Raw genomic sequence first — 112,976 nt, 5'->3', positions numbered from 1 at the left:
CCCCGTTAGAGTCGCTCACCGCCCGCCCGCGGGCCCCGCCCCCCCCCCCCCACGGCTCGCTCCCGTCCTCTCCGTCCTTCGTCCCCCGTCCCCACCCTTCCTTCAGGAGAACCGACGTGACCCGCAGCCAGCTCGCACCCGGTGTCGAGATCGTCGCCGTGCCCGGGCGGGGGCTCGCCGTCCGGACGGCCGACGGGGAGTTCCTCGGCGTGCGGACCGGCGAGGCGGACGAGGCCGCGCTGCTCGCCCGGCTCTCCGGCACGGCGGCAAACGCCTGCGGCCCCGGCCTCGACCGGCTGGTCCGGGCCTTCGAGGACGCCGGATACGCGGCACCGGCGCCCCGCGCGGCCCCGTGGCCCGCCGAGCGCCGGGACGTGCTGCTGATGGGCGACCCCGTCCTGACCGAGCCGCTGGCCGGGTACCTGCGGGCGGCCGGTGCCGAACCCCGGACCGCCGCCTCACCGGCATGTCCGGAGACCGCGGCCGCGGTCGTGTGGTGCCTCGACGGGCCCGTGCCCCCGGGACTGTGGGACGCCGCCGACCGGCTGCCCGAGCGGGGTGTCGCGTGGCTGCGCTGCCACCGGGAGGGTGCGCAGGCGTACGTCGAGCCCCTCGCGGTGACGGCCGGGGACGTCACCTCCGCCCACGTCCGGGCCCGCCGCCTGGCCGCCACGCCCGCCCACCGGGAGCTGAACGCCTACTGGACCGGGCCCCGTACGGCCGGAGCGCCCTTCCGGCTGACGGTCGCCGCCGCCGGGCTGATCGCCGCGCTGCTCGCCGACGACCTCACCCGGTGGGCCACCGGCGCCCCCGCCGCCGGCACCCTGCCCGCCCGGCGCCGGCTCCGCCGCGTCGACCTGCGCACGCTGACCGTCACCGAACATCCCGTCCTGCCGGTTCCTTCGGTCGCCTCGATGCCGGGGGACGCGAGGCTCCTCTCGGTCGCCCCGGTGCCGGGAGACACAAAGCACCCCTCGGCCACCCCGGTACCGGGAGACACAAAGCACCCCTCGGCCACCCCGATACCGGGGGACACAAAGCACCCCTCGGCCACCCCGGTACCGGGAGACACAAAGCACCCCTCGGCCACCCCGATACCGGGAGACACAAAGCACCCCTCGGCCACCCCGGTACCGGGAGACACGAAGCTCCCCGGAGCCGCCCTCACACCGGCGAACCCCAACTCACGCCTCACACCGGCGGACTCAGGCTCCCGCCTCACACCGGCGAACCCGGACTCCCCCGGGGCCGCCCCCTCGCCAAGGGTGGCAGGGGCCCCCGCCGCCCCCGCGCCGGAGAACGCCGGATGACCCCGTCCACCGTGACCGTCGAGGGCCTCGCCACCGACGTCCGGCTCCCCGACGGCGGCGGTCCCTTCCCGGCCGTCCTCGTCCGTACGCCCTACGACCGCCGCCGGCACCGTGCCGAGCTGGACGCCTGGGCCCGGCGCGGGTTCGCCGCGCTCGCCCAGGACGTGCGAGGCCGGTACGGCTCCCCGGGGCGGTGGCGGCCGTACAGCGGTGAGGGCGCCGACGGCGCGGCGACCGCCCGCTGGATCCGCCGTCAGCCGTGGAGCGACGGCCGGCTGGTGGCCGTCGGCGGTTCCTACGCCGCCCACTGCGCCCTCGCCCTGGCGCTCGACGCGCCCGAAGACACCCGGCCCGGCACCCGGCCCGAAACCCTGCCCGACGCCGTGATCGCCGCCGTACCCGCGCTGGGCCCGGCCGAGACCGCCCGCGAACCCTCCGGTGTGGAACGGCTGGCCGCCCGGGCCGGGTGGTGGGCCGCCCACGGCGACCGGCGGGACTCCGAGGAGGACGCCCTGGCGAAGGCGCTCGCCGCCGACCCGGAGGCGCTCGCCCATCTGCCGCTGACCGGCCTGCCCGCGCGACTGGGCCGGAACCTGCCCTCCTGGCCGCACCTGTGGCGGGCCCGCAAGCGTGGCCGGCTCCTCGCGCGGGCGGGCGGTGCCCGGATGCCGTTGCTGGCGGTGGGCGGTCACCACGACCCCTTCGCCGAGGACACCGTCGCGCTCTGGCGCCGCTGGGGCGGCCCCTCGGCACGGCTGCTGCTGGGCCCGTGGGGGCACGGCCTCGTCGCGGAGCCCGGCCCCGGTGCCGACCCCGCGCACCGGGTGCTCCTCGGCGACCTCTACGCGAACTGGGCGCGCCGCGCCCTCGCCGGGGACCTCCGGCCCGGGCACCGCGGCGCGGTCGCGCTGGGCGGCAGCCCGCTGTGGCTGCCCGCGGACACGGAGGGCGAGCCGTACCGTCCGCGCCTGCGTCCGCTGTGCGGCATCTCCTTCACCGCCGATCCCGAACGCCCCGTGCGCTCCGACGACCTGAGCGTTCCGCAGGGCGGCCCGCCCGACCGCTGCCTGCTCGTCACCCCGCCGCTGCCGCGCCCCCTGGACGTCGTCGGCACCGCCGAGGTGCGGCTGCGGGCCGCCGCCAGCACCCCGTCCGCCGACTGGGCCGCCCGGCTCGTCGCGCTCACTCCCGGCGGCCGGGCCGAGCGACTCGCCGTCGGCGTCGTACGGCGGACGGACCCGGCGGGCCGGGCGGCCGGGTTCACCGTGGGACTCGGCCGGCTCGCGCGGCGGCTGCCCACGGGCACCCGGCTGCGCCTGGAGATCGCCGGGCACCACTTCCCGGCCCACGCCCGCAACCCCCACACCGGCGACGACCCGGTCACGGCCACCCGGCTGCTCCCCTCCCGGCGCGACGTCGTCCCCGGGAGCGTGGCGCTCCGGCTGCCCGTGCTCCGGACCCGTCCCCGCCCCACCGACCCCCTACAGGAGATCCCGCGATGACGGCGCTGCCGCTGGAAGCCCTCGTCGACCCGGTCTGCGGCATCGTCCGCAAGGTCAAGCCGGTCGAGCACCCGGCGGGCGCACCGCCCCGCTACACCGCGCTCACCGCCGAGATATCCGACGCCCGCAGGCTCGGGCTGTGGCCCGCCGACCGGGTCTCCCTCGGCACCACCTTCGGCGACCCCGGAACCGCCCGGACCGCCGCCATAGCGGAAGGCGTGGAACGGTACTGCGGCAACCGCGTGCCGCCACCCGGCCACCCCGGGGCGCCGCTGCGCGCCACCGCCGACGAACTGGCCGGCCAGGGCCTGCGGTTGTACGGACCGGACGAGGTGCCGGCGTACGCCGACTGGCAGTACACCCGCGAGAAGTTCCCGTACCGCCGCCTCACCCCCGGCACGCCCGCCCTGTGGACGCGCGGCGAGGAGCGGCTGCCGGGCGGGGAACGCGCCGAGGTGTGGGCACCCGTCGCGCTCACCCACCTCAACTGGCGCCAGGGCGAACTGCGTTCGCTGCCCCGCACCCATCACCTCAACTACGCGGGCATCGCCACCGGGCAGGGATTCGATGACGCGGTCGAGCGCGGCCTGCTGGAGATCGTCGAGCGGGACGCCCTGGAACTGTGGTGGCACCTCGACGGCCCCGCCCGCGGCATCGACCCGGCGAGCGTGCCCGGCCTCGCCGACGACCTCGCCGGCTGCGCGCTCGACGTGTGGCTCGCCGAGATGCCCTCGGAGTTCGCCCCCTGCGTGGCCGCGCTCGTGCACGATCCCCGCCTCGGCCTGTACGCCGCCGGCTTCGCCTGCAAGTACGACCCGGCCGAGGCCGCCCGCAAGGCCGTCCTCGAAGCCGTCCACACCTGGGTGTTCACGCAGGGCCTGACCGGCCCCGACGGCTGGGTCTTCCAGGCCGTCGAGGCCGGGCTGCTCGCCCGCGGGCTCTACCTGGACCACCGCGCGGACCGCCGTTACCTGGACGCGTGCGGCGAACACTTCGCGCGCGTACGGGACCTGGGGGCGCATGTGCAGGTGTGGCTGGACGAGCGGATGGCGCCCGAGGCCCGGCGGTTCACCGAACCGTCCCTCGGGGTCGTGCCCGTCGACGCGGTCGAGCCCGGCAGCCGGGAGCGGCTGGAACGCGCGCTGCACGACGGCGGCCACCGCCTCATGACGTTCGACCTCACCACCGAGGACGTCGCCGAGACACCGCTGCGCGTCGCCCGCGTCCTCGTCTCCGGACTGATCCCCAACGCCCCGGCCGCCTTCGGCTACTTCGGTTGCCCTCGTCTGGCCGACGCCGCCGTCGCGCGGGGCTGGCGCACGACGCCGCCGAGCGCGCCGGAGGACTTCACGCTGGCTCCCCCGCCGCACATGTGAGGACGGCCCTCGTGGAGATCGATCTCGTCACCGCCCTCGCCCGGGCCCGTTCCCCCGAGCCGCCCGGACCGGACACGCCCGCCGGGCCCGCCGTACGCCCGTGGCCCGGACCGCCGCGTCCCCTGCCGGCGGCCCGCCCCGGCGAACTGGACCTCGACCGGCTGCTCCGCCTCTCCCTGGCGGCCGAGGACCGCGGCGGGCGGCTGCGGCCTGCCGCGTCCGCGGGGGCGCTGCACCCGGTGGACGCCCGGCTCGTGGTGGGCCCGGGCTGCTCCCTGCCGCCCGGCCGCCACGGCTACGACCCGCTGCGCCACCGCGTGCACCCCCTCGGTTCCGGTTCCGGTTCCGGGTCCGTGTCCGGCTCCGTATCCGAATCCGGGTCCGGGTCCGAAGCCGTATCCGTATCCGTATCCGAAGCCGAATCCGGGTCCGGGTCCGGGTCCGAAGCCGTATCCGAAGCCGGGTCCGGGTCCGGGTCCGGCGAAGCGTCACCCCCCGGCGTGACCATCGAGCTGTCCGTCACCCCGCAGCGGACCGTCTCCCATTACGGCCACCGCGCCTGGCCGCTGCTCCTGCTGGACACCGGGCACGCCGCCGCCGCGCTGTGGCTGGCCGCCCGGGCGGTGGGCGCGGGCTCGATCGCCCTGGACCTCGGCGGGCTCGGCGCGGACCCGCTCGCGGCACTGCGGGTTTCCCCACCCCCATCAGCGAGGGCATCGATGAGGCCACCGGTGAGGGACACACCCGCGCCCCACGAGCCCGCGCCCCACGAGCCCGCGCCCCACGAGCCGGCGGCCCGCCGCAGCGCGCCGCCGCCCCTGCGCGGCGCCCCGTCCCGTGACGACCTGCGGGCGGTTCTCGCCACCGCCGTCGCGGCGAGCGCCGGGGAACTCGCCTGGTGCGCGGCCGTCGGCGAACCGCACGCCGGACTCGTGGAGCCGGCCGCCGACGGCTCGCTGCGGCGGCTGGCCGCCGGGGAGGCCCGGCCCACGCTCGCCGCCTGGGCCGCGGGCCAGGCGTGGCTCGCACAGGCGGGCGCGGTCCTGCTCGGGTACGGCTGCCCCACGGACGCCGACGCCCCGCGCATCCGCCGGGTGCATCTGCGCGCCGGTTTCGCCGTCCACCTGGCCCATGTGACCGCCGTCCGGCGAGGACTCGCCGGACGGCCCGTCGGTTCCTGGCAGCAGGCCGACCTGGGCGCCGCCCTCGGCGGCGCGCCGGGCCGCGACTGGATCGTCCACGGCCTGGCCCTCGGCAGCACCCATCCCGAGGAGGGGACCTCATGATCGTCCACCCCGAACTGCGCCGCGCCGCCCGGTACGCCCGGCGCCCTCTGCTCGCGGCCACCCTCCTCCAGGGCGCCGTCACCCTCACCCACCTCGCGCAGGCCGTCCTGCTCGCCGTGGCCCTCGCCGATCTGGCGCGGGGCGCCACGGACCGGCTCCCCGCCCTCCTCGGGACGGTGCTCGGCGTGGTCGCCGCGCGGGCCGGGCTCACCGTCTGCCAGCGGCGCACCGCCACCCGCGCCGGGGCACGGGTCCGGGTGGCCCTGCGCAACAAACTCCTAGTCCACCTGGGGCGGCTCGGTCCCGCCCACCTGACCACCGCCCGGGCCGGTGCCGTCCGCACCACCCTGGTCGACGGAGTGGAGGGCGTCGACGCCTACGTCTCCCGCTACCTCCCCCAGCTCCTGGTCACCCTCTGCCTGCCGCCGCTGCTGCTCGCCGCCCTGGCCGCCGTCGAACCGCTCGCCCTGGCCGGTCTCGTCCCGGCCCTGCTGCTGGCCCTGGCCGGGCCGCGCGCCTGGGACCGGCTCCTGGCCCGGCGCGGCCGGGAGCACTGGGACACCTACGAAGCGCTCGGCGCCGACTACCTGGAGGCCCTCCAGGGCATGCCCGCGCTGCGGGCCGCGGGCGCGGTCGGGCGCACCCGCAAGCGGCTGGAGGAACGCTCGGCGGCGCTGCACCGGGCCACCGTCGCCAAGCTGCGCGTCTCCCTCGTGGACACCGGCATCACCGACCTGGCCGTCCAGGGCGGCACGGTGGCCGCCGCGCTGCTCGCCTGCCGGTCGTCGGTGACCGGGGCCGCCACGGCGACGGGCACCTACCTGGTGCTGCTCCTGGCGTCGGAGTGCTTCCGTCCCGTACGCGACCTGGCGCGCGAGTGGCACGCCGGGTACCTGGGCGTGTCGGCGGCGGACGGACTCGCGGCCCTGCGGACGGCACGGCCCCTGGTGGCCGGGGAGGGAACGGCGCGGGCGGACTGGCCGTCCCCGCCCGAACTGCGCTTCGAGGACGTGGAGTTCGCCTACGACGAGCACGGCGGTGCCGGAGCGCCCGCCCTGCGCGGGGTCACCTTCACCGCCGAGGCGGGACGCACCACGGCGATCGTGGGCCCGTCCGGCGCGGGCAAGTCCACGCTGCTGGCGCTGCTCCTGCGCCATCGCGACCCGCGGCGGGGCCGGATCACCGCCGGCGGGCGCGACGTGACGGCGTACGCGCTCGACTCGCTGCGGCGGAACATCGCCGTCGTCTCCCAGGAGACGTACCTCTTCCACGCCACCATCGCCGAGAACCTGCGCCTGGCCCGCCCGGACGCCACCGACGACGAGCTGGTGCGGGCCGCGCGCGCCGCCGGCGTCCACGACGAGATCGCCGCCCTCCCCGACGGGTACGCCACCGTCCTCGGCGAGCGCGGCGCGACCCTCTCCGGCGGCCAGCGGCAACGTCTCGCCCTGGCCCGGGCGCTGCTGGCGGACGCCCCGGTGCTCGTCCTGGACGAGGCCACGAGCGCGGTCGACGAGCGCCGCGAGGCGGACATCGTCCGTGAGCTCGTGGCCGCCGCGGGCGACCGGACCGTCCTGGTGGTCGCCCACCGGCTCGCCGCCGTCCGGCACGCCGACCGCATCGTGGTGCTCGACGGGGGGCGCGTGGACGCCGTCGGGGACCACGCCGCCCTCGTCGCGGCGGGCGGCCTCTACGCCCGGCTCGTCAGGGCGGGACAGGCATACGAAGGAGAACTCGCCGCATGAGCAGCACCACGACCACCGGCCCGGCGGCCCCCGCCGTTCCCGCGCGCGGCTCGCTGCGCGCCCTGCTGCCCGCCCTCGCCGGGCACCGGGGCATGGTGGCCCGTACGTGCGCCGCCGCGCTGCTCGAACAGGGCTCGCTGGTCACCTTGCTGACGCTGGCCGCGCACACCGTCGGCGCCGCCGTCACCGAGGGCCGCGTCCCCGCACCCGGCACGGTCGCCGCCCTGGTCGCCCTGGTCGTCGTACGCGCCGTCATGACGTGGCGGGAGATGGACCTCTCGCACGACCTGGCCTACCGGGTGCTGGCGGAGCTGCGCGTGCGGATCTTCGACGGGCTGGCCCGCAGCGCGCCCGCCCGCGTGGCCGGCCGGCGCAGCGGGGACCTGGCCGCCACCGCGATGGCCGACGTGGAGGCGCTGGAGTTCTTCTACGCCCACACCACGGCCCAGCTCCTGGCGTCCGGTGCGGTGTTCGCCGGCGGGACCGCGGTCCTGGCGGGGGTGGAGCCGTGGCTGGCGGCGGCGGTGCTCCCGGTGGCCGCGCTGCTGGCCGTGGCGCCCTTCGCCGACGCGCGGGGGCGGGCGGAGCGCGGGGCCCGGACCAGGGCGGCCGCGGCGAGGCTGTCGGCCGACACCGTGGAGACGGTCGACGGGCTGCGCGACCTGCTGGCCTTCGGCGCGCTGCCCGCGCGGCGGGACCGGCTCGCCGGGCGGGGCCGGGCGGTGGGCGAGGCGCAGCGGGCCGAGGCGGGCGGGGAGGCCCTGGCCGCCGCCGTCCGCGACCTGCTCATCGTGGCCGCGGTCCTCGGCGTGGTGGCCGCCGCGGCGCAGTCCGTGACCTCCGGGCGGCTGCACGGTGCGTGGGCGCCGGCGGCGATGACGCTGGCCCTGTCGGTGCTGGGCCCGGTCGCCGAGTCGGCCCGGTCGCTGAGCCAGGCGGTGGGCCTGCGCGCGGCGGCCGCCCGGGTCGACGCGGCCCTGAAGGCCCCCGCTCTCGCCCCGCCGCCCGCCGCGCCCCGCCCGCTCCCCGCGGGCCCGCTGGGCGTACGGCTGCACCGGGTGGGCTTCGGCTACGGGGGCCGCCCGGTGCTGGACGGGGTCGACCTGACGGTCCCGGCGGGGCAGACCCTCGCCCTGGTCGGCGTCTCGGGAGCCGGCAAGTCGACCTGTGCCCATCTGCTGGCGCGTTTCTGGGACCCGTCCGCGGGCTCCGTTCAGCTGCTGCCGGCCGGCGGCGGACCCGTCGACGTCCGCGACCTCGACGACGCGGACCTGCGCGCCGCCGTGGCCGTGGTGGGCCAGGACACCCCCCTGTTCCACGGCACCCTCGCCGAGAACCTGCGGCTGGCGGCGCCGGACGCGGACGAGGAGGCCCTCGCCGCGACGGCCCGGCTGTGCGGTATCGACCGGTTCGCCGCCCCGGACACCGTCGTCGGCGAGCGCGGCGCGACCCTCTCCGGGGGCCAGCGCGCCCGGATCGCCCTGGCCCGCGCCCTGCTGGCCGAGCCGCGGGTGCTCGTCCTGGACGAGACCACCGCCCATCTGGACAACGCCGGCGACGCCCAGCTCGCCGCCGCGCTGGCCCACGGCGACCGCACCACGATCGTCATCGCCCACCGCCCGGCGACCATCCGCCGCGCCGACCGCATAGCGGTCCTCGCAGGGGGCCGGGTCGTGGAGGAGGGCACCTGGCAGGAACTGACCTCCCGTCCCGACGGCGCGCTCGGCCGGGTACTGGCCGTCACACCGTCCTGAGGCGGCGTGGGGCCCGTCCCCATCACGCGAGGGTTCCGGTCAGGTGGCCGGGCCCTCGCGCGTGTCGTTCCGTGGGTGTCCGAGGAGGACACGGCGACCGGGAAAGACCCTCACAAAGACCCTCACGACGGACGCCGGCCGTCTTCCGGACCTTCCCGGCCGGCACGGTGCCTCCGCCCGTTCGGGGCCGCACTCCACGGGGATGATCGGGGTGTTCCGGATCGGAACAGGCCCGGATGCCCTCGGGAGACGGCGCCCGCCATGCCGGCCGTCCCCTCGGGCCACGACCTCACGCAGCGGCCGCAAGAGGGCTGCCCCCGGCGCCGAGCGAGCGCAGGATCCGCGCCTCCTCCTTGCGCGCCGCGGAGGCGGGGATGCGGCCGGTGGCGCGGCGGAGGGCGAGGCGGGCGAAGGCGTCGGCGGTCTCGTTGAGGTCGTGGCCGATGTGCCCCTTGAGCCAGCGGACCTGGACGCGGTGGCGGTGGCGCAGCAGGCGGTCCATCAGCTGCCGGCTCTCCGGGAAGAGGAGGGTGCGGTGGACGGTTGCCGGATCGGCGGAGCGCAGGGCCGTGTTGACCGCGTCGACCGCCTCGATGCTGTCGCACAGCAGGACCACGGGTGCGTCCTCGTACTGCTCGAGGAGGCTGAGGGCGGCCACGCAGACACCGATGACTTCGGCTTCGCCGCTGCTCGAGGCGAGGGAGTCGCCGTATCCGGTCGTCCCGTCCTCGGCGGCCCAGCCGTAGCCGCACAGTGCGGACTCGTCACCGACGGCGGCGTCGGCGACGGCCACGACGGCGGTGTCGGGGAGGTCGGCGAGCACGGCGTAGCGGTCCCCGTCGGCCGGGACCGCTGCCGTCGGCTGTTCACCGTCCCCGCCCTCGCCCGTCTCGGCGGAGCGGACGTTGGCGAGGGCGGCGGCGAGGTCGCGCTGGTCCATGGACATGGCCAGGTTCTTGGCGACGTCGACGCCCTTGACGTTGCGGTCGTAGAAGATCTGCCGCGCGTCCGCCGGGGAGATCCCCAGGTAGAGCTCGAAGGGGATGCGGACCCGCCGGCCGAGTTCGGCGTAGGTGAGGCCGAAGGATTCCGGGTCCTGGTAGATGTCGTGCCAGGCGGTGGTCTGGGTCTCGCCGTCGATGGCGATCACCATGGCGTCCGGGGCGACGGTCAGCGTCCGCAGGCCCGGGCCGGGGAGCAGCTCGTCGCTCATCGCGGCGATCTCGCCCGCGTGCCAGAGCGTGATCGGGGGCGTGGACCAGGCGGAGCCGTGCTTGCCGAGGATGCCGGCGGCGATGTACTCGGCGTAGTCCGGGATGTTCCTGCCCTTCTGGGACTTCAGCGTCCGCTGCACGGTCGCGCGCAGCTCGGCGCGGCGACGGTCGTGCCCGGACGCGGTCTTGAGGGCGCGCGGGTCCTCCTCCTGGCGCGGCGACGGCACGAGGCGTACCAGCGTCGCGAGCGACATGGTGCCGATGACCGCGTCCTCGCGGACCGGCATGACGGTGAGCGGGATTCCTTCCGGGGTGCCGCTCGGCAGGGTCAGGCGCATGGGTTCCCCCTGGGTGGTGGTCGATCGGCCGTCGTCGGCCCCGAGGTGTCGCACGTCCCCCGGCGTCCCGTCGGAAGGGAACGGAGCAGCACGGGGCTGGGTGCTCAAGGACATGACTGCGGTAAGGGAAGCGACGCTTCACGCCGGGAGCACCGCCCACCGTCGGAAGCAACTACATGAAAGCACGCGCTTGAAAGCACTGTCCAACAGTTTCCATGAGTTGACTCGCGCTGTAGGGTGTGACCACGCCGACCATCGGAGCCAGGACCACACCCATGCCGCAGCCACCCGCACCATCCGCCCAGGTGACAGCCGCCGAGATCTCCCGCATCGCGGGGGTCACGCGCGCCACCGTCAGCAACTGGCGCCGCCGGCACGACGACTTCCCCGCCCCCTCGGGCGGCACGGACAGCAGCCCGCTGTACGACCTGGAGGAGGTCCGCGCCTGGCTCGCCTCACGCGGACAGCGCACGGCGGCCACGCCCAGTGGCGAACTCCGCACCACCCTGCGTCTGCGCGAGCCGGCCGGCGTCGGCACGTCCGACCTGCTCCTGCTGGTCCTGGCAGCCGCCCGCCGCCCCGCCGACGGCCTCACCGACCTGCTCGCACTGTCCGACGACGATCTGCTGAAGCGGGCGAGCGACGCGGCGGCCGAGGTCGCGGACGTGGTACCGGACACGGCACCCGTCCGGTTCACCGCCACCGACACCGCGGTCCTGCGCGCCCTGCTGCTCTGCGTCCGCGACGAGGGCGCGCAGACGGCGCTGGGCGTCCTGGCGGAGCGGGAGCTGGAGGACAGCGCCGCCAGCGGCGCCTACCGCACCCCGGCCCCGCTCGCCGGCCTGCTGGCCCGCCTCGTCCCGGGCTCCCCCGCCCGCGTCCTCGACCCCGCCTGCGGCAGCGGCACCCTGCTGGCGGCCGCCGCGGCGCGCGGCGCGCGCGAGCTGTACGGGCAGGACAGCCTCCCCGTCCAGGCCCGGCGCACCGCGGTCGGCCTGACCCTGACGGCGAAGGAGGGCACGGACGTCACCGTGCGCACGGGCGACAGCCTGCGCGCCGACGCCTTCCCGGACCTCACCGTCGACGCCGTACTGTGCAACCCGCCCTACGGCGACCGGGACTGGGGCCACGACGAACTGGCCTACGACTCGCGCTGGGCGTACGGTTTCCCGCCCCGCGCCGAGTCCGAACTGGCCTGGGTCCAGCACGCGCTGGCCCACCTCGAACCGGGCGGCCACGCCGTGCTGCTCCTCCCGCCGGCCACGGCGTCCCGCTCGTCCGGCCGCCGCATCCGCGCCGAGCTGATCCGCAGCGGCGCGCTGCGCGCGGTGGCGGCCCTGCCGCCGGGGGCGGCGATCCCGCTCCACATCGGCTTGCAGGTGTGGGTACTGCAACGGCCGGAGCCGACCCGGCCCGCGTACCAGACGGTGCTCTTCGTCGACACCGCGGGCGAGCCGTCGGCGCCGGAACGCGGCGGAACCCGTTCGGGTTCGGTGGACTGGGCGCGGGTGACGGAGCAGATCGTCTCCGCATGGACGGCGTACGCCGAGGAGCCGGACGGCTTCGAGGTGCAGGCCGGGGTGGCGCGGGCGGTGAGCGTGGTCGACCTGCTCGACGAGGTCGTCGACGTGACCCCGGCCCGGCAGGTCCGGGCCTCCCAGGCGGACGTCGACCCGCAGGAACTGGCCCGCAAGGCCGCGGCGGCCCGCGAGGAACTGGCGGCGGCGGTGCGGACGGTGGCCGAGCTGGCCGGCGCGGCGCCGTGGGGCACCGCGGGCGCTTCGGCCCGCGCGTGGCGCACGGCCACGGTGTCGGACCTGGCCCGGGGCGGGGCGCTGAAGGTACTGCGCGCGGTTCCGGTCTCGCCGCGGGCGGTGGCCGCCGAGGCGGAGGACGCGGAGGCGGGCGCCGACGGCGGGGAACGCCGCCCCGTCCTGACGGGCGGCGACATCGCCCGCGGGACCGGGCCGACGGGGCGGGCCCTGGACGTGCAGGCCGGGCAGATGCCGGAGATCGCCGTGGGCGACGTCCTGGTCCGCAACCTGGTCGGCGGCACCGGCCCCGTGGCCCGGATCGCGGGCGAGGCGGAGGCCGGCACCCTGCTGGGGGTCGGCGTCCACCTGTTCCGGCCGGACCCGGCGCGGCTGGACCCCTGGTTCCTCCTCGGTTTCCTCAGCTCCGAGGCCAACCTGGCCGGCGCCTCCACCGGCAGCTCCACGCTCCACCTCAGCCCGGGACGACTGCGCGTACCGCTGCTGCCGCTGGCGGAGCAGCGACGGTACGGCGAGGCCTTCCGCCACGTCGAGGCGCTGCGCGAACAGGCGCGGCGCACACAGGACTTGGCCGAGGAGACGGCACGGCTCGTGAGCGGGGGGCTCACGGGCGGACAGCTGGTGCCGGAGCCCACCTAGGCTTTGGAGCCCTCCACACTCTTGACGCGGACGGACGAGGAACGTTCCCTCCCGCCGCGCCCACAGTCATCCGTACCGGCCCCGGAAGGGAAGCGGAAGAAGTCTTGAACAGCAGCAAGCACACGGAGTTGGCGAACCACGCGTGGTCCGTCGCCGACCTCCTGCGGGGGGACTACAGGCAGTCCGACTACGGCAAGGTCATCCTGCCGTTCACGGTGCTGCGGCGGCTGGAGTGCGTGCTGGAGCCGACCCGCGAGAAGGTCGCCGAGATCGCGGAGCAGTACAAGGACGGCGACATCGACCCGGACCGCTTCCTGCGCCGGGCCGCGGGCCACGCCTTCTACAACCGGTCCACGCTGACCCTGAGGAAGATCGCGGCGGACCCGCAGAACGCGGCGAAGAACCTCACCGTGTACATCGGGGCGTTCTCCGACAACGCCCGCGGCGTCCTGGACCGCTTCGAGTTCGCCCAGCAGATCAAGCGGCTGGACGGCGCGGGGCTGCTCTACCAGGTCATCGGCAAGTTCACCGACCTGGATCTGCGTCCCGAGGTCGTACCCAACCACAACATGGGTTACATCTTCGAGGAGCTGATTCGCCGCTTCTCCGAGCAGTCCAACGAGACGGCCGGTGAGCACTTCACCCCGCGTGAGGTCATCCAGCTCATGGTGCGGCTGCTGGTCGCCCCGGACGGCGACGCGCTCCAGCTCCCGGGCGCGGTGCGCACGGTCCTCGACCCCGCCTGCGGCACGGGCGGCATGCTCTCCGCGATGGACGACCTGATCACGGAGCTGAACCCGGACGCCACGGTGGAGGTGTACGGGCAGGAGCTCAACCCCGAGTCCTGGGCGATCTGCCGGTCCGACCTCATGATCAAGGGCCAGGACCCGGAGAACATCGCCTTCGGCAACTCCTTCTCCGACGACGGCCACAAACGCAAGACCTTCGACTACATGCTGGCCAACCCGCCGTTCGGCGTGGAGTGGAAGAAGGTCAAGGACGAGGTCGAGGCCGAGCACAGGCAGCTCGGCGACGCCGGCCGCTTCGGCGCGGGCCTGCCGCGCATCAACGACGGCTCGCTGCTGTTCCTCCAGCACATGATCGACAAGATGAAGCCGGTCGACGTGGACGGCGGGGGCGGCTCGCGCATCGCGATCGTCTTCAACGGCTCGCCCCTCTTCACCGGCGCGGCCGGCTCGGGCGAGTCGGAGATCCGCCGCTGGATCCTGGAGAACGACTGGCTGGAGGGCATCGTCGCCCTGCCGGACCAGCTCTTCTACAACACCGGCATCTCGACGTACTTCTGGATCCTGACCAACCGCAAGAGCCCGGACCACAAGGGCAAGGTCGTCCTGCTGGACGCCCGCGACCAGTGGCAGAAGATGCGCAAGTCGCTGGGCGACAAGCGCAAGGAACTGGGCAAGGAGCACATCGCCACGATCGTCAAGCTGTACGGCGAGGCGCTGGCCGTCGCGGACGACGCGGAGCACCCGCTGCACGGCAAGGTGAAGGTCTTCCGCAACGAGGACTTCGGCTACCAGCGGATCACGGTCGAGCGCCCGCTGAAGCTGCGGTTCGAGATCACGGAGGAGACGCTGGCGGCCCTGGAGGCGTCCAAGCCAATCCAGAAGCTGCCGCAGGCTCCGGCCCTGGCGGACGCCTTCAAGTCCCTGATGGGGTCGAGCTGGGGCACCAAGCAGGAGGCGTGGCTCGCGTTGAAGGATGCGGTGGTCCAGGCCGGCGGGACGTGGCCGACGGGTGCGCCGTTCAACAAGGCGCTGCGCGAGGTCGTCGGGGTGCGGGACCCGGAGGGCGAGGTACAGCGCGTCAAGGGGCAGCCCGAGCCGGATGCGGAGCTGCGGGACTACGAGAACGTTCCGCTGGGCGAGGACGTCGAGGAGTACCTGGCGCGGGAGGTCCACCCGCACGTGCCGGATGCGTGGATCGACTACAGCAAGACGAAGATCGGCTACGAGATTCCGTTCACGCGGAACTTCTACGTGTACGAGCCGCCGCGGCCGTTGGCGGAGATCGACGCCGAGTTGAAGGCGCTGGAGGCGGAGATTCAGGAGCTGCTGGGGGAGGTAACGGAATGAAGACCACCAACTGGCAAACCGTGCCGCTCTGGTCCGTCGTTACCGAAACTCGTGTAACGGTTGATCCCTCCAACCTCGGCGGCCAGGTGGTGCATTACAGCATCCCAGCTGTTGACGCGACAGGAACAGGTCGGGTCGAGGCAACTAGCTCCATCAAGTCCGCGAAGCTCCGACTGCAAGGTGGGGAGGTGTTGGTCAGCAAGTTGAACCCGCGAAAGAGCCGGGCCCTGATCGTCACTGAATCGCCGCTGCCAATCGTCTCCTCGACCGAATTCGTTGGCCTCCTCCCCGGGACCAGGATCGAACCTCGGTTCCTCGCTTATTTCCTTCAGTCCGAGACAACGCGCCAGGCCTTGGACTCTCAAGTTCAATCTGTAACCCGCAGCCACCAGCGAGTGGCGCCGGAGGACGTTACGCACCTTCCGATACGGTTGCCATCGGTGAACGAGCAGCGTTGCATCGCCGACTTCCTCGACGCCGAAACCGCGCTGATCGACCGGGTCTTGGAAAAGCGTACCGCCATGGCGAACCTCGTCGGCGAGCGGCGCCGGGCCGTCATCCGCGAGCGTCTGAGCCGTGGACGCCAGGGTTCCATTGGTCAGGCGAGGGTTCCATGGCTGCCGGGTGTTCCCGACAGCTGGGACACGGCCCCGCTCCGGTACATCGCGCACATTCAGCGCGGGGCTTCGCCTCGTCCCATCGACGACCCCGTTTACTTCGACGACGAGGGAACGCATGCGTGGGTGCGCATCGCCGATGTCACGGCCAGCAAAAAGTATCTGACCCGTACCACTCAGCGGCTTTCCCGGCTCGGCGTCTCGTTCTCCGTCCCGCTACGGCCGGGTGAACTGTTCGTCAGTATCGCGGCAACCGTCGGAAAACCCATCATCACGCGCATTCCCTGTTGCATCCATGACGGATTCGTGGCCGTTCGGAATCCCTCCATAGATCCGGAGTTGCTGTACTACGTCTTCCTCTTGGGTGACGCCTTCAAGGGACTGGGTAAACTCGGAACCCAGCTGAACCTCAACTCCGAGACGGTCGGTTCCATCAAGATTCCCATCCCTCCACAGGCTGAACAGGCCGCGCTCGTCAGGGAGCTTAACGCGGACATGGAGGTGATGGACCGCCTGGAAGGCTCACTCCACCGCCAGTCCGCGCTGCTAGCGGAACGCCGCCAAGCCCTCATCACCGCCGCCGTAACCGGCCAGTTCGACGCATCCACCGCCAGCGGCCGCAACGTAACCGAAGGAGTCACCGCATGAGCCCCGCGCACGACGAGACCTCCTTCGGTTCCGCCATCGTCGCCGCCCTCTGCGAGCGCGGCTGGCGGGAAGCAAACCCGGAGGACTACCAGCCCGACCTCGGTCTGGACACCAACGAGCTGTTCACCTTCATCGGCGCGACCCAGCCCGACGAGTGGGACGAACTCCTCACCGTCTACGGCGGCAACCCCAACGAAGCCCAGCGCGGCTTCGCGCAGCGGCTCGACCGGGCCATCGCCGACGACGGACTGCTCCACGTCCTCCGCAACGGCGTGAAGGACCGCGGAGTCCGGCTCCGCGTCGCCTACTTCAAGCCCAACCTCATCTCCGACGACTCCGTCCTCGATGGCTACCGGGCCAACCGCCTCACCGTCGTCCGCGAGTTGTCCTACGCCACCAAGCAGGCCGACTGGGGCCACCGCCTGGACCTGACCCTGTTCCTCAACGGCATTCCCGTCGCCACCGCCGAGCTGAAGAACCCGCTCACCGGTCAGGGTGTCGAGCAAGCCAAGGGGCAGTACCGCACGGACCGCGACCCGACCGAGCTGATCTTCACGCGCCGCGTGATCGCCAACTTCGCGGTCGACCCGGACCTGGTCTTCGTCACCACCCAGCTCCGCGGCAAGAGCACCCGGTTCCTGCCGTTCAACACCGGCTCGAACGGCCCCGGCCAGCCCGGCGGCGCCGGCAACCCGGCGCCCACCGTCCACGGCAAGTACGCCACCTCCTACCTCTGGGAAGAGGTCTGGCAGCGGGACAACTGGCTCGACCTCCTCCAGCGTTTCGTGCACCAGCAGAAGCACAGGACGCCCGGCGGCGGCACCACCAAGTCGACGATCTTCCCCCGCTTCCACCAGTGGGACGTGGTCCGCAAGCTCACCGCGCACGCCTCCGTGCACGGCGCGGGTCAGAACTACCTGGTCATGGCCTCCGCCGGCTCCGGCAAGTCGAACACCATCGGCTGGCTGGCCCACCGTCTCAGCGACCTGCACGCCGACGCCGACCCGGCCGCCCTCGACCCCGAGGCCGTCGCCGCCGACCGCATCAAGCCCGGCGAGCCCCTCTTCGACAAGGTCATCGTCATCACCGACCGCCGCAACCTGGACGCCCAGCTCCGGGAGACGGTCGGCGGCTTCTCGCAGACCGACGGCCTGGTCGTGAAGATCGACGAGAAGCACGGGGCGAAGAGCGAGCAGCTCGCCCGTGCCCTCTCCCGGGACACCGGAAAGATCGTCACGGTCACCCTGCACTCGTTCCCGGCGCTGCTGAACTACATCAAGGACAACCCGACCGAGATCAAGGGCACCCGCTTCGCGATCATCGTGGACGAGGCGCACTCCTCCCAGTCCGGCGACGCGGCCACCGCCGTGAAGTCCGCCCTGCGCGACCTCGGCTTGGACGCCGACTCGGACGACGAGGGCGCGACCAAGGTCACCGTCGAGGACAAGCTGAAGGCGAAGGCGGTCGAGCGCTCCCGGGCCGCCAACCTCTCCTACTTCGCCTTCACGGCCACCCCCAAGGCCAAGACGCTCGAACTCTTCGGCACGGAAGCGGTGGAGAACGGCAAGACCGTCTACCGCCCCTTCCACACCTACTCCATGCGCCAGGCCATCGAGGAGGGCTTCATCCTCGACCCCCTGCGCAACTACGTCACCTACAAGACGTACTGGAAGCTCGCGAACCTCAACCACGACGAGAAGGAGGTCGATCCCTCCAAGGCGAACAGCCTCCTCGCCCGGTTCGCACTCCTGCACGAGCACACCGTGTCCCAGCACGCCCAGGTGATCGTGGAGCACTTCGTCGCCCACACCCGCGGCCGGCTCGGCGGACGGGCCAAGGCCATGGTGGTCACGGCGTCCCGCCAGTCCGCCGTGCAGATGGCCCGCGCCATCAAGAGCTACATCGCCGACCGCGAGTACGACACGAAGTACCCGGACCTCGGCGTCCTGGTCGCCTTCTCCGGTTCCCTCACCATCGACGGCGAGGAGACCACCGAGAGCAAGGAGAACGGCGGTCTGCCGGAGAGCGCTCTGCCCAAGGCGTTCGCCTACACCCGCGCCGACGACAAGGCCGCGAAGGCCGGCGGCAGGGGCCGGCAGGAGTACCGGATCCTCGTCGTCGCCGAGAAGTACCAGACCGGCTTCGACCAGCCGCTCCTGACGACGATGTACGTCAACAAGACGCTGACCGGCATCGCCGCGGTGCAGACGCTTTCGCGCCTCAACCGCACCGCCGACCGCAAGTCGCAGGCCGACCTGGCCGTCCTGGACTTCGTCAACGAGGCCGAGGACATCCAGGACGCGTTCCGCCCGTACTTCGAGGAGGCGCACACCCTGCCCTCCGACCCGAACCTCCTCTACACGGCCCAGAGCCGCGTCATGTCCGCGCCGATCATCTCGGAGCAGGACATGGGCGAGTTCGTCGCCGCGTACTTCGAGGCCCAGGAGAAGGCCGGCGGCTCCCAGGCCAAGTGGGAGAAGCTGCATGCCGAGCTGTACCGGATCCTCTCCCCCGCCGTCACCCGCTTCAGCGCCCTCCTGGAGAGCGAGGAGGAGGACGACGTCGGGGCCGCCGAGGAGTTCCGGGCCCACCTCAACGACTACGTCCGCAAGTACGGCTTCCTCGCGCAGATCGTCCCCTACCAGGACGCCGACCTGGAGCGGCTGTACCTGTACGGGCGCTACCTGCTCAACCGGCTGCCCCGCCTCGCGGACGGCGGCGTCGACATAGGGGAAGTCGACCTCAGCCACCTGCGCGTCGAGAAGACCGGCGAGCACGACAAGTCCCTCACGTCCGAGGGCCCGGCCGAACTCAAGGGGTTCGGCGACGGGGTCGGCGGCGGGAAGGACGCCGAGAAGTCGCTGCTGTCCGAGCTGATCGAGAAGTTCAACGCCAAGTTCGGCACGGAGTTCACCGAGGAGGACGTCCTCCCGGCCTTCAACGCGACGAAGAAGGACCCGAAGGTCCGGGCAGCCGCCCTCGTCAACGACGAGGAGAACTTCGGCGTCGTCTTCGACAAGAAGTTCGAGGAGAACATGATGGACCATGTCTCCACGATCGACACCCTCGGCAAGCGGTACTTCGGAACGGACCGCGACTTCAAGTCCAACCTCGACCGCAGCGCCCGCCGCGCGGCCTGGCGGATGATCCGCCGGGAGGAAGGGCTGGACGACTTCTGACAGTGGCTGTGGTCCGGCACCCAGTCGGTTCCGGACCGCAGCCGCACCTGTCTGGAGCTGCCCCGGCCTGATGGACATGGACGGGCTTGCAAGCTATACCGCGTTTTATGATCGACGGATTCACCACCCCTTCGACAGCATCTCAAGGCCCGAAGCAGTGAGACCCGGCGTTACCCCCGAGGCGACACTCGAGCCATGGAGCTGTCCACGCCCCAACCGACAGCGCGAGAAGCATCCGCCGACTCCGTCGGCAGACCGTCATGAAAGATCAGGGCTAGACTGCGTCAGGGCGACGCAGCACATGGTACCGGGGACAGAGTTGGAAGAGACAGAACGCAGGGCTGCAACAGCCCCCATCCATATCCACCAGATCCGCACTGCGCTTTTGCAGCAGTACCAGGGCCTCATCTACGACGAGGACCTCAAGGGGTACGACCAGCAGGGCTACGAACAGCGGTTCCTCTCCCGCGCGTTAACGGCGGCCGCTATCCGCGAAGTGACCGGCTGCGATCACAAGACCGCCGGCGCCTCCGTCATTGACGGTGAAGATGATCAAGGCATCGACGGCGTAGCAGTCACCGAGGGCACGCAAGAAGTCTGGCTCGTTCAAGCCAAGTGGAGCGACGAAGGCAAGGGCAAGCTCGACACCAACGCGGCCCACAAGCTCATCGCTGGTCTCCGCCTCATCGAACAGCGAAGTTTCGACCGTTTCAACGACCGCCTGGAGCCAATCGCCGCTCGTGTCAACGCAGCGATGCACGACGCCCGGCTGAAGGTGACTCTGGTGATCGCTGTCATGGGAGTGGGAACCCTCAGCAAGGAAGCCACCAACGTTCTGGAAGACGCCCGAAACGAGTTCAACGGCCTCGGGCCGGTCCTTGAGTACCGCGTAGTCCACGCTGCGGACATCCTCCGGCAGATCCGTGGGGATCTCGCGCCGGAGCCCGTACGGGTGACCGTGCGGATGACGAACTGGCTCCGGCGGAACACTCCACTCACCGCTTACCAGGGCACGGTTCCGGCCAGCAATGTCGCCGAGTGGTATCAGACACATGAAAGCCGGTTGTACGAGCAGAACTTGCGCCAGTCCCTCGGCACCACCCCAGTTAATTCGGGCATGCTGAGCACTCTGGTGAATGAGCCTGAGAACTTCTGGCTTTTCAACAACGGGGTGACGATGCTGTGCGATCAACTCGAGGAGGAATGGCCAGGACGCCGCCGTCCAGACGAGCCCGTGCACTTGCATGTCTCAGGAGTCAGCGTCGTAAACGGCGCACAAACCGTCGCGGCGGCATATCGCGCTATGGAGGCGTCACCCGAAGCGGTGGAGGACGCCGAGGTCACGGTCAAGGTGATCGTTGTCGACAAGGGCATGCCGGATCTCGCGCAGCGCATCACCGAGACAACCAATACACAAAACCACGTAGAGCAGCGCGACTTCATTGCCTTGGACGAGGTGCAGGCGATGATCCGCGAAGACTTCATGCTGTCTCTTCAAAAGTCCTACGTGTTCAAGCGTGGGGAGCCCGACCCGGCGCCGGACGAAGGTTGCTCCGTTGTGCACGCCGCCATTGCCCTGGCTTGTGCGCACCGCAACACCGAATTCGCGGTACGGGCAAAACGGGACACAGACCTCCTCTGGGAGCGTGGCAACAGAGGCGCCTACCCTCGCCTCTTCGGAGAGCGTCCCAGTGCTTTCCAAATCTGGCGTTCGGTGCTTGTGCACCGTGCTGTGGGCACCGCTCTCAACGAAGAACGCAAGCGGTTCCAGAAGCGCGCCGCCGACGTGAGCCAGCGGGGTGACCTGCTCATCACCCATCTGGTCTTTCAGCTTCTCGACCAGGATCGCATCGATGATCCGGAGTACGACTGGGACGCGACACTGCAAGAGGTGCCTGCACTCACCAATCGGGTTCTGTCCTGGTTGATCCACCACATCGACACGGAGTACGGACCTACCTCCTTCCTCAGCGGAACACTCACTGACGCCGGGCGCTGCAAGCGGCTTGCTGAGCTGGTATTGCGTGACGCTCAACGCGAAGGAGTCATCCCCACCCTGCCAGCGATCTACAAGGCCACCAAGGGGAGTAAGCGCAAGCCACGTCGCCCCAACGCTGTGCCCACTCTTGTAGACAGCGGAAGGATCAAGAACGGCACACCAGTCCGGCTACGTTTGTGGAACAAACCCGAGATCGAAGCGCTCACCCCTTGGCTCGCGGAGGATCCCCGGCGCGGTGAAGCCACCTGGGTGAACGACCGGACGCGGTGCCTTGTATGGGCGGTCGACGGGAAGGCCTACTCGCCGACTCGTCTGGTCCTGAACCTTTACGAACTCGCCGGCTGGCAGGAGGCACCCGTGGCAGTGCAAGGGCCCGCGCGGTGGACGTTGGACGGTACCGCCACTCTCTCCGATCTCGCACGAGCACTGCACGATGAACAGGCCGAACAAGAGTAAGTACGGGTTGTAAGGGCTGGACGACTTCTGGCAGCGCCTGGGGCCCGGCACCGCTCGGTGCCGGGCCCCAGGTCGCGTGCTCGCCTCACTCGTGTGCGGCCAGCCCGACGAAGTCGGCCCAGGCCTGTCGCCCGAGCGTCAGGACAGGTCCCGCGGACTGTTTCGAGTCCCGAACCAGAACGGCGTTGGAAGCAGCAGCAACCTCGATGCACTCACCGCCGTTACCCGTGCTGTAGCTGCTCTTGAACCATGCGATATCGCCTACAGACGGCTCGGTCCGCTGGGCGCTCATGTCTCTCCCATCAGTTGCACGATGAACGCTGCCGACTCGCTCGGGGTCAGCGCCTGTGACCGGAGGATGCCATAACGCGCTTCAAGCGTGCGTACATACTTGGTGTCCGTATGAAGACGGCTGTGGTCCTGCACTTCGGCGTACGCGATCCGCTGGTCGTCATCAGTGTCGATCAAGGTGAAGGGGCCTCCGAGTGCTCCGTGGTCGGCACGCCCGGTCGGCATGACCTGGATCTCCACGTTCCGGGACTGACCGAGAAGCAGGATGTGCTCCAGCACCTCCCGTAGAACGTGCGTCCCGCCCAGCGGCCTCCTGAGGACCGCCTCCTCGATGACAAAGCTCATCAGGGGAGCCGGTCGGCGGTTGAAGATTTCTTGTCGCTGCAGGCGTGCCTCAAGTCCTTCCTCGATCACCTCGTCGCTCAGCAGAGGGCGTTCCATGTGGAAGACGGCCCGGGCGTAAGCCTCGGTCTGCAGCAAGCCTGGTACGGCGTAGACGGCGTACACATTCAGTGCTGACGCCTTCGCCTCAAGCCGGGCGGCGTTCTGGAAGAAGACGGGATAACGTGCCCGGCCGACCTCCTCCTTCATGGCCACCAACACCCCACCCGCGTCCAGCACGTCGTCCGCCCGCTCGATGAACCGAGGCTGCGGAACCCGCCGTCCCTGCTCGTACGAGGCGATCGTGTCGGCCGAGTACCCGACCCGTTTGCCGAACTCGGCCCGGTCCAGCCCCGCCCGCGTCCGCAGCAGCTTCAACTGCCGTCCGAACGCGCCGATCAGGCCCCTGGCCGGCTCCTCCTCGGTGTGCCGTTGCCCCGGCACCTCGGCACCGGCGCCGTTCTCCCTGTCGTCCACCACCGCACACCCCACTTCCCGCTCACGCGGCCGTACCGTCCCGTACACGGTGCGCGCCCCCGGGTACTCCCCACCGCGTCGGCGCGTCACCACTGGTCACGCTAGGCCACACCCGGCGACGCTGCGTGCATGAACCGAACGGAACAACCCGCACCGGCGACCCCCGCCCACACCTGCTTCACCCTCCGCTTCAGCTCCACGCCCCGGGGCGCGCGCCTGGCCCGTCGGCTCTGCGCGGAACGGCTCGACTCCTGGGGCGTGCCGTACGGCAGCGACGACCACGACGTGCTGAGCCTGCTCGTCTCCGAGCTCACCGCCAACGCCGTCACCCACGGCCACGTGACCGGCCGCGACTTCCGCGTCCACCTCCTTGCTCACGCCGCGCCCGGCACCCCCTCCCTCACCGTCCGCGTGGAGGTCACCGACACACGGGGTGACGCGCTTCCCGAGCCCGCCGCCGCCCCTGCCGCCGGCCCCGTCCGTACCAGCGGACGCGGTCTGCTCCTGGTCGAGGCCCTCGCCGATCGCTGGGGCTGCGCACCGCGCCCGGACGGCCCCGGCAAGACGGTCCGGGCCGAGTACACGGTGGCCGCGGTGGCGCGATACGGGCCGTCCGCCGCGCCCTCGTAGGGCCGGGCTGGACGCAGTGATCCCTTTCCGGGGAAACTGGCCGCGATCGACGGGGCTCGGGGGGAACGGGCGAGCGCCAGTGAGGACGCGGGGCGGGGACAGGTGCCGGACAAACCGATCGCGGGCCGCTACGAGCTGCTGGAGCGGCTCGGCAACGGCGGTATGGGCGACGTGTGGCGGGGTTACGACGCGGTGCTGGACCGGCCGGTCGCCGTGAAGCGGATCCGGCCGCAGGCCGTCGCCGCCACGCCGCAGTTGGCCGAGGAGCTGGAGCGGCGCTTCCGCCGCGAGGCGCGGATCACCGCCCGCATCCAGCACCCGGGCGTCCCGCAGGTGTACGACGCCGTCCTCGACAGCACCCACGAGCACCTGTTCCTCGTCATGGAGCTGGTGGAGGGCGTCCCCCTCACCCGGTACGTGCACGAGGAGCGGCCCCTCCCCGTCAGTTGGGCGGTGGCGGTCGCCGCGCAGGTCGCCACCGTGCTGTCGTACGCGCACGACGTGCCCGTGGTGCACCGCGACCTCAAGCCGTCCAACATCCTGGTCGCGCGGGACGGCACGGTGAAGGTTCTCGACTTCGGCGTCGCGGCGATCCTGCAGACCGACGTCACCAGGCTGACGGCCTCCGGCCGGCCCATCGGCACGCACCAGTACATGTCGCCCGAGCAGGTGCGCGGCACCCGGGTCACCCCGCGCACCGACCTCTACGCCCTCGGCTGCGTGCTCCACGAACTCCTCTGCGGCAAGCCGCTGTTCAGCGCGCGCAGCGACTTCGAGCTGATGGACCGGCACGTCCGGGCCGCGCCCACCCCGCTGCGGCGGCTGCGCGCGGACGTGCCGGAGGAGCTGGAGGCGCTGGTCCTGCACCTGCTCCGCAAGACCCCGGAGAGCCGGCCGGCGGACGTGCAGGAGGTGTACGAGCGGCTGATGCCCTTCCTGCCCGCGCCCGGGGAGTCCTCCGCACTCGGGGAGGCCGGGCCGCCCGGAGCGCCGGACCCGACCGGGCTCTACCGCCGCCCCTACGCGCCCCGCGCCCGGGCCGAGAGCCACCCCCGCGTCGCCCCGGACACGGCGGCGCCCGGCCCGGGCGCCGCGTACGTGGTCTCGCCGCCCGAACGGGAGCTGCTGCGGGCCCGGCTGCGAGAGGTCGACGAGCACTACATCGCCCTCATGGAGGAGGAGCGCTACACGCAGGCCGCCGAGGTCGCGGGCGAGATGATCGAGCCGCTGGCGCGGGCCCTGGGCGCCGAGAACAAGGCCGTCCTGAGGCTGCGGCAGCGCCGGGCGGTCAGCCGGCAGCTGGCGGGCGACCACCGGGCAGCCCTGCCCGAGTTCGAGGCGCTGGCCGAGGCGTTCGCCCGCATCAACGGGTCGACCAGTGAAGCCGCCCGCGACTGCCGCGCCCAGGCCGCCCGCTGCCGCGGCGAACTCGGCCAGGTGACCGAGGCACTGGCGGAGCTGCGGGCGGTCCTCGAGGTGGAGCGGGCCGTCGAGAGCGACGTCAGCGACGCGGCGGTGGAACTGCGCCGCGACATCGGCATGCTGCTGCTCGGCCAGGGCGCCCCGGAGGAGGCCCTGGCTTGGCTGGAAGCCCTGTACGAGGACGTGGTGCTCGTCCACGGCCCGTGCCACGACGTGGCCGTCGAGGCCGCGGAGGTCCTGGCCATGCTCCGCCGGGAACTCGGCGGCGGCGCGTGACCAGCGCGGCCCAGCCGGAAAGCTGGTGCGCGAACGCCCGGACGGCCTGCGGCCCCGCCGCGGCGGCCTAAAATCCCATCATATCGCACCTCGCCCTCGACAAGGCCTTCTGTCAGCAGCTGAAGAAACTCGAAAAGCACGTCAGGAACGGCGTGTTCGACGCCTGGGAGAAGTTCGAGCGGCTTACCCTCGACCAGCTCTTCAAGGACCCGGGCCTGAAGCTGGAATCCCTCAAGGGCGCCAAGAACCGGCAGATCCGGACCATACGGATCACCCAGGGATACCGCGGCGTGGTCCTCGCGCCCGAGACGGGCGACACTTTCGTGCTGCTCCGAGTCGGCCCGCACGACGAGGCCACCGAGTGGGCGGTGAAGCAGAAGGCGACCATCAACGCCGTCACCGGCGCCGTGGAGCTCCGCGAGATCGCCACCCTGGAGGAGCTGACCCCCGCCTACGAGCGCATCGCGCCCGCAGAGGAGCAGCGGCTCTTCGCGAAGATCTCCGGCGGGGAGATGGCCGCGCTCGGCATCGACGCCACCACCCTCGCGCAGGCACGCGTGCTGACCAGCCTGGAACAGCTCGACGTCTTCGGGCGGTTCTTCCCGCCGGACCAGTACAAAGTGCTGGAGCACCTGGCCCTCGGCGCGAGCGTCGAGCAGACGTGGCAGGAGGTCGTCGTGCCGGCGCTGGCCGACGCGGCCTCCCGGGAGCCCGTCGACACCACCGACTACGCGACCGCCATCGCGCACACCCGCTCCCGGATCGCCGTCGTCACGGACGCCGAGGAACTGCGCGACATCCTCGACAAGCCGTTCGCCGCCTGGCGGGTCTTCCTGCACCCCGCCCAGCACAAGGTCGCCTACCGTCCGTCGTACTCCGGCCCCGCGCAGGTGTCCGGCGGGCCCGGCACCGGAAAGTCCGTCGTCGCCCTCCACCGGGTGCGGCACCTGCTGCGGCACCTGCGCGACGGCGACCGCATCCTCCTCACCACCTTCACCAACGCCCTCGTGGACTCCCTCACCGAAGGGCTCTGCCTGCTCGTCGACGACCCGGACCTGCGCGACCGGGTACGAGGAGACCGCACGGTGGGAACAGGCCGCGCAGGCCACCGGCTTCACCGGCACCCCGCAGTTCCTCGCCCAGGAGTACAAGCACGCCGTCCTCGCCCAGGACCTCCGCAGCCGGGAGCAGTACGAGCGCTGCGAGCGCCGGGGCCGCGGCAGCGCGCTGCCCGCCTCCGCCCGGCCGCTGGTGTGGCGGACCGTGGAGGAGTTCACCCGGCGGCTGGCCGAGGACGGGCTGCGCACCTACCTCGGCACCTGCGTGGCGGCCACCGACCTGCTGACCGAGCAGGGGCCGTGCTACCGGCACGTCGTCGTCGACGAGGCCCAGGACCCCCCCCCGGCCCGGTGGCGGATGCTCCGCGCGGCCGCTCCGCGCCGCCCCGACGGCCTGTTCATCGCGGGCGACCCGCACCAGCGGATCTACGACAACCGGGGGTCGCTGAAGTCCCTCGGCATCAACGTCGCCGGCCGTTCGACCAAGCTGCGCAGGAACTACCGCTCCACCCACGAGATCCTCAGCTGGGCGACGGCACTCCTGCTCGGCCGCCCCTACGCCGAACTGGCCGACAGCGGACGGCACGACACCCTGATCGGATACAGCTCCGCCCTGCACGGCTCCGGGCCGCGCGTCCACGCGGCGAAGACGGAGGAGGCCGAACCCGACGCCCTGGTCGAGCAGGTGCGCGCGTGGGTGGACGGTGGCGCCGCGTACGGGGAGACCGGGAGCTGCGCGCGGTTCAACAAGACCTGCGAGAAGGTCAAGGACCGCCTGATCGGGGCCGGGGTCCCCGCCAGCCGGGTCCGCGCAGGGGCCGCCCGCGCCGACGACGCGGTCAACGTGGGCACGATGCACACCTCAAGGGGCTCGAGTACCGCTCCACCGCCGTCGTCGGCGTCGACGACCGTGCCCTGCCGAACCCTTCGGCCATCACCCCGGAGGAGGTCGACCGGCTCCGGCACGAGGCCGATCTCGTCGCGGAGCGCTGCCTGCTGTTCGTCGCCTGCAGCCGGGCCCGGGACGGCCTGTACGTGTCGTGGACCGGGCAGCCGAGCCCGTTCCTGGTGGAGGCCGGTTGCGGAGAGGGACAGCCCGCGCGCTCCGCCGGCCATCCCTGATCCAAGCGCACACAAGCAAACCAGAGTTGTTTGACGACGCTTTCAAGCGCGTGAAAGGATGTGGCCGCTTCGGCTCGTAGAGGCGGCACGGCGAAGGACGTCGTGGCGCGAGGGGTGGACGGGCGGTGGCGAGGGGGGTGCGGCTTCAGCCGCCCGCGGCCTTGCCGGGGGTGCCCGGGACCGGAATCCTCCTCCTGCCCGCAGCAGTGCGGGACGTCCCTCGGTGGGGCGCTCGCGGAAGGGGTGTGCAATGGCCGACGAGAAGACTCCTGACGAGGGAGCGGTCGAGAAGGCCGGGCGGTGGGTCGCCGATCTCGCGGAGAAGGTCATGGTGAACGGCGTGGGGCCGGTCACGGGATCGGTGGCCTGGGCTGAGGACCGTCTTTCACGCCGGCAGGGTGACGCTTACCGGGCACCCGGCGACGAGGAGCGCCGTTCTCCCGAGGACATGAAGGACGTCATCGACGCGGTCGTCGCCCGCCTCATCAAGGAGTCCGTGGCCGCGGCCGGGACCCAGGGGTTCGTCACCGGGCTCGGAGGTCTGATCACCGCAGGCGTGACGATCCCCGCGAACGTGGCCGCTTCCCTCGCCATCAACATGCGGATGGCCGGTTCCATCGCGCACCTGCGGGGATGGGACATCGGTGATCCGCACGTGCGGACCGTCGCGATGATGCTCGCGATCGGGATGAGCGCGCAGAACGTCCTGGCCGCCTTCGGCGTGAAGATGGGTCAGAAGCTCGGCGAGCAGATGATCAAAAAGATCCCGATCACGGTGATCCGGGCGATCAACAAGAAGGCCGGAACCCATCTCGTCGCGAAGTACGGAACCAAGCGCGCCGCGATCACGCTCGCCAAGGGGATCCCGATCCTGGGAGGCATCGTCGGAGGCGCCGTGGACGCGGGAGCCACCGCTGTCATCGGACGGGCCACGGACAAGGCCCTGCGCGGCGACACCCTGCGGGCAGAGGAGCCGGAGTGACGGAGAAGCGAACCAAGCGGACGAGGTGCGCCGCACGGGTTCCAGGATCTCCTGCGCCGTCAGCCCGGTCCTCGTCGTGCTGACGGTCGGCAAGGAGACGAAGGACGCCGTGCTCGACGAGGGTGACGTGCCGACCGCACCCGGCCGGGGCGAGACCCCCGCCGCCATCGCGGTCCCCTGACCTACCGTCACCGTGCTCCCCCCGTATCAGGCGCAGGGGAGCACGGTGTTCTCGCCCGCACACGGGCGAGCCCTCCCCGTCGGCCCTGTCCGGCGGCGAGCATGTCCCCATCACCGGCCCCCGATGGGTGCCCGCGCCAAACCGCAGCTCACACCCATTGTCAGTGCCCCTCCATAAGGTGGAGCCATCATCTGGACGGACCAGAAGTCCATGCCGGGGTGTGCAGCCCGGAAGGAGACGTCTGCCGACGGAGGAGGGTGTTCCGGGGGTTCCCTGACGTCCTTTCACCGCCGGTGCTCACGACGCTCGAAGGCATGGGCGGCCGCACGGCGGCTGGCGAGTCCTCGTCGGGAAGCCGTGTCTCCGCAGGACGCTGCCGCGGTCCGGGAGAACGATCGGAAGGGGATGGACACGATGAGCGCTACGGTGAGGGACCGGCTCAAGAAGCACTTTGTGAACCACGTCGCTCTCGTCATCGACAAGTCCGGTTCGATGAAGGGCCACTCGGAGCAGCTCATCCGAGTGGTGGACGAGTTCGTGAAAGGGCTGAAGGAGGAGTCCGACAGGCTCGGCCACGAGACCCGGATCAGCCTCTACGCCTTCGACCACCTGGTTGAGAACCTGGTGTGGGACATGGACGTCAAGCACCTGCCGTCCATGCGGGGCCTGTACACCGTCGAGAACGGCGCGACGGCGCTGATCCAGGCGTCGGTGAAGGCGCTCGACGACCTCGGCCACATATGGGAGGAGTACGGCGAGCACAGTTTCCTCCAGGTCGTCGTCACCGACGGCGAGGAGAACGCCTCCGGTGCCGACAGGACGGGCGCGCGCCACGACCTTCTTCCCGACGGCCGCGCCGTCCTGGACGAGTGGCTGGGCCGGATCTCGGACAAGATGAACAGCCTGCCGGACCACTGGACCTCGGCCATCATGGTGCCGAACTCCCTGGCCAAGCGCACCGCCCAGCAGTACGGCTTCCCGACGGGCAACATCTCGATCTGGGACGCGGACTCGGACCAGGGCGTCGAGGAGGCGATCGGCACCGTCAAGACGGCCGCGACGAAGTTCCTGCGGGACCGCGAGCAGGGCGTGCGCGGCACCAGGAACCTCTTCGCGATGGGGCAGGACCTCAGCGCGGCGGACGTGAAGTCCAACCTCCGGGCCCTGGACGCCGGCAAGTACGTCCTGATCCCGGTGGACCAGCGGACGTCGATCCGCGACTTCGTCACCAGCGCCGGGCACCCGTACAAGACCGGCTGCGCCTTCTACGAGCTGTCCAAGCGCGAGAAGATCCAGGCCAACAAGCAGATCGCCGTGGCGGAGAAGGACCCGGCCACCGGCCGGATGACCGGGAAGGTGTTCACCGGTCCCGCCGCCCGTCAGCTCCTGGGCCTGCCGTCGACGGAGGTCACGGTGACGCCGGGGAGCAACGAGGCCTACACCGTGTTCGTCCAGTCGACCTCGGTCAACAGGAAGCTGGTCCCGGGGACCAGGCTGCTCGTCCTGCTGTAGCCGGAAGCGCCGGTCCGGCGGCCGAGCCGGCGTTCCGGCCGGCGCCGACGCCCCGAACCGCCGCGTACGCCGGGCGGCTCCGTGGGAGGAACAGTCCCGCACGGGTCCTCGTCGCACAGTCGTGCGCCGTGCGTTGTCGCTGCCGATGAAGCCGCCGGGCCGCCCGCCCGTCGACGAACGGGCGGTCCGGGCATGGAATTCCAGGTCAAGACCCGTCGGTGACGGCGCCGAACCGCAGGCCGAAGGCAGGCCTCCTTCCCCCGGGCCGTTTCCGCCCCCGGGAGCGCCTCGTGCCGTCGGCGCCCCGCCCATGATCCGAAATCAGCGAGCACACCTTCAGGAGGTCTTCTCGTGCCCTCGCTCCATGACTTCGCCACCTGGCAACCCCTGCTGCGCCTCTTGCACGTCGCCCACGCGGAGACGCTCTCCACGCCCGGCCGGCACGTGGCGGGGCAGATCAGTCCCGGGGCATGGAGTGTTCCGCTGCCGTTCCGGCCGCCGCAGCCGGGGCGCGCCTCACAGATCTCCGACAACCAGGAGCAGTTCGACGCCGTGGGCCGGATCGTCGAAGCGCTCGAGGAGGACGGGAGCGACGGTGTCTCCTTCGTCGTGGAGGCCTCTTCCGCTCCCGGTGATGTCCGGCTGCATCTGATCGGCCCGGGCTCCTCCGTGGAGCCGGGTGTCGCGACCGCGCACCCGGGCACACTCCTTCTCGCGGACGGAGCACTGCCCGAGCCGGTGCGCCGCCTGCCCGATCCGGTGCCGGACGCGGTACCGGCTCCGTCCGCGGACGTGGAACTGCTGCAGCGCACTCTTCGCGAACGGCTCCCGGACGCGGTGGGCGCCTCCGAGGGGGAGATCGCAGCGGCCGAGGCGCGCCTGGGCATGCCTCTGCCCGCCGAGCTGAGGGCCCTGTACCAGGTCGTCCGGGGCCGGTACGAGGACTGGGACGACTACCGGGAGCCGTACGACACCATCGGCTGCGAACTCCTTCCCCTCGGCGAGGTGTACGTCGCCGACGCGGCTTCCCGGCGTGTGCTGTGGCGGTTCGGCGCCATGGCGGCGGTCGAGACGGGGCCGGAGGACGCCGTGCAGGGGCTTGTCGGCTCGCCGGGCTGGATCGTCTTCGGTGACAACGGCGGCGGGGACCGTATCGCCGTCGACCTCACACCGGGTCCGGACGGGCACGTCGGACAGGTGATCGTCATCGGTCACGAGGGGAACATCGGCGCCGGGCTGGTCGCCGACTCCCTCACCGACATGGTCGTCCACCGCCACTTCGACGGCCGGCCGGTCCAAAGAGCCGAACGGCTGCCACTCGTCGCCCACGTCAATCGCGTCTCCCTCCCCGGCATCGAGGCCGCCGCCCACCCCGGCCTGGAGGTCCTCAGCATCGGGGTGTGGGAGAAGGAGCCCCTCAGTCTCGCCCCCGCCTTCGGCCTGCCGCGCCTGCGGACCCTCTCCGCCCATCCCGGTTCTCTCGCCGATCCCTGTGAGATCTCCCGGCTCACCCACCTCGAGTATCTGGAACTCCCGCCCGCGGAGTGGCGCGTCCTCCTCGATGCGGGGGCCGTGCCCACCGGGCTTCTCGCCGCGGGCATCGAGGCCCACCGGCAGCGGGACAACCCGTTGCAGACCATCGCCCTCGCCAACGAGATCCTCGCCCTCTGCGGTCGGCCGCCGATCACCGACATCACGGTGCTGGAGGGAACGGCCTCATGAGTCACCTCGCCGATGAGGGAGGCCGCCGTCCCACGGCCCTCTCGGTCACGTCGAGCCAGTGGAGCGACGCGACCGGTCGATCAAGGTCCTGGACCGGAGCAGGCGTGTCCCCGTCGGCCCGGCACTCGTCGACTCCGGCCAGGGCTTGCGGACGAGTACCGGAAGCCGCAGCCGTGTCCGAGTCCCGTGTACCGGCTCCGCCTGCCGACCCCGGTCTGTCAAACGAACGGGTCTGTTCCGTAGTCGGTGGTGACGGTGAGTGCCCGCCTGTGGTCATTGAGCGTGCATGATGCGAACGCGCTTGCAGGAACGGTGTTTTCGGGGTTGTTGGCGTTGGCCATCGAGGATGTGGCGGACGGTGGCGAGACAGTCCGGGTTACGGCTCGGGCCCGGGATGTTCCCGTTCCCTGTCCTGCGTGCGGGGTCGTGACGGGGAGGGTCCACGGGCATCACGGCCGGATGGTGCGGGATGTACCGGTCGACGGCCGGCAGGCCGTGGTCCGGGTGCGGAATACGGCGGCTGGTCTGTCCGGTCCTGGGCTGCAGGCGGCAGACCTTCCGAGAGCAGGTTCCCGGGCTTCCGGAGCGCCATCAGCGCCGCACCCCACGTCTGACCGGTCGGCTCTCCGAGCTGGTCAAGGAGTTGTGCGGCCGGGCGTCCGCCCGACTCGCCCGATCGCCGGCCGTACCCGTGTCGTACGTCTCCGCCCTGCGGCGGCCGCGGCGGGTGCCCGTGCCGACGGTGCGGATCCCGCGGGTGATCGGAGTCGACGGCTTCGCCCTGCGGCGCCGGCAAAGCTACGCCACGATCATCATCAACGCCGAGACCGGCCAGCGGATTGAGGTACCGCCCGGCCGCGAAGCCGCCCCTCTGGAAGCCTGGCTGCGCGGACATCCGGGCATCGAGACCGTGTGTCGGGACGGATCGGCCACCTATGCCGAGGCGGTCCGCCGAGCCCTGCCCGACGCGGTCCAGATCAGCGACCGCCGGCACCTGTGGCACAACCTCACCGAGGCCGTCCGCAAAGAAGTCGCCGTGCACAGCACCTGCTGGGCGAAAGCGGACCCGCCCCCGGCCGAGGGGAGACAGGCCGCCACCACACGCGAGCGCCGGCAGCAGGGCCACGCCCTGCGCGAGCGCGGAGTCGGCCTGCCGGAATGCGCACGGCGCCTGAACCCCGCCTTGAACACCGTCAAGCGCCATGGCCGCGTCACCGAGCCCGAGCGCCTCATCCGCGTCCCCAAGTACCGGCCCACCCTCGTGGACCCCTACCGCGATCACCTATGCAAGCGCCGACCGGAGAACCCGGCCGTCCCCGTCGCCCATCTCCTCCAGGAGATCAGGGAGCTGGGCTGCACCGGCAGCTCGAACCTTCTGGTCCGCTACATCAACCAGGATCAATCAGGGCCGTGCCGAGGGCGACCGGCCCGCCCTCTCGTCCCGGCGCCGAGACGTCACTCTGCGAAGCCTCGGGGATCACCATCGACCGCTGAAACGCCACGAGGGCCGCGACCCTCAGGTCGAGGCCCTCAAGAACGTATCGTTCGGCTATGTGTCCGAGGGGGGACTTGAACCCCCACGCCCGATAAAGGGCACTAGCACCTCAAGCTAGCGCGTCTGCCATTCCGCCACCCGGACCAGGTGTCTGTCGTGCGGGGTGTTCCCCGCGGCGACATGGACAACAATACCAAGGTTTCGGAGTGCCTTTCACCTGCCCTTCCGCCCGGCGGGCGCGGCGGCCGTCGCCGCGGCACCCCCCTCACCAGCGGTTTCACGGCGCGTGATCTTCCGGTCACCGGTCGGGGCCGCCGGTCGCGCGAGTCCGTGGCACACCGGCCGGCGGGAGAGGGGACCGCCCCGGCCGTCCGGGGCCGGAGCACGCGATCGAGGCGGAGCACCCGACCAGGCCGGGGCGTATGACTGGGCCGGTGCGTGGGATCGGGCCAAGGCGTGCAGCCGGAGCGGGCGATCGGAGGCGGCCCCGTCGCTTACGGCGCGAGCCGGCACTCGGGGAAGCTCCCGGGCAGCCGCTCCCCCCGCCGGCCCCCGCGTCACCGCGCGCACGAGCAGGTCGCCGACGGCGAAGGCGCCGCGCCGACGGACGCGATCGCGCCTGCGCGCCCCATGGCGCGGCCCTCGGCACCACGACGCCGTGTCCCCCGAAGAGCGCCCCTGCCCGCTGTCCGTACAGGCCCCTTCCGGCTCCTGTCCGAAAGTGCCCCACGCCCCCTGGACACCACCCACCGAATGCGGGATAACAAGCTTCATACAGTATTCGTCGACTGTATGCAATGTACGACGTGCGAGACGAGTTTCCGCGCGTATGCGAGACGTTCCCCCTCGAGAAGGGACAGGACTTCGCCATGCCCGACGACACCCAGGACGTGATCTCCGGCGGCCACCTGGTGGCCAAGGCCCTCAAGGCCGAAGGGGTCGACCGCATCTACACCCTGTGCGGCGGCCACATCATCGACATCTACGACGGCTGCGTCGACGAAGGCATCGAGGTCGTCGACGTCCGTCACGAGCAGGTCGCCGCCCACGCGGCCGACGGGTACGCGCGCCTCACCGGCAAGCCGGGCTGTGCGGTCGTCACCGCGGGGCCGGGCACGACCGACGCCGTCACCGGTGTCGCCAACGCCTTCCGCGCGGAGTCCCCCATGCTGCTGATCGGCGGGCAGGGGGCGCTGACCCAGCACAAGATGGGGTCGCTGCAGGACCTGCCGCACGTCGACATGATGAACCCCATCACCAAGTTCGCGGCGACCGTGCCGGACACGGCCCGGGCGGCGGACATGGTGTCGATGGCGTTCCGCGAGTGCTACCACGGCGCGCCCGGCCCCTCCTTCCTGGAGATCCCGCGCGACGTGCTGGATGCCAAGGTGCCGGTCTCCACGGCGCGGGTGCCGAAGGCGGGCGCCTACCGGGCCTCGACCCGCTCGGCCGGCGACCCGGAGGCGGTCGAGAAGCTCGCCGACCTGCTGGTGCACGCCCGCAAGCCGGCCATCCTGCTGGGCAGCCAGGTGTGGACGACCCGGGGTACCGAGGCCGCCGTCGAGCTGGTACGCACCCTGAACATCCCCGCATACATGAACGGCGCCGGACGCGGCACCCTGCCGCCCGGCGACCCGCACCACTTCCAGCTCTCCCGCCGGTACGCGTTCTCCCACGCCGACGTCATCGTCGTCGTCGGCACGCCCTTCGACTTCCGCATGGGCTACGGCAAGCGGCTGTCGCCCGAGGCGACGGTGGTGCAGATCGACCTCGACTACCGCACCGTCGGCAAGAACCGCGACATCGGCCTCGGCATCGTCGGCGACGCCGGCCTGGTGCTGAAGTCGGTGACCGAGGCGGCCTCGGGGCGGGTGAACGGCGGCGCCTCGCGGCGCAAGGAGTGGCTGGACGAGCTGCGGGCCGTCGAGCAGGCGGCGCTGGACAAGCGGCTGCCGCAGCTCAGGTCCGACGCCTCCCCCATCCACCCCTACCGTCTGGTCGGCGAGATCAACGACTTCCTCACCGAGGACTCGGTCTACATCGGCGACGGCGGCGACATCGTCACCTTCTCCGGCCAGGTCGTGCAGCCCAAGTCGCCGGGCCACTGGATGGATCCGGGACCGCTCGGCACGCTCGGCGTCGGGGTGCCGTTCGTGCTGGCCGCCAAGCAGGCGCGGCCCGACAAGGAGGTCGTCGCCCTCTTCGGCGACGGCGCCTTCTCCCTCACCGGCTGGGACTTCGAGACCCTGGTCCGCTACGACCTCCCCTTCGTCGGCATCGTCGGCAACAACTCCTCCATGAACCAGATCCGTTACGGCCAGGCCGCCAAGTACGGCAAGGAGCGCGAGCGGGTCGGCAACACCCTCGGCGACGTCCCCTACGACCGGTTCGCGCGGATGCTGGGCGGTTACGGCGAGGAGGTGCGCGATCCCGCCGACATCGGCCCCGCGCTGCGCCGGGCCCGCGAGTCCGGCAAGCCGTCCCTGATCAACGTCTGGATCGACCCGGACGCGTACGCCCCCGGAACCATGAACCAGACCATGTACAAGTGAGGTGGGACCTCATGACCGGAACTCCTGCCAAGGCCCTCGACGGCATCCGCATCCTGGACATGACGCACGTCCAGTCCGGGCCCTCCGCCACCCAGCTGCTGGCCTGGCTCGGCGCGGACGTCGTCAAACTGGAGGCGCCGGCCGGTGACATCACGCGCAGGCAGCTGCGCGACCTCCCGGACGTCGACTCCCTCTACTTCACGATGCTCAACTGCAACAAACGGAGCATCACCCTCAACACCAAGACCGAGCGCGGCAAGGAACTCCTCACCGAGCTGATCCGGCGTTCCGACGTCATGGTCGAGAACTTCGGGCCGGGCGCGGTGGACCGGATGGGCTTCACCTGGGACCGCGTCAGGGAGATCAATCCACGGATCGTCTACGCCTCCATCAAGGGGTTCGGCGAGGGCCCGTACACCGATTTCAAGGCGTACGAGGTCGTCGCGCAGGCCATGGGCGGGTCGATGGCGACCACCGGCTTCGAGGACGGGCCGCCGCTGGCGACGGGGGCCCAGATCGGGGACTCGGGCACGGGCGTCCACGCCGTGGCGGGCATCCTCGCGGCGCTGTACCAGCGAGAGCGCACCGGGCGCGGGCAGCGGGTGAACGTGGCCATGCAGCACGCGGTGCTCAACCTCTGCCGGGTGAAGCTGCGCGACCAGCAGCGCCTGGCCCATGGTCCACTCGCCGAATATCCCAACGAGGACTTCGGCGACGAGGTTCCCCGCTCCGGCAACGCCTCCGGCGGCGGCCAGCCCGGCTGGGCGGTGAAGTGCGCGCCGGGCGGCCCGAACGACTACGTGTACGTCATCGTGCAGCCCGTCGGCTGGAAGCCGATCACCGAGCTCATCGGCCGGCCGGAGCTGGCGGACGACCCCGAGTGGGCGACGCCCGAGGCCCGGCTGCCGAAGCTGAACAAGATGTTCCAGCTGATCGAGGAGTGGTCCGCCACGCTGCCGAAGTGGGAGGTGCTGGAACGGCTGAACGCGCACGGCATCCCGTGCGGGCCGATCCTGTCCACCAAGGAGATCATCGAGGACGCCTCGCTCGCCGCCAACGAGATGGTCGTGCGCGTACCGCATCCCGAGCGGGGCGAGTTCGTGACCGTCGGCAGCCCGCTCAAGCTCTCCGACTCCCCCGTGGAGGTGACGAGTTCGCCGCTGCTGGGCGAGCACAACGAGGAGATCTACGTCGGTGAGCTCGGCCTCGGCGCCGAGGAGCTGCGCCTGCTGAAGTCGGACGGGGTGATCTGAGGTGAGGGCAGAGGACCCGGCACTGCGGGTGCGCGCGCTGCTCGACTCCGTGCGGGCCGAGGGGCGCACGGCGCTGACCGCGCCCGAGGGCAAGGTGATCGCGGACGCGTACGGGATCGCCGTACCCGGCGAGGAGCTCGCGCGGGACGTCGAGGAGGCCGTGGCGTGCGCGGCGCGCTTCGGCGGACCGGTGGTGCTGAAGATCGTCTCCCCGGACATCCCGCACAAGACCGACGCCGGCGGCGTGGTCGTCGGGGTGGAGGGCGCGGCCGAGGTGCGGGCGGCGTTCCGCCGGATCGTCGACAACGCGCGCGCGTACGACGCGAACGCCCGTATCGACGGCGTCCAGGTGCAGGAACTGCTGCCCCAGGGGCAGGAGGTCATCGTCGGGGCGGTGACGGACCCGACGTTCGGGAAGGTGGTGGCGTTCGGGCTCGGCGGGGTGCTCGTCGAGGTGCTGAAGGACGTCACGTTCCGGCTGGCGCCCGTGGACGCCGACGAGGCGCTGTCGATGCTGGACTCGATCCGGGCGGCCGAGGTGCTGCGCGGGGTGCGCGGGCGGGCGGCGGTGGACCGGTGGGCGGTGGCCGAGCAGATCCGCCGGGTGTCCCGGCTGGTCACGGACTTCCCGGAGATCGCGGAGGTCGACCTCAACCCCGTGATCGCCACGGACCGGGGCGCCGTGGCGGCCGACATCCGCGTCGTTCTCGCATCCGAGGCGCCCAGGGAACGCCGGCGGTACACGCGCGAGGAGATCCTCGTCTCGATGCGCCGCCTGATGCAGCCGTCGTCGGTGGCCGTGATCGGCGCGTCCAGCGAGCCCGGGAAGATCGGCAACTCGGTGATGCGCAACCTCGTCGACGGGGGCTTCTCCGGGGAGATCCATCCGGTGAACCCCAAGGCCGACGACATCCTGGGCCGCAAGGCGTACAAGAGCGTCACCGACGTCCCCGGCGAGGTGGACGTGGCGGTCTTCGCGATTCCCGCGCGGTTCGTGGCCGCGGCGCTGGAGGAGGTGGGCCGCAAGAGGATCCCCAACGCCGTGCTGATCCCGTCGGGGTTCGCGGAGACCGGCGAACACGCGCTCCAGGAGGAGATCGTGGCGATCGCCGAGCGGTACGGCGTCCGGCTGCTGGGGCCGAACATCTACGGCTACTACTCCACCTGGCAGGACCTGTGCGCCACCTTCTGCACCCCGTACGACGTCAAGGGCGGCGTGGCGCTGACCTCCCAGTCGGGCGGCATCGGCATGGCCGTCCTGGGCTTCGCCCGCACCACGAAGACGGGCGTGTCGGCGATCGTGGGGCTCGGCAACAAGGCGGACGTGGACGAGGACGACCTGCTGACCTGGTTCGGCGAGGATCCGCACACCGAGTGCGTCGCGATGCACCTGGAGGACCTCAAGGACGGGCGCGCCTTCGTGGAGGCCGCGCGGGCGACCGTGCCGAAGAAGCCGGTCGTCGTCCTGAAGGCGGGGCGTACGGCGGCGGGCGCGCGGGCTGCCGGTTCGCACACCGGGGCGCTGGCCGGGGACGACGCCGTGTACGACGACATCCTGAAGCAGGCCGGGGTCGTCCGGGCGTACGGGCTGCACGAGATGCTGGAGTACGCGCGCGCGTTGCCGGTGCTTCCCGCTCCCCGCGGCGACAACGTCGTCATCATCACCGGGGCCGGCGGCAGCGGGGTGCTGCTGTCGGACGCGGTGACCGACAACGGGCTGTCGCTGATGGAGATTCCGCCGGATCTGGACGCGTCGTTCAGGGCGTTCATCCCGCCGTTCGGGGCGGCGGGCAACCCGGTGGACATCACCGGGGGCGAGCCGCCGTCGACGTACGAGGCGACGATCCGGCTGGGGCTGGAGGATCCGCGCATCCACGCGCTGGTCCTCGGCTACTGGCACACCATCGTCACTCCCCCCATGGTGTTCGCCGAGCTCACCGCGCGCGTGGTGGAGGAGTTCCGGGCGCGCGGCGTCGAGAAGCCGGTGGTGGCCTCTCTGGCCGGCGACGTCGAGGTGGAGGCGGCCTGCCGGTACCTGTTCGAGCGGGGGGTCGTGGCGTATCCGTACACGACGGAGAGGCCGGTGGCCGTGCTCGGCGCGAAGTACCGCTGGGCGCGGGCGGCCGGGCTGCTGGGTGGTGGTTCATGAGCTGAGGGAGCACGGGGCCGGCCGGCGGTGCGCGTCGGCCGGCCCCGGGACCCGTGCGCACACGAAAGGTACGTGGGCAGGGGGCGCTGGCCAGATCTTTCGACGCAAGGGGCGCTGAGTCATATGACAACCACCAAATTCTCGACGTCCGTCCCCTTCAGAGAGGTGACGGACCGCAACGGCCGCGTGTACCGGATCGGCGAGTCCGATCTCGACATCATGGGGCGGCCACGCAAGTGGATGGTCATCCTGCCGTGGATCGGCATGATGGGCATCAGCTCCGCCGAGTACGCGTTCACGTCGGCGGAGGACACGCTCCACGAGGCCCACCTGTGGAGCAGCGGGCACATCTTCTGGCTGATGGGCGTCTGGGTGTTCTTCCAGGCCGCCGTGGCCTTCCCCGCCGGGCAGTTACGGGAGAGCGGCAGGCTGCCCGCCCGCTCGGCGATGCTGCTCGGCGCGGTCGGGACCCTGCTGGGCTACGTGTCGCTGGCGTACGCGCCGCACGTCGTCGTCGCCTACCTCGGCTTCGGCATGTGCAGCGGCATCGGCGCCGGCCTCGTCTACGCGACCTGCGTGAACATGGTCGGCAAGTGGTATCCGGAGCGCAAGGGCGGCAAGACGGGCTTCGTCAACGGCGGCTTCGCCTACGGCTCCGTGCCGTTCGTGTTCCTGTTCACCTCGTACATGGACCTGGGCAACTACCAGACGGTGCTGGTCTCGGCCGGTGTCGGTCTGTGCCTGGTCGTGGCCTCGGCCGGCTGGTTCTTCAGGGACCCGCCGAAGAACTGGTGGCCCGCGCACGTCGACCCGCTCCGGCAGACCGACGACCCGAAGATCCGCCGGGCGCTGGAGAAGAACCCGCCGGCCGTCCGGCAGTACACCCCCAGGGAGGCCGCCCGTACCCCGGTCCTGTGGAAGATGTGGTTCTGCCTGCTGTGCACGGCCGGCATCAACATCTTCGGCATCGCCTTCCTCGTGCCGTTCGGCAAGGACATGGGCTTCGCGGGCGGGATCGTGGCCACCGCGATGTCCCTGAAGGCCATCGTCAACGGCACCGGGCGCGGGGTGATCGGCTGGATCTCCGACCGCTACGGCCGCCGTACCACGCTCGTCGTCGTGTGCGTGGTGCTCGGCCTCGCCCAGTTCGGCGTGCTGGTCTCCGGCCGGATGGGCGTCATGCCGTTCTTCCTGCTGTGCTCCATGGTCTCCGGCTTCGGCGGCGGGGCGATCTTCCCGCTGTTCGCGGCCATGACCGCGGACTACTTCGGCGAGAACCACAACGCCGCCAACTACGGCATGGTCTACAGCTCGAAGCTGGTCTCCGGGCTCGTCGGCTCCGGGATGGGCGCGGTCGTGGTCGGTGCCTGGGACTACGAGGGGGCGTTCGTCCTGGCGGGTTCGATCGGGCTGGCCTCGGCGGTGCTGGCACTGTTCCTGAAGGCGCCGGACAGGCCGCGGGCCAAGCGCGTCGTGCCCAATCCTCGGCCGCTGGGCGACGAGACGGCGTGACACGGCGGCCCTTCCCGCGCGGTGCGGGAAGGGCCGCCCGGCGTATCCGGTGTATCCGGTGCGTCCGGTGTGTACGGGGATCAGCGGCGGCGCCTGCGCAGGGCCGCAAGGTTGTCGTAGCTGATCTTCGCCTCGCGCAGCGACTGCGCGGGGTCGGCGGCGCTCGGCGAGTTGTCGTCCTCGACCATCGGGTTGTGGTAGTTGCGGTGCCCGACGCGGGAGAAGAACGTCGTGTAGTCGATGACGCCGGTGCCGAACGGCACCATCTCGTAGCCCATGCCGTTGGTGGTGCTGACGACGCCGTCCTTGGCGTGGAACAGCGGGTAGCGCTTGCCGTGGCGGGCGACCAGGCCGGCCGGGTCGAAGACGTCCTCGCGGGTGGAACCGTCGTGGGCGGTGTAGGTGTGGAACTTGTACTGGGCCACGTGCGCCCAGAAGATGTCCATCTCCAGCCACACCAGCTTGGGGTCGGTGACCTTCAGGAAGTACTCCAGCTTGCGGATGCCGGAGCTGCGGGTGGGCCGGCCCTGCGCGTCCAGCGGGCCACCGTCCAGCAGGAAGCCGTAGGCGGCGTCGTGGTTGTGGGTGTAGAGCTTGATGCCCTCGCGGCGGGCGATCTCGCCGAGGGCGTTCCACTTGTCGGCGGCCACGTCCCAGTCGGCCCGGTAGGAGCTGCCGGTGGGGTCGCCGCCGGTGCCCATGTGGTCCATGCCGATGATGTTGGCGATCTCCAGATGCTTCTTGAAGGTGTCCAGGTCGGCGGTGGTCAGCGGCCAGGACGGCGGGATGAAGCCGTGGCTGCCCTGGGCGCGCAGGCCGTACTCGTCGAGCCAGGAGCGCAGCAGCTTCGCGCCCGCGACCGACTCCAGGTCGGCGCCGCCGGGCGCGTTGGCGTGCTGGCGGTAGCCGGCGAACTCGACCTGGCGGTAGCCGTGGCGGGCGAGCTGCTTGAAGACCTCGCGGAAGCCGGAGGGCAGGTCGGTGGCGAGGGGGTCGCGGCCGGTCGCGTCGCGGACGGTGTAGAGGATGATGCCACGCTTGTGGGCGGGGACCAGGACGTCGCCGTGGCCGTGTCCGTGGCCGGGGGCTCTGTCCGCGTCCTGGGCGGCGAGGGCGGGCGAGGCACCGAAGACGGGGGCCGCGATCGCGGCGCCGGCGACGGCGGTGCAGGTGCTGAGGAAGCGGCGGCGGCCTACGCCGAGGCTGCGGCGCAGGGCCTCGTCGGGGCCGGCGGCCGCGTCGGTCGCGGTGACCGCGTCGGTGCCGGTGGTGCCGGTGGTGCGGGGAGACCGGGGAAACAGTGTCACGGGTGCCTGCCTTCTCTGTCGTGACCTGCGCCGATGTGCTCGGGGCGGGTCGTTGTCAGTGGTGCGTGCTTCACTGAATGCAGCTGGATCCCGGCGGCCGTGCGTCAGCCGAGTCCGGCGAGATGGAGCAGGAGTTGCTTGACGTCGGTGGCCGCGACACGGTCGCCGACGGCGTGGGGGGTGGAGCAGATGAGGAGCGGACCGTCGTCGTCGCTCGCGGGGAGGCGGCCGTGGCTGCCGCGAATAGGTGAGGCGTCCAGCGGCACGACCGCCATGCGGTAGCGCATGCCGAGTTTCTTGCGGGCCAGGGCGGTGGCCGCCTTGACCTTGACGTAGGGGTCGAGCGGGTCCATGAACAGCTCGACCGGGTCGTAGCCGGGTTTGCGGTGGATCTCGACGAGTCGTGCGAAGTCGGGCGCGCGGGCGTCGTCGAGCCAGTAGTAGTACGTGAACCAGGCGTCCGGCTCGGCGACGGCGACGAGGTCGCCGGCGCGCGGATGGTCGAGATGGTGGGCCTTCTTGCCCTCGTCGTCGAGGAGCTGGTCGATGCCGGGCAGGCCGTCGAGGGCGGCGCGGGCCGCGTCCAGGTCCTCGGGGCGGCGGACGTAGACGTGGGCGATCTGGTGGTCGGCGACCGCGAAGGCGCGGGAGGCCATCGGGTCGAGGTACTCCATGCCGTCCTGCGTGTGCACCTCCAGCAGCCCGGCGCGGCGCAGGGCGCGGTTGATGTCGACGGACCGGTTCACACGGGTGATGCCGTACTCGGACAGCGCGACGACGGTGCGGCCCTCGGCGCGGGCGTCGTCCAGGAGGGGTGCCATCGCCGCGTCCAGGTCGGTGGCGGCTTTCAGGGAGCGCGGGTCGTCGGGGCCGAAGCGCTGCAGGTCGTAGTCGAGGTGAGGGAGGTAGCAGAGCGTCAGGTCGGGGCGGCGGGTGCGCATGATGTGCCGGGTGGCGTCGATGATCCACCGGCTGGAGACCAGGTCGGCGCCGGGTCCCCAGAAGTGGAAGAGGGGGAAGGTGCCGAACTTCTCGGTGAGTTCGTTGTGCAGGGCGGGGGGCCGGGTGTAGCAGTCGGGTTCCTTGCGGCCGTCGGCGTAGTAGACGGGGCGGGGGGTGACGGTGATGTCGGTGTCGGCGCCCATGGCGTACCACCAGCAGATGTTGGCGACGGTGTAGCCGGGGTGGGCGCGGCGGGCGGCGTCCCAGAGTCTGTCGCCGGCGACGAGTCCGTTGTGCTGGCGCCACAGCAGGACGTCGCCGAGTTCGCGGAAGTACCAGCCGTTGCCGACGATGCCGTGCTCGGAGGGGAGGGTGCCGGTGAGGAAGGTGGACTGGGCGGCGCAGGTGACGGCGGGCAGGACGGTGCCGAGGGGGGCGTGGGAGCCGGACTGCGCGAGGGTCTTCAGGTGGGGCATGTGGTCGAGGAGACGGGGGGTGAGGCCGACGACGTCCAGGACGAGGAGCGGGGTGGGGCCGGTGCCGTCGGTGCGGGCGGGTCCGGTCATGGCAGCTCCTTCAGGCCGAGGTCGGTGAGCAGTTCGCGGGCGAGGGTGAGCTCGGCGGCGATGCCGTCGGTGAGCTGGGCGCGGGCGCGGGGGCGCAGCTCGGGCGGGAGGGCCTGCCAGGTGTAGGTCTCGACCTCCAGGTGGCGGGTGAGCGGGTGCGGGCCGCCGACCAGCCGGGTCAGGGCGGCCTCGAGGACGGGGAGGGTGGAGGTGAGGGGTGCTGCGGGGTCGGCGTGCAGCGGGACGTGGAAGTGGGAGCGCCAGGGCACCGTGCCGGGCAGGGCGTCGCCGGCGAGGGCCTCGTCGAGGTCGTCGGTGGCGTGCAGTCCGGCGGTGGTGACGGCGCGGGTCTGGTGCAGGAAGCGGGGTTCGGCGAAGGCGGCGAGGGCCTGGCGGACCTCGGGGAGACGGGGGTGTTCGGCGTGCAGGGCGGCGGAGAGCTGGGACTTGACGACGGGGACGCGGGCGGCGGCCAGGGCGTCCAGGGCGGTGTGCGGGTCTTCGAAGGAGGTGGCGAGGTGGCAGGTGTCGACGCAGATGCCGATGCGGGGGTGGGCGATCGCGGTGAGCGGCGCGAGGGCGTCCTGGGTGGTCTCCACGACGCAGCCGGGTTCGGGTTCCAGGCCGACGCGGATGGAGCGGCCGGTCAGCTCCTGAAGGGCGTCCAGGCGTTCGGCGAGGGTGACCAGGGCGGCGCGGGCCTTGTCGGCGCGGGTGTCGTCGTAGGCGGTGCGCCAGGCCAGCGGCAGGGTGGAGATGCTGCCCTCGGTGACGTCGTCGGGCAGCAGGCCGGCGAGGACGCGGGCGAGGGAGGTGGTGTGGTCCAGGCGTTCGGGGTCGGCCCAGTCCGGCTTGTAGACGCGGTACTTGACCTCTTCGGCGCCGAAGCCCTCGTAGGGGAAGCCGTTGAGGGTGACGACCTCCAGGCCGCGCCGGTCGAGTTCGGCGCGCAGGCCGCGCAGCGCGGAGGGGTCGGTGACCAGGGCGTGGGCGGCGTCGCGGGCCAGCCACAGGCCGATGCCGAGGCGGTCGCGGCCCAGGCGGCGGCGGACCGGTTCGCAGTGGTCGCGCAGCTGGGCGAGGACGCCGTCGAGGGTCTCGGCGGGGTGCACGTTGGTGCAGTAGGCGAGGTGGACGACGGAGCCGTCGGGGTGCCGGAAACGCATCGCTCACTCCCCGCCGCGCAGGATCGAGTTGCCCTCGTGGGTGGCGCCGGGCGTGGCGACGTCGAGGTCGAGGCGTCCGCTGAGCCCGTAGAACGCGACCGGGTTGCGCCACAGCACGCGGTCCACGTCGTCCTCGTCGAAGCCCTCGGCGAGCATGAGGTCGGCGACCTTGCGGGTCTTCAGCGGGTCGCTCCTGCCCCAGTCGGCGGCGGAGTTGACCAGCACCTGCTCGGGGCCGTACGCGCGGAGGATCGCGACCATCCGCTTCTCGTCCATCTTGGTGTCCGGATAGACGGAGAAGCCGAGCCAGGCGCCGCTGTCCTTGGCCTCCTTGACGGTGGTCTCGTTGAGGTGGTCGACCAGGACCCGGTCGGTGGGCAGCGCGGACTCGCGGATCACGTCGAGGGTGCGGCGCAGGCCGGCCGGTTTGTCGCGGTGGGGGGTGTGTACGAGCGCGGGCAGGCCGTGGTCGGCGGCGAGCTGGAGCTGGGCGGCGAGCGCGGTGTCCTCGGCGGGGGTCATCGAGTCGTAGCCGATCTCGCCGACGGCGACGACGCGGTCCTTGACGAGGTAGCGGGGCAGTTCGTCGAGGACGGGGGTGCAGCGCGGGTCGTTGGCCTCCTTGGGGTTGAGGGCGATCGTGCAGTGGTGGGCGATGCCGTACTGGGCGGCGCGGAAGGGTTCCCAGCCGAGCAGGGAGTCGAAGTAGTCATAGAAGGAGGCGGGAGAGGTGCGGGGCTGGCCCAGCCAGAAGGCGGGTTCGACGACGGCGCGGACGCCCGCGGCGTACATGGCCTCGTAGTCGTCGGTGGTGCGGGAGGTCATGTGGATGTGGGGGTCGAAGATGCGCATCAGGACTCCTTGCCGTGGGGGCCGGCCGGGCGGGGCGAGTCGGTCGCGGGCTCGGTCAGGGCCAGGACGCGGTGCAGGTCTTCGGGGACGGGGCGGTCTGCGGCTCTGCGTTCGGCGGCGTAGTCGGCGAGCATCCGGGCGAGTTCCGCGTCTCCGTGGGCGCGGTGGGCCAGGTCCGCCACATGGTCCACGGAGACGCCGGTGAACAGGCACTTCAGCACGGCGTGCCGCCACTGGTGGGGGTCGAGGTGCCGGGCGGCGTAGGGGCCGACGGCGGCGGCCAGCAGGCGGGTGTCGTTGGTGCGCAGGGCGTCCTCGACGAGCGGGAGGGCCTCGGGGCCGGGCACGAGGTGGGGCAGGGCGTGCAGGACGGCGCGGCGTTCGTCGGCGGTGCCTTGGGCGTAGACGCGGGCCAGGGCGTCGGCGTCGGCGCGGGCCGCGTGCAGGATGAGGACGCGGGCGGCGTCGGCGTGGGCGGGGCCGCAGCGCCGGCCCGCCTCGGCGAGGCGCAGTTCCCACACGGAGAGGGGGCCGTGGCCGCCGGGGTGGGTGGCGGCCTCGTCGAGGGCCTGGTCGAGCCAGGCGCGGGCGGCGCCGCCGAGGCGGGCGGAGAGGTCGGCGCGCAGGCGGTCCGGCGGGGCGAGGGCGGGGGTGGTGCCCTCGGTGTCCCGTGCGGTGCCGGTGCCGTCCGCGTCCTGGGTGACGCGGGTGGTGTGGGGGTGCGTCATGGGGTGCTCCCTTCGGGGGTGACGGAGGGGACGGTCCCGGACGGCCGGTCGGCGGAGGCTGCCGCCGCCCGGCGGAGGAACGGGAGGGAGCGTGCGGCATGGTGGGGCCCGGCGTGGGAGTGGCGGGGCAGTTCGACGACGGTCAGGCCCTGGTAGCCGGTGGCGGCGAGGGCCGCGAGGACGGGCGGGAAGTCGATCTCGCCGTCGCCGAAGGGGAGGTGTTCGTGGACGCCGCGGCGCATGTCCTCGATCTGGACGTGCCGCAGCCACGGGCCGGCGGCGCGGACGCAGTCGGCGGGAGGGAGGGGTTCGAGGCACTGGCAGTGGCCGATGTCCAGGGTGAGGCCGAGGGCGTCGGGGTCGCCGAGGGTGCGGCGCAGGCGGTGGAAGCCGTCGAGGGTGGCGAGGAGGTGACCGGGTTCGGGTTCGACGGCGAGGGGGACTCCGGCGGTGGCGGCGGCGTCCACGACCGGGGTGAGGGTCTCGGCCAGGCGTTTCCACGCCGTGTCCTCGTCCGTGCCGTCGGGGGTGATGCCGCTGAAGCAGTGGACGGCGTGGGCACCGAGGTCGGCGGCGACGCGTACGGCGGTCAGGAGCAGGCCGGCGCGGCGGGCGCGGTCGTCCGGGTCGGGGTCGAGGAGGGAGGGGCCGTGTTTGCGGCGCGGGTCGAGGACGTAGCGGGCGCCCGTCTCCACGGTGACGCCCAGGCCGAGCGCGTCCAGCCGCCGCGCGACCCGGCGGGTGCGGGCGGCGAGGTCCGGGGCGAGGGGGTCGAGGTGCATGTGGTCGAGGGTGAGGCCGACGCCGTCGTAGCCGAGGTCGGCGAGGAGGGTGAGGGCGTCGTCGAGGCGGAGGTCGGTGAGGCCGTTGGTGCCGTAGCCGAAGCGGAGGGAGGCGGAGCGGAGGGAGGCGGAGCGGAGGGAGGCGGAGCCGGGAGTGCCGGGCTCCGGGCCTGCGTCCTGGGGCCGGGTGTCATCGGCTTGGGGGTGGGCGGCATCGGCTCGGAGCCGGACGTCGTCGGCCGGGGCCGTTGTCGTCGGCCGGTCGCCGGGGCGGCGGGCTGCGTGGCTCACGTGATGCTCACCTTCCTCGCGAACTTCCGTCCGGCCGGTGCGAGGGCCGCGACCAGGAGCGCGGTGGCCGCGGCGCCGGAGCGGGCGGTGAGTGCGGCCTGGAGGGGGATCGTGGCGCGGATGCCGCCGCCGACGGCTCGTTGGGTGAGCGGGGGTGAGGGGTTGAGGGCGGCGTGGAGGTAGGGCCGGGCGGCGGTCGCGGCGTAGGCGGCACCGAGGGCGGCGGTGAGGCGGGCGGTGCCCTGACCGGTGCCGGACCGGACGGTGGAGGACCGAATGGTGGCGGACCGTGCAGTGCCGAACCGGACAGTGGCGGCCGGCCGGGCGGGGCCTTGCCCGCTGCCCGGCCGGGCGGCCGTCGGCCGAGCGGTGTCCTGACCGGAGCCGGGATCCGGGAGAGGGCCCGGCAGGCCGGGGGCGGCTGCTTCCCGTCGGCCTGCCGGGAGTCGGGTGGGGCGGCGGGTCACCAGCCGGGTCAGCAGTCCGGTCGTGACGCAGGCCGCCAGCGGGGCCAGGGCCGAACCGCCGCGGGTCTCCTGGCGGGACACGGCCGTGACCGCGAGGGTGTGGGTGCCGAGCAGCGCGGCGGACGGCAGCGCGGCGCGGGTGCGGCCGGTGGTGGCCGCGGCGCCCAGCAGCAGGTCGAGGCCGCGGGCCGCGGCCATGGCCGCGGGGCCGGCCGGCGTGTGCTTCAGGGCGAGGTCGTAGGCCCAGACGGTCGCCGCGAGCGGTGTGGCGACGGCGAGGGCCCGGCGGCCCGCGCCGGCGGCCAGGGCCAGTCCGGCGCCGGTGAGGGCGCAGGCCGCGGTGAGAGCGGCGGCCGGGCGGATGCGGCCGGACGGGAGCGGGCGGTGCGGACGCTCGGCGGCGTCCTCGGCGCGGTCCGCCCAGTCGTTGAGGGCCATGCCGGCCTCGTACAGGCAGAGGGAGGAGCCGATGGCGAGCAGGGCGCGGGGACCGGCGGGCGCTCCGGCCGCCGCGGCGCCCGCCAGGACGTCACCGGGAACGGTGAACAGCGCGGGCAGGCGGAGCAGTTCGGCCCAGGCGGACGCGCGGGGCGGGCGAGACGCGCGGGGCTCGCGGGGCGGGCTGGACGGTTGCCCGGCACGCTCGCGGGACGCGGCGGACGCAGGGGACACGGCGGACGCGACGGACGCCGAGGCGTCGGCCGGGGTCATCGTCGGCCCCCGAGCCCGTCGGCACCGTCGGGCCACCGGCCCGGTCGTTCGCCCGGGCCCTCTCCCGTCCGCTGATCCGGCCGCTCATCCGGCCTCTCCCCCGTCGCCGCTCCCCGCAACCGCTCCGCGAACCGGCTCAGCTCGGCGTACTGCTCCGCGAGACCCGCCGGCGCGTCCCCCACGGGGTCCTTGAAGTAGAAGGCCAGCTCGCTCAGCGGGCCGGACAGGCCCGCCTCGTGGGCACGGGCGGCCAGCCGGGCCAGGTCCAGCACGAGCGGGGCGGCCAGCGCGGAGTCACAGCCTTGCCAGATGGTCTGGAGGATCATGCGGGAGCCGAGGAAGCCGTCGAAGGCGATGTGGTCCCAGGCCGTCTTCCAGTCGCCGAGGGCGGGGACGTCGTCGATGTGGACCTCGCCCTCGGGGGTGGTGCCGAGGGTGTCGGCGAGGACGCGTTCCTTGCCGGCGTTCTTCGCCGCCGCGGCGGCCGGGTCGGCGAGGGCGGCGCCGTCGCCGCCGCCGAGGAGGTTGGTGCCGGACCAGGCACGGACCGTGAGCGCCCGCTGGGCGAACATCGGGCCCAGCACCGAGCGCAGCAGCGTCTGCCCGGTCTTGCCGTCGCGGCCCGCGTACGGCAGGCCGCTCGCCGCCGCGGCCTCGGACAGCGCCGGGTGGTGCAGTCCGGTGGAGGGGGTGAAGTTGACGTACGGGCAGCCGGCGCGCAGGGCCGCCGCCGCGTACAGGGAGCTGGGCGGCAGGGTGCCCCCGGCGGGCGCGGGCTCGGTGGAGGCGACGTTCACGACGACGGCCCGCGCCAGCCCCGAGCGCCGTACGAAGTCGCGGATGTCCGCGGCGAAGGCGGTGATCAGTGCCTCTTCGTCACGGGTGTCGCCGGGCAGGGGGCCGCCGGGGCGGATCTCGCGTTCGGCGGCGGCCAGTTCGGCGTGGACGGCCGCGGGCAGGCCGGGCGGCAGCACGTTGCCGGCGGCGAGGGCCTCGGCGCGTTTGGGCAGGGGGCAGTCGGCGGTGTCGTGGCCGCCGAAGACGAGGGAGGGCAGGGGCGGCAGCCCGCTGCCGGCGAAGACGGGTGTCTCGGTGACCATGCCGGCCGGCGGGTGCAGGCCGGCGGCCACGGCGGCGCAGCCCGCCACCACGGTCGTGGCGACGGAACCCCGCGCTCCGATCAACCACACACCGGTACGGGCCTCAGGAAGAGAAGGAGAAGGGGAAGAAGACGGGGAGGGGGAGGGAGAAGGGGACGCGGACATGGGCAGCCTCCTTGTCACACGCGTCTGGGCAGAGCCCCGGAACAGACCCGGAGAAGCCGGGTGGTTGACGGCGGGCGGGGGTCCGGCGTCCCCCGCCCGCCGCCGCTCAGTCGCCCTGCGAGGTGGTCGCGGGCAGTTCCTTGATCCGGATGTCGCGGAAGGACACCTGGTCCTCGGCACCGTGGTTCTGGATGCCGATGTGTCCGTCCGCGAGGCTCCGGGCCGGGTCGGTGTTGGTGTAGTCGTTGATCTTCACGCCGTTGAGCCAGACGCGGAGCCGCTCGCCCTCCACCCGGATCTCGTACGTGTTCCACTCCCCCGGCGGGTTCAGCGCGCGGTCGCGCTTCTTCAGGTCGGCGGAGCGGAAGCCGTAGACGGACCCGGTGGTGCGCTCGGGCACGTCCGTGGCGTCGATCTGGATCTCGTAGCCGTTGTTCACCGCCGACCAGGGGTCGTCGGAGGGCGGGAAGCCCACGAAGACACCGGAGTTGTCGTCCCCGGACTCCGAGGCCGTCCGCCAGTCCAGCTTCAGCGAGTACGAGCCGAAGCTCCGGTCGGCGTACCAGAGCATGCCCATGCCGCCGGAGGAGGTGAGCGTGCCGTCCTCGCCCAGCGTGAACGAGCCGGGGCCCGCCTGCTTCCAGCCGTCCAGGGAGGTGCCGTCGAAGAGCGGCCGGTAGCCGTTCTCCGGCCGGCAGTCGGCCTGGGCGTCGCCGATGGCCCACCGGATGCCGCCGAGCAGGTGCTCGCGGAAGGCGGGTTCGGCGTAGGACTCCTTGGTGTGGCCGCCGCCGGTGTAGAAGGCACGGCCGCCCTGGTAGTCCTGGCACCAGGCGATCGGGTGGTCGCCGTGCATGGTGCCGCCGGCGTAGGACGTCTCGTCGAGCGAGGCGAGGACGTGGGCCCGTTCCCGGGGGTTGGTGCGGTAGTTGTACCACTCGTCGGTGCGGTCCCACGTGCGCGCCAGGTGCGAGGTCGCCGGGTGGGCGCGGTCCTCGACGTCCACGGTGGCCGGCTGGATCGCCGGGTGGGACTGGAAGTAGGCGCCGGCCAGGCCGCCGTAGAACTCCCAGTCGTACTCGGTGTCGGCCGCGGCGTGCACGCCGACGTAGGCGCCGCCGCCGCGGATGTAGCCCTCGAAGGCGCGCTGCTGCGCGGCGTCGAGGACGTCACCCGTGGTGGACATGAACACGACGGCTGCGTAGCGCCGCAGGTTGTGCGGGGTGAACGCGCCCGCGTCCTCGGTGGCGTCGACCCCGAAGCCGCCCGCCTGGCCGAGCTGCTTCACCGTGGCGACGCCCTCGGGGATCGAGTCGTGGCGGAAGCCGGCCGTCTTGGAGAAGACCAGCACCCGCTTGCCGCCGCTCTTCCCGTCGCCGTCCCCGGCCTGTGAGGCGGCCGTCCCCGACAGGGTGCCGAGGAGCAGGGCGGCGCCCACGGCGGCGGTCGTCACTCGTCCGGTCACACGCATGGTGCCACCTCCTGTCAGCCGGTCGTGAAGGTGAAGTCGTCCACGTCGAACAGGGCTCCCGTGCCGCTGCCCTTGAAGACCAGGAAGAGCTCGGTGGTGCCGCGCGGGGCGCGGGACAGGTCGGCGGAGACGTCCTGGAAGGTCTCCCAGCCGCCGGTGACCGGCACGGCCGCCTTGCCGAGCAGCGTGCCCGTGGGGGACCCGGCGCGGAACTCCAGGGTGCCGCCGGCGCCGCCGGAGGAGACGCGGGCGGTGACCTTCTCCGCGTTGCTCAGGACGTACGGCGTGAAGGAGATCCAGTCACCGTCGTGGATCTCGCCGACGGTCTTGCCGCCGTGCGCGGCCTCCTTGGTGATGACCGAGACGCCCGAGGAGTCGCCGAAGTGCTCGGCCTGGCGGTGCCTGGGCTGGGTGACGTTCTGGTCGTGCGTGGTCAGCGGGGCCTGGCCGCCGCCCCCGTTGTCGGTGTACTCGGCGTCGAAGACGCCGAAGATGTCGGCGTTCTCGTCGTGGCCGCCGTCGGCGCTGGTCTGGATGGTGCCGGAGCAGCCGTTGGCGGAGGTGAGCGGGTGGCCGTGGGTGTCGTGGCCGAGGATGAAGGTGACCTTGACCTTGGAGCAGTCGATGGAGCGGCCGTCCTCGGGGTCGGTGACCCGCACCTTGAACGGGATGGCGTCGCCGAAGCTGAACAGCTGGCCGTCCTTGGGCAGGTCCAGCGTCACCGTGGGCGCGGTGTTGCCGACGACGATCTGCACGCTGGCGCTGCCGGTGCGGCCGGAGGGGTCCTTCGCCGTCAGCGTGGCGGTGTAGGTGCCGTTCTTCTTGTAGCGGTGCGTCGGGTTGGCCTGGGTGGAGGTGGAGCCGTCGCCGAAGTCCCAGCTGTAGGTGAGGGCGTCGCCGTCCTGGTCGGTGGTGCCCGCGGAGGAGAAGCTCACCCGCAGCGGGGCCTGGCCGGAGGTCTTGTCCGCGGCGGCCTGGGCGACGGGCGAGTGGCCGTCGGTGGCGTTCTCGATGCGGTACAGGGCGGAGTGCTCGTCGCCGCCGAACCAGGACAGGCCGTAGTCGAGGACGTACAGCGCCCCGTCGGGCCCGAACTCCATGTCCATCACCTGGGTGCCGGACCAGGGCACGTCGTTGATCGACTGCACGGTGCCGTCGGCGTCGCTGGTGATCCGCTTGATCCAGCGCCGTCCGAACTCGCCGACGAAGAGGTCGCCGTCGTAGGCTTCGGGGAACTTCACCGGCGAGTCGAGGGCCGGGTCGTAGTGGTAGACGGGGCCGCCCGTCGGGGACTCGGAGCCGTCACCGAACTCGGGCACGGACGGGCCGTCGTACGGGATCCAGGCCGGCTGCGCCGGGGGCAGGTCCGTCAGGCCGGTGTTGTGCGGGGAGTCGTTCTTCGGGGCGGCGCAGTCGAAGGTCGCGCCGGACTGCCCGGTGGCGAAGTCGTAGTCGACGTAGGCGTCGTTGTCGCCGGTGCAGTACGGCCAGCCGAAGTTGCCGGGGCCGGTGACGCGGGCGAACTCGACCTGGCCGGCCGGGCCCCGGTTCGGGTCGGCGGCACCGGCGTCGGGACCGTAGTCGCCGACGTAGAGGATGCCGGTCTCCTTGTCGACGTTGAACCGGAACGGGTTGCGGAAGCCCATCGCGTAGATCTCGGGCCGCGTCTTGTCCGTGCCGGGCGGGAAGAGGTTGCCCTCGGGGATGGAGTAGGAGCCGTCCTCGTTCACCTTGATGCGCAGGATCTTGCCGCGCAGGTCGTTGGTGTTGCCGGAGGTGCGCTGGGCGTCGAAGGCCGGATTGCGGTTCGCGCGCTCGTCGATCGGGGTGAAGCCGTCCGACTGGAAGGGATTGGAGTCGTCACCGGTCGACAGGTAGAGGTTGCCCTGCGCGTCGAAGTCGATGTCGCCGCCGACGTGGCAGCACATGCCGCGGGTGGTCGGCACGTCGAGGATCTTCTTCTCGCTGGCGGTGTCGAGGGTGCCGTCCTCCTTCAGCACGAACCGGGAGAGCCGGTTGACGCCCTCGAAGGGCGCGAAGTCGGCGGCGGTGCCGGTCTCGGGGGCGTCGCCTTCGGGGGTGTTCATCGGCGGCGCGTAATAGAGGTAGATGTATCGGTTCTGCGCGAAACCGGGGTCGATACCGACGCCCTGCAGGCCCTCCTCGTCGTGGGAGTACACGTCGAGCTTGCCCGCGAGCTTGGTGTTGCCCGCCGCGTCGGTCAGGCGCAGCTCGCCGTCGCGGGAGGTGTGCAGGACCGAGCGGTCGGGCAGGACGGCCAGCGACATGGGCTCGCCGACCTCCGGCTCGCCCTTGGCGAGGGTGACCTGCTGGAAGTCCTCGGCGGCCGGGGCGTCCGCGGCGGCCTTCGCGTCGGTGCCGGCCGCGCCCGCCTGGGGAGCGGCGAGGGTGAGGGAGGTGCCCGCCAGCAGGGCGCCGGTGAGCAGGGCGATCGCCTGCCGGAACGGGCGCCGTCTGGTGATCCCGGCTCTGTGGGTGCCGGGGGTGGGGTCGGTGGTGCGGTTGGTGCGGTCGTTCCCGTGCACTGATGCCTCCAGGAAGGGGCCGGTTGTACGGGTCGGGTGCGTGGACGCCGGGGTGCGCCGTCACCCCGGAGACGGTGAGCGGTGGTCAGTTGCCGAACGCGGCGTCGAAGGAGGCCGACGGCGGCTCGAAGTCGTAGGCCTTCAGGCGGGCCAGCGCCTCGGGGGCGCCCTGGAGCCGGTCCATGCCGGCGTCCTCCCACTCCACGGATACCGGGCCCTGGTAGTCGATGGCGCGCAGCATGCGGAAGACGTCCTCCCAGGGCACGTCGCCGTGCCCGGCGGAGACGAAGTCCCAGCCGCGGCGCGGGTCGCCCCACGGCAGGTGGGAGCCGAGGCGGCCGTTGCGGCCGTCGAGGCGCTTGCGGGCCTCCTTGCAGTCCACGTGGTAGATCCGGTCGCGGAAGTCCCACAGGAAGCCGACGGGGTCGAGGTCCTGCCACACGAAGTGGGACGGGTCGAAGTTGAGGCCGAAGGCGGGGCGGTGGCCGATCGCCTCCAGTGCCCGCCGGGTGGTCCAGTAGTCGTAGGCGATCTCGCTGGGGTGGACCTCGTGAGCGAAGCGGACGCCCTCGGCGTCGAAGACGTCCAGGATCGGGTTCCAGCGCTCGGCGAAGTCCTCGTAGCCGCGTTCGATCATCGACGCGGGGGCGGGCGGGAACATGGCGACCAGGTGCCAGATGGCGGAACCGGTGAAGCCGATGACGGTGTCGACGCCCAGGGCCGCCGCGGCCCGCGCGGTGTCCTTCAGCTCGGCGGCGGCGCGCTGCCGCACGCCCTCGGGCTCGCCGTCGCCCCAGATGCGGGCGGGCAGGATCGCCTGGTGGCGCTCGTCGATGATGGCGTCGCAGACGGCCTGCCCGACGAGGTGGTTGGAGACGGCCCAGCACTTCAGGCCGTACTTGTCGAGGAGCTGGTGGCGGCCTTCGACGTACGAGGGGTCGGCGAGCGCCTTGTCGACCTCGAAGTGGTCGCCCCAGCAGGCGAGTTCCAGGCCGTCGTAGCCGAAGTCGCGGGCCAGGCGGCAGACCTCCTCCAGCGGGAGGTCCGCCCACTGGCCGGTGAACAGGGTGAAGTTGCGCGGCATCCGTATCTGTCTCCCTCTGGCCTCTGCGTCTTCCTCTGGCTTCTCTGTCTTCCTCTGACTTCTGCGTCTTCCTCTGGTTCCTGTGTCTTCTCAGACCGCGATCGGGGTGTAGACGGAGTTCTTCTCGGCGCTCTCCTCCACCGCCGCCAGCACGCGCTGCACCTGGAGCCCGTCGGCGAAGGACGGTTCGGGCCGGCGCCCCTCGGCGATGGCGTGGACCAGATCGCGGGCCTGGTGGACGAAGGTGTGCTCGTAGCCGAGGCCGTGACCCGGCGGCCACCAGCCCTCCAGGTAGGGGTGGTCGGACTCGGTGACGAGGATGCGGCGGAACCCGGCGTGCGTGGCGGGCTCCGTACCGTCGTGGTACGACAGCTCGTTGAGCCGTTCCAGGTCGAAGGCGAGGGAGCCGCGCTCGCCGTTGAGCTCGATGCGCAGGGCGTTCTTGCGGCCGGTGGCGTACCGGGTGGCCTCGAAGGAGGCGAGGGCGCCGGAGGGGAAACGGCCGGTGAACAGGGCGGCGTCGTCGACGGTGACCTGCCCGGTGCCGCCGTCGGCCGGGGCGGCGGACAGGCCCTGGGCGGTGCGGCCGGGCAGCGGGCGCTGCCGTACGAAGGTCTCGGTCAGGCCGGAGACGCCCGCGAGGTGCTCGCCGGCCAGGTACTGCGCGAGGTCGACGATGTGCGCCCCGAGGTCGCCGAGCGAGCCGGAGCCGGCCTGCTCCTTGCGCAGCCGCCAGGTCAGCGGCGCGGCCGGGTCGACGAGCCAGTCCTGGAGGTACGTCACCCGCACGTGCCGCAGCCGGCCGATGCGGCCCTCGGCGACCATGCGCCGGGCCAGCGCGGTCGCCGGAACCCGGCGGTAGTTGAAGCCGACCATGGCCAACTGCCCGCGGGCGTGGGCCTCTTCGGCGGCCCGGACCATCGCCTCGGCCTCGGCGACGGTGTTGGCGAGGGGCTTCTCGCACAGGACGTGCTTGCCGGCGGCGAGCGCGGCCAGCGCGATCTCGGCGTGGCTGTCGCCGGGAGTGCAGATGTCGACGAGGTCGATGTCGTCCCGTTCGACCAGGGCCCGCCAGTCGGTCTCGGCCGACGCCCAGCCGTGCCGGTCGGCCGCCGCGCGGACGGCCGCGGCGTCCCGGCCGCAGATCGCGGTCAGCTCCGGGGTGAGCGGCAGGTCGAAGACGCGGCCCGCGGTGCGCCAGCCCTGGGAGTGGGCGGCGCCCATGAAGGCGTAGCCGACCATGCCGACGCGCAGTGGCGGCTTGGCGGCGCCGGTCACCGGGGCGGCCTGCACGGCGCCGGTCACCGGAGCGGCCTGCGCGGTGGCCGGCGCGGCGCCCCCGCTCCCGGCGTCGGTGCCGGCACCGACGCCGGTACCGGCCGCCGAGGCGGGCGCCGCCCCCGTGCTGTGGCCCGTGGCCCCGGCCCTGGCGGCTGCTGCCTCCGCCTCGGCCCTGCCGGGCTGCTGCGGCTGTCCCATGCGGATGTCCTCCTCGTGTCGTGGCGCGGTGGGGGGTGGGCCCGCCCGGCGGAGCCGCCCGCGGGCGCGCCCGGTGGGTGCGCCGGCGCGCGGCGTCCCCCTCCGGGCGGCCCGCTCGCGGCGGACCCCTCCGGTGGCCTCGTCCGGTGGCCTCGTCCGGCGGGCTGGTCAGGCCCGCGGGGCCGGGCTCCTCACTTGAAGCCGGTGGACATGTACTCGTCGACGTTCTCCTTGTCGACCACGGCCGAGTACAAGGTGATCGACGACGGGATCTCGTGCTCGGCGAGACCGCCGATGCCCTTGCCCTGGCCGAGGGCGCGGGCGAGGTCGATCGCGGAGGCGGCCATGGTCGGCGGGTACAGGACGGTCGCCTTGAGCACGCCGTCGTCCTGTTTGATGGCCTGGAAGGCGGACAGGGCGCCCGCGCCGCCGACCATCAGGAAGTCGTCGCGTCCGGCCTGTTCGATGGCGCGCAGCGCGCCGACGCCCTGGTCGTCGTCGTGGTTCCACAGCGCGTCGAACCTCGACTGCGCCTGGAGCAGCTGGGCCATCTTGGCCTGCCCGGACTCGACGGTGAAGTCCGCGGCCTGGCGGGCCACCTTCTTGATGTTGGGGTAGTTCTTCAGGGCGTCGTCGAAGCCCTGGGTGCGCTGCCGGGTCAGTTCCAGGTTGTCCAGTCCGGCCAGTTCGACGACCCGGGCGTCCGGCTTGTCCTTGAGCTTCTCGCCGATGTAGTGCCCGGCGTTGAGTCCCATGCCGTAGTTGTCACCGCCGACCCAGCAGCGGTAGGCCTGCGGGGTGTTGAAGACCCGGTCCAGGTTGACCACCGGGATGCCGGCCCGCATCGCCTTCAGCCCGACCTGGGTGAGCGCCTTGCCGTCGGCGGGCAGCACCACCAGGACGTCGACCTTCTTGTTGATGAGGGTCTCGATCTGCCCGATCTGCTGGGCGGTGTCGTTGGAGCCCTCGGTGACCTCCAGGGTGACGTCGGAGTACTTCTCGGCACGGCCCTTGGCCTGGTCGTTGATGGCGTTGAGCCAGCCGTGGTCGGCGAGCGGGCCCGCGTAGCCGATGGTGACCTGCTTGCCGGGCTTGTCGTCGGCGGCGGGCTGGTCGTTGGCGGCCGGCTGGTCGTCGTCGGAGGACTCGTTGCTCGTGCACCCGGTGAGGAAGGCACCGGCGGACACGGCGGCGGCCCCGAAGAGCAGCCCTCTGCGGCTCGTGAGCTCTGGCATGACGGTGAACCCTCTCCTCAGGTCGTGCTTGCGGTACGGCGCTGGACCAGCACGGCGGCGACGATGATCGCGCCCTTGGCGATCTGCTGGACGTCGCTCTGCAGGTTGTTCAGGGCGAAGATGTTGGTGATCGTGGTGAAGATCAGGACGCCGAGCACGGAGCCGACGATGGTGCCGCGGCCTCCGCTGAGCAGGGTTCCGCCGATGATCGCGGCGGCGATGGCGTCGAGCTCGTACAGGTTGCCGTTGGTGTTCTGGCCGGAGCCGGACAGGACGATCAGCAGGAAGGCGGCGATGCCGCAGCACAGCCCGGACAGCAGGTACAGGTACAGCCGCTGGCGGCGGACGTCGATGCCGGCGAGCCGGGCGGCTTCCGCGTTGCCGCCGACGGCGACGGTGCGGCGGCCGAAGGTGGTGCGGTTCAGCAGCAGCCAGCCGATGACGGTGACGGCCGCGAAGACCAGCACCAGCGGCGGGATGCCGAGCACGTAGGCATCGCGCTCGCCGAGGTCGAGGACGCCCTCGACGGTGACGATCTGCGTCCTGCCGTCGGTGATCTGCAGGGCCAGGCCGCGGGCCGAGGCCAGCATGGCGAGGGTGGCGATGAACGGGACCATGGCCCCGTAGGCGATGAGCACCCCGTTGACCAGACCGCAGCCCACCCCGACGACGATCGCGGTGAAGAGGATGCCGCCGAAGCCGTACTCCTGGGTGGCCACCGTGGTCGCCCACACCGAGGCGAGCGCGACGATCGCGCCGACCGACAGGTCGATGCCGCCGGAGACGATGACGAAGGTCATGCCGACGGTGACGACGCCGATCACGGACGCCTGGGTGAGGACGAGTTGCAGGTTGCGGGTGTCGAGGAACTCGTCGGGCTTGGTGATGCCGCCGATGAGGACCAGGACGGCGAGGACGCCGAGCAGGGACAGGGTGCGGACGTCGACTCGGGCCGTCAGGCCCCGCCGGGCGGGCGGGCCGTCCGCCGCCTCCGCTTTTCCGGTGCCGCCCCGTGGCGGGGACACGTGCTGCGTCATGACGCCGGGCTTCCTTCCATCACGAGGTCGAGTACGCGGTGTTCGTCGAGTTCGCTGGCGGGCGCCTCGTGCACGACGCGGCCCTCGCGCAGCACCAGCACCCGGTCGGCGAGGCCGAGCACCTCGGGCACCTCGCTGGAGACCAGCAGCACGGCGAGGCCCTCGTCGGCCAGGCGCCGGATCACGGCGTACAGTTCGGCGCGGGCGCCGACGTCGACGCCGCGGGTGGGTTCGTCGAGCAGCAGGACCCGGCAGCCGCGCAGCAGCCAGCGGGCCAGGACGGCTTTCTGCTGGTTGCCGCCGGACAGGGTGCGCACCGGCACGGACGGGTTGTCGGGCCTGAGGGACAGTTCGCGGGTGGCGGCCCGGGCGGCGCCCAGTTCGGCGCCCCGGTCGATCCAGCCGCCGCGCGCGAAGCGGGACATCGAGGAGACCGACACGTTGCGGGTGACGGACTCCAGCATCAGCAGGGCCTGCGCCTTGCGTTCCTCCGGGGCGAGTCCGAGTCCGGCGCGGACGGCGGCGCGCACGCTGCCGGGGCGCAGGGGCCGCCCGTCCACGAGGATCCGGCCGGCGGTCGGTTTGCGGGCGCCGTAGATCGTCTCCAGGACCTCGGAACGGCCGGAGCCGACGAGTCCGGCGAGCCCGACGATCTCCCCGGGGCGGACCTCCAGGTCGAGGGGCGCGAACTCGCCGTCGCGCGCGAGCCCCTGCACCCGGAGCACCGGGTCCCCGCCGGGTGCCGTCGCCGGCCGCTCGGGGAAGACGTACTCCACGTTCCGTCCCGTCATCAGCGACACCACCTCGGTGGTCGGTGTCGTCTTCGCGGGCAGGCCGCGTGCGACGGCCCGGCCGTCCTTCAGGACGGTGACCCGGTCGCCGATGCGGCGGATCTCCTCCAGGCGGTGCGAGATGTAGACGACGGCGACGCCGTCGGCGGTGAGGTCCCCGACGATGCGGAAGAGGTTGTCGACCTCGTCCGGGTCGAGCGCGGCGGACGGCTCGTCCATCACGATCAGCCGTACGTCGTGGGAGAGGGCGCGTGCCATCGACACGATCTGCTGCTGGGCCGCCGAGAGGTCTCCGACGAGGCGGGCCGGGTCGATCTCGGGGTGCCCGAGCCGCTTCAGCAGCGTGGCCGTCGCGGCGCGGGCCGCCTTGCCGCGGACGACGAAACCGGCGGTGGTGGGCTCGTGGCCGAGGTGGACGTTCTCGGCGACGGACAGGTGCTCCACCAGGTCGAGTTCCTGGTAGATGGTGGCGATGCCCAGGCGCATGGCGGCGATCGGCGAGCGCAGCGTGACGTCCTCGCCGCGCCAGCGGATGGTGCCGGTGTCGGGCTGGTGGGCGCCGGCCAGGACTTTGATGAGCGTGGACTTCCCGGCGCCGTTCTGGCCGAGCAGGCAGTGCACTTCGCCGGCCTGGACGTCCAGGTCGACACCGTCGAGGGCCCGGACGCCGGGGAACGACTTGGTGATGCCGGACATGCTGAGCAGCGGTGGTTCTGGTGCCATGTGAGGTCCCCTCGGCGGGCGTCGTGCGGGCCGGTGTCAGGACAGAGCAGGGCAGAGCAGTGCAGTGCAGAGGTACGGAAGAGAGCTGAGCGGAGCGGGACAGGGCACAGCGGGGCGTATCGGAACAAGGCGGGTGGAGCGGTGCGCTGTACTGGGATGGGTGGAGAGGTGCGCTGTACTGGTGACGTGGTGGGTCGGAGCCGGTTACGCGGGTGAGAACAGGTGGTCGCTGATGAGCCGGGCCGCGCCGATGACTCCGGCGGTGGGGCCCAGTTCCCCCAGGACGATGGGGAGGTTGCCGGTCGCCAGGGGCAGCGACTGGCGGTAGACCTGGGTGCGGATCGCGGCGAGCAGGGTGTGGCCGAGGCCGGTCACCCCGCCGCCGATCACCACCAGGCCCGGATTGAAGAAGCTGACCAGGCCGGCGATGACCTGGCCGGTGCGGGTGCCGCCCTCCCGGATCAGGTCCAGGGCGGTGGCGTCGCCCGCGGCGGCCGCGGCGGCGACGTCGGCGGCGCTGAGGGCCCCGTTCGTCTCCAGCCGTGCGGCCAGTTCCGGCGACCGCCCCTGCTGGGCGGCCTCCGTCGCGTCGCGGGCGAGCGCCGCGCCGCTGAAGTGCGCTTCCAAACAGCCCCGGTTGCCGCAGGCGCAGGGGCGGCCGTCGGGCACGGCCTGGATGTGCCCGATGTCGCCCGCGCTGCCCGTCGTGCCGCGGTGGACGCCGCCGCCGACGACGATGCCGCAGCCGATGCCGGTGCCGATCTTGACGCAGAGGAAGTCGGCGACGGTGCGGGCGACGCCCGCGTGCTGCTCCCCCAGCGCCATCAGGTTCACGTCGTTGTCGACCATGACCGGGCAGCCGAGTTCCTGGCTGAGCGCCTCCCGCACGGGGAAGCCGTCCCAGCCCGGCATGATCGGCGGGGCCACCGGCACGCCCTCGGGGAAGCGGACCGGACCGGGGACACCGATGCCGGCGCCGTCGAATCCCTCCGCGAGTCCCGAGACCCTCAGTTTCGCCGCCATGGACAGGACTTGCTCGAAGACCGCGACCGGTCCCTCGCGGACGTCCATGGGCTGGTTGATGTGCCCGAGGATCTCCAGCTCGGCGTTGGTGACGGCGACGTCGACCGAGGTCGCGCCGATGTCGACGCCGAGGAAGCGCAGGCCGGGGTTGAGCCGGATGTTGTGGGAGCGGCGACCGCCGCGCGAGGCGGCGAGTCCGTCGGCCACGACCAGCCCCGTCTCCAGCAGCCGGTCCACCTCCACGGCCAGCTTGGACCGCGACAGGTCGACCTGGTCGCCCAGCTGGGCGCGGGAGTTGGGTCCGCCGTCGCGCAGCAGCTTCAGCAGCCGGGCCTGGTGGGCGTTGGCAGGTCGCGCGGTCATGCGTCTCACGAGCCCCTCCCCGCCTCAACGGCCTGTGCGCGCCGGTTTCCGGCCACGTCCGTGGCTTGCTTTCGGAGGGGAACGTAGCAGCGGCTGCCGACCGTGGGAAGAAGTCGCGCACGAATTGCTGCCAACTTTCTCCACTGAGAGGACAAAGGGCGGTGTGGCCGGGTGCTTTCCGCTTGGCGGGTGCCGTCTGCGTGTGTCACCGTCGCCCGGTGCCGACCTCACGATGCGAACTGATGACATGGCAGTGGGACCTGACGTGGTCGCTCTTCGAGTACCACGCGGAGCGCCTGGAGGCGGAGGACTTCCTGTGGGAGCCGGCTCCGCACTGCTGGACCATGCGGCGGCAGGCCGCGGGAGGGTGGGTGCCGGACTGGGCGGACACCGAGCCCGATCCCGTCCCGGTGCCCACCATCGGCTGGCTGAGCTGGCACATCGGCTGGTGGCTGGGCGTGGCCACCGACCATGTGGCGGGCCGGACGCCGCGCGGCCGGTCCGAGATCGCGTGGCCGGGCCCCGGTGACGCGGCCGTCGCCTGGTTGCGCGGCCTGCGCGAGGAGTGGTCCCGCGCGGCGGAACGGCTCACCGAAGCGGACCTGGACCGCGCCGCGCCGTTCCCGTGGGAGGGCGATCCCGGGCACACCGTCGCCCACATGCTGGCCTGGGTGAACGCCGAACTGATGAAGAACGTGGCCGAGATCGGCCAGCTGCGCCTGACGAGGGCCGCGTCCGCGGCGTGAGGCACGGGCGCCCGACGGAGCACGGCGGGCGCCCCGCGCCTCGGACCGCCCCGCGTCAGGACTGCGCGCGCGCGTGGTACGAGCGCCGGGTGTGCTCCGTGTGCTCCCGCATCAGGTGCGTCGCACGCTGCTCGTCCCGGTCGGCGATCGCGGCGATCAGCTCCCGGTGCTCGATCCAGGACTGCCGGCCGCGCTGCCGGGCGACGGGCGTGTAGTACCAGCGCACCCGGCGGTCGACCTGCCGGGCGAGTTCGGCGAGGACCGTGTTGCCGGCCAGCTCCATGATCTTGGCGTGGAAACGGGCGTTCAGCGCGACGGCGCCGTCCACGTCGTCGGCGGCCACCGCCCGCTCGCCCTCGGCGCACAGCTCCTCCAGGGCGGCGACGCCCGCGCTGTCCGCACCGGCGGCGGCGAGCCGGGCGGCCTCGGCCTCCAGCAGCGTACGGACCGTCAGCAGCTGGTCGGCCTCGTCCTCCGTCGGCACGTGCACGAACGCGCCCTGGGCGGGCCGCAGATCGATCCACCCTTCGGTGTTCAGCCGCTGCAGCGCCTCGCGGACCGGCTGGCGGGACACGCCCAGGTGGCCCGCGAGCTCGCTCTCCACCAGGTGCTGACCGGGTTGCAGGGCGCGGGTGGTGATGAGTTCGAGCAGCGCCTCGTAGACACGGTCCCGCAGCGGGCCGGGGCGTTCGAGCCTGGGCACCGCCCCCTGGGGCAGTCCTGTCGACAACATCGCGGTCCCTCCTCGGCAGGGCCGTGCACGGCAGCGACAACCGCATGACCGTAAAGAAAGTCTAAATTGTTTTTCGTCTACAGTCTACGGCGCGCGGGGCCGGGGCCCCGAAAGGCGACCCACCAGCCCTGGGAGGCGGCCCGCACGGAGGCCCGGGCGGAGGCCCGGGCGGAGGCCCGGGCGGAGGAGTCCGGACGAAGGGCCCGGACGGAGGAGCCGGGCGGAGGAGCCGGGCGGAGGATGACCCGGACGGAGGGAGGTCCGGACGGAGGGAGGTCCGGACGGAGGGAGGCCCGGACGGAGGGAGGTCCGGGTGCCGCGCCCCCGCCCGCTCAGGGGCAGCGGACGACCTGACCGGCGTACGACAGGTTGCCGCCGAAGCCGAAGAGCAGCACCGGGTCCCCCGAGGTGATTTCGCCCCGCTCGACCAGCTTGGCGAAGGCGAGCGGGATGCTGGCCGCGGAGGTGTTGCCCGACTCGGTCACGTCCCGGGCGACGACGGCGTTGACGGCGCCGATCTTCTCGGCGAGGGGCTCGATGATGCGCAGGTTCGCCTGGTGCAGTACGACCGCGGCGAGGTCCTCCGGCGCCAGCCCGGACCGCTCGCAGGCTTGGCGGGCCAGGGGCGGCAGCCGGGTGGTGGCCCAGCGGTAGACGGCCTGCCCCTCCTGGGCGAACCGCGGCGGCGTCCCCTCGATCCGCACCGCCCGCCCCATCTCGGGCACCGACCCCCACAGCACCGGGCCGATCCCGGGCTCCCGCTCCTCCGGGCAGGGCTCGACGACGGCGGCCCCCGCCCCGTCGCCGACCAGCACGCAGGTGCTGCGGTCGGTCCAGTCGGTCACCTCGGACATCTTGTCGGCGCCGATCACCAGGGCGCGGCGCGCGGCCCCCGCGCGGACGGCGTGGTCGGCGGTGGCCAGGGCGTGGGTGAATCCGGCGCACACGACGTTGACGTCCAGCACGGCGGGCTGCGGGATGCCGAGGCGGGCCGCGACGCGGGCGGCGGTGTTCGGGGAGCGGTCGACGGCGGTGGAGGTGGCGACCAGCACCAGGTCCACGTCGGCGGGCGCCAGCCCGGCCGCCGCGAGCGCCTTCGCGGCGGCGTGCGCGGCCAGCTCGTCCACCGGTTCGTCGGGGCCGGCGATCCGGCGGGTGCGGATGCCCACCCGGCTGCGGATCCACTCGTCGCTGGTGTCGACCAGGTCCGCCAGGTCCTCGTTGGTGAGCACCCTGGCGGGCTGGTAGTGGCCGACTGCGGCGATGCGCGAGCCGTTCATGGACGGATCCCCCTCGTTGCCTCGGTAGCGGGATTCATCAGTCTGATCAGTGACTCGCGGGTAGGGCGGCAGGTGAACCGACAGGAATCGGGCGCCCGGCTTGTCGCCTTCCGTCAGGCCCTCGGACGCCCGAATGTTCACCCTCTGTCACCGGCGATCGCCCCGGCCGGTCACCGCCCTCGCCCTCCCCCTCACCCCGTGAACAACTGCGCCGCCTTCCGCACCAGTTCGTAGAGGCCGTACGCCAGGGGTGCCCCCACCCACAGCCAGGCGAAGGCGATCAGCGGGCGCCGCTCAGGCGGACTCGGGCTGTTGCCGTGGGACGGTGCCGGCATCGGCGGCCTCCTCGGATGCGGGACGGGCGGGGACGTGGTGGCGGGGGTGGACGGGCCGGACCAGCTCGTTGGCGGCGAAGCCGACGGCCAGCAGGCCGATCATGACGGCGAACGACAGGCCGTACAGGGACGAGCCGTGCCGGCCCGCCGCCTCCTGCCGGTCGGCGATCCAGTTGACGATCAGCGGCCCGAGGACCCCGGCCGTGGACCAGGCGGTGAGCAGCCGCCCGTGGATGGCGCCGACCTGGTACGTGCCGAACAGGTCCTTCAGATAGGCGGGGATCGTCGCGAAGCCGCCGCCGTAGAAGGAGAGGACGACCAGCGCGCACAGGACGAACAGCGGCTTGGAGGCGTCGCCGAACAGCGCGATGAGCGCGTACATCAGCGCGCCGGCGCCGAGGTAGACACGGTAGACGTTCTTCCGGCCGATCAGGTCGGAGGCCGAGGACCAGCCGATGCGGCCGGCCATGTTCGCCGCCGACAGCAGGGCGACGAATCCGGCGGCGGCCGTCGCGGACACGGGCGCGGAGGTGTCCGCGAAGAAGTCCGTGATCATCGGGGCGGCCTTCTCCAGGATGCCGATGCCCGCGGTGACGTTCGTGCAGAGCACGACCCACAGGCACCAGAACTGCGGGGTGCGCACGGCGCCCCGCGCCGACACCCGCACGCCCCCGCCCGTGTCCGTGCCCATGCCCGTGCCCGTGTCCGTGCCCGCCGTACCGCCCGCGGGCCGCGCCGTGCCGGGCGGCACCCGCACCAGCAGGACGCCGAGCAGCATGAACACGGCGTACGACAGCCCGTGCACGAGGAAGGCGAGGGCGATCCCGGAGGAGTCCGCGCCGAAGGAGTCCAGCATCTGCGCCGACCAGGGCGAGGCGATGAGCGCGCCACCGCCGAAGCCCATGATGGCGATGCCGGTGGCCATGCCGGGCCGGTCCGGGAACCACTTGATCAGCGTGGAGACCGGCGAGATGTAGCCGATGCCCAGGCCGATCCCGCCGACGAAGCCGTAGCCGAACACGATCAGCCAGTACTGCTCGGCGGCGGCCCCCAGCGCGGAGAGCAGGAAACCGGAGGAGAAGCAGACGAGGGCGACGGTCATCGCCCAGCGCGGCCCGTTGCGCTCGACCAGCGTGCCGCCGAACGCGGCCGACAGGCCGAGCATGACGATGCCGAGCTGGAAGGGCAGCGCGCTGAGCGTGCCGCTGAAGCCGAGCGCGGATTCCAGAGGCGGCTTGAACACGGACCAGGCGTACGCCTGCCCGATGGAGAGGTGGACCGAGAGGGCGGCGGGCGGAACCAGCCAGCGGCTCCAGCCCGGGGGTGCGACCGGTGGGCTCATGGGTCCCGGACGGTAGGGAACCGCAGCCGGGTTGAGAAGACCCGGGTCGACCGTATGCGGTGAACGGTATGCGGGGCGCGCCGAACGGTCACCCGCGGACCGGCCGCGCCGCGGCCTCCCGGACGAGCTGTGGCCACGAGCGGTGGCCGGCGCGCCGAGCGTTGACGCGACCAGGTCCTGCCGCCGCGCCGCTTGCTTGTCGGCGAGTTCGCCGATGGACGGTGGGCGGGCCGGGGCGTGATGCGGGGCCCGGTCTCGGACATCCTCGCGGCAGCCCGGCGGGCGGGTGTGGAGCACGTGGTGCTGGTGTCGCCGCTCTCACGACCCGATCCGCCGGGACCGAGTTCGGAAGGCCATGGCGAGTGACGCGGAAATGGTGCGCGGCAAGCGTCCGGCTCACTGGAGGGCATGAAATCCACTCGGCCGCAACCCTCCGGAAGCCATGGAATCCCTCGACTTGCAAATCCACCAGAGGGCACAGAATTGCTCGGTCCGCAAATCCGGCAGAGGGCATACAGTCCGTTCAGCCGCAACATTATTGGAGAGAAATTCCGAGCTTGACAGTGTCGTGGAGTTTCCCTACGGTCCAGTCGTTCGAGTTCCCACCGAGCGATATTCGAAGGTGTCCATGACCGCGCCTCCAACGTTGCCGAAGTCCAGGCAGCAGTTGATCCTTGCCGTTCTCATGTTGTGTTCGCTGCTGATTTGGCTGGAAAATACCGTCCTGAGTACTGCGCTGGAGACCCTCGCAGATCCGGTCCGTGGGCTGGGGGCCAATCCAGGTCAGCTGCAATGGGCGACCGGTTCGTACACTCTGGCCTTCGCCACATTGATGTTCACCGCAGGCGCATTGGGCGATCGGTTCGGTCACCGGACTGTTTTCTCCAGCGGGTTGGCGATCTTCTCCGGGGCCTCGCTGTGGGCGGCGTACGCAAGCGATGTGGGCCAGCTGATTGCGGCTCGAGCCGTGATGGGGGTGGGCAGCGCGCTGATCACGCCCGCCATGATGGCCATCCTCGTGTGGACCTTCACCGGCCCCGCGCGGGCTGCCGCGATCGGTGTTTTCTCGACGTCGGCCGGTGTCGGAATGGCTGCCGGCCCGGTGCTGGCCGGGTTCCTGCTCGATCATTTCTGGTGGGGCTCGGTCTTTCTGATCAACGTCCCGGTCGCGGCATTGGCGTCGGTCGGGCTCGCCGTGCTGGTTCCGAATTTCCGCAGCCCCACTCTGCGGCCACTGGACCCCGCTGGAATGCTGCTGTCGATCAGTGGGCTCGCGGCGCTGGCCTACGGGCTGATCCGGGCGGGGCAGGTGGCCGCGTGGAGTCGTACCGACGTCTGGGCGCCGATCGTTGCCGGCCTGGTTCTGCTGGCCGTTTTCGTACTCGTCGAACTGCGTGTCAAGGTGCCCATCTTCGATCCGCGCCTGCTCGCGCACCGCACATTCGGTGGCGGCAACGCGGCGCTCGGATTGCTGCTCTTCGGCGTGGCCGCCATCACGTTCTATAACGCGTTCTACCTGCAAGGAGCGCTCGGATTTTCGCCGATGAAGGCGGGTTTGGCCAATATCCCGACCGCACTCGGCGCGCTCGCGGGGGCGCCCCTTGCCGCGCGCCTGGTTCGCCGCCTGCCGCTGCGCCTCGTCACCGTGCCGGCGCTGACCGTGGCTGCGCTGACCATGGGCGGATACGGGCTCCTCGGACTCCACACCCCGCTCGCCTGGATCGAGGTCCTGTTGCTGGTACAGGGTCTCTCGACCGGCATGGTGATCGGCCCCGTCACGGCCGCGTTGCTCGGCAACCTGCCGTTGGAGCAGGCCGGTGCGGGATCGGCCGTCACCAACACCGTGCGGCAAACCGGCAGCGTGATCGGAATCGCAGTAGGCGGCACGATCATGTCGATCATGTACCGACGTGCGATCGAACCTTCGCTGGAGGGCGCGCCCGGTCCGGTGCAGGATCAGGCGCGGGTTTCCGCCGAACAGGCCCGCCACGTCGCCACCGCTCTTCACCGGCCCGCCCTTGCTCAGGCTGCCGACAACGCGTTTGTCCATGCCATGCACGTCGGCGCGGGCTGGATCGCGGTCATCGCACTCCTCGGAGCAGCTGTGCTGCTGATCACCTTGCCCGCTGCCGGGAAGAAGAAGGGCCCGGTACCGGAGCCGGACTGCGAAGAGGCCCGCAGCTCCGTCTGAGAGCCCCTTCTGTTCGGGGCTCTCAGAGGGTGGGGGCAGAACCCAGGATCAGGCCCGCCGCAGGGCACCTTCGAGGACCGTGTCCTCTCCGTCGCCGGGCGCGGCCTCGGCGCGCGGCTCGCCGTCGAGCGCGACGCCCCGCTGCCCGACCCGGCCCGCCTGTACCGCGGCAGCCGCATCGAGGGGTGCGCGTACTGCGGAGCGGGCTGTCACCTCGCCCTGCACGTGCAGGAGAATGAGAGCGTGAAGGTCACCTCGCCGCACGACGACCCGGTGGCCCACGGCAACCTGTGCATCAAGGGCCGCTTCGGCTGCCGGCACGTACGGAACCGGGATCGAAGAACACCGGACGGGACTGATGGGGACATGGGACGAGTCACGGAACGACGCAGGGTGATCCGGATCCGGGACGGCGCGGTCTCCGCCCGCCCGGACACGCTCGTCGCCGAGGAGCCCCTGGAGATCCGGCTGAACGGCAGGCCGCTGGCGATCACCATGCGCACGCCCGGCGACGACTTCGCGCTGGCGGCGGGCTTCCTGGTCAGCGAAGGGGTGCTCGCCGAGCGGCAGGACCTGCGGAACATCGTGTACTGCGCGGGCGCGACGGCCGACGGCTCCAACACCTACAACGTGGTGGACGTGCAGACGGCGCCCGGCGTCGCGCTTCCCGACATCACCCTGGAGCGCAACGTCTACACCACCTCCTCCTGCGGCCTGTGCGGCAAGGCGAGTCTCGACGCCGTGCGGACGACGGCCCGCTGGCCCATCGCCGACACTCCCCCGCTGCGGATCACCCCCGAGCTGCTCGCGTCGCTGCCCGACCGGCTGCGCTCCGCCCAGCGGGTCTTCGACCGCACCGGCGGCCTGCACGCGGCGGCCCTGTTCGCCGAGGACGGGGAACTGCTGGACATACGGGAGGACGTGGGCCGGCACAACGCGGTCGACAAGCTGGTCGGCCGCGCCCTGCAGAACGGGGACCTGCCGCTGTCCCGGACGGTCCTGCTGGTGTCGGGCCGGGCCTCCTTCGAGCTGGCGCAGAAGGCGGTGATGGCGGGCGTGCCCGTGCTGGCGGCGGTGTCGGCGCCCTCCTCCCTGGCGGTGGACCTGGCCGCCGAGACGGGGCTGACGCTGGTGGGCTTCCTGCGGGGCGGCTCCATGAACGTGTACGCGGGCGAGGACCGCATCGCCTTGCAGGCCGCGTCCGCCCAGGGCTGACGGTCTCCCCGCGGCACGGCGACGGGGACCCGGCCGGCGAGGAGGGCCCCCTGCGCCGCGGGGCCCGGCATCCCGGCGACCGGCGACCGGCTCAGCCTCCCGCGGCGTGGATGCGGCCCAGCATCTCCACGAACCGCTCGCGTTCGGCCGCCGAGAGCGGGGCGAGCAGGGCGTCGTTGGCCTCCCGCGCCGCCTTCTCACAGCGGGTCAGCAGCCGTGCGCCCTCCCCGGTGAGCGACACCGCGTTCTTGCGGCGGTCCCTCGGGTCCGGTTCGCGGACGACGAACCCCGCGGCCTGGAGGTCGTCGAGGACGCCGACCAGGTCCTTGGGGTCGAGTCCGACGCCGCGCCCGAGGTCGGCCTGGGCGACGGGGGCGAGGTCGCGGACGGCGGAGAGCACCACGTGGTGCCACATCTTCATGCCCTCCGCGGCCAGCGCCTCGGCCACCAGGGCCCGGCCGCGGGCTGCGGCCCGGCCCAGCAGCCAGCTGGGGAGGGAGCGGATCGCGGGGAGAGGGGCGTCTGCCATGGCCTCACCCTAGCCGGAAAATCGTTGGGATTCCCTACGACCTCCCCCTATCGTTGGGACCACCAACGACCTGATGGGAGGTGCGGCCGATGCGCCGCGTCCGTTACTCCGCCCCCGGCGGCCCGCTGTTCCTGGAGGAGGTGCCCGTCCCCGAACCGGGCCCCGGTGAACTGCTCGTGCGCTGCGCGGCCGCCGGCGTCACCCTGCCCGTCGTACGGAAGGTCACCGAGGCGCCCGAACCGGTCCCCCTCGGGGGCGAGATCGCCGGCGAGGTCGTGGCCGCCGGCGACGGCGTCACCCGCTTCCGGGCCGGCGACCGGGTGACGGGGCTGTGCTTCGGGCACGGCTACGCCGACTTCGCCCTGCTGCACGAGGCCATGGCCTCGCCCGTCCCCGACGGCGCCGAAGCCGTCGACGCGGTCGCCCTCGTCCGCAGCGGTCTGGTCGCCCTCGGCGCGCTGACGGCCGCCCGGCCCCGCCCCGGCGAGACGGCGCTGGTCACGGCGGCGGCGAGCGGTGTCGGCCACCTGGCGGTGCGGCTCGCCCGGACACGCGGCGCGGCCCGGGTCGTGGGCGCCGTCTCCGACCCGGCCAAGGCCGGCTTCGTACGCTCCCTCGGGGCCGACGACGTCGTGGTCTACGGCGACGAGAGCTGGGGCGAACCGGCCGACTACGTCCTCGACGCGGTCGGCGGCGACCTGCTCACCCCGGCGATCGCCGCCCTCGCCCCGGGCGGGCGGCTGGTGGCGTACAGCTCGGGCGGCGGGACCGTCCGGGCGTACGACCTGCTGGTGGGCGCCAAGACGGTGACGGGTTTCCAGATGGCGCGGATCGCCCGGGAGCGGCCGGACCTCTACGAGCGGTGGCGCCGGGAGCTGTGGGACCTGTTCGCCGAGGGGACGCTGCGGCCCGCCGTGCACGGCCTGTTCCCCCTGGAGGACGCGGCCGCCGCGCACGCGGCCGTCGCCTCGCGGGGCAACCTCGGGAAGGTCGTCCTCGTGCCCTGAGCCCCACGCGGACGACACGCGCGCGGTTTTCTTTGTGAGAGGCACGCGCCCGATCTAACGTCGGTGGGGCGCGACTCGGACGTGATAGGACGTGATAGGTCCTGATGTCCGGACAATGACGATCCGACCGCTGGGCCATCGACCAGAACCCCCCGAAGGGCAGGCCGCTCCGTGCCGGCACGACCGCGTACCCGTCTGCGTACCCGTCCGAGAACCGCCCCGACTCCCCTGGTCACCCTGACCGCCCTGGCCGCCCTGTTCTCCCTCGCCGCGACGGCCGCCTCGCCGGGCACCGCCGGCGCCGAAGTCCCCTCCCGGGCCCCGCTCTTCGAGGAACAGGTCCTCTTCAAGGCCGCCCGGGACCCCGGTTACGCCTGCTTCCGCATCCCGGCGATCGTGCGGACCACGCGCGGCACGCTCCTCGCCTTCGCCGAGGGACGCGTCCTCAACTGCGGGGACGCCGCCGACATCGACATCGTCCTCAAACGCTCCACCGACGGCGGCCGGACCTGGGGCCCGCTGACGGTCGTCGACGACGGCGGCGGCGACACGCACGGCAACCCGGTCCCGGTCGTGGACCGGGAGACCGGCCGCGTCCTGCTCGCCGAGACGTACAACACCGGCCGCACGGACGCGGCCGGCTGCGCGGTGCCCTGCGACCGCCGCCCCCACCTCCGGTACAGCGACGACGACGGCCGCACCTGGTCGGCGCCGCGCGACCTGAGCGAGGAGATCCTGCCCGCCCACTGGAACTCCTGGTACGCCACCGGCCCCGTGCACGGTATCCAGCTCGCCCACGGCGAGCACGCGGGGCGCCTGGTCTTCGGCGTCAACGCCGAGACGTGGGACGGCGAGCGGGTCACCGCGCACCACGCGGCGCTGATCGTCAGCGACGACGGCGGCGAGAGCTGGCGGATCGGCGCCACCGACACCTGGCCGGTCCCCGCGAACGCGCCGTTCCGGCAGAAGCCGTCCGAGCTGACCCTCGCCGAGCGGGCCGACGGCACGATCCTGGTCAGCGGCCGGGAACAGGACGGCACCGACCTCGGCCACCGCAGCCAGACCGTCAGCCGCGACGGCGGCGACACCTTCGCCGCGCCCTTCCGGGCCCTGCCCGGCCTGTACACCCCCCAGGTGCAGGGCGCCCTGCTCCGTCTGGGCGACCGCCTGCTGCTGTCCGCCCCGGCCGACCCCGACCGCCGCCGCACGATGGCCCTCCGCTCCTCCTACGACGGCGGCGCCACCTGGGAGAGCGTGGACCGCGCCACCGTCGTCACCCGGGACTGGGCCGGCTACTCCGACCTGGTCGCGATCGACGACACGGCGACCACGACGACCGTGGGACTGCTGTACGAGGCCGGGGCCGCCGACGCGCGCGACGAGATCCGCTTCGCCCGCTTCACCGAGGACCGGCTGACGCCGCGCCGCGGCCCGGACCCCACCACGCCGGACCTCGCGCCGGGCGCCGCGCCCGCGGCCGTCCTCGGCGGTGCCGCGGCGACGGACGGCGTGATCGGCGGCGCGCTCGCCTTCGACGGCGCCGACGACGCCGTACGGCTGCCGTACCGTGCCGCGCTGCCCCTGGGCACGAAGGACTTCACCGCGTCGCTGTGGTTCCGGTACACGGCGACGCGCGGGGAGCAGCCGCTGCTGTGGATGGGCGGGACCGGCACTACCCAGCCCCAGGTGTGGCTGCGGGCCGAGCCCGCGCACGACCGCGTCCAGGGGCTGATCACCGTACGCGACGGCGTGTCCGCCCCGCGGTCGGCGTACGTGCGCGCCGCGGGCGCCCGCAACGACGGCCGCTGGCACCACGTGGCGCTGCGCCGGGACGGCACGCGGCTGACCCTGTTCCTCGACGGCGTGGCGCTCGGCACGGCGGCGGACGTGCCCGGCTCGGTCAGCCGGAACTCGCCGTTCGGGGTGCACGTCGGCCAGCGCGTGGACAGCCGGGCGTTCTTCACCGGGGCGATCGACGACGTACGGGTGTGGGACCGGGCCCTGACGGACGAGGAGATCGCCGGGCTGGACTCGGACCGGGCGCCGCGGGGCACGGTCCTGTCGCTGCCCCTGGACCAGGTGAGCCCCGGCGGCTGACGCCCCGGGCGCGGACGGACGCGGACGGACGCGGACGGACGCCGATGGACGCGGACGGACGCGGACGCGGACGGACGCCGATGGACGCGGACGGACGCGGACGCGGATGGATACGGACGGGCGCGACCGGGCGTGGACGGTGCGGCTCAGCCGGACCGCGTCCCGGTACCGGCCGCCGCCGCGCGCGCTCCCCGCGGGCTCCCCGTGGCGTCCTCCGCGTCCGCGTCGCGCGCCCGGCGTTTGGCGATCACCGCGCACACCATCAGCTGCATCTGGTGGAAGAGCATCAGCGGCAGCACCGCCAGCGAGGCGTGCGCGCCGAACAGGACGCTCGCCATGGGCAGGCCGGCGGCGAGGGACTTCTTCGAGCCCGCGAACTGGATCGCGATGCGGTCCTCGCGGCCGAAGCCCAGCGCCTTGGCCCCGTACCAGGTCAGGGCGAGCATCACGGCCAGCAGGACGGCCTCGACGACCAGCAGCCCGGCCAGCCGGACAGGGCTCACCTGGTGCCAGATGCCCTGGACCACGCCCTCGCTGAACGCGGTGTAGACGACGAGCAGGATCGAGCCGCGGTCGACGAGCCCGAGGGCCTTCTTGTGGCGGGCGACGAAACCGCCGATCCAGCGCCGCAGCAGCTGCCCGGCGACGAACGGCACCAGCAGCTGGAACACGATCTCCAGCAGCGAGTCGGCGGAGAACCCGCCGCTGCTGTGCAGCAGGGCGGCGGCCAGCAGCGGCGTGACGACGATGCCGGCCAGGGAGGAGAAGGAGCCCGCGCAGATGGCGGCGGGCACGTTGCCGCGGGCGATGGAGGTGAAGGCGATCGACGACTGGATGGTCGACGGGACGAGGGTGCAGAACAGCAGGCCCTGGTAGAGGGGATGGGTCAGGAACACCGGGACCAGGCCGCGGGCCGCCAGCCCCAGCAGCGGGAAGACGGCGAACGTGCAGGCCAGCACCGTGACGTGGAGCCGCCAGTGGCGCAGCCCGTCCAGCGCCTCGCGGGTGGAGAGCCGGGCGCCGTACAGGAAGAACAGGAACGCGATCGCCGCCGTGGAGAGGCCGGAGACGGCGTCCGCCGCCGTCCCGCGCGCCGGCAGCAGCGCCGCAAGGCCCACCGTCCCGAGCAGCAGCACGATGTACGGGTCGACCGGCATCCGACGGGGCCATCGCAGGTGTTTCACGGTGCTCCATTGCTCGCTGACGGGGTGCGCGCCCTCCACACACGGAGGCGGCAGGGCCACGGCGCAGGGAGACGCGGGTGCGGGGACACGGGTCCCCCCTTCATCGTGCTCCTCTCCCGGGCGATCGGGAATCCCGCATACCGCTCTGACTGTCATCACGTACCGCGATAGCCTTCCTCTCATGTACGACCCGTCCCACCTGCGCACCTTCCTGTCGGTGGCCCAGACGCTGAGCTTCACGCAGGCCGCCCGGCGGCTCGGGCTGCGCCAGTCGACCGTCAGCCAGCACGTGCGGCGCCTGGAGGACGCCACCGGGCGGCAGCTGTTCACCCGGGACACCCACTCCGTGGAGCTGACCGAGGACGGCGAGGCGATGCTCGGTTTCGCCCGGCGCATCCTGGAGGTGCACGAGCAGGCGACGGCGTTCTTCACCGGTCCCCGGCTGCGCGGCCGGCTGCGGTTCGGGGCGTCCGAGGACTTCGTGCTGACCCGGCTGCCGGAGATCCTGGAGCGGTTCCGGCACGATCACCCCGAGGTCGACCTGGAACTGACGGTGGAGCTGTCCGGCACCCTGCACGAGCAGCTGGCCGCCGGGAAGCTGGACCTGGTGCTGGCCAAGCGGCGCGCCGAGGACCCGCGGGGCGAGCTGGTCTGGCGGGACCGCCTGGTGTGGATCGGCGCGGAGCGGCTGCGCCTGGACCCCGACCGCCCCGTCCCGCTGATCGTCTATCCGCCGCCCGGCATCACCCGGGCCCTGGCCATGGAAGCGTTGCAGCGGCAGGGCCGCGCCTGGCGCGTGGCCTGCACCAGCGGCAGCCTCAACGGCCTGATCGCGGCGGCCCGCGCCGGCCTCGGCGTGATGGCGCACTCGCGCGGGCTCGTCCCGCCCGGCCTGGTCCGGGTGCGGGAGCGGGCGGGCCTGCCGGAGCTCGGCGCGGTCGACTTCGTCCTGCTGCACGGCCGTCACCGCCCCGCCGCCCAGAGCGCCGCGAACGCCCTGGCGAGCGCCGTCCTGGCGAGCGGACTGCCGCGGCGCCCGCCGGGGTGACGCCACCGTGGCCGTGGGGGGCCTCTTGACGGGCGGACGCGTTCCCCCCATGTTTACGAGCACTCCGTCAACTGAATACACCGAGGTGACCCGTGAGAAGCCTCAGATCCCGCGCCGCCCTGTGCGCGGCCACCGCCCTCGCCCTTCTCACCGCGGTCCTGGGCGGCCCCGTGTCCTCCCCCGCGGCAGCCGCTCCACCGGGCGGGCCGGCCTTCGCCGTCCAGCCCGCCAGGGCGGCGCTCGCCCGGCTGCTGCCCCGCCACGTCTCGCAGTTCCGCCTCGTCCCGGTGAGCCGCCCCGCGTCCGGCGACTACTTCGCCGTCTCCGGCCGCGCCGGCGACATCCGCGTCCGGGGCACCAGCCCCGCCGTGCTCCTCAGCGGCGTCAACTGGTACCTGAAGTACACGGCCGAGGTGGACATCGGCTGGCCCGGGACGAGCACGGCGCAACTGCCCCGCACCCTGCCCGCGCCCGCGGGCACCGTCCGCAAGGACGCGTCGGTGCCGCACCGGTTCGCGCTCAACGACACCGACGACGGCTACTCCGGCGCCTACCGCGACTGGGCCTCCTACGAGCGGCAGATCGACCTCCTCGCCCTGCACGGCGTGAACGAGGTCTTCGTCCAGATGGGCGCCGACGCCGTCTACCACGAGACCCTCCGGGAGTTCGGCTACTCCGAGGACGAGCTCAGGTCCTGGATCCCGGGCCCGGCGCACCAGCCGTGGTGGCTGATGCAGAACATGTCCGGCTTCGGCGGCCCCGTCTCCGAACGGCTCCTGAAGGACCGCGCCAGGCTCGGCCGCAGGATCGCCGACCGGCTGCGCGACCTCGGGATGACCCCGGTGCTGCCCGGCTACTACGGCACCGTTCCCCCGGAGTTCACCGAGAAGAACCCCACCGGGCCGGTCGTCCCGCAAGGCGACTGGGTCGGCTTCGAGCGGCCCGACTGGCTCGACCCGCGCAGCGAGATGTTCCCCGAGGTCGCCGCCTCGTTCTACCGGCACCAGCGGAAGATGTTCGGCGACTCCACGATGTACAAGATGGACCTGCTGCACGAGGGCGGCCGGCCCGGGAACGTGCCCGTCGCGGATGCCGCCAGGGCCGTGATGAACGCCCTCCAGACCGCGCACCCCGGTGCCGTCTGGACGCTGATCGGCTGGCAGAAGAACCCCTCGACGCAGATCATCGACGCCGTCGACAAGAGCAGGCTGTTCATCGTGGACGGCCTGTCCGACCGCTACGACGGCCTCGACCGCGAAGCCGCCTGGCACGGCGCGCCCTACGCCTTCGGCACCATCCCCAACTTCGGCGGTCACACCACCATCGGCGCCAACACCGCCGTGTGGGCCGAACGCTTCGAGCAGTGGCGCACCAAGCCCGGCAGCGCCCTGGCGGGCATCGCCTACCTGCCGGAGGGCACCGGCGGCAACCCCGTGGCCTACGAGCTGTTCACCGAACTGGCCTGGCGGACGGGCCCGGTGGACCACCGGGCGTGGTTCGCCGCGTACGCCGAGCGCCGCTACGGCGGTGCCGACCCGCACGCCGCCAGGGCGTGGGAGCTGCTGCGCACCGGCCCCTACAGCACCCCCTCCGGCACCTGGAGCGAGGCGCAGGACAGCCTCTTCACCGCCCGCCCCCGGCTGACGGCCACCAAGGCGGCGAGCTGGAGTCCGGACGCGATGCGCTACGACCCCGCCACCGTGTACCGGGCGCTGGTGGAGCTGCTGAAGGTCGCGCCCGCCCTGCGCGCCACCGACGCCTACCGCTTCGACCTGGTCGACGTCGCCCGTCAGGTCCTGGCCAACCGCAGCCGGTCCCTGCTTCCGCAGATCAAGGCCGCCTACGACGCCAAGGACCTGCCGCTCTTCCGGGAGCGGGCGGCCGAGTGGAAGCGCGACCTCGCCCTGCTGGACGAGCTGCTCGCCACCGACACCCGGTTCCTGCTCGGCCCCTGGCTGGAGGACGCCAGGTCCTGGGGCCGCACCGAGGCGGAGCGGGCCGCCGCCGAGTTCGACGCCCGCTCGATCCTCACCACCTGGGGCCACCGTTCCGGCAGCGACGCGGGCGGCCTGCGGGACTACGCCAACCGGGAGTGGTCCGGGCTGGTCTCCGGCTTCCACGCGATGCGCTGGACGACGTACCTCGACTCCCTCGACACCGCGCTGGCCACCGGGCGGGCGCCGGCCGCCATCGACTGGTTCGCCCTCGAGAACGCCTGGAACCTCCGGCGCGACCACCACCCCGTCAAGGCCTCGGGCGACCCCGTGGCACGGGCCACCGCGGTGCTCGGCGCCGTGCCCACGCCCGGCTGACCGCACGGCCGGCATCCGCGCGTCGCCGCCGCCCCGCCCCTCAGCGGACCGCCGGGGAACGCCGCGTACCGCCCGCGGCGGGCGGCGCGGCCTCCGGGGGCGGGGGCGAGGGCGGGGCGGCCGGGGCGCGGCGGCCCTGGGCGAGGACTCCGGTGAGGAGGATCCGGAGGATCTCGCGGAGTTCGATCTGGAGCGGGGCCAGGGCGTCGGGGTCCTGGCACCAGCGGTAGAGCAGCCCGAGGTAGGAGTCCCGCAGGATGTTGCCCACGCGGAGCGGATCGATGTCCTGCGCGATCTCCCCGCGCTCACGCCCCGCTTCGATGACGGACGCGAACATCTGACCGGTGTACGGCTCCTCCAGCAGCGGGCGGCCCGCCTTCACCCAGGCCGTCAGCATCACGGGGACGATGTCCCGCTCGGCCTCGTTGATGTCGGCGAGCACGGCCACGCACCGCTCCAGGTGCACCGTCACGCCGTCGTCACGGGACCGCATCGACTGCTCCATACGCTCCTCCAGCCGCCTGCGCCGGGCCTGGGCCCAGGCGGTGACGAGGTCCTCCTTGCGCTGGAAGTAGTTGAAGAAGGTCCCCCGTGCGACGTCGGCACGCTCGGCGATCTGGTCGATGGTCGTGCCGTCGTACCCCTGCCGGGCGAACAGCTCCAGAGCGGAGGTGTAGATCCGCTCGCGCACCCGCTGCTTGCTGCGCTCCCGGCGCCCCATCGGCTGGGGAGCGCCTTCGCTCGCCGGTTCCTTCATCCGCCTCACCCGTCCGACTGCTGCCTCCGCCCCGCCTGCTGTTCTTGTACCACAGTTCAAACCTAGGTGGAGGTGCGGCTTCGCACCGCCCTGGCGGGCACCTTCCGCAGGGTGTCTTTACGAAAACATGAACTCCAGTCCATGAATGAACTGGTAAGCAGGAAGCAGGAGGCAGGAACAGAGAAGGAACATCCCATGCCGGAAACACAGACCGCTGCGCGCGAACCGCGATTGACCCGCCGTCTGCTGTTCGTCCTGGCGGCCGTCTGCGGGGTGACGACCGCCAACGCCTACTACGCGCAGCCCTTGCTCGACCGGATCTCCGACGACCTGGGCGCGTCGACCGCCGAGGTGTCGGCCCTCGTCACGGCCGGGCAGATCGGTGCCGCGTCCGGACTGCTGTTCATCGTGCCCGCGGCGGACATCATGCGCCGTCGTACGCTGCTGACCTGCCTGTTCACCGCCAACGCCCTGGCCTTGGCGGGCAGCGCCCTGGCACCGGGGGCGGGGCTGCTGACGGCCCTGTCCTTCGTGATCGGGGTGGGGGCGGTGGCGATTCCCATTCTGACGGCGTACACCGCGGGGCTCGCCGACGACGCCACGCGCGGACGCGCGCTGGGCGTGGTGATGGGCGGCGTGCTCTTCGGCATCCTGCTGTCCCGCACCGTGGCCGGCCTGATCGCCGCCGTGGGGGGCTGGCGCAGCGTGTACGCGGTGGCCGCGGTGCTGATGGCCGCGGTGGCGGTGGTCATCCGCTCTGTCGTGTCGTCGGCCGCGCCCTCCCTGGGCGTGCCGTACGGCGTCCAGGTGTGGTCGGTGCTGACCCAGTTCCGCCACCACCCGGTCCTGCGCACCCGCTGCTTCCTGGGTGCGTGTGTGATGGCCGCGTTCACGGCGTTCTGGACCAGCGCCGCCTTCCTCCTGGCCCGTCCGCCCTACTCGTACGGCCAGGTGGGCATCGGCGTCTTCGCGCTGTCCGGGGTGGCCGGTGCGCTGATGACCTCGTCGGGCGGAAGGCTCATCGACCGGTTCCGGCACCGGCGCTGGCAGTCGACCGGTGTGGGCCTGGCCGTGCTCGGTCTGTCCTTCGGGGTGCTCGCTCCGGGGCGTACGCACCTCGTGTGGCTGGTGGCCGGCGCCGTGCTCATGGACGCCGCGGTGCAGGCGGTCCACGTGACCAACCAGAGCGTGGTGTACGAGGTGGACCCGTCGGCGCGGGCGAGGATCGCCGGCGGTTACATGACCTCGTTCGCCCTGGGCGGCGCCGCCGGCTCGGCCCTGTCCGCGCAGGCGTACGACCACTGGGGCTGGTACGGAGCCTGCTGGGTGGGCGCGGCCTTCAGCGCCGCCGGGCTTCTGGTGTGGCTGCTGGGCGGGGGCAGCGAGCGCGCGGCCCAGCGGCAGCAGCAGCGCGAGAGGACGGCTCCCGCCGCGGCATGGCCACCCGCCGGCTGAGGGGTGCCCCGCTCGCCCGTCCGGCACAGGCCGGGCGAGGGAGGAGACCTCCGGCCCACCGGGCGACGGACGACGCGGTGCGGGACGGGACGGGACGCGGGTGCGCGGCGCCGGGCGGCACCGGAGTGACGCATCCGGCCGCGTCCGCGCTGACAGAGGAGGAGGTCCCGTCCCGGAGGTGAGCCCGGCTCCGGCGGCCGGCGCGTGTACAGATTCGGTGGAGATGACGGCACCGGAACTTACCCGGCCGTCAGGAATCCGTCCGCCCCCTCCCCGTATGCGCGCATTCTCCCCGGCTGACCAGCGCGAACGTGAGCATCGCTCACCCTCCGTCCCCCTCCCCTCCCCCCGCCCCGGTGGGGTAGCTTTCACGGCGCTGTGCCGGACGTCACAAGGAGCGGAGCGGGTTTGCGCGAGTTCACCAGCCCTCCGTCGGCTCTGGCGCCGCCCGTGGGCGGTCTGGCCGACGCCGTCTTCCAGCACGCCGCCGACGACCCGTCGCGCGTCGCCCTCGGCCGCAAGGACGAGGCCGGGCGGTGGCGGGACGTGACCGCCGCCGCGTTCCGCGACGAGGTGCTGGCCCTCGCCAAAGGGCTGCTGGCGCAGGGCGTCCGGTTCGGCGACCGGGTCGCGATCATGTCCCGCACCCGCTACGAGTGGACGTTGTTCGACTTCGCGCTGTGGACGATCGGCGCCCAGGTGGTGCCGGTGTATCCGACGTCGTCGGCGGAGCAGTGCTTCTGGATGCTGTACGACGCCGAGGTCACCGCGGCGGTCGTGGAGCACGAGGACCACGCCATGACGATCGCCACCGTCATCGGACGGCTGCCGCACCTGCGCCGGCTGTGGCAGCTGGACGCCGGTGCCGTACGGGAGCTGTACGACGCCGGAGCCCACCTCGACGACGAGGTGGTGCACCGCCACCGGCGGGCGGTCACCCCCGGCTCCGTCGCGACGGTCGTCTACACCTCCGGCACCACCGGCCACCCCAAGGGCTGTGTGCTCTCGCACGGCAACCTCATGTACGAGGCAGACACCGTCATCCGGCGCTGGGAGCCGGTGTTCCGCTCCCGGAAGGGCGACGAGGCGGCGACCCTGCTCTTCCTGCCGCTCGCGCACGTCTTCGGGCGGATGGTGGAGGTCGCCGCGGTCCGCGGCAAGGTCCGCTTCGGCCACCAGCCGCGGCTCGACGCGGCGGCGCTCCTGCCCGACCTGGCCGCCTTCCGCCCGACGTTCGTCCTCGCCGTGCCGTACATCTTCGAGAAGGTGTTCCACGCGGCCCGGCGCACGGCGGAGCGGGAGGGCAGGGCGGGGGCGTTCGAGAAGGCCGTCGACGTCGCCGTGCGGTACGCGGAGGCGGTGGAGGCCAAGGCGTGGGGCGCCGGCCCCGGCCCGTCGGCCGCGCTGCGCGTACAGCACCAGCTGTTCGACAAGCTCGTCTACGCCAGGGTCCGGGACGCGATGGGCGGCCGGGTGCGGCACGCGATGTCGGGCGGTTCGGCCATGGACCGGCGGCTCGGGCTGTTCTTCGCGGGCGCGGGCGTGCAGATCTACGAGGGGTACGGCCTGACCGAGTCCACCGCCGCCGCGACGGCCAACCCGCCCGGGCGCACCCGCTACGGCACCGTCGGGCGGCCCATCCCCGGCGTCACCGTGCGCATCGCCGACGACGGCGAGGTATGGCTGCGCGGCGCCACCGTCTTCCAGGGCTACCTGAACAACCCCGAGGCCACCGGCGCGGCCCTGCGCGACGGCTGGCTGGCCACCGGCGACCTGGGCTTCCTCGACGGGGACGGCTACCTCACCCTCACCGGCCGCAAGAAGGAGATCCTCGTCACCTCGGGCGGCAAGAGCGTCTCACCGGGCCCGCTGGAGGAACGGGTCCGGGACCATCCGCTGGTCAGCCAGTGCCTCGTCGTCGGCAACGACCGCCCGTACGTCGCCGCGCTCGTCACCCTCGACCCGGAGGCGGTCGAACACTGGCTGACCATGCGCAACAAGCCCCGCATGACCCCGGCCGCGCTGGTGCGCGACGCCGACCTGGAGGCGGAGGTGCGGCGCGCGGTCGTCGCCGCGAACACCCTGGTCTCGCAGGCCGAGTCGATCCGCACCTTCCGCATCCTGGCCCACCCGTTCACCGAGGAGGAGGGGCTGCTGACGCCGTCGCTGAAGCTGAAGCGGAAGGCGATCGAGAAGGCGTACGCGGACGTGGTGGAGGCGCTGTACCGCACGTGACGTCCGCGGGCTTCCGTCTCCCTCTGTTTTTCCGGGGTCCGGAATGCATCGCGGCCCGCGATAGTTGACCATGGGAGTACCACCTGACCACAGAAACGAAGGATCAACAGCTCGTGAGCAGCCAGGTCCCCCCGATCATCCTGAACAACGGCGTCGAGATGCCCCAGCTGGGCTTCGGCGTCTGGCAGGTGCCGGACGACGAGGCCCAGACGGCCGTCGCGACGGCCCTGGAGGCCGGGTACCGCAGCATCGACACAGCGGCGATCTACGGCAACGAGGAGGGCACCGGCAAGGCCATCGCCGCCTCCGGCCTCCCCCGCGAGGAGCTCTTCGTCACCACCAAGCTCTGGAACAGCGACCAGGGCTACGACTCCACGCTGCGCGCCTTCGACACCTCCCTGGCCAAGCTCGGCCTGGAGTACGTGGACCTCTACCTGATCCACTGGCCGCTGCCGTCCAAGGACCGCTACGTCGACACGTACAAGGCGTTCGAGAAGCTCCACGCCGACGGCCGCATCCGCGCCATCGGCGTCTCCAACTTCCTGCCCGAGCACCTGGACCGTCTGATCGCCGAGACGTCCGTCGTCCCGGCCGTCAACCAGATCGAGCTGCACCCGCACCTGCAGCAGCGGGCCGCCCGCGAGTACCACGCCGCGCAGGGCATCGCCACCGAGGCATGGTCGCCGCTGGGCCAGGGCAAGGGCCTGCTGGAGGTCCCGGCGATCGTGGCCATCGCCCGCAAGCACGGCCGCACCCCCGCCCAGGTCGTGCTGCGCTGGCACATCCAGCTCGGCAACGTCGTGATCCCGAAGTCCGTGACGCCGTCGCGGATCAAGGAGAACATCGCCGTGTTCGACTTCAGCCTGGACGACGAGGACCTCGCGGCGATCAGCGCCCTGAACGAGGACCGGCGCCTGGGTCCGGACCCGGCGGCGTTCGACATGGCCTGACGGACCGGCGGTCCGTCCCGGCGGCGTTCGAGACGTCCGGGACGACCTGGACCGGAGCCGGTGCGAAGGCCCGGCCCGCCTCGCGGCGAACCGCGGGGACGGGCCGGGCCTTCGCCCGTTTCATGCCGGCCGGACCGCCGTGTGCACGGTGTGCGCCGCCAGCAGGAACACATCCGGCCGCCGGTGGACGCTCGCCTCGTCCTCCGGGTCGAGGAGCCGGTCGAGGGTGGCGCGGTCGGTGGCGTCGAGACGGTCGTCCTGGGCCTCGCGCAGGCGGCCGAGGGAGGTGGCGATGTGGCCGCGGACCCGGTCGGAGGCCGGGGCGGGCAGGTCGAGCAGGAAGCTGCGGCTGCCGGTGTGCTTCAGCCCGGCGGCGGTCAGCAGGCCCGGCCAGTCCTCCGTCTCGGCGACCGCGCCGGGCAGGCTCGCGCGCATCTCGGCGAACCGCTCCTCCTGGGCCGCGTCCAGCCGCGCCTGGAGTCCCGGGCGCCCGATGCCGATGTCCCGCGGCAGGAACCGCATCGGCAGTCCGCCCTCCAGGATCGCCAGCGTGCCGCCCGGCGCGAGGCGCTCGCCGAAGGCGGCGAGGGCCGCCCGCTGGTCGCCCAGGTGGTGCAGGCTGCGGCTGGCCCACAGCAGGTCGGCGGGGTGGTCGAGGTCGTCCAGCACGCCGGGCAGCTCCCCGGCGAGGGTGCCGAAGCGGTCCGCCACACCGAGGCGGGCGGCGCGGGCGCGGGCCCGCTCCAGCAGCGGCCCGGCACCGTCGGCGGCGACGACGCGGGCGCCGGGGAAGGCGTCCGCGAGCAGGCAGGAGACGACACCCGGTCCGCTGCCCGCGTCGACGACCAGTCCCGGGTCCGGTACGTCCCGCGCCAGCCAGGCCAGGGCCTGGGTGTAGAGGGGGCTGAACAGCTCCGCCTCCGCCTCCAGCAGCGGCGCCATGCCGGCCCAGTCGATGTCGGCGTGGTCGTGGTCGTGGCCGTGGTGCCCATGGAGGTCGTGGCCGTGGTGTCCATGGGGGTGAGGACCGGGGTGGGGTCCGCCGGCGTCCGGGGCGTGGGAGCCGTGGGGGTGTCCGTGGTCGTGGGCCGTGGTGGCCGGCTTCTCGTTCGCCATGATCCCAGCGTGCGCCGAGGCACCGCGGAACGGCCACCGTTGTTGCCGTTCCGGCAACAACGGTGGCCGGCCGGCGGGGAAACCGGCGGTGAGATCCGCGGGCCGCCGGGCCCCGGCCCGGGAAGACCGGGCCCCGGCGGGACCGCCTGCCCGCGCCGGCTACGGCAGCGGCGGGTAGGCGTTCTGCATCAGCTGCCGGAACTGGGCCGAGAACCAGTGTCCGGACAGCGGCGCGTCCGGGAGGGCGCCGGACTTGTTGTGGTTGTTGCGCGGGTTGCCGGTGTACGTCGGGTCGCACATCCGGTCGAAGCCCTTGCCCTCGGTGTTCGGGATCTCCTTGCTCGCGCCGTCCGACTCCCCCGGCGGCTTCATCCACACGTAGGCGTCGATGCCCGGCTCGGGGTTGGCCCGCGGCCGTTCGCCGAGTCCCGCCCCGTCCTGGTTGCACCAGTTGCCGAGGTGGATGCGGCGGTCGTAGCGGCCGCCGTCGACGTAGGTGTCGACGCTGGTCGTGGCGCCCGGACCGGTGGGCCGCTCGGCGCCGCCCCAGCCGTTGCGGGAGGTGTCGATCAGCATGCCGATCTTGGAGTCGAAGCCGATCGAGACCAGCTTGTCGCGCATGGCCTGGGCGTAGGACAGCTCGTCGGTGTAGCGGTTCCAGTCCACCCACTTGGACTGGCGCACGGACGTGCCGTTCACGGTGTCCGTGATCTTGAAGTGGTCCTCCTTGAGGGCGCTGTAGTTGGCGGTGTTGACGATGAAGCCGTGCACGTCGGCGACGGTGGCGCCCTCGGTGGTGGCGGCCGTCTTGAACATGTCGGCGGAGGCGCCGAAGTTGTCGTCCCAGCCGAGCCAGCCGTGGTGGCCGGCGTCGATGTAGTTGTAGACGTTGGGGATGTCGCCCAGCTTGTTCAGCGCGTAGCCGACGCCCTTCTGGTAGTTGCCGTTGGCCTTCATCACGTCACAGTTGGGGGTGGCGGTGGGCCGGGGCGTGACGTTGGTGACGAGGTTGGGCAGGGAGTCGATCTCGATCGTGGTGACGATCCGCAGGCCCGCGTACTTCGGGTCGGCGAGGATCGCGGCGATCGGGTCGATGTACTCCTTCTTGTACCGGTCGATCTCCGTCGGGCCCAGTTCGCCGTTGGAGGCGAGGGCCGCGCAGTCACGGCCGGGCAGGTTGTAGACGACGAGCTGGATGTAGAGCTCGCCGGAGCCCTTCTGCTTCAGCGCCTCGTCGAGGTGGTCGCGCAGGCCCATGCCGCCGTTGACGCCGTTGATGGCGGCGATCCGGTCGAGCCAGACACCGGTCGGCTGGTTGCTGATCCGGCTGCCGCCCGGCTCGGCGGCGGCCTTCGCGGACCACTCGGGGTTCACGTACCCCTTGGCGCCGGCGTACGGGTTGTCGGCCTTGCCCGACGGGGTGGGCGGCGGGTCGGTGGGGCCGCCGGGTCCTCCGCTGCCGCCGTCGTCGACGTTGCAGGTGACGCCGTCGAGGGTGAAGGTGGCGGGGATCGCGTTGGTGCCGCTGTAGCTGCCCTGGAAGCCGAAGCCGACCGAGCCGCCGGTGGCCAACTGGCCGTTGTAGCTCTCGTTGACGGCGGTGACGGCGGTCCCGCTCTGGGTGACCTTGGCGTTCCAGGCGCTGGTGACCTTCTGGTTCCCGGCGTACGACCACTTCAGCTGCCAAGCGGACTTGGCGGCCCCGTGGTTGGTGACGGTGACGGCGGCGGTGAAGCCGGTGCTCCACTGGTTCTGCACCTTGTAGTCGACGGTGCAGGGGACGGCCGCCGCGCCGGTGTCGGCCGGGAACGCGGCGAACGCCGTTCCGGATGCCCCGGCGACGAGCGCGAGGGCGGCGAGTAACGCTGTTCTGGTGCGGCTCATGGGGGTTTCCTCACCGTTGACGTGCGTGTGGGGATGGCGCGGCCCCGGCTCCGTACGGCATCGGGTGACGTGTCGTCGGAGGCACGAGGCGGCGTGGGGAGGCGAGGTCGCGCGAGCGAACCCGCCGGCGCCGGAGGTGCCGTCGGCGGAAAGACCCTGGAAAGGGGTGGAACGCACGAGCGACCCCGCGCAGTCCGGGCGTGCCGTGACGGGCGCGCCGACTGGTGGAACCGCTCCCACTGGTGCCACCGAAGCTAGCGCCAAGTATCGGTAAAGAACAGGGGAGTTGCCGACTTTCTCTCGGGCCGTATCTATCGAATGATTTCGACTCTTCACGCATCTTGACCCCTTCTGCCGCCCTCTCCACTATGGGAGCGCTCCCACTGGTTCAAGGCTTGTTGCTCCTCCCCGCTCCTCCCACTCCCCTGTTCGAGCCGCAAGGAGGAACCAGCACCATGCATCCCGGACGCAGACGCAGACGCCGCGCCGCGCGGCGGCTGTGGACGGCCGCCCTGGCGGCCCTCGCACTCCCGCTCACCCTGGCGGGAACAGGCACGACCCAGGCCCACGCCGCGACGGTCCAGTGCAGCGTGGACTACAAGACCAACGACTGGGGCTCCGGCTTCACCGCGGAACTGACGCTCACCAACCGCGGCGCCCAGGCCCTCGACGGCTGGACGCTGACGTACGCCTACACGGGCAACCAGAAGCTGACCAACGGCTGGAACGGCACCTGGTCCCAGTCCGGCCAGAACGTCACCGTGAAGAACGCCTCGTACAACGGGCGGGTCGCCGCCGGCGCCGCCGTCTCCACCGGCGCGCAGTTCACCTACAGCGGCACCAACGCCGCGCCGACGAGCTTCGCGGTCAACGGCACCCCGTGCACCGGCGCGCACCAGCCGCCGATCACCGTGCTCACCAGCCCCGCCGCGGGCGCGGTCTACTCGCAGGGCGAGGCGGTCCCGCTGGCGGCCACGGCCGCCGCCGCGGACGACGCCACGATCACCAAGGTCGAGTTCTACGACGACACCAGGCTGCTGGGCACGGACACGAGCGCGCCGTTCTCCCTCTCGGTCACCGACCTGGCCGTGGGCAGCCACTCCCTCCTGGCGAAGGCGTACGACAGCCTGGGCGCGTCCGCCGAGTCCACCCCGGTCGGCATCACCGTCGCCTCGGGCCCGGCCGTGGTGGCGAGCCCCACCCAGCTGGGCGTGCAGCAGGGCAAGACGGGCACGTACGAGGTGAAGCTGTCCAAGCAGCCCACCGCGAACGTGACCGTGACGACCTCCCGCACGAGCGGCAACACGGGGCTGTCCGTCACCGGCGGCGCCTCGCTCACCTTCACCCCGCAGAACTGGGACACGGCGCAGAAGGTGACCGTCTCCGCCGACTCTTCCGGCACCGGCTCGGCGGTCTTCGAGTCCACCGCCCCCGGCCACGGCAAGGCCGCGGTGACCGTGACCCAGCTCGGCGCCACCAAGACGTACGACGCCCGCTTCCTGGAGCTGTACGGGAAGATCACCAACCCGGCCAACGGCTACTTCTCCCCCGAGGGCATCCCGTACCACTCGGTGGAGACGCTGATCGTCGAGGCGCCCGACCACGGCCACGAGACGACCTCGGAGGCGTACAGCTACCTGCTGTGGCTCCAGGCCATGTACGGCAAGGTGACCGGTGACTGGTCCAAGTTCAACGGGGCCTGGGAGATCATGGAGAAGTACATGATCCCCACCCACGCCGACCAGCCGACCAACTCCTCCTACAACGCCTCCAAGCCGGCGACGTACGCCCCCGAGCACGACACGCCCAACGAGTACCCGTCGAGGCTGGACACCGGCGTCTCCGTCGGGCCCGACCCGATCGCGGGCGAGCTGAAGAGCGCCTACGGCACGGACGACGTGTACGGCATGCACTGGATCCAGGACGTCGACAACGTCTACGGCTACGGCAACTCGCCCGGCAAGTGCGAGGCGGGCCCGTCGGACACCGGACCGTCGTACATCAACACCTTCCAGCGCGGACCGCAGGAGTCGGTGTGGGAGACGATCCCGCAGCCGACCTGCGACGCCTTCAAGTACGGCGGCAGGAACGGCTACCTGGACCTGTTCACGGGCGACGCCTCCTACGCCAAGCAGTGGAAGTACACCAACGCCCCGGACGCCGACGCGCGCGCCGTGCAGGCCGCGTACTGGGCGGACATCTGGGCCAAACAGCAGGGCAAGGGCTCGGAGGTCTCCGGGACCGTCGCCAAGGCCGCCAAGATGGGCGACTACCTGCGCTACGCCATGTTCGACAAGTACTTCAAGAAGATCGGCAACTGCACGAGCCCCTCCTGCCCGGCGGGCACCGGCAAGGACGCCTCGCACTACCTGCTGTCCTGGTACTACGCCTGGGGCGGCGCCGTGGACACCTCCGCGGGCTGGGCCTGGCGCATCGGCTCCAGCCACGCCCACGGCGGCTACCAGAACCCGCTGGCCGCCCACGCGCTCGCCAACTACGCGCCGCTGAAGCCGAAGTCGGCGACGGGCGCGGCGGACTGGTCCAAGTCGCTCGGCCGGCAGCTGGAGTTCTACCGCTGGCTCCAGTCCGACGAGGGCGCCATCGCGGGCGGCGCGACCAACAGCTGGGCGGGCCGCTACGCGACCCCGCCGGCCGGCAAGCCGACGTTCTACGGCATGTACTACGACGAGAAGCCGGTCTACCACGACCCGCCGTCCAACCAGTGGTTCGGCTTCCAGGCGTGGTCCATGGAGCGGGTCGCCGAGCTGTACCAGCAGACCGGCAACGCGCAGGCCAAGGCGGTCCTGGACAAGTGGGTCGACTGGGCGCTGGAGCACACCACCGTCAACCCGGACGGCACCTTCCGCATCCCGTCGACGCTCCAGTGGTCGGGCCAGCCCGACACCTGGAACCCGTCCTCGCCGGGCGCCAACAGCGGCCTGCACGTCACGGTCGCCGACTACACCAACGACGTCGGTGTGGCCGCGGCGTACGCCAAGACCCTGACGTACTACGCCGACCGCTCCGGCGACACGGAGGCGGCCCGGATCGCGAAGGCGCTGCTGGACGGCATGTGGGACAACCACCAGGACGCCCTCGGCATCGCCGTCCCGGAGACCCGCGCCGACTACAACCGCTTCGACGACCCGGTGTACGTGCCCAGCGGCTGGACCGGCACCATGCCGAACGGCGACGTGATCAACTCCTCGTCCACCTTCGACTCGATCCGCTCCTTCTACCAGGACGACCCGGCCTGGTCGAAGATCGAGTCCTATCTGGCGGGCGGTGCCGCGCCCGTCTTCACGTACCACCGGTTCTGGGCCCAGGCCGACATCGCCCTGGCCATGGGCTCGTACGCGGAGCTCCTCGAATAAGTCCCCGCTGACGCTCCGCGTTCCCGGCCGGGCGGCCCCCTCCCCTGCGAGGGCCGTCCGGCCGGCTCCTCTCGCCTTCTCGCGCGTCCCCTCCCGGACGGAAGGATCCCCACCGTGCGAAGAACCCGCATCCTCACGGCCGTACTGGCGCTGGCGGCCGGCCTGCTCACGGCCGGCCCGCCCGCTCTGGCCGCCGACCCCCCGCAGAAGGCGGCGGCGGTCGCCGCCGACACCTACACCTGGAAGAACGCCCGCATCGACGGCGGCGGCTTCGTCCCCGGCATCGTCTTCAACCGCACCGAGAAGAACCTCGTCTACGCCCGCACCGACATCGGCGGCGCCTACCGCTGGCAGCAGCCGACGAAGACGTGGACCCCGCTGCTGGACCACGTCGGCTGGGACGACTGGGGCCACACCGGCGTCGTCAGCCTCGCCTCCGACCCGGTCGACCCGGACAACGTGTACGTGGCGGCCGGGACGTACACCAACGACTGGGACCCGGGCAACGGGGCCGTGCTGCGCTCCGCCGACCGGGGCGCGACCTGGCGGAAGACGGACCTGCCGTTCAAGCTGGGCGGCAACATGCCCGGCCGCGGCATGGGCGAGCGCCTGGCGGTCGACCCGAACGAGAACAGCGTGCTCTACCTGGGCGCGCCCAGCGGCAAGGGCCTGTGGCGGTCGACAGACGCGGGCGTCACCTGGTCGCAGGTCACGGCCTTCCCCAATCCGGGGAACTACGCGCAGGACCCGACCGACACCTCCGGCTACGGCTCCGACAACCAGGGCGTCGTCTGGGTCACCTTCGACGAGTCCACCGGCACCGCGGGCAGCCCCACGAAGACGGTCTACGTCGGGATCGCCGACAAGGACAACGCGGTCTACCGCTCGACGGACGCGGGCGCCACCTGGCAGCGGCTGCCCGGCCAGCCGACCGGCTACCTGGCCCACAAGGGCGTCCTGGACGCGGAGAACGGTTATCTCTACCTCGCCTACAGCGACACGGGCGGCCCGTACGACGGCGGCAAGGGCCGGCTGTGGCGGTACGCGACGAAGACCGGCACCTGGACGGACATCAGCCCGGTCGCCGAGGCCGACACCTACTTCGGCTTCAGCGGGCTGACCGTGGACCGGCAGAGGCCCGGCACGGTGATGGCGACGGCGTACAGCTCCTGGTGGCCGGACACGCAGATCTTCCGCTCCACGGACAGCGGGGCGACCTGGACCAAGGCGTGGGACTACACGTCGTACCCGACCCGCGAGAACCGCTACACGATGGACGTGTCGTCCTCGCCGTGGCTGACCTGGGGCGCCAACCCGTCCCCGCCCGAGCAGACCCCGAAACTGGGCTGGATGACGGAAGCCCTGGAGATCGACCCGTTCGACTCCGACCGGATGATGTACGGCACCGGCGCGACGATCTACGGCACCGAGAACCTCACCGACTGGGACCGCGGGACGAAGTTCACCATCAAGCCGATGGTGCGGGGCCTGGAGGAGACCGCCGTCCTCGACCTGGCCTCGCCCCCGTCGGGCGCCCCGCTGCTCAGCGCGCTGGGCGACATCGGCGGCTTCCGCCACACGGACCTGGCCGAGGTGCCGTCGATGATGTTCACCCAGCCGAACTTCACCTCCACCACCAGCCTGGACTTCGCCGAGGCGAAACCGGACACGGTCGTCCGCGTCGGCAACCTGGACTCCGGTCCGCACATCGCCTTCTCCACGGACAACGGCGCCCACTGGTTCGGCGGGACGGACCCCGCCGGGGTCAGCGGCGGCGGCACGGTGGCCGCGGCGGCGGACGGCAGCCGCTTCGTGTGGAGCCCGCAGGGCGCCGGCGTGCACGTCGCGACGGGCTTCGGCACGTCCTGGACGGCGTCCAAGGGAATCCCCCAAGGCGCGATCGTGGAGTCCGACCGCGTCGACCCGAAGACGTTCTACGGCTTCAAGTCCGGCAGGTTCTACGTCAGCACGGACGGCGGCGCCACCTTCACGGCGTCCGCCGCGACCGGCCTGCCCGCCGGCGACAGCGTCCGTTTCAAGGCACTGCCCGGCGCGAAGGGCGACATCTGGCTGGCGGGCGGCGCACCGGACGGCGCCTACGGCCTGTGGCACTCCACCGACGGCGGGGCCACCTTCACCAAGCTGCCCAACGTCGAGCAGGCCGACACCGTCGGCTTCGGCAAGGCGGCACCGGGCGCCTCGTACCAGACGCTCTACACCAGCGCGAAGATCGGCGGCGTCCGCGGCATCTTCCGCTCCACCGACAAGGGCGCGACCTGGACCCGCGTCAACGACGACGCCCACCAGTGGGGCTGGACGGGCGCGGCGATCACCGGTGACCCGCGCGTGTACGGGCGGGTGTACGTGGCGACCAACGGGCGCGGGATCGTCTACGGCGAGCCCTCCGGCACCGGAGACGGCGGAACGGGCCCGACGCCCACGCCCACGCCCACGCCGGCCGGGGGGTGCTCGGTGACGTACAAGGTCACCCACCAGTGGCCGGGCGGCTTCCAGGCGGAGGTCCGGCTCGACAACACGGGCACGAGCGCCTGGGACGGCTGGTCGCTCGGCTGGACGTTCGCGGACGGGCAGAAGATCTCCCAGCTGTGGAACGCCGGGCACACCCAGTCGGGTCCGGCCGTGACCGTGCAGAACACCGGCTGGAACGCCAAGGTGGCCGCCGGTTCGTCCGTGGGCTTCGGGTTCACGGGCAGCTGGTCGGGGGCGAACACGAAACCGGCGTCGTTCAAGGCGGGCGACCGGGACTGCGCGGTGACCTGACCGCCCGGGGCGCGTGCCGCACGGGGCACGCGCCCTCCCGGCACCACCCGGGTGTCACCGTCCCCGGCTCACCCCACGAGGACACCGCTGATGCCGGTGACCGGGACGGTGTCCTCGGTCTTCGGCACCGTCACCCGTACCGGTTCCCCGAAGTCCGCGAGGGACATGGTCGCCGTCATGCCGCCGTCGGCCGCGTGGAAGGACATCCGCGTCTGCACGAGCCGTCCCCGACCGTCGACCCACGCGTCCGCGACGACCAGGACGTCACCGCCCAGCAGGTCGCGGGCCTGCTCCAGCTTCTCCCGCGCGTCCTGGGCCATCCGCAGGGTGAGGGTGGCGTGGTCGAGCACGCCGCGATAGTGCACGGCGCGCACGCCGTGGACGCTCTCTTCGCCCTCCTTGGTGACCTGGCGCATCGCGGAGATCTGCCGCAGGACGTGCTCCGGGTCGTTGAGCGGGGCCCGAAGCGCGGAGTGGGCCTCCGCCTCGTCCCGGGGGATGACTCCCCAGACGCCTTCATCGGTTCTCTGGACGCCGCTGACGTAGACCTTGTCTCCCGCGAAGATCTCCTCGATGCGCTTGACGCCGTTCCCCGGGAGTTCGACCGCCATGTGGCCCCGGTCCCCGGCGAAGTCGAAGCCGCCGGTGACGGTGAGGACGTACCGCTCCTCGCCCTCGGTGAGTTCGATCTCCTGGTCGATCCGGGCCGTGCCCTTGCCGACAGCCGCGGCGGCCGCCCGTACGGCGGGGTGGTGGACGGGAGAAGGCGACGTTGCCGCGGGCTCGTCGTCGTCCCCGGTGTCGGAGGTGGAACAGCCGGCGCACAGCAGCGCGGTGGCGACGGCTGCCAGGAGGAGAGGACGACGCATGGGGTTCTCCGGGAAACGGGGTCGGGCACTCGGCCGGACCGCGTCACACGATGCGTCTCGTCGGCCTCGGGCTGGGACGGAAATCCGTGGGCGGGGGGCGCCCCCCGCCGCGCGGTGATCTTACAAGTCGCCCGCGGGAGTGACCACGGTGCGGCGGCCGGCCACCGCACCAGCAGGGCGTCAAGGGCTTTCCGCTTCCCCGCTCAGGGCGTGTACACCGCCGGCCGCGGTGCGCGTGCCATGCCGGCGCCGAGGAAGAAGCTCGGGTGCGGGGGCTGGTTGTAGCCGGAGTTCTGCCAGGCCAGGGCGGTGCGGTACTGGGTGTCGTGCAGCAGCGTCGTGATCCTGGTGTCCGTCTCGTACGGGGTCGAGTAGATCCGCAGCGCCGTGTTGGTGCTGGTCCGCCACACCACTTCTTCCCGCCAGTCGCCCAGGATGTCGCCGGACAGGACGGGGGTGGCCTTGGTGCCGTTGTTGGAGGAGACGCCGGAGCCGGTCAGCAGGCGGGTGTCGCCGGAGGTGCCGTACTTGTCGATGCGGGTGCCGTCGAGGAGTTCGCGGGTCGGGTCGCCGTCCCACCAGGACAGGAAATTGGTGCTGGAGGGCTCACGGCCCAGGGCGGCGCCGGTCGCCGAGCGCAGGGTGGTGTCCGCGGCGGACCATGCCTCGGCACCCGGGCTGCCCGCGTAGACGTCACCGGCGACGCCGCGGCCGTTGTCCGCGCCGGAGGCCGTCTGCCAGAGCAGGCCGCCGGTGCGCGCGTCGGCCATCCAGGAGCCGGGCTTGGAGCTGTCCTCGGAGACCTTGAAGTACTCCAGGCCCGCCCGCGACGGGTCGAGGTCCCCGACGTGGCCCGCGTCGCCGTGGCCCAGCCTGGTCGTCCACAGCCCGGAGCCGTCGTCGTCGACGGTCATGGCGCCGTACACGATCTCGTCCCTGCCGTCGCCGTCGACGTCCGCGACGGACAGGCTGTGGTTGCCCTGGCCGTCGTACCCCTTGCCGCTGTTGGTGGAGGAGCTGGTGTCGAAGGTCCAGCGGCGGGTGAAGGAGCCGCCCCGCCAGTCCCAGGCGGCGATGACGGTCCGCGTGTAGTAGCCGCGGGCCATGATCAGGGAGGGGCGGGAGCCGTCCAGGTACGCCGTCCCGGCCAGGAAGCGGTCGACGCGGTTGCCGTAGGAGTCGCCCCAGGAGGAGACGGTGCCGCGGGCGGGGACGTAGTCGACGCTCTGCATCGCCTTGCCGGTGCGGCCGTCGAACATCGTCAGGTACTCCGGGCCGGACAGGACGTAGCCGGAGGAGTTGCGGTGGTCGGCGGTGGAGCTGCCGATGACCGCGCCGGTGCCGTCCTTCGTCCCGTCGGCCGTCTTCATCGCGACCTCGGCCCGGCCGTCGCCGTCGTAGTCGTACACCTGGAACTGGGTGTAGTGGGCGCCGGAGCGGATGTTGCGGCCGAGGTCGACGCGCCACAGCCGGGTGCCGTCCAGCGTGATGCCGTCGACGATCGTGTTGCCGGTGTAGCCGGACTGGGAGTTGTCCTTGGCGTTGGTGGGCTGCCACTTCAGGACGAGGTCGAGGGCGCCGTCGCCGTCGAGGTCGCCGACGGAGGCGTCGTTGGCCTCGTAGGTGTACGCCACCCCGTCGGGGGTGGTGCCGCCGGCCGGCGGGGAGACCGGGACGTCCTTGTAGCCCGCGCGGAACTGGATCGCGTGCACGGAGTCGGCCTGCTCCTGGCCGCCGACGACCGCGCGGACGGTGTAGTCGGCGTGTTCGGGAGCACCGGCGTGGAAGTAGGTGGTGGAGCCGGTGACGGGGCTCGCGTTGACCTTGGTCCCGGCCCGGTAGACGTTGAAGGACACGTCGTCCGGGTCGGTGCCGAGCCAGCGCCAGCTGACCAGGTTGCCGCCGGCGGTGTGGACGCTGACGACGCCCCGGTCCAGCTTCTCCACCTGGCGGGCGGTGGCGGCCTGGGCGGCAGCGGGGGCGGGGGCGGGCGTGGCCGGTCCGGCGCCGAGGAGGGCCGCGGCGGTGACGGCGACCGTGACGGCCGGGAGGAGGGCGCGGCGTCTGCGGCGGGGATGAGGGCGGGAGTGGGGGGCCGGATGCGGGTGCAGGTGCTTCACGGGACGAACCTCCGGGGGAGAACGGGGGATTCCGTCTCTCAGTCGCCGCCGGGGGCGGACGCGTTGCCGTACCGGTGCGCCGATTCGGTGACGGCGCCGAACGGTTCTCCGGGCGGCGTCCGCCCGCTCCCGGGCGGAGCCGGACGGCGGCCGCCGCGGCGGTGACGGTGCCGAGGGGGACCTCCCGCGCCCGCCGGATCAGGGAATGCGCGGAGCGGGGAAGGCGGCCGGGTCCGGCGGCTTCCGGAACGCCCGGAGGGTGAAGACGGGGTCGGGCCGGGGGCGGTCCTGGTCGGGCAGGGCCGCGAGGCGGGCGGCGAACCGCTCGGCGAGGGGGGTGTCCGGCGGCAGCGTGACGAACCAGCCGCGGCGCAGGTCGGCGATGGTGCGGCGCGGGCTGCGGCCCTGGCCGAGGCCGGTGAAGCGGGCCTGGCCCGCGGGGAGCAGGCCGTGGGCGCGGGCGCATGCCTCGACCGTCGCCGCGGCGTCCCGGGCCGGGCTGGGCGGGCGGTCGGCGAGGACGGCGTCGATGTCGCTGCCGACGTTGTGGGCGGCGGCCTTGTCGACGGTGGTGACGTAGACCCCGCCCGGGCGCAGCACGCGGGCGCACTCGCCGACGACGGTGCGCACGTCGTCGGCGCTGCCGAGGAGGTGCAGCAGCCAGACGGTGGTGACGGCGTCGAACCGTCCGTCCGCGAAGGGCAGCCGGCGGCTGTCGGCGCGGACGACGGCGCCGGGCAGGCGGGCGGCGGCGTGGCGGACCATGGCGGGCGCGAGGTCGACGCCGGTCACCCGCAGGCCCTCCCGCGCGGCGGCCAGCCGCCGGGTGACGATGCCGGTGCCGCAGGCGAGGTCGAGGAGGCTGCGCGTGCCGTGCGGTACGAGGCCGAGGACGGCGTGCGCGGCGGCGGCCGCCCGGGGTTCGCCGCCGCGTAGGGCGTCGTACCGGTCCGCTTCCTTGTCGTAGTCCAGCACGCGCCTCAGTGTGCACCGTGTCCGGGCGCCAAGTCCTCTACTTTACGGGCGAGTTGGAAGTCCTTATCGGTGACGGCGCCGCCCGCGCTGTGCGTGTGCACGCTCAGGGAGACGGTGTTGTAGCCGAGGGTGAGGTCGGAGTGGTGGTCGAGCTCCTCCTGGACCTGCGCGATGTGGACGACCATCGCCGTCGCCGCGGGGTGGGAGGCGAGGCGGTAGGTGCGGGTGAGGCGGTCCCCGTCGAGCGACCAGCCCGGCAGCTCGGCGAGCCGGTCCTCGATCTCCTTCTGCGACAGCGGTTCGGCGGGCATGGGCCGCGCTCCTTTCGGCGGGGTCGCGTACCCGTCCAGCCTGCCACAGGAGCGGGCCTGCGGCCCTGGTCAGAGGTCAGGGGGCCGGGTGCCGCCGCGCCGGGCGGGAGGGGGAACCCGGGTGCCGCCGCGCCGGCCGGGGAGGCTCAGCGGCGGGCGCACTCCGCCGCGAAGTCGTCCGCCAGCGCGGCGATCCGGTCGCGGCCCTCGACCTGCTCCACCCAGGCGTGCGGCAGGCCGACGTCGCCGTACCGGGCGCCGACGATGTTGCCGCAGACGGAGCCGGTGGAGTCGCTGTCGCCGGAGTGGTTGACCGCGAGCAGCAGCGCGTCCTCGGGGCGGGGCGCGGCCAGGGCGGCGTAGACGCCGAGGGCGAGGGCCTCCTCGGCGATCCAGCCGGCGCCGAGCCGCTCGGCCTTCTCGGCGCTCGGGTCGCCCTCGGCGGCCAGGTCCAGGGCCCGTTCCAGCGCGGCGGAGGTCTCCTCGTGACCCGGGTGGGCGGCGAGCAGGCGCAGGGTGCGCAGGACGGCGCCCTCGACGGACTCCCCGGCGAGGAGGTACGCCACGAGCGCGGCGAGCGCGCCGGCCGCGTAGTAGCCGGTGGGGTGGCCGTGGGTGGTCTGGGCGCAGCGGGCGGCCAGGCCGAAGGCCCGGCCGGCATCGGCGCCGGTCAGACCGAAGGGCGCCGAGCGCATGACCGCGCCGCAGCCCTTGGAGTCGGGGTTGACCGGTCCGGGCGGGCCGAGCGGGGCCGCCGGGTCCGGCACGAAGTCGGTGGCGAGGCCGGACAGGCAGGCGTTGCCGGGGGCGCGGCGGGAGTACAGCCAGGCCTCGGTGACCAGGCCGCCGGCGGGCCCGGGGTGGGTGCGGGCGAACTCCGGGTCGGGGGCGGGTGCGCGCTGGGTCTGGAGCCAGCGCTCGTAGGCCCAGCGGACCAGGCGGGGCGCGCCGCCGCCGATGCCCTTGAGCCGTTCCCGCTGGTACGCCTGGGTCAGGGCCTCGACGGTGAACAGGGTCATCTGGGTGTCGTCGCTGATGCGGCCGGGCACGCCGTCGCCGCCCGCGACGAGACCGGTGACGCCGCGCGGGCCGTGCGCGGCGCGGATGCGGTCGAGGGAGGAGAACTCCACGGGGTAGCCGAGGGCGTCGCCGAGCGCCCCGCCCAGCAGGCAGCCGCGCACGCGGGCACGGTACACGGCGTGTGCCGTGAGGGACGGTGAAAGGGACTGCTGCCACGGCTCGTTCATGCGGGGGCTCCTCGACTACGGTCGTACGCATGACCATTGTCGCGATCGGTACCGCCGCGCCGCACGCCGCCCCCGCCGGCAAGGGGGCCGGCCCGTTGCTGCGGGGCTGGCGGGAACGGCGGCGGATCAGCCAGCTGGAGCTGGCGCTGCGCGCCGGTTCCTCCGCCCGGCACATCAGCTTCATCGAGACGGGCCGCTCCCGGCCGAGCGAGGAGATGGTGCTGCGGCTGGCCGAGCACCTGGACGTGCCGGTGCGGGAGCGCAACGCGCTGCTGCTGGCGGCCGGTTACGCCCCGCACTACCCGGAGACCCCGCTGGACGACCCGGCGCTGGACGCGCTGCGCGCCGGCATGGAGCGGCTGATCACCGGCTACGAGCCCTACCCCGCCCTGGTGGTCGACGCCACGTACGACGTGCTGGCCGCCAACCGGGGCGTGGCGATGCTGATGGACGGTCTCCCGGAGCACCTGCTCCGGCCGCCGCTGAACGCGATGCGCCTGACGCTGCACCCGGAGGGGCTGGCGCCGCGCATCCGCAACCTGCGCGAGTGGCGCGGCCACCTGCTGGCGCAGATGGAGCGGCAGATCGCCCTGCACCGCTCCGAGCCGCTGCGGGCGCTGTACGAGGAGGTCGCGGCGTATCCGGTGCCCGACGACGCGCCCGGCGGGGAACCGGCCGAGCCGGTGCCGTACTTCGCGCTGCCGATGCAGGTGGAGCACGGGGGCCGGACGCTGTCCTTCATCTCGTCGATCTCCACGTTCAACACGCCGATGGACGTGACCGTCGCCGAGCTGGCCATCGAGACGCTGCTCCCGGCCGACCCGGCGACGGTGAAGTACCTTCAGACGCTGGTGTCCTGACATTCCTTCAGCGATCCGTACTGGAGCAGCGCGAAGCCGCTCACGGTGACCGCCTGGAGCACTCCCCAGACCGCTCCGGCCATGGTGGGCGTGAGCCATACGACGAGGGCGACGAAACTCAGCGCCGCCCAGGCGAGGTTGAGCTCCACCACGGCCCGCACCGGCAGCGCCGCCGGGCGGGCCCGGCCGGCGAGCCATCCCACCGCTGCGACGAACACCAGGAGGAAGGCGCCGAGTGCCGTCAGCAGACCGGAGCCGACGCCGAGCAGGCGCCCGAGCGGGCCGGGGAAGGCGAGGTAGGCGAGCGCGTTGGCGCCGGTCACCACGGCGTCCAGGGCCAGGAACCGGCGGAGCATCGACTGCGGTTCGGTGGTCCGGGCGAGCGCGGCGAGCTGGGTCGCGGACATGACGAATCATCCTCCGTCGGGGTCGGGGTACGGCAGCGGGAACCCGGGTGCCGGGCCGGAGTGCGCCGGCCCGGTACCCGATGTCTCCACGATCCCGCGGTGGCGCGGTCCGGTCGATTACCCGCGAGGTCATGGGAGGCCGGGGAAGGGCCGGCGGAAACATGGCAGACTGCGGGCGTCTTCGGTGTGCCGGGGAGGCGTGGCGTGCGGGAGCGACGGGCGCCGCGCCCACCGGGGGGCCGGTCCGGCAGGCCGTGCCGGGAGCATGACGGCCCTCGCCTCACCGGCCCGCGCCGCGTCGGTCCGCGCCGTGACAGCCCTCGCCGCGCCGGCCCGCGGCGTACCGGCCCGCGCGCCGGGCACGTACCGCACCACCCTCCGCGCCCGCACCCGCACCCGCACCCGTACGGGGACCACCTCCCGTACCCGCACCGCCCCCCGCGCACGGCGACGGCCGCGCGCCCGATCCCGAGGAGAACGCACCGCATGACCGCATCCGACGCCGTGTCCGCCCCGATCGACACCAGCCGGCCGCATCCGGCCCGCGTCTACGACTGGTGGCTGGGCGGCAAGGACAACTACCCGGTGGACGAGGAGCTGGCCCGCCGCATCCTCGCCGCGGACAGCACGGCGGTGCGCGGGGCGCGCGCCAACCGCCGGTTCATGCACCGGGCGGTCCGTACGGTCGCCGAGGCCGGGGTCCGCCAGTTCCTGGACATCGGCACCGGCATCCCCACCGAGCCCAACCTGCACCAGGTGGCGCAGCGGATCGCCCCGGAGGCGAGAGTGGTGTACGCCGACAACGACCCGATCGTCCTGCGGCACGCCGAGGCGCTGCTGCGCGGCACGGACGAGGGCGCGACCGACTACGTCCACGCCGACGTCCGCGACCCCGACCGGATCCTGCGGCTGGCGGCGGCCTCCCTGGACCTGTCCCGGCCCGTCGCCCTGTCGCTGGTGGCCCTGACGCACTACCTGGACGACGCGGCCGACGGCGACGACGTGTACGGCCTGCTGAAGCGGTACGTCGACGCCCTCGCCCCGGGCAGTCACCTGATCCTGTCGCAGGTCACCGCCGACCTGAACCCGGAGGCGGTGGAGAAGGCCGCCGCCCTGTTCGCGCGTGGCGGCACCCCGTTCTTCCCCCGCCCGCTCGCCGCGTTCGCGCGGTTCTTCGACGGTCTGGAGCTGCTCGGCCCGGGTGTCATCCCGGTGACGGGGTGGCGGCCGGAGCCGGAGGACGTGGCGGCGCAGGCGGAGGGCATCGTGCCGGTGTACGCCGGGGTCGCCCGCAAGCCCTGATCCGCGGCCGGACCCGAGACCCACGGCCGGCCCTGAAACCCGCGGCCGGCCCCGGGCCCACGGCGACCGGCGCCCCTGGAATCCGCCCCGCCCCGCACCACCCCGCTGCGGCCCTCACCCCCCGCACCACCCCTGCCCCGCGGCGCCCTGACCCGTACGGGCGCCGCGAACAGGTGCGCTTCCGCGCCCGCCCCTAGGTTCGAAGACCCGGGGTGCCCAGGGCGAGCAAGGGAGCAGCGCACGTGACGGACACGCGGACACCGCCCGCCGAGCCCGGCGCGGCACTGCTGCGCGCCGGGCGCTTCCTGCGCCCCGGCACGCCCTCCCCCGACCTGCACAGCATCGGCCTGGTGGGCGGCCGCGAGTCGGACGCCTTCTACCGGGAACGGTGGAGCCACGACAAGGTGGTGACCTCCACGCATGGCGTGAACTGCACCGGCTCGTGCCGCTGGCAGGTGTACGTCAAGGACGGGATCATCACCTGGGAGGCGCAGGCGACGGACTACCCGTCGGTCGGCCCGGACCGTCCCGAGTACGAGCCGCGCGGCTGCCCCCGGGGCGCCGCCTTCTCCTGGTACACCTACTCGCCGACCCGGGTGCGCTACCCGTACGTGCGGGGCGTGCTGCTGGAGCTGTACCGGGAGGCGAAGGCCCGCCTGAAGGACCCGGTGCTGGCCTGGGCGGACATCCAGGGCGACCCGGAGCGGCGGCGCCGCTACCAGCGGGCGCGCGGCAAGGGCGGCCTGGTGCGGGCGACCTGGGACGAGGCGGTGGAGCTGGTCGCGGCGGCCCACGTCCACACCATCAAGGCGTACGGCCCCGACCGCATCGCGGGGTTCTCGCCGATCCCCGCGATGTCGATGGTGTCGCACGCGGCGGGCGCCCGCTTCCACTCGCTGATCGGCGCCCCGATGCTGTCGTTCTACGACTGGTACGCCGATCTGCCGGTGGCCTCGCCGCAGGTGTTCGGCGACCAGACGGACGTCCCCGAGTCGGGCGACTGGTGGGACGCGGCCTATCTGATCATGTGGGGGTCGAACGTCCCGGTGACCCGCACGCCGGACGCGCACTGGATGGCGGAGGCCCGCTACCGGGGCCAGAAGGTCGTGGTCGTGGCGCCCGACTACGCCGACAACGCCAAGTTCGCCGACCAGTGGCTGCATCCGCACCCCGGCACGGACGGGGCGCTCGCGATCGCCATGGGGCACGTGATCCTCAAGGAGTTCTTCGTCGACCGGGAGACCCCGTTCTTCACGGACTACGTGCGGCGCTTCACCGACCTGCCGTTCCTGGTGACGCTGGCCGAGCGGGACGGGGGCCACGTCCCGGCGAAGTTCCTGCGCGCCGCCGACCTGGGGCGGGAGGGCGAGGACGCGCTGTGGAAGACGGTCGTGCTGGACGAGGCGAGCGGGCGGGCCGTGGTGCCCAACGGCTCGCTGGGCTTCCGCTGGAACGAGGCGGACCGGGGCCGGTGGAACCTCGACCTGGGCGACGTGCGCCCGAGGCTGAGCCTGCGCGGCCACGAGGAGGCCGCGGCCGTGGAGGTGCTGCTGCCCCGCTTCGACACCGAGGGCGGCCCGCACGGGCAGGGCCGCGGCGACGTCGTCCGGCGGGGGGTGCCTGCGGTGCGGCTCGGCGGGCCGGACGGACCGTTGGTGACGACCGTGTTCGACCTGCTGCTGGCCCAGTACGGGGTCGGCCGCCCCGGCCTGCCGGGCGACTGGCCCCGCTCCTACGAGGACGCGGACGCGCCCGGCACCCCGGCCTGGCAGCAGACGCACACCTCCGTCCCGGCGGCGGCCTGTGTGCGCGTCGCCCGCGAGTTCGCGCGGACCGCCGAGCGGTCGAAGGGCCGCTGCATGATCATCATGGGGGCGGGGGCGAACCACTGGTTCCACTCAGAGACGATCTACCGCGCCTTCCTCGCCCTGCTCCAGCTCACCGGCTGCCAGGGCCGCAACGGCGGCGGCTGGGCGCACTACGTGGGCCAGGAGAAGTGCCGCCCGTCGACCGGCTGGGCCTCGCTGGCCGCCGCGTCGGACTGGTCGCGCCCGCCGCGCCAGATGATCGGCACCGCGTACTGGTTCCTCCACACCGACCAGTGGCGCTACGACCGGTTCGGCGCCGACGTCCTGGCCTCGCCGCTGGGCGAGGGGCGGCTGGCGGGGATGACGGCGGCGGACTGCCTGGCCCTGTCGGCGCGCTGCGGGTGGATGCCGTCGTACCCGACCTTCGACCGCAATCCGCTGGAGCTGGGCGAGGCGTTCGGCGACCCGGTGGCGCGGGCGGTGGCCGAACTGCGCGCGGGCACGCTGAAGTTCGCCTGCGAGGACCCGGACACGCCGGAGAACTGGCCGCGGATCCTGACCCTGTGGCGGGCCAACCTGCTCGGCTCCTCCGCCAAGGGCGCCGAGTACTTCACCCGGCACCTGCTGGGCACCCACTCCTCGCTGCGGGCCGAGGAGGCGGCGCCCGGCGAGCGGCCCCGGGACGTCGTCTGGCACCGGGAGGCGCCCGAGGGCAAGCTCGACCTGCTGCTGTCGCTGGACTTCCGGCACACCTCCTCCACGCTGCTGTCGGACGTGGTGCTGCCCGCCGCGACCTGGTACGAGAAGCACGACCTGTCCAGCACGGACATGCACCCCTACGTGCACGCCTTCACCCCGGCCGTCGACCCGCCGTGGCAGGCGCGCACCGACTTCGACACGTTCAAGGCGCTGGCGGAGAAGCTGAGCGAGCTGGCCGCCGGGCACCTGGGCGTGCGCAAGGACCTGGTGGCCGCCCCGCTCCAGCACGACACCCCCGGTGAGACGGCCCAGCCGGGCGGTGTCGTACGGGACTGGAAGCGCGGGGAGTGCGATCCGGAGCCGGGCAGGACCCTGCCGAACCTCACGGTCGTGGAGCGGGACTACACGGCGATCGGCGCGAAGTTCGCGGCGCTGGGCCCGCTGGCGGAGGGCAAGGGGCTGCCCGCCAAGGGCATCACCCTGCGGCCGGACGAGGAGGTGGAGCGGCTGCGGCAGTCGAACGGGACCGTGCGCGGCGGCCCCGCCGACGGGCGCCCGTCCCTGGACACCGCAGTGAAGATGGCGAACACCATCCTCGCCCTCTCCGGCACCACCAACGGGCGCCTGGCTGTGCAGGGGTTCCGCACGCTGGAGGCGAAGACCGGGCGGGAGATGGCCCATCTGGCCGCCGAGCACGAGGGCAAGCGGATCACCTACGCGGACACGCAGTCCGCGCCCGTCCCGGTGATCACCTCGCCGGAGTGGTCGGGCAGCGAGGCGGGCGGGCGCCGCTACACCGCGTTCACGCTGAACACCGAGCACCTCAAGCCCTGGCACACCCTCACAGGCCGCCAGCACTTCTTCCTCGACCACGACTGGATGCACGAACTGGGCGAGGCGCTGCCGGTGTACCGGCCGCCGCTGGACATGAACCGCCTCTTCGGCGAGCCCCGCCTCGGCCCGGACGGGACACGCGAGGTGACGGTCCGCTACCTCACCCCGCACAACAAGTGGTCCATCCACTCCGAGTACCAGGACAACCTGTTCATGCTGTCGCTGTCGCGCGGCGGCCAGAGCATCTGGATGGCGCCGCAGGACGCCGACGCGATCGGCGTGGCCGACGACGACTGGGTGGAGGCCGTCAACCGCAACGGCGTGGTCGTGGCCCGCGCGATCGTCTCGCACCGCATGCCGCCCGGCACGGTCTACATGCACCACGCCCAGGACCGCACGGTGAACGTCCCGCTGGCGGAGACCACCGGCCTGCGCGGCGGCATCCACAACTCCCTCACCCGCCTGCTGCTCAAACCCACCCATCTCGTCGGCGGCTACGCCCAGCTCTCCTGGGCGTTCAACTACCTGGGCCCGACGGGCAACCAGCGCGACGAGGTCACCGTGATCCGCCGCCGCGGCCAGGAGGTCGAGTACTGATGCGCCCCATGGCCCAGATCGCGATGGTGATGAACCTCGACAAGTGCATCGGCTGCCACACCTGCTCGGTCACCTGCAAACAGGCGTGGACCAACCGGCGCGGCATGGAGTACGTCTGGTTCAACAACGTCGAGACCCGCCCCGGCCAGGGCTACCCCCGCCGCTACGAGGACCAGGACAGGTGGCGCGGCGGCTGGGAGCTGAACCGGCGCGGCGCGCTGAAGCTCAAGGCGGGCGGCCGGCTGAAGAAGCTCGCCGGGATCTTCTCCAACCCGAAACTCCCCGAGATCAAGGACTACTACGAGCCCTGGACCTACGACTACAAGAACCTCACCGACGCCCCGCTGGGCACCGACTACCCCGTCGCCCGGCCCGTCTCCCAGCTCGACGGCAAGCCCATGAAGATCGAGTGGTCGGCCAACTGGGACGACAACCTCGGCGGCGCCCCCGCCCACGGCGGCCTGGACCCGATGGTGGAACGTGTCCGCCGGCAGGCCGCGGACAAGGTGCGGTTCGCCTACGAGCAGACGTTCATGTTCTACCTGCCGCGCATCTGCGAGCACTGCCTGAACCCGTCCTGCGTGGCGTCCTGCCCGTCCGGCGCGATGTACAAGCGCAGCGAGGACGGCGTCGTCCTCGTCGACCAGGACCGCTGCCGGGGCTGGCGGATGTGCGTGACCGGCTGCCCGTACAAGAAGGTGTACTTCAACCACCGCACCGGCAAGGCCGAGAAGTGCACCTTCTGCTTCCCGCGTATCGAGGCCGGGCTGCCGACGATCTGCTCGGAGACGTGCGTGGGCCGGCTGCGCTACCTGGGCGTGGTGCTGTACGACGCCGACAAGGTGGCGGCTGCGGCCTCCACCCCGGACGAGCGGGGCCTGTACGAGGCCCAGCTCGGCGTCTTCCTCGACCCGCACGACCCCGAGGTGCGGCGGGCGGCGGAGGCGGCGGGCATCCCGTACGACTGGCTGGAGGCGGCCCGGCGCTCCCCCGTGCACGCGCTGGTCAGCCGGTACCGGGTGGCGCTGCCGCTGCACCCGGAGTACCGGACGATGCCGATGGTCTGGTACATCCCGCCGCTGTCGCCGGTGGTGGACGCGCTGACGGAGACCGGGCACGACGGGGAGGACGCGGACAACCTGTTCGGCGCGATCGACACCCTGCGCATCCCGCTGGAGTACCTGGCGGAGCTGTTCACCGCCGGGGACACCGGCCCGGTGCGGGCCTCGCTGGAGAAGCTGGCCGCGATGCGCTCGCACATGCGGGCGGTCAACCTCGGCGAGGAACCCGACCCGGCGGTCGCCGCGGCCGTCGGCATGGACCCGCGGGAGATCGAGGAGATGTACCGGCTGCTGGCGATCGCCAAGTACGAGGAGCGGTACGTGATCCCGACGGCGGCCGTCGGGGACGCGCGGCGCCTGGAGGAATCGGCCCTGCCGGACGCGTGCAGCCTGGACCACGACGGCGGGCCCGGCATGGGCGGCGACGGCCCGTTCGGGCGGGACTCGGGGCGCAGGCGGCTGCCGCTGGTGCCGGTGGAGAACTTCCACATCCTGCGCCGCCGGCAGACCGCGGACGACGAGCGGGAGGTGTGATGCCCGGTTTCGAGGTGCTGTACCAGGCGGCGGCGCTCTGCCTGACCTACCCCGACGAGGAGTTCCGCGCCCGGCTGCCGCTGCTGCGGGAGGCGGCCCCGCAGCTGCGGGAGTTCACCGACCACGCGGCCGTGACGGATCCGGTCGAGCTGGAGGCGCACTACGTGCGGGTCTTCGACCTGAAGAACCGGCACAGCCTGTACCTGAGCTGGTGGCGGGACGGCGACACGCGGCGCCGCGGGCTGTCGCTGGTGCGGTTCAAGGAGCTGTACCGCGCCCACGGCCTGGAGTGCACCGGCGAGGAACTGCCCGACTTCCTGCCCGCCGTGCTGGAGTTCGCCGCCCGCACCGGCAACATCGACCCGCTCGTCGAGCACCGCGACGCCCTGGAGCAGCTCCGGTCCCGGCTGGCCGAGTTCGGCACGCCGTACGCACGCGTCCTGGACGCCGTCTGCGCCACCCTTCCGCCCGCACCCGCCGGAGCCCGCCCATGACCGTCTTCCTCTGGGGCGTGCTGCCGTACGCCGCGTTCGTGCTGCTCGTCGCCGGACTGGTCTGGCGGCACCGCTACGACCGGTTCGGCTGGACGACCCGCTCCTCCCAGGTGTACGAGTCGAAGCTGCTGAACATCGCCTCGCCCGTCTTCCACTACGGCATCCTCTTCGTCCTCGTCGGCCATCTGATCGGCCTGTTCGTGCCGGAGTCGTGGACGGACGCGATCGGCGTGAACGAGCGCGCCTACCACCTGTTCTCCCTGATCGGCGGCACCGCGGCCGGGGTGCTGACGGTCGCCGGGATCGCGCTGCTGATCTACCGGCGCCGCACCAACGCGCCCGTGTTCCGCGCGACCACCGCCAACGACAAGCTCATGTACGTGTTCCTGCTGGCGTCGATCGTGCTGGGCATGGTGGCCAAGCTCGCCCACTCCTCCGGCACCGGCTACGACTACCGGCACACCATCGCGCCCTGGTCGCGCAGCCTGTTCACGCTCAGCCCGGACACGGCCCTGATGGAGGGCGTGCCGGTGCTGTACCAGGTGCACGCGGTGGCCGGCATGGTGCTGATCGCGCTGGTGCCGTACACGCGGCTGGTGCACATGTTCAGCGCGCCGGTGCAGTACCTGGTCCGCCCGTACGTCGTGTACCGCTCGCGCGACCCCCGGCAGCTGGGCCCGCGCCCGGAGCGACGGGGATGGGAGCGGGTGTGAATCCCTGGCACCCATGCCGTGTGGTCAGGTGCGGGGCGAGTGTGTCAAGTGGCCTGAACAGGAACGGAGTACCTGCTGGAACCGTGTCGACCAGGATCACTGTTCGGCAAGGAGCTCCGTGGGCACCGAGTCTGCCGTCTTCCGTGAGGTTGTCGTTGCCGTAGGGGCGTTCGCGCCCGGCCCTCTCGGTGAGCTGCCCTGGATCGTTCCGTTCGGGATGGTCGATGAGGCGCTGGCCCAGACCGGCAGGGTGCAGGCACGGGTGAGGGATCTGCCCTCCCGGGTGGTGGTGCATCTGCTGCTGGCCGGGTGCCTGTTCCCGCGGTTGGGCCGGCGGCAGATGGGGCGGCGGCTGACGGCAGACCTTGAAGGGCTGCCCACCGCGGACCCGACGGACGGCGCGCCGATGCAGGCCCGCCGACGGGTGGGCGCCGTACCGCTGCGGTGACCGTACGATCTGCTGCGCGGTCCGGCCGCGGGTGTCGGCACGGTCGGCGTGTGGTGGCGGGGGCTGCTGGTCCGTGCGGTCGACGGCACGCCGGCGGCGGTGCCCGACGGCGAAGCGGACCCGGCCGTGTTCACCGAGCACCGCTGCAACAACGACGGCGCCGGATATCCGGCCCTGCGGCTGCCGGTCCTGGTCTCCTGCGGCACCCGAACCCTTCCGGACGCGGTCTCCGGACCGGCCGGCACCGGTGAGAGGGCCTGTGCCCCGCGCCTGTTGCGGAGCCTGCACGAGGACATGATCGTCCTGCTGGACCGCGACTTCACCGCCCAGGCGCTGGTGACCTCCCTCGCCCGTACCGGCGCGCAGGTGCTGGGCCGGGTGAAGAACAGCCACCGGCTTCCCGTCCTGCGCCGCCTTCCCGACGGCTCCTTTCTTTCGATATGCGGCACGGTCCCCGTTCGCGTCATCGACTGCGAGACCACAGTGGCCACCGGCGCGGGCCGCAACACCGTCGGCTACCGCCAGGTCACCACGCCGACCGGCCACCGCACCCACCCGGCCGACGACCTGATCACGCTCTGCCACCAGCGCTGGAAGATCGAGACCGCTTACCTGGAAATCAAGTCCCCCTCCCGGGCGCTCCCGGGCGGCCGGGTCCTGCGCGCCTGCGCCCTCGGCCGGCATCGACCAGGAGGTGTGCGCGCTGCCGGTCACCTACCAGGCCCTGCGGCTGGCCATGGCGGACGCCACCGGCAGCCCTACCGGCATCGACCCCGACCGGGCCGGCTTCGCCATCACCCTGAACACTGCCCGCGACCTGGCCTCCAGGCCGCGGGTGTCATCGCCGACACTGCCACCGACCTCGTCGGCACCATCGGCCACCGCATCCCCGCGGACCTCATGCCCGACCACCGGCATCCGCACCCGGCCCCGCGTCGTCAAACGCACGATCTCCAAGTACCACGCCAAAGGCACCGCCGACCGGACCGGTTACAAGGCCACCACCAGCATCGACATCCCGACCACACCAGACCCCCGACAGCCCGACCGAGACTTTAACTACACGGCACCGGGACTAGCCCGCGATGCCGGGACCGTCCCCGCGGGTGCGGGGAGCAGTCGCGACGCTCGTTGTAACAGCGGATGGACTGGGCCTCCGCCAACTTGAAGTCACAGGTCAAGGAGCTGGTGTGATCGGCCCTCGTGGTGCTCGTGCTGGTCGCGCGCGGAAGTCTGCGGACAAGATCGTCCGTCAGCGGTCGACTTCGAGGTTCGTCAGGACGAGCAGAGCACGCAGGAGTCGGGTGGCGTGGGCGGGATCGGTACGGAGTTTGGTGAGGATCCGCCAGTTCTTGAGGTGGGCGAAGCCGTGCTCGACCGGTGCGCGTCCGACGGCGAGGACGCGGTTGGCTTCCTTCTGACCAGCGGTGAGTTTGTGGGTGCGGCTGGCGGTGTAGCCGGTGACGATCACGGTGTCGTGGATGTCGTTGTCCAGGCCGCGGAAGCCGAGGTCGGCCAGAGCGCCGAGGCCGGCGGCGCGTAGGTGGGCCAGGATGTGGTCGTGGCAGGCGGCGGTGTTGTCGTGGGTGCGGCCGGGCCGGGCGGCGGATATCCGGATCAGGCGGCCGTTCTCGTCGGTCAGGGCGAGGAAGTGCAGGCCGTGGCTGCGGTGCTTGCCGGAGTGGTTGCGCCGGTCGGCCGGTCCGGTGCGGCGCTGGGTGCGGATGAGGATGCCGTCGATCAGAACCACCTCCCCGCCCTGCTTGACGACCTTCTTCAGGGCGCGGTCCAGGCGCGGCGCCTGGGCGGCAAGCAGGGCGATCAGCTCGTCCCGCCAGCGTCGGACGGTGGACTCGGACATGTCGTTGCCGCCGGCCATGTCGGCCAGGCGTTCGTCGTGGCGCAGTACAGCCAGGACGATCACCGCGATCTTCCCCGGTGGCAGGATCCGCCACCGGGACCTGATCGCCTTCAGATGGCGCCTGAGCAGATCGGCGAGGTGGTTGACGGTGCGCGTGGACAGCGACAGACGGCACTGGCAGACAAGCGGGCAGGTGTCCTCGGCGTGCTTCTTGGTATTCGTCAGTCAATTCCAACGGCCGCCGAGGGTGCCCTGGTTACGCCCGTGCCGCACCGCTCCGGGCGGCGGTGCCCCTAGTCACAGGCGCGAGGTGAACCGGCCGTCGGGAAGTTTCCGCAGCCAGCCGCGATCGACGAGTCTGACCAGCTTGCCGCGTAGCGGTTCCAGCTTGGCCCGCACACTGATGTCGACGCCCACCGCCTCGCCGACCTCGCGGGCCATGACCGGTCCCGCGGCCTGCCGCGCAACGATGAGAATGCGCTGATAGTCCGGCGGCAGCGTGCTCTCCTCCACACCCGGTTCGCGGTGCGGGATCAGCATCACCGCTCGTCCGGCCACCTGTCTGGGCGTCGGCAGGTCCGAGGAGCGTTCCTCGGCGAGCTGCCCGGACACCCGCTCAAGGACCCGTTCGGCGACAGCGAGCTCATCCCGCTCAGCCCGCACCTCCGCCAACTCCTTGGCCAGCCGTTCTTCGAGTTCGTCCAGTTCCGCGCGCCGCGCGGTGATCCGTTCCAGCAGCTCGGGATCCAGCATGCACAGATCGTAGAAGCCCGTTGATGGGGGTTTTCCGGAAAAGGGTGTGCTCGAGTGGCTTTGTTCACGAGCCGACGGCACCTGTACACGAGTTTGGGCAGCACTCGAAGCTCTGCAGACGTCGAGCAATTCATGGCTTCGGGCAGCATGGGCCCCTGCCAAGACTCTGGCAGGGGCCCATGGTGTGGAGAGCCGAGGAGGGCTGGGACCTGTCCCTGGATGAGCAGCATCCTGACCAACACGGCTACCGTCTGCTGGTGGCCTGACGGCCCGGCGTCACTTCAGGTGTCGGGTGAAGAACTGGGCCGCTGCGTCCGCCGCGAACTGCGGGACGCCGGTGTGCCCGCCCATATTGGCGTGCAGCGTCTTCTCCTTGGAGCCGAAGGCGTCGAACAGGTCCAGGGCCGCCTGCCGGTCGTTCCCTTCGTCGTCCCACTGCAGCAGGACGTGCAGAGGGATGGTGACCTGGCGGGCCTCCTCGAACATGGAGCGAGGGACGAAACTCCCGGCGAACAGAACAGCGGCCGAGATGCGCGGCTCGACCACCGCCAGCCGGGTCCCGATGGAGATCACTCCCCCCGAGTACCCGACCGGGCCGCCGATCTCGGGCAGTGACAGGAGGGCGTCCAGGGCGGCCTGCCATTCCGGGACCGCCTTGTCGACCAGGGGGAGGATGAGGGCGTCGATGATCTCGTCGCTGACCGGCTCGCCGGCCTCCATAGCCCGGTGCAGGTCGGCGAGGGCCTGCTCGGCGGCGGGCAGGCGGGGCCGGTCGCCGCTTCCGGGGAGCTCGATGGTGGCCGTGGCGAAGCCGTCCGCCGCGGAGTGCCGGGCTCGGGCCACCAGCCGGGGGTACGTCTTGCGCAGCCCGAGAGGAGGGGGGCTGAGCAGGATCAGCGGCGCCGGTGCGGATGTGGATGCGGATGCGGGCGTCCACAGGATGCCGGGGATCTCGCCGAGGGTGAATTCGCACTCGAGGACACCGTCGTCGAGACGCTGTTCGGAAGTGAAATGCATGGTCGTGCCTTTCGGGAGTGCACTGAACGGCGCTCCCGGACGACCTACCGTCCGACCGTGACCCCGGAGGGGAGCACCCATGTCGATACTGCGTTCACGGGTACCACCTCCTCGCTCTCTTGCACGGCCTCCGGAAACGTAGCAGTGGCTGCCGTGGTTCCGCCAACGGGTTTTTCCGGAGGCTCTGTGGCCGAGCACCACGGCGTCGGAGTCACGCCTGTCACTGGTCGGGAAGCGCACGTCCGCCACCGATTCGAGCACCGAAAAACCGCCAACCAACCGCTGACGGACGATCTACTGCGCAGACAGCCGCCCACGACCAGCGTGAGCACCCTGAGCACCGGTCACACCAACCCTTTGACCTGTGACTTCAAGTTGGCGGAGGCCCACTGGGGACCATCCCCGCGGGTGCGGGGAGCAGGTACGGGAGACGATCAGCGTGTCGTCGATCGTGGGACCATCCCCGCGGGTGCGGGGAGCAGCACTCCCCCGGCGCGGCGTGGCCGCTCGGCGCGGGACCATCCCCGCGGGTGCGGGGAGCAGCAGCCCTGGGCGCGCTGGAACGCGCGGGTCGCGGGACCATCCCCGCGGGTGCGGGGAGCAGCGCGGCCCAGCTCTGCCACCGACGGCAGACGCGGGACCATCCCCGCGGGTGCGGGGAGCAGCAGCCTTCCGTGAGTCCGGCGTGCGTCACGGCGGGACCATCCCCGCGGGTGCGGGGAGCAGGGAAGCGTCGTCGGGGCGGTGCCGTAAACCTGGGGACCATCCCCGCGGGTGCGGGGAGCAGTGGCAGCCCCGCAGTCCGTAGGTGGCCATCGGGGGACCATCCCCGCGGGTGCGGGGAGCAGTCGGACGCGGTGCGCGGGGCGCGGCTGGCCGCGGGACCATCCCCGCGGGTGCGGGGAGCAGCGGGCCCAGCGTGCGGCCAACGAGTGCCGGAAGGGACCATCCCCGCGGGTGCGGGGAGCAGGGATCGTTCACCCTGAACCCGGTCAGCGAGATGGGACCATCCCCGCGGGTGCGGGGAGCAGCGGTCCTCGGTGGTCTCGCCGTGGCCGCGCTGGGGACCATCCCCGCGGGTGCGGGGAGCAGACCTCGTCGCTGTCAGCCGTGATCGGGACGGTGGGACCATCCCCGCGGGTGCGGGGAGCAGCCCTGTCCCCGGCGTCCGCCGGCTCAAGTCCTAGGACCATCCCCGCGGGTGCGGGGAGCAGTCGCCGCGCTCCACGCCACACGCCGCACACAGGGGACCATCCCCGCGGGTGCGGGGAGCAGCTGCTGTCCATCGGGGTCGTCGACGAAGTCGCGGGACCATCCCCGCGGGTGCGGGGAGCAGATCCGGCTGAGCTGCTGAATGTCGCCGCTCGCGGGACCATCCCCGCGGGTGCGGGGAGCAGGCTGGATGACCTGCGGTTTTACTGGCGCTGGAGCCGGTTTCCGAGCACTTTCTCCGATTCCGGCAAACGGGAGATAAAGGACTTGATACACATCAGTTCCTCCCGAAGCGTCGGCGTTTGGCGGCTCTGCTCCAGCCGGATGGTGGCCCGTTACGGGGAGCTGGACCGGGGGCGGGTGCGTTGGGGTCGGGGCGGCGGATCAGGGTGACGCCCTCGTGGTCGATCGGGTGCCAGGCGTGGTCGTGGGTGCGGAAGGTGAAGCCCTGCTCGTTGTTCGTGGTGTGGGCCAGCAGGGCGCGGCCTTGTCCCGCGTACTGCTGGAC

General features: G+C 72.4%; 80 protein-coding genes, 1 tRNA gene, 2 pseudogenes and 1 CRISPR repeat array. Of the genes and pseudogenes, 43 read left to right on the top strand and 40 right to left on the bottom strand.

Translation table 11 applies throughout. The annotated features are described in order from the left end of the window. The first annotated feature begins 116 nt into the window (after nt 1-116). Genes ABZ340_RS18525 through ABZ340_RS18500 form a run of 6 tightly spaced genes read left to right on the top strand, consistent with a single transcriptional unit; the run spans nt 117 to nt 8,973 of the window. On the top strand, nt 117-1,310 hold the full coding sequence (locus ABZ340_RS18525) for a hypothetical protein (RefSeq protein WP_358782830.1): 1,194 nt from the start codon (nt 117-119) through the stop codon (nt 1,308-1,310). Beyond that, entirely contained in the window at nt 1,307-2,812 is a 1,506-nt protein-coding gene (locus ABZ340_RS18520; protein WP_358782829.1) for a CocE/NonD family hydrolase, read from the top strand. The genes ABZ340_RS18525 and ABZ340_RS18520 overlap by 4 nt, the downstream gene beginning before the upstream one ends. Continuing rightward, the gene (locus ABZ340_RS18515) at nt 2,809-4,188 is read left to right on the top strand and encodes a YcaO-like family protein (RefSeq protein ID WP_358782828.1); all 1,380 of its coding nucleotides are present in this window, start codon (nt 2,809-2,811) and stop codon (nt 4,186-4,188) included. Before ABZ340_RS18520 ends, ABZ340_RS18515 begins: the two co-directional genes overlap by 4 nt. Before the next feature lie 11 nt (nt 4,189-4,199). Continuing rightward, nucleotides 4,200-5,474, top strand: coding sequence for a SagB/ThcOx family dehydrogenase (locus tag ABZ340_RS18510; RefSeq protein ID WP_358782827.1), 1,275 nt, complete (start codon nt 4,200-4,202; stop codon nt 5,472-5,474). Next, on the top strand, nt 5,471-7,219 hold the full coding sequence (locus ABZ340_RS18505; protein WP_358782826.1) for an ABC transporter ATP-binding protein: 1,749 nt from the start codon (nt 5,471-5,473) through the stop codon (nt 7,217-7,219). The genes ABZ340_RS18510 and ABZ340_RS18505 overlap by 4 nt, the downstream gene beginning before the upstream one ends. After that, nucleotides 7,216-8,973, top strand: coding sequence for an ABC transporter ATP-binding protein (locus ABZ340_RS18500; protein WP_358782825.1), 1,758 nt, complete (start codon nt 7,216-7,218; stop codon nt 8,971-8,973). The genes ABZ340_RS18505 and ABZ340_RS18500 overlap by 4 nt, the downstream gene beginning before the upstream one ends. Nucleotides 8,974-9,262: 289 nt before the next feature. On the opposite strand, the gene ABZ340_RS18495 is transcribed toward ABZ340_RS18500, so the two are convergent. After that, nucleotides 9,263-10,525 (bottom strand): RNase H family protein, encoded by a 1,263-nt coding sequence (locus tag ABZ340_RS18495; protein ID WP_358782824.1) that lies wholly within the window; start codon nt 10,523-10,525, stop codon nt 9,263-9,265. Nucleotides 10,526-10,800: 275 nt separating this feature from the next. Between ABZ340_RS18495 and ABZ340_RS18490 the strand changes: the two genes are divergently transcribed. The 5 genes from ABZ340_RS18490 to ABZ340_RS18470 all read left to right on the top strand — a co-directional run bounded on the left by ABZ340_RS18490 (nt 10,801) and on the right by ABZ340_RS18470 (nt 21,931). Continuing rightward, nucleotides 10,801-12,936, top strand: a complete 2,136-nt coding sequence (locus ABZ340_RS18490) for an N-6 DNA methylase (protein WP_358782823.1) — start codon at nt 10,801-10,803, stop codon at nt 12,934-12,936. 104 nt (nt 12,937-13,040) lie between these two features. Next, on the top strand, nt 13,041-15,032 hold the full coding sequence (locus tag ABZ340_RS18485; protein WP_358782822.1) for a class I SAM-dependent DNA methyltransferase: 1,992 nt from the start codon (nt 13,041-13,043) through the stop codon (nt 15,030-15,032). Next, on the top strand, nt 15,029-16,297 hold the full coding sequence (locus ABZ340_RS18480) for a restriction endonuclease subunit S (RefSeq protein WP_358782821.1): 1,269 nt from the start codon (nt 15,029-15,031) through the stop codon (nt 16,295-16,297). Before ABZ340_RS18485 ends, ABZ340_RS18480 begins: the two co-directional genes overlap by 4 nt. Beyond that, nucleotides 16,294-19,476 (top strand): type I restriction endonuclease, encoded by a 3,183-nt coding sequence (locus ABZ340_RS18475; protein WP_358782820.1) that lies wholly within the window; start codon nt 16,294-16,296, stop codon nt 19,474-19,476. The genes ABZ340_RS18480 and ABZ340_RS18475 overlap by 4 nt, the downstream gene beginning before the upstream one ends. A gap of 319 nt (nt 19,477-19,795) precedes the next feature. Then, entirely contained in the window at nt 19,796-21,931 is a 2,136-nt protein-coding gene (locus tag ABZ340_RS18470; RefSeq protein WP_358782819.1) for an AIPR family protein, read from the top strand. An 85-nt stretch (nt 21,932-22,016) separates the two neighbouring features. Here the strand turns inward: ABZ340_RS18470 and ABZ340_RS18465 are convergent, their stop codons facing one another. Further along, a complete protein-coding gene (locus tag ABZ340_RS18465) occupies nt 22,017-22,223 on the bottom strand; it encodes a DUF397 domain-containing protein (RefSeq protein WP_358782818.1) in 207 nt (68 codons plus the stop codon). Next, nucleotides 22,220-23,047 (bottom strand): helix-turn-helix transcriptional regulator, encoded by an 828-nt coding sequence (locus tag ABZ340_RS18460; protein ID WP_358782836.1) that lies wholly within the window; start codon nt 23,045-23,047, stop codon nt 22,220-22,222. Before ABZ340_RS18460 ends, ABZ340_RS18465 begins: the two co-directional genes overlap by 4 nt. Nucleotides 23,048-23,209: 162 nt before the next feature. Between ABZ340_RS18460 and ABZ340_RS18455 the strand changes: the two genes are divergently transcribed. From ABZ340_RS18455 to ABZ340_RS18420, 8 genes and pseudogenes are all read left to right on the top strand, one after another. Further along, nucleotides 23,210-23,710 (top strand): ATP-binding protein, encoded by a 501-nt coding sequence (locus tag ABZ340_RS18455; RefSeq protein WP_358782817.1) that lies wholly within the window; start codon nt 23,210-23,212, stop codon nt 23,708-23,710. A gap of 102 nt (nt 23,711-23,812) precedes the next feature. Then, on the top strand, nt 23,813-25,408 hold the full coding sequence (locus ABZ340_RS18450) for a serine/threonine-protein kinase (RefSeq protein ID WP_358782816.1): 1,596 nt from the start codon (nt 23,813-23,815) through the stop codon (nt 25,406-25,408). A gap of 80 nt (nt 25,409-25,488) precedes the next feature. After that, a pseudogene (locus ABZ340_RS18445) lies at nt 25,489-27,588 on the top strand (UvrD-helicase domain-containing protein). Between the two features lie 250 nt (nt 27,589-27,838). Further along, nucleotides 27,839-28,570: an EcsC family protein gene (locus ABZ340_RS18440; RefSeq protein ID WP_358782815.1), complete on the top strand. Its 732-nt coding sequence runs from the start codon at nt 27,839-27,841 to the stop codon at nt 28,568-28,570. A gap of 25 nt (nt 28,571-28,595) precedes the next feature. After that, nucleotides 28,596-28,751 carry a hypothetical protein gene (locus ABZ340_RS18435; protein WP_358782814.1) on the top strand — a complete coding sequence of 52 codons (156 nt, stop codon included), beginning with the start codon at nt 28,596-28,598 and terminating at the stop codon, nt 28,749-28,751. A gap of 414 nt (nt 28,752-29,165) precedes the next feature. Continuing rightward, nucleotides 29,166-30,263: a VWA domain-containing protein gene (locus tag ABZ340_RS18430; RefSeq protein WP_358782813.1), complete on the top strand. Its 1,098-nt coding sequence runs from the start codon at nt 29,166-29,168 to the stop codon at nt 30,261-30,263. A gap of 351 nt (nt 30,264-30,614) precedes the next feature. Continuing rightward, nucleotides 30,615-31,985, top strand: a complete 1,371-nt coding sequence (locus tag ABZ340_RS18425) for an SMI1/KNR4 family protein (RefSeq protein WP_358782812.1) — start codon at nt 30,615-30,617, stop codon at nt 31,983-31,985. Between the two features lie 312 nt (nt 31,986-32,297). After that, nucleotides 32,298-33,430, top strand: a pseudogene (locus tag ABZ340_RS18420) (ISL3 family transposase); the annotation flags it as partial. A gap of 109 nt (nt 33,431-33,539) precedes the next feature. On the opposite strand, the gene ABZ340_RS18415 reads toward ABZ340_RS18420, so the two are convergent. Then, a tRNA-Leu gene (locus ABZ340_RS18415) sits at nt 33,540-33,624 on the bottom strand. 725 nt (nt 33,625-34,349) lie between these two features. Here ABZ340_RS18415 and ABZ340_RS18410 point away from each other — a divergent pair. From ABZ340_RS18410 to ABZ340_RS18395, 4 genes are all read left to right on the top strand, one after another. Then, complete coding sequence (locus ABZ340_RS18410; RefSeq protein ID WP_358782811.1) at nt 34,350-36,032, top strand: thiamine pyrophosphate-binding protein; 1,683 nt, start codon at nt 34,350-34,352, stop codon at nt 36,030-36,032. A gap of 11 nt (nt 36,033-36,043) precedes the next feature. Then, nucleotides 36,044-37,285, top strand: a complete 1,242-nt coding sequence (gene frc / locus ABZ340_RS18405; protein ID WP_358782810.1) for a formyl-CoA transferase — start codon at nt 36,044-36,046, stop codon at nt 37,283-37,285. A 1-nt stretch (nt 37,286) separates the two neighbouring features. Further along, nucleotides 37,287-39,434 carry an acetate--CoA ligase family protein gene (locus tag ABZ340_RS18400; protein WP_358782809.1) on the top strand — a complete coding sequence of 716 codons (2,148 nt, stop codon included), beginning with the start codon at nt 37,287-37,289 and terminating at the stop codon, nt 39,432-39,434. 123 nt (nt 39,435-39,557) lie between these two features. Further along, nucleotides 39,558-40,946, top strand: a complete 1,389-nt coding sequence (locus tag ABZ340_RS18395; RefSeq protein WP_358782808.1) for an OFA family MFS transporter — start codon at nt 39,558-39,560, stop codon at nt 40,944-40,946. A gap of 80 nt (nt 40,947-41,026) precedes the next feature. On the opposite strand, the gene ABZ340_RS18390 is transcribed toward ABZ340_RS18395, so the two are convergent. The 16 genes from ABZ340_RS18390 to ABZ340_RS18315 all read right to left on the bottom strand — a co-directional run bounded on the left by ABZ340_RS18390 (nt 41,027) and on the right by ABZ340_RS18315 (nt 61,775). After that, entirely contained in the window at nt 41,027-42,160 is a 1,134-nt protein-coding gene (locus ABZ340_RS18390) for a sugar phosphate isomerase/epimerase family protein (RefSeq protein WP_358782835.1), read from the bottom strand. 197 nt (nt 42,161-42,357) lie between these two features. Continuing rightward, complete coding sequence (locus ABZ340_RS18385; RefSeq protein WP_358782807.1) at nt 42,358-43,761, bottom strand: nucleotide pyrophosphatase/phosphodiesterase family protein; 1,404 nt, start codon at nt 43,759-43,761, stop codon at nt 42,358-42,360. Beyond that, a complete protein-coding gene (gene eboE, locus ABZ340_RS18380) occupies nt 43,758-44,927 on the bottom strand; it encodes a metabolite traffic protein EboE (RefSeq protein WP_358782806.1) in 1,170 nt (389 codons plus the stop codon). The genes ABZ340_RS18385 and eboE overlap by 4 nt, the downstream gene beginning before the upstream one ends. Nucleotides 44,928-44,930: 3 nt before the next feature. Beyond that, complete coding sequence (locus tag ABZ340_RS18375) at nt 44,931-45,779, bottom strand: TatD family hydrolase (RefSeq protein WP_358782805.1); 849 nt, start codon at nt 45,777-45,779, stop codon at nt 44,931-44,933. Further along, nucleotides 45,779-46,507 carry an EboA domain-containing protein gene (locus tag ABZ340_RS18370; RefSeq protein ID WP_358782804.1) on the bottom strand — a complete coding sequence of 243 codons (729 nt, stop codon included), beginning with the start codon at nt 46,505-46,507 and terminating at the stop codon, nt 45,779-45,781. The genes ABZ340_RS18375 and ABZ340_RS18370 overlap by 1 nt, the downstream gene beginning before the upstream one ends. Next, a complete protein-coding gene (locus ABZ340_RS18365; RefSeq protein ID WP_358782803.1) occupies nt 46,504-47,580 on the bottom strand; it encodes a sugar phosphate isomerase/epimerase family protein in 1,077 nt (358 codons plus the stop codon). Before ABZ340_RS18365 ends, ABZ340_RS18370 begins: the two co-directional genes overlap by 4 nt. Next, nucleotides 47,577-48,758, bottom strand: coding sequence for an SCO3242 family prenyltransferase (locus tag ABZ340_RS18360; RefSeq protein WP_358782802.1), 1,182 nt, complete (start codon nt 48,756-48,758; stop codon nt 47,577-47,579). The genes ABZ340_RS18365 and ABZ340_RS18360 overlap by 4 nt, the downstream gene beginning before the upstream one ends. Further along, nucleotides 48,755-50,023 (bottom strand): inositol-3-phosphate synthase, encoded by a 1,269-nt coding sequence (locus tag ABZ340_RS18355; RefSeq protein ID WP_358782801.1) that lies wholly within the window; start codon nt 50,021-50,023, stop codon nt 48,755-48,757. The genes ABZ340_RS18360 and ABZ340_RS18355 overlap by 4 nt, the downstream gene beginning before the upstream one ends. A gap of 106 nt (nt 50,024-50,129) precedes the next feature. Continuing rightward, entirely contained in the window at nt 50,130-51,494 is a 1,365-nt protein-coding gene (locus ABZ340_RS18350; RefSeq protein ID WP_358782800.1) for a ThuA domain-containing protein, read from the bottom strand. A 14-nt stretch (nt 51,495-51,508) separates the two neighbouring features. Beyond that, nucleotides 51,509-53,977: a PQQ-dependent sugar dehydrogenase gene (locus ABZ340_RS18345; RefSeq protein ID WP_358782834.1), complete on the bottom strand. Its 2,469-nt coding sequence runs from the start codon at nt 53,975-53,977 to the stop codon at nt 51,509-51,511. Between the two features lie 148 nt (nt 53,978-54,125). Next, a complete protein-coding gene (locus ABZ340_RS18340; protein WP_358782799.1) occupies nt 54,126-55,124 on the bottom strand; it encodes a sugar phosphate isomerase/epimerase family protein in 999 nt (332 codons plus the stop codon). Between the two features lie 90 nt (nt 55,125-55,214). Next, nucleotides 55,215-56,603, bottom strand: coding sequence for a Gfo/Idh/MocA family oxidoreductase (locus tag ABZ340_RS18335; protein WP_358782798.1), 1,389 nt, complete (start codon nt 56,601-56,603; stop codon nt 55,215-55,217). Nucleotides 56,604-56,794: 191 nt separating this feature from the next. Continuing rightward, a complete protein-coding gene (locus ABZ340_RS18330; protein WP_358782797.1) occupies nt 56,795-57,838 on the bottom strand; it encodes a substrate-binding domain-containing protein in 1,044 nt (347 codons plus the stop codon). 17 nt (nt 57,839-57,855) lie between these two features. Continuing rightward, nucleotides 57,856-58,875 (bottom strand): ABC transporter permease, encoded by a 1,020-nt coding sequence (locus ABZ340_RS18325; protein ID WP_358782796.1) that lies wholly within the window; start codon nt 58,873-58,875, stop codon nt 57,856-57,858. Beyond that, nucleotides 58,872-60,389, bottom strand: coding sequence for a sugar ABC transporter ATP-binding protein (locus tag ABZ340_RS18320; RefSeq protein WP_358782795.1), 1,518 nt, complete (start codon nt 60,387-60,389; stop codon nt 58,872-58,874). Before ABZ340_RS18320 ends, ABZ340_RS18325 begins: the two co-directional genes overlap by 4 nt. A 204-nt stretch (nt 60,390-60,593) precedes the next feature. Beyond that, on the bottom strand, nt 60,594-61,775 hold the full coding sequence (locus ABZ340_RS18315) for an ROK family transcriptional regulator (RefSeq protein ID WP_358782794.1): 1,182 nt from the start codon (nt 61,773-61,775) through the stop codon (nt 60,594-60,596). Nucleotides 61,776-62,017: 242 nt separating this feature from the next. Between ABZ340_RS18315 and ABZ340_RS18310 the strand changes: the two genes are divergently transcribed. Continuing rightward, complete coding sequence (locus ABZ340_RS18310) at nt 62,018-62,521, top strand: DinB family protein (protein ID WP_358782793.1); 504 nt, start codon at nt 62,018-62,020, stop codon at nt 62,519-62,521. Between the two features lie 55 nt (nt 62,522-62,576). On the opposite strand, the gene ABZ340_RS18305 is transcribed toward ABZ340_RS18310, so the two are convergent. From ABZ340_RS18305 to ABZ340_RS18290, 4 genes are all read right to left on the bottom strand, one after another. Further along, complete coding sequence (locus ABZ340_RS18305; RefSeq protein ID WP_358782792.1) at nt 62,577-63,254, bottom strand: GntR family transcriptional regulator; 678 nt, start codon at nt 63,252-63,254, stop codon at nt 62,577-62,579. A 332-nt stretch (nt 63,255-63,586) separates the two neighbouring features. After that, nucleotides 63,587-64,534 carry a beta-ketoacyl-ACP synthase III gene (locus tag ABZ340_RS18300; protein ID WP_358782791.1) on the bottom strand — a complete coding sequence of 316 codons (948 nt, stop codon included), beginning with the start codon at nt 64,532-64,534 and terminating at the stop codon, nt 63,587-63,589. Between the two features lie 191 nt (nt 64,535-64,725). After that, complete coding sequence (locus tag ABZ340_RS18295; protein ID WP_358782790.1) at nt 64,726-64,869, bottom strand: hypothetical protein; 144 nt, start codon at nt 64,867-64,869, stop codon at nt 64,726-64,728. Continuing rightward, on the bottom strand, nt 64,829-66,211 hold the full coding sequence (locus ABZ340_RS18290) for an OFA family MFS transporter (protein ID WP_358782789.1): 1,383 nt from the start codon (nt 66,209-66,211) through the stop codon (nt 64,829-64,831). The genes ABZ340_RS18295 and ABZ340_RS18290 overlap by 41 nt, the downstream gene beginning before the upstream one ends. A gap of 628 nt (nt 66,212-66,839) precedes the next feature. Here ABZ340_RS18290 and ABZ340_RS18285 point away from each other — a divergent pair. Further along, on the top strand, nt 66,840-68,402 hold the full coding sequence (locus ABZ340_RS18285; protein ID WP_358782788.1) for an MFS transporter: 1,563 nt from the start codon (nt 66,840-66,842) through the stop codon (nt 68,400-68,402). 48 nt (nt 68,403-68,450) lie between these two features. On the opposite strand, the gene ABZ340_RS18280 is transcribed toward ABZ340_RS18285, so the two are convergent. Then, a complete protein-coding gene (locus tag ABZ340_RS18280) occupies nt 68,451-68,627 on the bottom strand; it encodes a hypothetical protein (RefSeq protein ID WP_358782787.1) in 177 nt (58 codons plus the stop codon). Nucleotides 68,628-68,645: 18 nt separating this feature from the next. Between ABZ340_RS18280 and fdhD the strand changes: the two genes are divergently transcribed. Next, nucleotides 68,646-69,617: a formate dehydrogenase accessory sulfurtransferase FdhD gene (gene fdhD / locus ABZ340_RS18275; protein WP_358782786.1), complete on the top strand. Its 972-nt coding sequence runs from the start codon at nt 68,646-68,648 to the stop codon at nt 69,615-69,617. A 91-nt stretch (nt 69,618-69,708) separates the two neighbouring features. Here the strand turns inward: fdhD and ABZ340_RS18270 are convergent, their stop codons facing one another. Further along, nucleotides 69,709-70,146 carry a MarR family transcriptional regulator gene (locus ABZ340_RS18270; RefSeq protein WP_358782785.1) on the bottom strand — a complete coding sequence of 146 codons (438 nt, stop codon included), beginning with the start codon at nt 70,144-70,146 and terminating at the stop codon, nt 69,709-69,711. A gap of 89 nt (nt 70,147-70,235) precedes the next feature. Here ABZ340_RS18270 and ABZ340_RS18265 point away from each other — a divergent pair, with 89 nt between their 5' ends. Continuing rightward, on the top strand, nt 70,236-71,153 hold the full coding sequence (locus tag ABZ340_RS18265; protein WP_358782784.1) for a zinc-binding dehydrogenase: 918 nt from the start codon (nt 70,236-70,238) through the stop codon (nt 71,151-71,153). Between the two features lie 195 nt (nt 71,154-71,348). Continuing rightward, entirely contained in the window at nt 71,349-73,250 is a 1,902-nt protein-coding gene (locus ABZ340_RS18260; protein WP_358782833.1) for an exo-alpha-sialidase, read from the top strand. Between the two features lie 146 nt (nt 73,251-73,396). Here ABZ340_RS18260 and ABZ340_RS18255 read toward each other — a convergent pair whose 3' ends face one another. Next, nucleotides 73,397-74,407 (bottom strand): bile acid:sodium symporter family protein, encoded by a 1,011-nt coding sequence (locus ABZ340_RS18255; RefSeq protein WP_358782832.1) that lies wholly within the window; start codon nt 74,405-74,407, stop codon nt 73,397-73,399. Nucleotides 74,408-74,615: 208 nt separating this feature from the next. On the opposite strand from ABZ340_RS18255, the gene ABZ340_RS18250 reads away from it, so the two are divergent. Both ABZ340_RS18250 and ABZ340_RS18245 read left to right on the top strand, forming a co-directional pair. Further along, on the top strand, nt 74,616-75,482 hold the full coding sequence (locus ABZ340_RS18250) for a LysR substrate-binding domain-containing protein (RefSeq protein WP_358782783.1): 867 nt from the start codon (nt 74,616-74,618) through the stop codon (nt 75,480-75,482). 92 nt (nt 75,483-75,574) lie between these two features. Continuing rightward, entirely contained in the window at nt 75,575-77,794 is a 2,220-nt protein-coding gene (locus ABZ340_RS18245) for an alpha-N-acetylglucosaminidase (protein WP_358782782.1), read from the top strand. Between the two features lie 40 nt (nt 77,795-77,834). On the opposite strand, the gene ABZ340_RS18240 is transcribed toward ABZ340_RS18245, so the two are convergent. Further along, the gene (locus ABZ340_RS18240) at nt 77,835-78,551 is read right to left on the bottom strand and encodes a TetR/AcrR family transcriptional regulator (protein ID WP_358782781.1); all 717 of its coding nucleotides are present in this window, start codon (nt 78,549-78,551) and stop codon (nt 77,835-77,837) included. Nucleotides 78,552-78,746: 195 nt separating this feature from the next. Between ABZ340_RS18240 and ABZ340_RS18235 the strand changes: the two genes are divergently transcribed. The 3 genes from ABZ340_RS18235 (at nt 78,747) to ABZ340_RS18225 (ending at nt 83,191) form a co-directional block, all read left to right on the top strand. After that, on the top strand, nt 78,747-80,006 hold the full coding sequence (locus ABZ340_RS18235) for an MFS transporter (protein ID WP_358782780.1): 1,260 nt from the start codon (nt 78,747-78,749) through the stop codon (nt 80,004-80,006). Nucleotides 80,007-80,414: 408 nt separating this feature from the next. Beyond that, nucleotides 80,415-82,241 (top strand): AMP-dependent synthetase/ligase, encoded by a 1,827-nt coding sequence (locus tag ABZ340_RS18230; RefSeq protein WP_358782779.1) that lies wholly within the window; start codon nt 80,415-80,417, stop codon nt 82,239-82,241. A gap of 113 nt (nt 82,242-82,354) precedes the next feature. Continuing rightward, nucleotides 82,355-83,191, top strand: coding sequence for an aldo/keto reductase (locus ABZ340_RS18225; protein WP_358782778.1), 837 nt, complete (start codon nt 82,355-82,357; stop codon nt 83,189-83,191). A gap of 120 nt (nt 83,192-83,311) precedes the next feature. Here ABZ340_RS18225 and ABZ340_RS18220 read toward each other — a convergent pair whose 3' ends face one another. Together ABZ340_RS18220 and ABZ340_RS18215 are read right to left on the bottom strand one after the other, a co-directional pair. Continuing rightward, nucleotides 83,312-84,133 carry a class I SAM-dependent methyltransferase gene (locus ABZ340_RS18220; RefSeq protein WP_358782831.1) on the bottom strand — a complete coding sequence of 274 codons (822 nt, stop codon included), beginning with the start codon at nt 84,131-84,133 and terminating at the stop codon, nt 83,312-83,314. A 333-nt stretch (nt 84,134-84,466) separates the two neighbouring features. Further along, a complete protein-coding gene (locus tag ABZ340_RS18215; RefSeq protein WP_358782777.1) occupies nt 84,467-86,191 on the bottom strand; it encodes a glycoside hydrolase family 6 protein in 1,725 nt (574 codons plus the stop codon). A gap of 455 nt (nt 86,192-86,646) precedes the next feature. Here ABZ340_RS18215 and ABZ340_RS18210 point away from each other — a divergent pair, with 455 nt between their 5' ends. Then, a complete protein-coding gene (locus ABZ340_RS18210; protein ID WP_358782776.1) occupies nt 86,647-89,565 on the top strand; it encodes a glycoside hydrolase family 48 protein in 2,919 nt (972 codons plus the stop codon). 114 nt (nt 89,566-89,679) lie between these two features. After that, a complete protein-coding gene (locus ABZ340_RS18205) occupies nt 89,680-92,346 on the top strand; it encodes a cellulose binding domain-containing protein (RefSeq protein ID WP_358782775.1) in 2,667 nt (888 codons plus the stop codon). A 68-nt stretch (nt 92,347-92,414) separates the two neighbouring features. On the opposite strand, the gene ABZ340_RS18200 is transcribed toward ABZ340_RS18205, so the two are convergent. From ABZ340_RS18200 to ABZ340_RS18180, 5 genes are all read right to left on the bottom strand, one after another. Next, on the bottom strand, nt 92,415-93,215 hold the full coding sequence (locus ABZ340_RS18200) for a hypothetical protein (protein WP_358782774.1): 801 nt from the start codon (nt 93,213-93,215) through the stop codon (nt 92,415-92,417). A 203-nt stretch (nt 93,216-93,418) separates the two neighbouring features. Further along, nucleotides 93,419-95,335, bottom strand: coding sequence for a rhamnogalacturonan lyase (locus tag ABZ340_RS18195; protein WP_358782773.1), 1,917 nt, complete (start codon nt 95,333-95,335; stop codon nt 93,419-93,421). Nucleotides 95,336-95,533: 198 nt separating this feature from the next. Continuing rightward, on the bottom strand, nt 95,534-96,310 hold the full coding sequence (locus ABZ340_RS18190) for a class I SAM-dependent methyltransferase (RefSeq protein ID WP_358782772.1): 777 nt from the start codon (nt 96,308-96,310) through the stop codon (nt 95,534-95,536). A 5-nt stretch (nt 96,311-96,315) separates the two neighbouring features. After that, nucleotides 96,316-96,621: a 4a-hydroxytetrahydrobiopterin dehydratase gene (locus tag ABZ340_RS18185; RefSeq protein ID WP_358782771.1), complete on the bottom strand. Its 306-nt coding sequence runs from the start codon at nt 96,619-96,621 to the stop codon at nt 96,316-96,318. 146 nt (nt 96,622-96,767) lie between these two features. After that, nucleotides 96,768-97,868: an ADP-ribosylglycohydrolase family protein gene (locus tag ABZ340_RS18180; RefSeq protein WP_358782770.1), complete on the bottom strand. Its 1,101-nt coding sequence runs from the start codon at nt 97,866-97,868 to the stop codon at nt 96,768-96,770. A gap of 29 nt (nt 97,869-97,897) precedes the next feature. Between ABZ340_RS18180 and ABZ340_RS18175 the strand changes: the two genes are divergently transcribed. Beyond that, nucleotides 97,898-98,728: a helix-turn-helix transcriptional regulator gene (locus tag ABZ340_RS18175; RefSeq protein WP_358782769.1), complete on the top strand. Its 831-nt coding sequence runs from the start codon at nt 97,898-97,900 to the stop codon at nt 98,726-98,728. On the opposite strand, the gene ABZ340_RS18170 is transcribed toward ABZ340_RS18175, so the two are convergent. Further along, nucleotides 98,710-99,135 (bottom strand): hypothetical protein, encoded by a 426-nt coding sequence (locus ABZ340_RS18170; RefSeq protein WP_358782768.1) that lies wholly within the window; start codon nt 99,133-99,135, stop codon nt 98,710-98,712. The genes ABZ340_RS18175 and ABZ340_RS18170 overlap by 19 nt on opposite strands. 486 nt (nt 99,136-99,621) lie before the next feature. On the opposite strand from ABZ340_RS18170, the gene ABZ340_RS18165 reads away from it, so the two are divergent. The 7 genes from ABZ340_RS18165 to ABZ340_RS18135 all read left to right on the top strand — a co-directional run bounded on the left by ABZ340_RS18165 (nt 99,622) and on the right by ABZ340_RS18135 (nt 108,684). After that, entirely contained in the window at nt 99,622-100,437 is an 816-nt protein-coding gene (locus ABZ340_RS18165) for an SAM-dependent methyltransferase (protein WP_358782767.1), read from the top strand. A gap of 242 nt (nt 100,438-100,679) precedes the next feature. Further along, nucleotides 100,680-104,375 (top strand): nitrate reductase subunit alpha, encoded by a 3,696-nt coding sequence (locus tag ABZ340_RS18160; RefSeq protein WP_358782766.1) that lies wholly within the window; start codon nt 100,680-100,682, stop codon nt 104,373-104,375. Continuing rightward, on the top strand, nt 104,375-105,970 hold the full coding sequence (gene narH / locus ABZ340_RS18155) for a nitrate reductase subunit beta (RefSeq protein WP_358782765.1): 1,596 nt from the start codon (nt 104,375-104,377) through the stop codon (nt 105,968-105,970). Before ABZ340_RS18160 ends, narH begins: the two co-directional genes overlap by 1 nt. After that, complete coding sequence (gene narJ, locus ABZ340_RS18150; RefSeq protein WP_358782764.1) at nt 105,970-106,464, top strand: nitrate reductase molybdenum cofactor assembly chaperone; 495 nt, start codon at nt 105,970-105,972, stop codon at nt 106,462-106,464. The genes narH and narJ overlap by 1 nt, the downstream gene beginning before the upstream one ends. Beyond that, on the top strand, nt 106,461-107,177 hold the full coding sequence (gene narI, locus ABZ340_RS18145) for a respiratory nitrate reductase subunit gamma (RefSeq protein ID WP_358782763.1): 717 nt from the start codon (nt 106,461-106,463) through the stop codon (nt 107,175-107,177). The genes narJ and narI overlap by 4 nt, the downstream gene beginning before the upstream one ends. A gap of 118 nt (nt 107,178-107,295) precedes the next feature. Further along, nucleotides 107,296-107,625 (top strand): transposase domain-containing protein, encoded by a 330-nt coding sequence (locus ABZ340_RS18140; RefSeq protein WP_358782762.1) that lies wholly within the window; start codon nt 107,296-107,298, stop codon nt 107,623-107,625. 99 nt (nt 107,626-107,724) lie between these two features. Further along, nucleotides 107,725-108,684 (top strand): transposase, encoded by a 960-nt coding sequence (locus tag ABZ340_RS18135; RefSeq protein ID WP_358782761.1) that lies wholly within the window; start codon nt 107,725-107,727, stop codon nt 108,682-108,684. Nucleotides 108,685-108,877: 193 nt separating this feature from the next. Here ABZ340_RS18135 and ABZ340_RS18130 read toward each other — a convergent pair whose 3' ends face one another. The 4 genes from ABZ340_RS18130 to ABZ340_RS18115 form a co-directional block, all read right to left on the bottom strand. Further along, on the bottom strand, nt 108,878-109,549 hold the full coding sequence (locus tag ABZ340_RS18130) for a transposase family protein (protein WP_358782760.1): 672 nt from the start codon (nt 109,547-109,549) through the stop codon (nt 108,878-108,880). A 234-nt stretch (nt 109,550-109,783) separates the two neighbouring features. After that, nucleotides 109,784-110,239, bottom strand: coding sequence for a hypothetical protein (locus ABZ340_RS18125; protein ID WP_358782759.1), 456 nt, complete (start codon nt 110,237-110,239; stop codon nt 109,784-109,786). A 276-nt stretch (nt 110,240-110,515) separates the two neighbouring features. Beyond that, nucleotides 110,516-111,256 carry an alpha/beta hydrolase gene (locus ABZ340_RS18120; protein WP_358782758.1) on the bottom strand — a complete coding sequence of 247 codons (741 nt, stop codon included), beginning with the start codon at nt 111,254-111,256 and terminating at the stop codon, nt 110,516-110,518. 392 nt (nt 111,257-111,648) lie between these two features. Then, a CRISPR array of direct repeats spans nt 111,649-112,653; the repeat unit is 29 nt; unit sequence GGGACCATCCCCGCGGGTGCGGGGAGCAG. A gap of 92 nt (nt 112,654-112,745) precedes the next feature. Further along, the coding region (locus ABZ340_RS18115) for a type I-E CRISPR-associated endoribonuclease Cas2 (protein ID WP_358782757.1) at nt 112,746-112,976 on the bottom strand (231 nt) is incomplete at its 5' end.

The sequence above is a fragment of the Streptomyces sp. NPDC006134 genome (genome assembly GCF_040628835.1).
Taxonomy (GTDB): domain Bacteria; phylum Actinomycetota; class Actinomycetes; order Streptomycetales; family Streptomycetaceae; genus Streptomyces.
The sequence above is the reverse complement of the archived record's forward strand: the minus strand, read 5'-3'. Positions and strand labels throughout refer to the sequence as shown.

Excerpts from the sequence above, each read along its gene's own strand:
- ABZ340_RS18480 (WP_358782821.1), top strand. The coding sequence starts at position 15,029 with ATGAAGACCACCAACTGGCAAACCGTGCCGCTCTGGTCCGTCGTTACC.
- ABZ340_RS18295 (WP_358782790.1), bottom strand. The coding sequence starts at position 64,869 with ATGCCGGCACCGTCCCACGGCAACAGCCCGAGTCCGCCTGAGCGGCGC.
- ABZ340_RS18120 (WP_358782758.1), bottom strand. The coding sequence starts at position 111,256 with ATGCATTTCACTTCCGAACAGCGTCTCGACGACGGTGTCCTCGAGTGC.
- ABZ340_RS18165 (WP_358782767.1), top strand. The coding sequence starts at position 99,622 with ATGACCGCATCCGACGCCGTGTCCGCCCCGATCGACACCAGCCGGCCG.
- ABZ340_RS18300 (WP_358782791.1), bottom strand. The coding sequence starts at position 64,534 with ATGAACGGCTCGCGCATCGCCGCAGTCGGCCACTACCAGCCCGCCAGG.
- ABZ340_RS18220 (WP_358782831.1), bottom strand. The coding sequence starts at position 84,133 with ATGGCGCCGCTGCTGGAGGCGGAGGCGGAGCTGTTCAGCCCCCTCTAC.
- ABZ340_RS18185 (WP_358782771.1), bottom strand. The coding sequence starts at position 96,621 with ATGCCCGCCGAACCGCTGTCGCAGAAGGAGATCGAGGACCGGCTCGCC.
- ABZ340_RS18490 (WP_358782823.1), top strand. The coding sequence starts at position 10,801 with ATGCCGCAGCCACCCGCACCATCCGCCCAGGTGACAGCCGCCGAGATC.
- ABZ340_RS18315 (WP_358782794.1), bottom strand. The coding sequence starts at position 61,775 with ATGACCGCGCGACCTGCCAACGCCCACCAGGCCCGGCTGCTGAAGCTG.
- ABZ340_RS18125 (WP_358782759.1), bottom strand. The coding sequence starts at position 110,239 with ATGCTGGATCCCGAGCTGCTGGAACGGATCACCGCGCGGCGCGCGGAA.
- ABZ340_RS18430 (WP_358782813.1), top strand. The coding sequence starts at position 29,166 with ATGAGCGCTACGGTGAGGGACCGGCTCAAGAAGCACTTTGTGAACCAC.
- ABZ340_RS18350 (WP_358782800.1), bottom strand. The coding sequence starts at position 51,494 with ATGCGTGTGACCGGACGAGTGACGACCGCCGCCGTGGGCGCCGCCCTG.
- ABZ340_RS18310 (WP_358782793.1), top strand. The coding sequence starts at position 62,018 with ATGACATGGCAGTGGGACCTGACGTGGTCGCTCTTCGAGTACCACGCG.
- ABZ340_RS18375 (WP_358782805.1), bottom strand. The coding sequence starts at position 45,779 with ATGCGCATCTTCGACCCCCACATCCACATGACCTCCCGCACCACCGAC.
- ABZ340_RS18175 (WP_358782769.1), top strand. The coding sequence starts at position 97,898 with ATGACCATTGTCGCGATCGGTACCGCCGCGCCGCACGCCGCCCCCGCC.
- ABZ340_RS18455 (WP_358782817.1), top strand. The coding sequence starts at position 23,210 with ATGAACCGAACGGAACAACCCGCACCGGCGACCCCCGCCCACACCTGC.
- ABZ340_RS18500 (WP_358782825.1), top strand. The coding sequence starts at position 7,216 with ATGAGCAGCACCACGACCACCGGCCCGGCGGCCCCCGCCGTTCCCGCG.
- ABZ340_RS18440 (WP_358782815.1), top strand. The coding sequence starts at position 27,839 with ATGGCCGACGAGAAGACTCCTGACGAGGGAGCGGTCGAGAAGGCCGGG.
- ABZ340_RS18360 (WP_358782802.1), bottom strand. The coding sequence starts at position 48,758 with ATGACCCCGGCCGACGCCTCGGCGTCCGTCGCGTCCGCCGTGTCCCCT.
- ABZ340_RS18200 (WP_358782774.1), bottom strand. The coding sequence starts at position 93,215 with ATGCGTCGTCCTCTCCTCCTGGCAGCCGTCGCCACCGCGCTGCTGTGC.
- ABZ340_RS18410 (WP_358782811.1), top strand. The coding sequence starts at position 34,350 with ATGCCCGACGACACCCAGGACGTGATCTCCGGCGGCCACCTGGTGGCC.
- ABZ340_RS18250 (WP_358782783.1), top strand. The coding sequence starts at position 74,616 with ATGTACGACCCGTCCCACCTGCGCACCTTCCTGTCGGTGGCCCAGACG.
- ABZ340_RS18180 (WP_358782770.1), bottom strand. The coding sequence starts at position 97,868 with ATGAACGAGCCGTGGCAGCAGTCCCTTTCACCGTCCCTCACGGCACAC.
- ABZ340_RS18515 (WP_358782828.1), top strand. The coding sequence starts at position 2,809 with ATGACGGCGCTGCCGCTGGAAGCCCTCGTCGACCCGGTCTGCGGCATC.
- ABZ340_RS18395 (WP_358782808.1), top strand. The coding sequence starts at position 39,558 with ATGACAACCACCAAATTCTCGACGTCCGTCCCCTTCAGAGAGGTGACG.
- ABZ340_RS18285 (WP_358782788.1), top strand. The coding sequence starts at position 66,840 with ATGACCGCGCCTCCAACGTTGCCGAAGTCCAGGCAGCAGTTGATCCTT.
- ABZ340_RS18495 (WP_358782824.1), bottom strand. The coding sequence starts at position 10,525 with ATGCGCCTGACCCTGCCGAGCGGCACCCCGGAAGGAATCCCGCTCACC.
- ABZ340_RS18330 (WP_358782797.1), bottom strand. The coding sequence starts at position 57,838 with ATGCCAGAGCTCACGAGCCGCAGAGGGCTGCTCTTCGGGGCCGCCGCC.
- ABZ340_RS18465 (WP_358782818.1), bottom strand. The coding sequence starts at position 22,223 with ATGAGCGCCCAGCGGACCGAGCCGTCTGTAGGCGATATCGCATGGTTC.
- ABZ340_RS18215 (WP_358782777.1), bottom strand. The coding sequence starts at position 86,191 with ATGAGCCGCACCAGAACAGCGTTACTCGCCGCCCTCGCGCTCGTCGCC.
- ABZ340_RS18210 (WP_358782776.1), top strand. The coding sequence starts at position 86,647 with ATGCATCCCGGACGCAGACGCAGACGCCGCGCCGCGCGGCGGCTGTGG.
- ABZ340_RS18370 (WP_358782804.1), bottom strand. The coding sequence starts at position 46,507 with ATGACGCACCCCCACACCACCCGCGTCACCCAGGACGCGGACGGCACC.
- ABZ340_RS18385 (WP_358782807.1), bottom strand. The coding sequence starts at position 43,761 with ATGACCGGACCCGCCCGCACCGACGGCACCGGCCCCACCCCGCTCCTC.
- ABZ340_RS18290 (WP_358782789.1), bottom strand. The coding sequence starts at position 66,211 with ATGAGCCCACCGGTCGCACCCCCGGGCTGGAGCCGCTGGCTGGTTCCG.
- ABZ340_RS18335 (WP_358782798.1), bottom strand. The coding sequence starts at position 56,603 with ATGGGACAGCCGCAGCAGCCCGGCAGGGCCGAGGCGGAGGCAGCAGCC.
- narH (WP_358782765.1), top strand. The coding sequence starts at position 104,375 with ATGCGCCCCATGGCCCAGATCGCGATGGTGATGAACCTCGACAAGTGC.
- ABZ340_RS18340 (WP_358782799.1), bottom strand. The coding sequence starts at position 55,124 with ATGCCGCGCAACTTCACCCTGTTCACCGGCCAGTGGGCGGACCTCCCG.
- ABZ340_RS18520 (WP_358782829.1), top strand. The coding sequence starts at position 1,307 with ATGACCCCGTCCACCGTGACCGTCGAGGGCCTCGCCACCGACGTCCGG.
- ABZ340_RS18255 (WP_358782832.1), bottom strand. The coding sequence starts at position 74,407 with ATGCCGGTCGACCCGTACATCGTGCTGCTGCTCGGGACGGTGGGCCTT.
- ABZ340_RS18475 (WP_358782820.1), top strand. The coding sequence starts at position 16,294 with ATGAGCCCCGCGCACGACGAGACCTCCTTCGGTTCCGCCATCGTCGCC.
- ABZ340_RS18320 (WP_358782795.1), bottom strand. The coding sequence starts at position 60,389 with ATGGCACCAGAACCACCGCTGCTCAGCATGTCCGGCATCACCAAGTCG.
- frc (WP_358782810.1), top strand. The coding sequence starts at position 36,044 with ATGACCGGAACTCCTGCCAAGGCCCTCGACGGCATCCGCATCCTGGAC.
- ABZ340_RS18325 (WP_358782796.1), bottom strand. The coding sequence starts at position 58,875 with ATGACGCAGCACGTGTCCCCGCCACGGGGCGGCACCGGAAAAGCGGAG.
- ABZ340_RS18240 (WP_358782781.1), bottom strand. The coding sequence starts at position 78,551 with ATGAAGGAACCGGCGAGCGAAGGCGCTCCCCAGCCGATGGGGCGCCGG.
- narJ (WP_358782764.1), top strand. The coding sequence starts at position 105,970 with ATGCCCGGTTTCGAGGTGCTGTACCAGGCGGCGGCGCTCTGCCTGACC.
- ABZ340_RS18270 (WP_358782785.1), bottom strand. The coding sequence starts at position 70,146 with ATGGCAGACGCCCCTCTCCCCGCGATCCGCTCCCTCCCCAGCTGGCTG.
- eboE (WP_358782806.1), bottom strand. The coding sequence starts at position 44,927 with ATGCGTTTCCGGCACCCCGACGGCTCCGTCGTCCACCTCGCCTACTGC.
- ABZ340_RS18505 (WP_358782826.1), top strand. The coding sequence starts at position 5,471 with ATGATCGTCCACCCCGAACTGCGCCGCGCCGCCCGGTACGCCCGGCGC.
- ABZ340_RS18170 (WP_358782768.1), bottom strand. The coding sequence starts at position 99,135 with ATGTCCGCGACCCAGCTCGCCGCGCTCGCCCGGACCACCGAACCGCAG.
- narI (WP_358782763.1), top strand. The coding sequence starts at position 106,461 with ATGACCGTCTTCCTCTGGGGCGTGCTGCCGTACGCCGCGTTCGTGCTG.
- ABZ340_RS18265 (WP_358782784.1), top strand. The coding sequence starts at position 70,236 with ATGCGCCGCGTCCGTTACTCCGCCCCCGGCGGCCCGCTGTTCCTGGAG.
- ABZ340_RS18305 (WP_358782792.1), bottom strand. The coding sequence starts at position 63,254 with ATGTTGTCGACAGGACTGCCCCAGGGGGCGGTGCCCAGGCTCGAACGC.
- ABZ340_RS18355 (WP_358782801.1), bottom strand. The coding sequence starts at position 50,023 with ATGTCCGCGTCCCCTTCTCCCTCCCCCTCCCCGTCTTCTTCCCCTTCT.
- ABZ340_RS18235 (WP_358782780.1), top strand. The coding sequence starts at position 78,747 with ATGCCGGAAACACAGACCGCTGCGCGCGAACCGCGATTGACCCGCCGT.